Below are 115343 nucleotides of genomic sequence, written 5' to 3' on the forward strand. Positions count from 1 at the left end.
GCACAAATTGGCCCTGCACGCGTGGCAAACGATCCGACTTCCATACCTGGAATATTGTGCATCCCATAAACTTCATCGACGCTGAACCTATCAAACACTCCATCTTTCAACATGGCCAGCGCGCCTTCGCCGTGTTCTTCATTCGGTTGGAACAGAAACACCACGCGTCCATTGAAATCCCCGTCATGGGCCAACTGCTTCGCCGCACCCAGCAACATCGCCGTATGCCCATCATGACCACAGGCGTGCATCACACCATCGTTTTGCGATTTATGCGCAAAGCCATTTGCCTCATGGATCGGCAGTGCGTCCATATCGGCCCGCAACCCAATACTGCGTGTGCTGTTGCCCTTTTGCAAAACTCCAACAACACCTGTGCCCCCAACACCGCACTGCACCTCCAGCCCAAAGCTCTCCAGCAACGCCGCCACCCGCGCCGATGTGCGGTGTTCATCAAATCCCAACTCTGGATGGGCATGAAAATCATGCCGCCATTCCATCATTTCGCTTAGATCGGTCATTTGGTGAACTCCTCTCAAGTCTTGTGCGACCATACCAACCAACCACCACAGAACCAGCAGAAACCTACGCCACGTCAAGCAATCGCACTCGTAACATTCTTACGCGTTTTGCCGCATGACAGCATTTTTATTGCGGCGCAGCATTGACGGGTTCAGGTCAGCGCCATACTTCTTTCCCCAAACAAAGAACGTATGAAATGGGATTCCCAAATGTTGTTGCCTAACCTTTTGAACACCTGCGCCGCTGCCATCCCTGCGGTTGAAAATGTCGTGGATCGTGCGCGTGCGAAAGTTGCGGAAAACGTAACTGTCGATGGACGCGTGAATGGCAAAGCATTTGAAGATCACCAATTCGCGGCCCACGGGCTTGCATGGTACGCCACGTATCTTTTGTCCCTGCAACAAATGCACAAATGGGCAACGCATTTGGACGCCGAAGGCAAATTTGGCGAACTGGAACAACTGATCCTGCAAATCAGCTTTGGCGAATACCTCTGGCAAATCTGGGGCGGCATTCCGATGTCCCAAGGCGAGGTAGTGCGCCTACAGGATTTGGGCCTGTCCCAATCCGATCAAATGGCACTGGCTGTGGAATCTGTGCAAACTCTGACACAACAAGGCAACACCCAAGACGCCCGCTCTCGTCTGGTTGATCTGATGCTCGAACGGGACGGCGCAGCCACTGTGGGGGTCACGGGGCTCGACGAAGAACTGGAAATGATCCGCGACCAATTCCGCCGCTTTGCCGATGAACGCGTGATGCCAGATGCCCACGAATGGCACCTGAAGGACGAGTTGATCCCGATGGAAATCATCAACGAACTGTCTGAAATGGGCGTGTTCGGCCTGACCATCCCCGAAGAATACGGCGGGCTAGGCATGTCCAAAGCGTCCATGTGTGTGGTCTCCGAAGAACTGTCTCGCGGCTACATTGGCGTTGGGTCCCTTGGCACACGCTCCGAAATCGCCGCAGAACTGATCATTGCAGGCGGCACGGAAGAACAGAAACAAAAATGGCTGCCACAATTGGCATCGGGTGAGACCCTGCCAACAGCCGTCTTCACCGAACCAAACACAGGCTCTGACCTTGGCTCCTTGCGCACCCGCGCCGTGAAAGACGGCGATGACTGGTCCATCACAGGCAACAAAACATGGATCACCCACGCCGCGCGCACAAACGTCATGACCCTGCTGGCCCGAACCGATCCAGACACCACCAACTACTCTGGCTTGTCTATGTTCCTCGCTGAAAAGACACCGGGCACGGATGAGGCCCCTTTCCCAACGGACGGCATGACAGGCGGCGAAATCGAAGTCCTCGGATACCGTGGCATGAAAGAATACGAACTGGCGTTTGATAACTTTAAGGTCAAAGGCGAAAACCTGCTTGGCGGCGTTGAAGGCCAAGGCTTCAAACAGCTGATGCAAACCTTTGAATCCGCCCGCATCCAAACCGCCGCCCGCGCCATCGGCGTAGCGCAAAACGCCATGGAAATCGCCACAAAATACGCCCAAGACCGCAAGCAGTTTGGCAAAGAGCTGCTCGCCTTCCCGCGTATCCGCTCAAAAATTGCGATGATGGCTGTGGAAATTATGGTCACCCGCCAGCTGACTTACCATTCCGCGTTTGAAAAAGACAACGACCGCCGCTGCGATCTCGAGGCAGGCATGGCCAAACTCCTCGGCGCCCGTGTCGCATGGTCCGCCGCAGACAACGGCTTGCAAATTCACGGCGGCAACGGGTTTGCTCTCGAATACCCGATCTCCCGCGTCCTATGTGACGCGCGGATTTTGAACATCTTCGAAGGCGCGGCGGAAATTCAAGCCACCGTCATCGCTCGCCGCTTGCTCGAAGTGGGCCGCAACTGATCGGGCCTGAACCCATCGCTACAGTTTTGAGAGCCACTGATCCTTCAGTGGCTCTCTTTCGTTTTATCGACATAGCGAAACTCACCCACGTTTTCGTTGTACTTCAGCTCGTGAATATCCCACTTTTGGTCATTGCGCGTGGGCAATTCGATCTTTTGCGCCATGATCGTGCGATCCCCGTCTGATCGCAGCGTTATCATCCCATACACCGCCACATTGCGATCCTTCGCCTCTTCCAACTCCCGCTCTACCTTTTTGCGTTCTCGTTTGTTTGGCGCTTCATCTATGCGTTTTTTGAAATCCAATATCCGTTCGTAAAAATCGGATACTTTCGAAAACTCCCGCGTTCTGCGCGAAATTTCCGTACTGAAAATCAATGGGCGATGCCCCCGCCCATATCGCCCAAACGCCCCGAGCGCATCGGGGCGCGGATGGGCATAAGCCTCGTCATCCCCGCTTGAAATCACCACCGCCAAGGCATTCAACGCGCGCAAAAACGTTTCGGAAAAATGGTGGCTGCCGTGATGGCACGCCTTTGCCACATCTACCTGAAACGTCTTGCGCCCCTTGGCGACCAAAGCTTCGATGCTCGCTTGCGCAATATCCAATTCCTGCCGCTCCGCATCCGTCATCGTGCTGCCCTTGGCTTCCAACTCAAAAATAGTTTTTTCCAAATCGGACACATCTTCTTGGGCTGCACAATAATGGCGGAACAGATAATCTTCGGATGCGGTGTTCAAATCCCCCCCAAGCAGGATTTTCAACGCCCCAATGCGCAACTTAACCACCACGGAATGGCCGTTCTTTGTCTCCCCCTCATCCCCAAGAGTGGGCAGCACCTTGCGCCTTGCTCCGTCAATCGTGATACGCTGTGGAACGGGTCCCAGAATTTCCATCGTCACGGGCGCTCCATCCTCAAATCCTGGCACAAACCCGTCCTCTGAATCGAGCGCTTGAAACCTCATCCCCTTGTTGTTGGGGTTCGCAACCGCCGTGCGCAGGGTTTCCATATAATCCTTTGTTGTATGGCGCTGCGCCTTTTCCAAGTCGCGCAGTTGTCTGTTGCTGCCAATGATTTCGGTCAGATAATTCTCCCCCCGTTTGGGCGAATATCCAAGACCCAGATCCCACAAATACTTCACATGCGGGATGTCTTTTACTGCCTCTTTATCCGCCTTGCTGACGGACCGTTCCACGATGCCATTGTGAAACATCTGTCCAACGCTCAGTTTCGGGTGTTCAAAAATATCCTTAAACCCATAGTAATGATCTTTGTCAGGATGCGAGACCATGACCCGATCAATATGAAACGGATCCTTGGCCCCTCTGTCGTTGGGCTCCACCCCATCCACACCCTTCACCTTGCGCCCCCGCAAGTTATAGCGCCATGAAAGATAGCGCAGCATGTTGTCGGTTTTCCCCGCATCAATGACCAAAACCTGATCGTCAGGCGTCACGATGTGCGTGCCATCTCCTTGGCCAATATCCACGAAATTCACTTCAAGCGCCCGCGTCTCTGTTATGTCGGATTTGCGCACCCATCCCGTGTCACCGCGGCATTTGATCTTTTCCCAATCGCCGTCCGTTTGACCCAACCAGCGCAGCCAATCCCCGAACAAAAGATGGTTCACCGCATCCCCATCGGTGGCAGGGGTTTGCCGTAAAACCGTAGAATTTTGAGCGATAAAGTAATTTGTATTCTTTTTCAGGATCATAAAGCCGACTCCCAATGAAATGTTGAAATACGGTCAGCCTACGCCATCTGGCAAAAATCACCAAATGATCCTGGTTTTGGGAATGTTCGCGCAAACCTTAACAAAACCTAAACCATGACGCGTCTAACAACACGCGTCATACACAACGCGTCTGGGTTAACCTTTGCTTCAGAAAACCGCCCCAAACCCTCGGCGGCTCACCTCACCGATCCTGCCAACCGTACCATTTAAACGCCGCGGGCAATCCCCAGCGCCGAACCCGCGCAAACGGATACCGTGCTGGCTCTGCCTGCATCCCATCTGGCAATGGCTCCTCATACGGTTTCCCTGCCACCATCCCCGCCATCAACTTACCCGTATAGCTGCCCATGGACACACCGTTGCCGTGAAACGCCATCGCCGTAAACGCGCCACTCCATCCCCCAATCGGCCCGACATAGGGCACCAAATTGCGCGCCACACAGATCAGCCCAGACCAGTGATAGGCCGTGCGCACGCCCCGCCACGCGGGAAACATCGCATCAAAATCCGCCCGCACCGCGCTTGGCATTCGCGCCCGATCACGCGGGCCTAAATTGGGCGTGCCCCGCATCCCAAACAGCATCCGCCCATCAGGCAGCAGGCGGAAATAATGCAGCATCTTACGTGTGTCACAGGTCATCTGGTTCACCCGCCACCCCTGATCCGCCAGCACGTTATCTCCCATGGGTTCCGTCACCATAATGTGGCTAACCACGGGCGTATACCGCCCGCCCATCCAGTGCGGCAGGTTATCCGAATTATACCCATTGCCGGCCAAAACCAGCTTCTCTGCCACCACACGTCCTTGCGCCGTGTACAAAGCAAACCGCCCATCAGACAGCTGTTCGATCCCTTCAACGGTGGTATTTGCACAAATTCGCCCTCCAGCCTTGCGCACCGCATCCGCCAGCCCAAAAACATATTTTTGCGGGTTCAAACAAAACCCCACATCGGACCACATGGCTCCGTGAAACCCCGCCCCATTCACACCGTGTTCGCGCAACGCCGTCTTGGGAATGATCTCGCTTTTCACCCCTGCCACTTTATTCAGAAACGCCGCGTCCTGTGCAAACCCATCAAAATCCTTGGGGCGATGCGCCATCAACCATTCGCCGCGCGGTTGCACATCGGCATCAATACCCTGCGCGGATAACACGTCATCCACCACCTGCGTCGCGCGGACTTGTGCGCGGTAAAACACGCCCAAATCCTCCGTCCCCCAGCGCCGCGCATACGCCGCATCCGATATCTTGCCGCCCCCCATGCAATTGAATCCAGCATTGCGCCCAGACGCGCCCCACCCCACAGGTGCGGCATCCAGAACAACAGGGGCAAACCCGTGATCCTTGGCCAAATGCAACGCCGCAGACAGGCCCGTAAACCCCGCACCAATCACCGCCACATCCGTTTCGATATCCCCATTCAAACACGGATCAACGGCGGGCGCTGGCGTTACGGCTTCCCAATAACTGCCAACAGGTCTGCCCGTATCATAGGCATCCGCATGGTAAATCCGTTTCAACCGCGACATCGCACATTCCTCCACCGCTCAGGGTTGCCATGGCGGGCGCAATTTGTCACCAACAGGGGTATGAAAAAGATCGCGCTCATTGCCCTCCTAACGCTAACAGCCTGTCAAAAGGATGAAACCATCTCTGGCCAAACCGATGCTTCAGACACATGGCTGCTTATCCAAATGAACGGTGAACCGATTGTGCCAGACATCACGCTGACCTTTCCAGAAAAAGGCCGCATCGCTGGCCGTGCGCCCTGCAACACGTATTTCGCTTCCCAAACCGCACCCTTGCCGTGGTTCGAAGTGTCGGGCATCGCCTCTACCAAACGCGCCTGCCCCAACCTCAAACTCGAAACAGCCTATTTTCAAACGCTGGACTCCATGACCCTAATCGAACGCAAAGGGGATACGCTTTTGTTGTCCGACGACGCGCATCAAAGTCTGGAATTCAAACTGAGGGATTAGTCAGGCACAGACATCGCTAAAATGCGGCTCATCCGCGTGTAGCTTTCGCCTGTCTCTTCGGCCCATGCGTTAAATGCCTCTTGTGCCTTTCGCAATTCACCCTTGCTCGTGGCTTTGCCCTCCAGCACCCCCGCATCGCTTAACGCCCGCACCACCGCACGGCTCAGGATGAAACTGTCCTTGCCCAAAAACCGCAGCGCATATTGCCCCGTACTCCCCCCGAGCCGCGCACCCCGTTTTTTCATCACATCCCACAGGCCAACCAAATCGCTCGACGGCCAATCCTCAAAAAACCGCCCCGCTGTCCCATGTTCCTGCGCCAAATCACTCAAAAAAATCGCATTATCGCGCACAGATAAAATCTTGGTGGCGTGGCGCACGATCCCTGTGTCTTGCAAATGCGTGTCCAAATCCTCATCGGACATGAACGCATTGCGCCCTATATCAAACCCATGAAACGCCGCTTCAAATCCATCCCATTTCTTTTCGATAACGGACCAATTGAACCCCGCCTGAAACACCCGTTTTGAAAACTCCGCCAAAATACGGTCATCGCCCAGCGCAGATATATCACGGGCATGATCATGGGCCGATATGGCCTCTTCCAACGCGGCTTCGCTGCCTTTGCGCTCCAGCGCCATCCCTCTGATCTGATCAAATTTCCGCATGTTTTTCCCCTTTCTCCAGCACGCGCACCAACCGCGCCCGCGCATCTGGCAGGGGGCGGTTCCCCAGTGCAGGCGCCAACCAGCGCTCCAAAAAATACCCCGTGGTCTTTAATGCGCCCAGCACATCTGACAGCTCCGCATCCACACCCTGCATCTGCAAAAACTCTGGCAGCGGCAGCATCCGATCCGCATATTCTGCCCCCGCTTGGCGACACACGGCACGGCCACTTTTGGGCGATACATAAATCAACTCTTGCGTCCCACCCGTGGCCGCACAGGACGACAAATCCAACCCATAGCCCAACTCTTCTAGGATCATCAGCTCCCACACCGCGTAATCCGCCGCAAATGGCGCGGCTGAATTCAGCCGCTCGATTAACGCCAAAGTGTCAGCGTAAATCTGCGTCAATTCCATCCGCTCTGGCATGGCAAACCGCATCAACGCGCAAATCGAACTCAGCGCCGCCAATCGTCCCCGATCAGACATGATTCCGCTGCGCGATTTCAACAACTCCACGCGGTACGCCCCCAGATGATCCTCCAGTCGGGCGCGCCATTCGACCTCCACCTGATTGCCAGGTTGCAGCACAGGCGCTTGCTTGCGCGATGCACCACCGCGCACGACCCCCGCATGGCGGCCATGTTCTTTTGTTAAAACATCTAAAATAACCGAGGTCTCGCCGTGCCGCCGTGCGGCCAATATGACCCCTTCGTCACGCCATTCCATGACACAAGGCTAGGGCCAATCGCCCCCCACCTCAAGCACCTGATTACGTGCCGATATCGAGCGAATATCCAAATCCCCGCACGGTACGCACAAAATCAGTGTCCGACACTTTGCTCAGGGCTTTGCGTAACCGCCCCACATGCACATCCACCGTGCGTGTGTCCACGTTCAGATTGTCTCGCCACACACGATCCAGCAATTGTTCACGGGATAACACGCGTCCTGGGGCCTCCATGAACACCCGCAACAGTTTAAATTCTAAGGGCCCCAGATTGATTGTGTCTTCGCCAAGGCTCACCTTGTGCTGCACCAAATCCATCGTCAGGTTTTCATACACCAGAACATCCGCACCCGTCTGGCCAAACGTATGACGCAGCCCAACGCGCACCCGCGCCATCAACTCTTTGATGGAATAGGGCTTCACCACATAATCATCCGCCCCAATGTCCAATCCTCTGATCTTGTCTTCTTCCTCACCACGCGCGGTCAGCATAATCACGGGAATATGTTTGGTCTTTTTGTTGCGCTTCACTTGGCGGCACACTTCCAATCCTGAAGTCTGGGGCAACATCCAATCCAGCAACATCAGGTCGATGGATTCTTCCTCAAGGATCAACAGCCCTTCTTCGCCTGTTTCCGCCCGAAACACATCATATCCTTCAACCCCAAGGTTATAGGCCAGAAGTTCCAGCTGGGACGCTTCGTCTTCAACCACCAGAATTTTCGCACCACCGCTCATTCTTCCATCAACTCCCCAGTGACCAGATAATGCACTTGCTCTGCGATATTTTTCACTTGGTCACCCGAACGTTCCATATTTTTGGAAATAAACAACAAATGCGTGCAAGGCTCAATGTTTCTCGGATTTTCCATCATATAGGTTAACAACTCGCGAAACAGACCATCCGTTCTGTCGTTGATCTCATCATCCATAGCGCTCGCCGCACGGGCCTTTTCCAAATCACGTGTGACATAGGCATCCATAACCAGATCCAGCATCGCCGCCACTTTTTGCGATGTTTCCACCAAATTGCGCAGCACCGATTTCATGGCGGAAAAATCATCGACAACCCGCACACGATACGACAGCGTTTTGGCGTAATCCCCCATCCGTTCCAGACAGGCTGAAATCTTCAGCGTGGTAATCGCACTGCGCAAATCTTCGGCCATGGGCTGGCGCAGGGCAATTAAACGGATGGCGCGATCATCAATCTTGTTTTCCAACTTGTTAATTGCCGCATCCCCTTTGGACACTTGCTTGGCCAAGGTTTCATCATTGGCTTCCAATGCCTGACCCGCCGCAATGATTTGCGCCCCGACTTGGGCCGACATGTCCATCAGCATCTTTTCAATCTTGTTCAGCTCGGTATCGAACTTTGTCACAATATGGGTGCTTTCCATCGTCTAAGGCTCCTACCCGATCCGACCAGTGATATAGTTTTGTGTGCGCTCATCTTCAGGGGTCGTAAAGATTTTCTTTGTCGGCCCGCTTTCAACCAATGTCCCCAAATGAAAGAACGCCGTGCGCTGTGAAACCCGTGCGGCCTGTTGCATGGAATGGGTCACAATCACAATCGTGAAATTCGCCCGCAACTCGTCAATCAACTCTTCAATGATGGCCGTGGCAATTGGGTCCAGCGCCGAACAGGGTTCATCCATCAAGATCACCTTGGGCTTCACCGCAATGGCACGCGCAATGCACAACCGTTGCTGTTGCCCGCCCGACAACCCTGTGCCGGGTTGTTCCAAACGGTCTTTCACCTCGTTCCACAACCCCGCTTTTTTCAACGCCCATTCAACCAGCTCTTCCATTTCGGCTTTGCTCTGGGTCAGCCCATGAATACGCGGCCCATAGGCTACGTTTTCAAAGATGGATTTCGGAAACGGATTTGGCTTTTGAAACACCATGCCCACTTGCGCGCGCAATGCCACCACATCCACTTCGGGCGCATAGATATCTTGCCCCGCGATCTTGATTTCACCGTCTACGCGGGCAATCGGCACCAAATCGTTCATCCGATTGATGCACCGCAAAAACGTGGTTTTACCACAACCTGACGGCCCGATCAGCGATGTCACCTTGTTTTGCGGAATGTCCAAACAGATTTTGTTCAACGCCTGTTTGTCGCCGTAATGTACATCAACATCTTTGGCCGTGATGATAGGAATATTCGCCATAGTCTTAGAACCTCAGTTCGAATTTCTTGCGCAAAATAATTGCCGCAATGTTCATGATGATCAGGAACAACAGCAGCACGATAATCGCCGCCGATGTTTTTTCTAAAAACGCCCGTTCTGGGCTGTCTGCCCACAAAAAGATTTGCACAGGCAAGGCCGTTGCGGGCTCTAAAAACCCTTTGGGCACATCCACGATAAACGCGACCATACCAATCATCAGCAACGGCGCCGTATCGCCCAGCGCCCGCGCCATGCCCACAATCGCCCCCGTAAACATACCCGGCAGCGCCAGTGGGGCCACATGGTGGAATGTGGATTGCACCGAACTGGCCCCCATGCCGAGCGCCGCTTCACGAATGCTTGGCGGAACCGCCCGCAGGCTGGCCCGTGACGCGATGATAATCGTTGGCAGCGTCATCAGCGACAACACCATCCCCCCCACAAGCGGCGAAGATCGCGGCAATCCGAATGTGTTCAGGAATATCGAAAGCCCGAGCAATCCAAACACAATCGACGGAACCGCCGCCAAGTTGTTGATGTTCACCTCGATAAAGTCGGAAAACTTGTTTTTGGGGGCAAATTCTTCCAGATAAATCGCCGCCATGATCCCAATGGGAAACGACAGGATAAAACACACCGACAGGGATAGGATCGACCCCACCAATGCGCTCAGGATGCCCGCCAATTCAGGCTCGCGGCTGGCCCCGTTTAAAAAGAACCCTGTGTTAAACACTTGTTGCACTTGATCCCGTTCAATCAGCGTATCAATCCAGCCAATCTCCTGATCGCTCAAGCGCCGCTCATCTTGTGGCAAATCGCGGTTGATCTGCCCTTTCATCAACAGGTCCACATCATCCGATGCGCTCACCCAGATTGTGACAGCCCCACCCAGAATGGACGGGTCAGCTTCAATCGCCCGCTCCACCTGATAACTCGCCTCCGAACTCACCAACCCATACAGCTTGCGCCGGTCTTTGCGTTTTTTCGCCTCTGGAAACGCCTCTTTCAGACCATCCTTTACGATTTTGCCAAACGACGCATCGCCGATATCCGCTGGGTTCACCGCATCCGCATCCAGATTAACCGTCAAAGCGATTTGCGTTGTGCTAATCGCACCTTTGCCTTGCCAAAAGATTGATCCAATCATGAACGCCAGAAACGCAAGCGACAGCGCAATCGCCAGCCGCCCTGTCCAGCGAAACCGCAATTCAGATGCGTGGCGGCGTTTCAGGTGCGCTTGCCCTTTGGTCAAATCCGACAGGCTGTTTTGTGTGTGATCAGATGTATCAGTCATATTGCTCTCGGTATTTCTTAACGATCCGCAAGGACGCGTAATTCAGGCACAGGGTCGCGACGAACAGCAACAAACCGAGCGCGAATGCCGATAAGGTTTTCGCGCTGTCAAACTCTTGGTCCCCTTGCAACAACGCCACAATCTGCGCCGTGATGGTTGTCACCGCATCCAACGGATTTGCCGTCAAGTTTGCAGCCAAACCCGCCGCCATAACCACGATCATGGTTTCTCCAATTGCACGGGATGCCGCCAACAACAGGCTCCCCGCGATCCCTGGAATGGCTGCAGGCAAAATCACTTTGCGAATGGTCTCTGCTTGGGTCGCACCCAATCCCAGTGACGCATCGCGCAATGCTTGGGGCACGGCGTTAATCACATCATCCGACAGGGATGAAATCAGCGGGATAATCATGATCCCCATCACCAAACCCGCCGCCAGCGCGCTTTCAGATGCCACCTCAAGCCCCATCGACCCGCCGGTCCATCGAATGAACGGCGCAACCATTAACGCGGCAAAGAACCCGTAAACCACCGTCGGAATACCCGCGAGGATCTCCAAAAGCGGCTTAATCACGTCCCGCGTGCGGCGGTTTGCATATTCCGCCAGATACACCGCCGAGGCGAGCCCCAGCGGCGTTGCCACCGCCATGGCAATGGTGGAAATCAACAGCGTGCCCGTGAACAGCGGGATCACCCCAAACGCCCCTTCTGCTGCCACTTGATCCGCACGCAGCGCCGTTTGTGGGCTCCACTTGGTTCCTGTGATGAAATCCCAAAACGAAATGCGCTCAAAAAACGCCCACGCCTGCCCAAGCAGAGACGCCACAATCCCAATCGTGACCAGAACAGCCACCAGCGAACACAAGATCATAACGCCAATAATCAGGCGTTCCATAATCTTGGATCGTTTGGAATTTACAAAATCAACGGGCGTTTCGCGCGGCCCTGCATCCACATCGGTGACAGCCATCTTGGTCTACTCTTGCTTATTGCCGCAAACGGACCTGCACATCGGCAGGTCCGTTCCAATCGGCTTTACATGGACAGGTTTTGCAAACCGCGAATGGCATCTTCGCCCGCCGCGCGCTCGTCTTCTGTCAGCGGGATCAATCCCTTATCCGCCAGATACCCTTCTTCGCCCCAAGCATCCTCAGACGTGAATTCCTCCAAGAACGCTTCGATGCCGGGCACCACACCCACATGGGCCGCTTTCACATAGAAATACAACGACCGCGACACGGGGTAATCTCCTTGGGCAATCGCATCAAATTCTGGCTCAACGCCATCAATCAACGATCCTTGCACATTGTCTTCGTTTTGCTCCAGAAACGAATACCCAAAAATCCCAAACGCATCTGGGTTCGCATTCAGTTTTTGCACAATCAGGTTGTCGTTCTCTCCGGCTTCAACATAGGCCCCATCTTCGCGGATGTTGTGACACAGGGATTTATATGCCGCTTTGTCGGTCTTCTTCAGCGCGTTGATCCAATCGAACGATTTACAACCGCCCTCCATGGCCAGCTCCACAAACGCATCGCGTGTGCCGGATGTGGGCGGTGGGCCCAAAACCTCGATCTTGATCGCAGGCAAATCGGGATTCACTTCATTCCACATGGTAAACGGGTTTGGCTTGGTTTCACCCTCAACTCCTGTCGGGATGTCTTTGGCCAACCCCATGAACAAATCTTTCAGGCTGAACGATACTTGATCCGCCGCCTTTGAATTGGCCAACACAATCCCGTCATACCCGATCTTTGCTTCAACAATCTCTGTCACGCCATTTTCGGCACATTTGGCGACTTCGGATGCTTTGATCCGCCGCGACGCATTTGTGATATCGGGAAACTCCGTCCCAACCCCTGAACAAAACAGCTTAAGACCGCCGCCCGATCCTGTGGATTCCACAACAGGCGTTTTGAAGTCCGTGGATTTACCAAAGCGTTCCGCCACCGTGGTGGAAAACGGGAAAACTGTGGAAGAACCAACAATGGTAATCTGGTCGCGCGCAAAGGTGGGCGCGGTTGCGCTTGTCAGGATAAGTGCCGTTGCACAAAGCGTCTTGGTAAACATCTAAATGTTCCTACTTTTGGTTTCGTGTCCGATTCGTATCGGATGGCCCAGACCTAGGCCGCGAATGTGACACTCATCCTTCAGTTTTGTGACGCTTCCTTTTCAGTTTTGTAACAACCCCATGACACGCGAACGAAAATTCACCGCTCAAACGACAGACGATTGCCCGCCATCTTTGACCGCTTCCATCGACACATGGGTCGAACTGCTCGCCACATGGGGCAGGTTGGAAATCACCTCGCCCAACACCGCGCGATACGCCTTTATGTCCACCGTGCGCACCTTCAGCAGATAATCGAACGCCCCCGCGATCATGTGGCATTCCTCAATCTCGCTCACCTCGGACACCGCATCATTGAACGCCCGCAACGCCGTCTCGCGTGTGTCGGACAACCGCACCTCCACAAACGCCACATGGTCCAATCCCAGCTTGTCCAGATCCAGCACCGCGCGAAACCCACGAATATACCCTTCACCGCGCAATCGCTTCACCCGCAACTGACAGGGCGTTTTCGATAGGCCCACAACCCCCGCCAATTCCGTCATCGACATGCGCCCATCACGGTGCAATGCCGCCAGTATTTTGCGATCAATCCCATCCAAAGAACTATCAACCACGTCTTTTCCACCCTTTTCGCCTGATACTTAAGTCGAATATGGACAACATGACCTACAATTCAATCAAATACAGACAAACAGCCCTACATTTGAATGATAAAGAGGATATATCGCACTCTATTGCATCGGAACCCGCTATGGCTGATCTACAAACACTTCGCACCCAAATCCGCGCCGCCCACCTCGCAGACGAAGCCGCGTTGCTGAATGATCTCCAGTCTACCGCGCAGATTTCAGATGCAAAAAAATCCGCCGCCACAACCCGCGCCGTCAACCTCGTCACCAAAATCCGCGAACAAGGCGATTCAGGCATGATGGAGGTTTTCATGGCCGAATACGGCCTCTCCACGGATGAAGGCATCGCGCTCATGTGCTTGGCAGAGGCGCTCCTGCGCGTTCCAGATTCCGAAACCGTCGACGCCCTTATCGAAGACAAAATCGCCCCGTCCGATTGGGGCAGCCACCTTGGCAAATCCTCCTCTTCCCTCGTCAACGCTTCCACATGGGCGCTCATGCTCACGGGCAAAGTCCTCCACGACGAAGAACCCGGCATCGCCGCCACCCTCAAATCCGCGGTCCGCCGCCTTGGCGAACCCGTGATCCGCACAGCCGTGTCCCGCGCCATGCGTGAACTTGGCGCACAATTCGTCCTTGGCGAAACCATCCGTGAAGCCGTCTCTCGCGGCAAATCAAAGGCGCGGCACGGCTTCACCTACTCCTACGACATGCTCGGCGAAGCGGCCCTCACCGCAAACGATGCCGAAAAGTTCTACGACAGCTATGCGGACGCGATTAAATCCCTCGCCAAGCACTGCAAATCCGATGATATCCGCGAAAACCCGGGCATCTCCATCAAACTGTCCGCCCTGCACCCCCGCTATGAACTCGGCCAATCCGAACGGGTCATGCGCGAACTCGTCACCTCCACCAAACGCCTCGCTCGTATGGCGCGCAAAGCCAACATGGGCCTCAACATCGACGCAGAAGAAGCCGACCGTCTCGACCTTTCCCTCGACGTAATCGAAGCCGTCCTGCGCGACCCTGACCTCGCAGGCTGGGACGGATTTGGCGTGGTGGTCCAAGCCTTCGGCAAACGCTGCAACGGCGTCATCGACTGGCTGCACCAACTTGCCACTGACTTGGATCGCAAAATTATGGTCCGCCTCGTCAAAGGCGCCTATTGGGACACCGAAATCAAACGCGCCCAGGTGGAAGGCACCGAAGGCTTCCCCGTCTTCACCCGCAAAGCCGCCACCGATGTGGCCTACATCTGCAACGCGCAAAAACTGCTCGGCCTGACCGATCGCATCTACCCGCAATTCGCCACCCACAACGCTCACACCGTCGCCGCCATTTTGGAAATGGCCACCGACAAGAGCGCGTTCGAATTCCAACGCCTGCATGGCATGGGCGAATCCTTGCACGACATTGTCCTCGCTGATGAACAAACCCGCTGTCGCATCTACGCCCCCGTCGGCGCACACCGTGATCTGCTCGCCTACCTCGTACGGCGCTTGCTCGAAAACGGCGCGAACTCCTCTTTCGTCAACCAAATCATCGACGAAGACGTCCCCCCATCCGAAGTCGCCGCCGATCCTTTCGAAACCCTCGCCAACGCCCCCGAAGACCAAGTCGCCCTCCCCGCAGACATCTTCGCCCCGCGCCAAAACTCCCGCGGCTGGGACCTGCACCGCCACGCAGACCTAGATGACATCGAAACGGCCCGCGCACCCTTCGCACACACCCAATGGACCGCTGGCCCAATCACCGTAGCAAAACCCACTGGCACGGAATCCCTCACCGTCACCAACCCCGCCCGCCACGACGATGTGGTCGGCTCGGTGTTGCAGGCCACCGCAGAAGACGCCGAAGCAGCCATCGCAAACGCAAAACTCTGGAACGCCCCTGCATCCGACCGCGCCACTGCCCTGCGCAAAGCCGCCGATCTGTACGAACAAAACTTCGGCGAACTCTTCGCCGTACTCGCCCGCGAAGCAGGCAAAACCCCCATGGACGCCATCGCCGAACTGCGCGAAGCCGTCGATTTCCTGCGCTATTACGCGGATGAGGCCGAACGCCACGCAGACGCGGAACCACGCGGCCTCTTCACCTGCATCTCTCCGTGGAACTTCCCGCTCGCCATCTTCTCAGGCCAGCTTTCCGCCGCGCTCGCTGCAGGCAACGCAGTCCTCGCGAAACCCGCAGAACCCACCTCCATCTGCGCCCATATCGCCGTAAAACTCCTTCACGAAGCAGGCGTCCCAAAATCCGCCCTACAACTCCTCCCAGGTGCAGGCCGCATCATCGGCACTGCCCTCACGTCCAGCGACAAAATCAATGGCACTTGCTTCACAGGCTCCACTGCCACCGCGCAAACCATCAACCGCGCTCTGGCCGCCAGCACCGCCCCCGACACGCCGCTGATCGCCGAAACAGGCGGCCTCAACGCCATGATCGTGGACAGCACCGCCCTGCCCGAACAGGCAGTACGCGACATCATCGCCTCTGGTTTTCAGTCTGCAGGCCAGCGTTGCTCGGCCCTACGCGTCCTCTACATCCAAGAAGACGTGGCTGACACCTTCACCGAAATGCTCTTTGGCGCAATGGACGAGTTGGTCGTGGGCGATCCGTGGGGCTTCACCACCGATGTGGGTCCCGTCATCAATGATGCCGCCGCCGCAGGCATTCGCGCGCACATCGAACAGGCCCGATCCGAGGGCCGTTTGATGAAAGAACTGCCAACCCCAACCACAGGCACCTTCATCCCGCCCACCGTTCTGCGCGTAAACGGCATCAACGATCTGACCACCGAAATCTTCGGCCCTGTCATCCACATTGCCACCTTCAAATCCGAAGACCTCGACAAAATCGTCGACGACATCAACGCCAGCGGCTTCGGCCTCACCTTCGGCATGCACTCGCGTATTGATGATCGTGTCGACAGCGTCACCGCCCGCCTGAACGTCGGCAACATGTACATCAACCGCAACCAAATCGGCGCCATCGTCGGCTCCCAACCCTTCGGCGGCGAAGGCCTCTCTGGCACGGGCCCCAAGGCAGGCGGCCCCGCCTATGTGAAACGCTTCACAGCAACCACGCCCATCAACGGCAGTGCCCCAAAAGGTGAAGCCGCCGACATCACATCTGTGCAAGACGCGCTCAACACCATGTCCGCCATCCGCCGCCCGCGCCTGTCTTCCGAACTGCTGCCAGGCCCAACAGGCGAGAGCAACCAACTCTCCACCTTTGGGCGCGGCACAGTCCTCTGCCTAGGTCCAACGGCTGAAGACGCCACGGCCCAAGCCCGCACCGCGCGGCTCAACGGCTGCGCCGCACTGCAAATCGCACCAAATGTCACCAACGGCATCGACGCTATGCTCGACCGCACCGCCCTGTCCTCTTTGGAAAACTTCGACGTAGTGGCGCTCTGGTCTGATCCAGCCGATCAATCCGCCGCACGCGAAGCCTTGGCAAACCGCAACGGCGCTCTCATCCCGCTTGTCTGCGGTGATGATCTGGCCGACCGCTGCACCATGGAACGTCACATCTGCGTTGACACCACCGCCGCAGGGGGCAACGCCCAACTCCTCGCCTCCGTCGAAGTGTAAATCACCAGAACCGACCGCCCCCGATTCAATCGGGGGCCGCCAACCACCAGTGTCTTACGGCAACCGCGGCTCCCGTCCGAGCAACTCATCCAACTGCCGCGCAAACCAGCCCTTCGGGATGAAATGCCCACTGGGATGCACATCCAGAACAACCCGCCGCCCCGCGTCACACTCCCAAACGGAACGCTGATGCGCCAGCGGCGGCACATTGCTCCACTCTGATCGCGCCGACACATCCCCACAGTTAAACTTGCGCCGCCACAACGCCACGGGATAGGTTTCATCTCCTCCACGTCCCATCGGAAAATCCATCACCGTATCCGTCAGCCCATGCACATGGCGCACCTCACGCGGCATCCCCGCGCAATCTTCATCCTGTCGCAATGTCCCAGACACCGCCAAGACCGCCCGCACATCCACAGAGGTTTCACAGCCAAACCGCCATGCCATTGCCGATCCATAGGAATACCCCGACACAAACACATTCGAAAAATCAATCGGATATCGCTTGGCCGCATCCGCCAACACCCGCTCGCCAAAGGCAACATCCGCCGTATCGCTGCGCCAGAAATCCCAGGTCCTACCGGCTCCATTTGGGGCCAACAACAAAACCCCACGCCGCCGCGTGGCCCCCGAAATCCGCGTGTGCTTCACAATCAATGTGCCCTGCCGCCCCCAGCCATGAAAATGCAGCATCACAGGCAGTGGCGTCTCCCCATCCCATCCATCAGGAGCCTTCACATGATACGACCGACCATCCTCCATCACACAGGGCACATCCGCATGGCACACGTCGTCCGCCACCGCGAAAAACGGCCAACACACCAATAGAAAAGCAATCAAAATCCTCATGACGCGACCCTACACAGAAAAACGGGGCTGTCGATTAACAGCCCCGTTACTTCTTTTGGCTTAAAATATCCGCGCCGCAGGCATCCTACCCCGCCGCGCGCTGCACCATCCCGAACAAATCACGCGGATCATCGGGATCGGCAAGCATATCCAGATCCTCGTAAAAACCGCTGGATTTCAACTTGTCGCGCACATACCGCAGCGCACTGAAATCTTCGATGGCAAAGCCGACCCCGTCAAACAATGTAATCTGGCTTTCGCTTGTGCGGCCTGTTTTGGCCCCTGTGATAACCTCCCACATTTCGGTGACAGCAAAATCCTCTGGCATCTGCTGGATTTCCCCTTCAATCCGCGTTTGCGGGGGATATTCCACAAACACATCAGAGCGTGACAGGATATCCGCGTGCAATTCGGTCTTGCCTGGACAGTCCCCGCCGATGGCGTTGATGTGAACACCCGCGCCCACCATGTTGTCCGTCAGGATCGTCGCATACTGCTTATCCGCCGTGCATGTGGTGATGATCTGCGCGCCCTCAATGGCCTCTTCGGGTGTCTTACAGGCCACCAATTCCATGCCAAACCCTTTCAGGTTGCGCATGGCCTTTTCTGTGGCCGCAGGGTCAATGTCATACATGCGCAGCTTGTCCACGCCAACGATGGCTTTCATCGCAAAGGCCTGAAATTCCGATTGCGCCCCATTGCCGATCATCGCCAACGTCTTCGCCCCTTTGGGTGCCAGATGCTTTGCCACCATCGCACTGGTTGCGGCCGTGCGCAGCGCCGTCAGGATCGTCATTTCAGACAGCAACACAGGATAGCCATTGCCCACATCCGCAAGCAGGCCAAAGGCCGTCACCGTCTGCAACCCCTCTTTCATGTTCTTGGGGTGTCCGTTGACGTATTTAAACCCGTACACTTCCCCATCTGATGTGGGCATCAACTCAATCACACCTTCCGCAGAATGGGACGCAACACGCGGTGTTTTATCAAACAGCTCCCAGCGGCGGAAATCGTCTTCGATGTACTCTGCAATCTCTTTCAACATCTGTTCCAAGCCAATGAAATGGATCAGTTTCATCATGTTATCGACACTGACAAACGGCACCATGGCCAGCTTTGATGGATTCAAATTCATCATATTTCTCCTTAATGCACCGCTGAACCAGTCTTGCGTCCGCTAAACCCACCTGTGGCACGATCAAACACACGGCGCCCCATCAGGCTCGCCACCAGATCAACCATCAGGCTGGCGGTTTTGCCCCGTTCGTCCAAAATCGGGTTCAACTCCACCAGATCAAGCGAACTGACCAAACCGCTGTCGCACAGCATTTCCATCACCAAATGCGCCTCGCGGAACGTGGCTCCCCCAGGCACTGTGGTTCCAACGGCAGGGGCAATAGACGGGTCGAGGAAATCAACATCCAAACTCACATGCAGCAAACCATCCCGCTCTGCCACGGTTTCCAGAAAATCACGCAACAACGGTGCAATGCCGTTTTCATCAATGGCCCGCATGTCGTGCAATTGGAAATCATGGCGGGCCAATTCCGCCCGCTCCGCTGGGTCGACAGACCGCAACCCGATCATGCACACACGCTTTGGCGGCACTTTGGCATCCAATTCAGGGAACCCTTCGAACCCATCACGACCACAGACATACCCAACAGGCGTGCCGTGCAAATTGCCCGATGCGGTGGTCAGCGGTGAATGATAATCGCTATGCGCATCCAACCACAAAACATACAAGGGCCGCGCCTGTTCTTTGGCATAAGACGCAACCCCGGCCACCGTGCCAAGCGACAGACTGTGATCACCCCCCATAAAGATCGGGAACCCTTCCGCCATCGCATCTTTCGCAGCTTTAAACAGCGATTTGGTCCACGCGATGGTTTCTCCCAGCGCAAACACGTCTTTATTTTTGCTGCTCGCTGGCTCAACAGGCCCCATCGCCACATTGCCACGGTCTTCAACCTCAAAGCCCAATTCATTCAGCGTTTCACCCAGACCCGCCACGCGAAACGCATCTGGCCCCATCAAACAGCCCTGTCGCCGCTTGCCCGAATCCACGGGCGCGCCGATCATCAAACAGGTTTTCTTTTCCATTTTTTATCCCTTCAAAATGCGGCCAACCGCTCCGCTCAACTGACATAACGTCAGGGCTGCAAACCATTGGCTGAATATGCCACCCATTGGATGACGGTTTTTTGCGAGGCTTCAGCGACTGCATTCACAGCCCGTGTCATCCCGTCTTTGCATCTGTCCGAGGGCCATCCCCCGCCGGGAACCAGAAGGCGCTTTGCAGCGCACAACGTTCCTGCCACTTCTATATCCGTTTAAAATTTCATGTAAACACTCGCGCACCACGCTTGATCTAACAAACGTCTGATTTTTTTCTTGTCACAGCGAATATTTTTGCGCACCATGCAAATATTGCATTCGTATGCAAAATGCCGAATCGCCGCAAAACCAACCCCTTTGGGTTGTCGAATGGGGAAACGGTCGCTTACGCTTGTTAAACGGATTCGTATTCGCAAGCCCAAGGGAGAAAACAATGGGAATTATGAAAAACTTAATGACAGCAACGGCCTTTGCCGCTGTCTCAGCTTCGGCCGCAATGGCCTGTGAAATCTCAGCCCGCGTCAACATCGTCGGCAACGAATTTCCAGCCATCCAAACAGTGGGCGCAGGCGCACAGGAATGTTCGGGCGCAGAGGTGAAAACAAACCTCACCGCGGACCACCAGAAAATCAACGTGGCTGGCATGTCCGGCAACCCAGCAGAATACACCTCTGCCATCGTTGCTAACTCTTCCATCGTTGCGCTGATGAACGAAGACGTCATCCGCCCGCTGGATGATCTGGTTGCCAAGCACGGCCAAGACCTGAAAAAGAACCAGCTGATCACAGTGAACGGCAAAATCATGGCCGTTGCCTTCATGGCGAACGCGCAGCACCTCGTTTACCGTAAGGACGTGCTGGAACAGATCGGCATGGAACCCCCAAAAACCTACGAAGACATGCTGGCAGCGGCTAAGAAAATCCGCGAAATGGGCATCATGGAAAACCCAGTGGGCGGCGCATACAAAGCAGGCTGGAACTTGGCCCAAGAATTTAACAACATGTACATCGGTACAGGCGGTAAATTCTTCAAAGACGGTTCTGCTGAAGTGTCCATCAACAACGAACAAGGCGTTGCTGCTCTGAACATGATGAAAGCTCTGTCAGAGTACATGAACCCTGACTTCCTGACACATGATTCAAACGCAACATCTGCCGAATGGAAAGCAGGCAACGTTGCTCTGATGAACATGTGGGGCTCCCGTGTTGGCCCTCTGCGTGACACAGAAGGTTCCAGCCAAGAAGTTGTCGACAACACAGCCATCGACGCACCAATGACAGTTGCAGGCGGTTCCACACCAGCCACAACTCTGTGGTGGGACGGCTGGACAGTGTCCAAAAACATCTCTGACGAAGAAGCAGAAGCAACCTTCATCGCGCTCAAGCACGCTATTCGTCCAGACATCCTGAACGAGACAACTTCTCCACAGGCTGTTTGGTTGATCGACGGCTACGAGCCAACAGATGCAGCCAAAGGCGTTTTCGCAGCGGCACAAGCAGGGTCCGTACCATACCCAATGCTGCCATACCAAGGCCTGCTGCACACAGCACTTGGCGCTGAACTGGCGGACTTCATGCAAGGCAAAGAAAGCGCTGAACAAGCACTTGCCGACACAGAAGCAGCCTACACAGCGGCCGCCAAAGAAAAAGGCTTCTTGAAGTAAGCCTTTCACCAATCGCAGAGAGGGCATAGGTCCTCTCTGCATCCCATATCTTCCCGCCCCGTTAGCCGAGAAAATCATGCGACACTCCACTTTCTTCTGGTTCTTTCTGCCCACGGGGCTTGCGATGCTCCTGTTCATCGCATTGCCTATCATTTCGGTTGTAACCCAATCCGTTTACACCCCCCATGACGCGGTCTTTACCGTATCAGAAAACTGCGGCCCCTTCGGCTGCACGCAAGAAACCACCATCGACCAAGAAGCAACCGCCGCCTTGCGCGAAGCAGAACCACTTGGAAAATTCGTTGGTCTGCAAATCTATCTGGATCGCGGCCACCTCGCCACATCCGAAGTGGCCGAAGCATGGCGCACCCGCGATAGCATCGGTGGCTTCATGTCAGCACTTGGCAACCTGCCGTTCTATCGCGCGATGGCCTTCACGCTCACTTATACCTTTACCGTGACACCCCTTCTCATCATCCTCGGCTTTATGATCGCCGTGGCTGTGAATTCATTGGCTCAGCGCCTAAAGGGGATCGTGATCTTCTTCTCGCTCCTTCCAATGATCACCAACCCGTTGGTTGGCTCGCTGATCCTATTCTGGATGATCGACAGTCGCGGCATCATCGGCAACTTTATCCAATGGGCCGCAAACGACCCTGATCTCAGCCTCAAGGCCTCCACCGGCCTCACGTGGATCATGCTCATCGTATACGGCGTCTGGCACTCCGCGCCTTTTGCCTTTGTTGTGTTCTATGCAGGCCTGCAAACCCTGCCCCAAGACACGCTCGAAAGTTCGCGCATTGATGGGGCCACGCGCTGGCAACAAATCCGCTATGTGGTGATCCCGCACATCATGCCGCTTGTCACATTCGTGGCTCTTATTCAGCTAATGGATAACTTCCGCGTCCTTGAGCCAATCATCGGTTTCAACGCCGAAGCGCACGCCACCTCGCTCTCGTGGATCATCATGAATGATCTGGGCGGCGAAACACGGCTCTTGTCCTCTGCGGCCAGCTACTCCGTGCTGACAATCATCGGCGTTGCCATCCTCTTGTCCCCTGTGCTGGTCCGCACATGGCGCGACTATAACCGCAAGGAGGCATAAGCCATGTCATCCAAACTCAACAAACAACCGATGGGCCTGCGCATCTTTTCCGTTGGCTTCGTGGTTTTGTGGTTTATCCTCGCCGCCTTCCCGTTCTTCTGGACACTGTGGGGCAGCTTCAAGGTAGAGCTCGATTTCTTCTCCAAGGCCGATTGGACCAACGCCCTGACTGGCGCGCGCACAATGGCCGAACACGGCACGACCTTTACGGGCGCAGGATATGAAGGCGCGTGGATTCAAGAAGAATTTTGGAAATCCGTTATCAACACAGCCATCATTTGCTTTTTCACGGTGACAATTTCCCTGACCATCGGCACCCTTGGCGGTTACGCCCTGTCCCGCTCTGGCTACAAATACGTGTTCTGGCTGCTCATGGCCGCGCTGATTTTCCGCGCTATGCCTCCTGTGACACTGGTGTCAGGCTACCTCTTGCCGTTCTTTAACTGGAACCTCTGGGGCATCTTGCCCACAACCATCGTTGTTCTGGTTGCCATCAACCAACCCTTCACACTGTGGATGCTGCACAGCTTCTTTCAGAAAATCCCGAAAGAACTGGACGAATCCGCGATCGTGGATGGCTGTTCCCGCATTCAGGCGTTCCGCTATGTCATCATCCCTGTGATGTGGCCAGGCGTAATCACCACAGGTCTCTTCTCGTTCCTCTTGGCCTACAACGACTTCATCGTGACCTCGATGCTGCTCGAAGAAAAGAACCGCTCTATGGTCCCTGCGATCAACGCGTTCATGGGCACCACACAAACCGAAGGCAACGTCATGTTCGCCGTCGCCGCCGTTGTCTCTGCAATCGCGCCGCTCTTTGTGTTGGTGATGTTCTTCCAACGCCAAATCGTATCGGGCCTCACCGCTGGCGCTGTGAAAGGCTAACACAATGCACCCCAATAAGGCCGCGCTCAAATCCTACAGCGAAGCCTACGCCTACCCATCCCCTGATGGGTACGCCGATGCAGTCCATGCCTTGTACGCGGCCGATGCCAACATCAACGTCGTGCATCCCTTTAACAAGGTTCACGGCGCTGGGGCCTATGCCCACCGCGTGCTAGGCTCTTTGCAAGATGCGTTCGATAATCTCTGCCGCACAGACTACATCGCTTTTGGCGGCCAGTTTGAAGATGCAGACTGGGTCACCTGCACAGGATACTACACAGGCACATTCAACGCCCCTTGGCTCGGCATCCAGCCCACAGGCGCATTGGCCCACCTGCGATTTGGCGAATTTCACCGCATGGAAAACGGCCAAGCCATCGAAAGCTACATCTTCTTTGATATCCCCGAATTGATGATCGCTGCAGGCCAATGGCCGATCAAATCAAGCCCCGGTGCAAAACGCGGCTTCACAGGATACCTCCCAGGCCCCGCCAAACATGATGGCTTGCAATGGGGCGAAAACGACCCCGCCCGCTCACAAGACTCGTTCGAAATGGTCACCAAAATGCTCCAAAGCCTCGCCACTCCCGACGAAGCTTGGCGCCCCTATTGGCATCCCAATATGCTCTGGTACGGCCCCGCCGCCTTTGGGTCTTTCATCGGGATCGAAGATTTCGCCAGCTTCCAAGTCCCCTTTGAGGGCGCGTTTTCCGAATGGATCGGCGGCTCTGTCAAAGGCAGCAAAACCCGCCACTTCACCCGCTTTGGCGATGGGGATTACGTCTCCTCTGGCGGCTGGCCCTCGCTCAACATGATCCAAATCAAACCCTTCCTCGATCAACAGCCCACAGGCGAACGCCTCTATATGCGGGTCTGCGATTGGTGGCGGCGCGACAAAACTCCAGACGGCGACTTACTCGTCGAAAATTGGGTTTTCGTAGATATCCCCGATGTGCTGAAACAACTTGGCACAGACCTATTTGAACACATCGACACCCCATAAAAGAAACCAAATGACTGATTTCCAAACCGAAAAATCCCTCGTGCGCGACTACTACGCCGCACTCGACGCACCAGACGCCGACCTAAACGCGGTGATGAACCAATACATCAGCGCCGATTACCTCTGGCGCGGCTTCCACCCTTTTAATGAGCAAACCTCTGGCGCGGACGTCGCAACAAAATTCTGGCACCCGCTGCGCCAATCCCTCACCCACCTGCAACGTCGCCAAGATATCTTTATGGCGGGGGCAAATACGCTTGATCACGGCGGCACTTGGGTTGTCTCCATGGGCCACCTCATGGGCCTGTTCGATCACGCATGGCTTGGCATCCGCCCCACAGGCAAAATGGCCTTCCTGCGCTATTGCGAGTTCAACCGCGTCGAAAATGGCAAAATCACTGAAACCGCCATGTTCTTTGACATCCCGCATCTGATGATCCAAGCAGGCCAAAACCCCTTCCCCCCCCAAACAGGCGCACATAACATCCAATGTGGGCCACAAACCCACACTGGCCTGATGTTTGACGCCCAAGACCCAGCCGAGGGCGAAAAAACCCTCGCTGCCGTTGATTACATGGTCAGTGACATCAAAACATGGAAAGGCGGACGCGAAGAACCGCTGGTGGATGAACTGCGCCGTTCATGGAACGAAGACATGATCTGGTGGGGGCCCGCAGGTATCGGCGCGACCTATACGATTGAACGATATGCAGAACAACATTCAGGCCCGTTCCGCGCTGGCTTCAAAGACCGCATTTTCAACGGCCACATCTGCCGCATGGCCGAAGGCGAATTTGGCGGCTTCTTCGGCTGGCCCAACCTGACCCTAGAACCCACGGGCGGCTTTATGGGCATGCCTGCCACCCACAAACCCGCCGACATGCGCGTGATCGACGTCTATCGCCGCGGGGGGGACAAGCTCACCGAAAACTGGATTTTCATCGACTTGCTGCATTTCTGGAACCAACAAGGCCTTGATGTGCTCGGGCGTTTGCCGACAGCGCGGGACTAGGGTTGCTGGGGCGCTGCCCCAGACCCCAGGATATTTTAACTCAAAAGAAACCCTTTCGGTCTTTACTCTATGTGCGGTACAGGCTGGGAAGCCGATGATCGCCGACGAAGAAGCCGCTTTGACATCCTTCTTGGGTCCCCCCTTGCTTAGATGTCAAAGCGTGCGCCTTTTCTTTTGAGCCTAAATATCCGCAGGGGAATTGGCCAAAGGCCAAGGGGGCGGCAGCCCCGATATCCCTTGCACCACAGCACACCTTCGATCACAAACGTTCCAAACAAAAAGGGGCGTGCGCGTGACATATTCCAAAAACCTGCCGCTTTGGCTCGCCTTTGGTTCCGCCTTGTTTTGGGGGCTCTGGTGGATGCCTGTGCGCGCATTGGAAGCCGTTGGGCTCACAGGGGCTTGGGCAGGAACCGCTATGTTTGCAGGGGCCATTCCCGCCTTGATCCTGTTGTTCCTCTGGTCCAAACGCCCCATCACATTTGATCTGCGCGTCATCCTGTCAGGGGCCATGGTGGGCAGCGCGATGATGCTCTATTCCTATGCGGTCACTGAAACCACCGTGGTGCGTGCCATCCTGTTGTTTTACCTCGCCCCTGCATGGGCACTCGCCATTGAATGCGTTTTTCTGGGGCGCAAATTCAACGGAACCAATGCCCTTGCCCTTGTGCTTGCCGCCTGTGGCATCCTTTTGATCTTTCGCGGGGATGTCAGCCTTGCGAACTGGACCATTGGCGACGGTATGGCGCTGCTCTCTGGTGTCTGCTGGGCCGTTGGTTCAACACTTGTGTTTTCAGGCAAAGACGTAGGCGCACGCACCATCGCCCTGTTCGGTTGCTCAGGGGCCCTGATCGTCGGCCTTTTGATGTTGCTTTTGTCAGGGGCAGCGCTGCCCATCACGGAAAACGGCGTTGAAACCGCGGGCCTGTTAACCCTGTCTGGCACGTTTTACATAGCCCCCGTGCTTATCGCCACACTGTGGTCAGCGCGCAGGCTTAACCCCACCACCATCTCCTTCCTGCTCACAGGCGAGATCATCTCTGGCGTGGCCAGCAGCGCGGTCTTTTTGAACGAACCCTTCGGCTGGCCAGAGGCAATCGGCTCTTGCGTCATAATCGGTGCCGCTTTGGTCGAAGTCATCAGCCCCAAGAAAACCAGTTGATCCATCGTGAATTGATCGTATTTTGAAGGTTCTATGATACTCTCTTCCCTTCTCTGGCTGCTTGGCGCGGCCCTTGTGCTGGTCACATTGCTTCCTTTGCGCAAAACTCACGCGTGGTGGGTTCGCGGCTGCGATTTTCCCCGCCTTCACATTTGTCTTGCAGCACTCGCCACACTGCTCACCACGGGCCTTTTGGCCCCAATTGGTTGGGGGGTCTTGGGCCTGATCTTACTGGCAGTTGCGGTGTTTCAAGGGGCACAAATTCTGCCCTATACACCACTTTATCCAACTGAAATTCCCCTGTCTGATGGCACAGGAAAACCCACTTTCAAAATCCTCTCCGCCAATGTGTTAAAAGAAAACACCGATCACGACAGTCTGGCCAAACTGATCCAGTCCGAACAGCCCGATGTTTTATTCCTTATGGAAACAGACCCTGATTGGATTGCGCGGCTGCGCCCCATTCTCGACAGCTACAAAACCGTGCAATCCGAACCACGCGACGATCATTACGGCATGGTGCTGGCCAGCAATCTCGATGCCACGGCGATCAACTTTGTCGATCTTGCCAATGGGGATACGCCTGCCGCTTTTGCCACGCTAACCGCGCCCAACGGGCAGGGATTCAACTTTGTCGGCCTGCACCCGCGCCCCCCCCTTCCAGGCGATGACACCCATGCACGGGATGCGCAAATCCGCAAATCTGCCACCATTGCACACCATTTGAAACAGCCCGTTATTTGTATGGGCGATTTCAATGACGTGGCCTGGTCACGCACGTCAAAAACGTTCAAGAAAATCGGTAATTATCGCGATCCCCGTATCGGGCGCGGCATGTTTCCGAGCTTTGATGTAAACCACCCCGTCATGCGTTTCCCGATTGATCAGGTCTATGTGACGGACGGTATCAAATTGGCGCATTTCGGGCGGGGGCCTGACATTGGATCGGATCATTTCCCGATGATCATCACCGCATATCTCGACGATTAATCGTCTTCAAACGGGTCCCAGTCATCGTCGAGCATTTGCGCTTCCAGCTCTTCTTCTGGGTCCGCTGTGATGTCTTCGAGCGATTTGATATCGCGAATTTCTGCCCCTGGAAACCGCAGCAAAGCCGCCGCTACCAACGGATGCTGCATGGCACGGCCCGCCAGATCATTGCGATGGGCTATTTTTTGTTCGGCAACGGTGTCTCCACCACCCTCAGACACCACTGAAACGCCCCAACGCACACCCGTCCACGCCTGCAATCGCTGCGCCAATCGCGCCGCCAAATCTGGCGGGGCTGTGTCTGTCGGTTGAAACTCAATGCGACCGGGCGAATATTTTGCCAATCGCACGTTGCTTTCCACTTCCATCAGCAGCTTCATATCGCGTTTGGATCGGATCAAATCAATCACCTGATCAAACCGCACAAACCGCGCCAGCGCTTGCGCTTCGTTCGGCTGGCTCGTTTGAACGTGCCCACCACCTGCGATCATCGCAACGGGGCCGCCGTTTGGCGCACCGCCAATGGTTCCTCCATGCTCAACCGTTCCGCCACCCGTTGGCATAGGCGGCGTTGCACCGCCACCTCCGCCCGTTGGCGGTGTCATCGGCTGGGATTGCAGCTTCCGGACCAACTCCTCGGGGCTTGGCAACTCCGCCACATGGGTCAGCCGAATAATCGCCATTTCGGCGGCCATCATGGCATTTGGCGCTATCGACACTTCTTCCAGCGCCTTTAGCAACATCTGCCACATCCGCGTCATGGCCCGCATCGGCAATGCCTCAGCCGCCGCCAACCCGCGCGTGCGTTCATCTGGCCCAACGGTCGGATCATCCGCTGCCTCGGGCGATATTTTGATCACCGAAACCCAATGGGTCACTTCCGCCAAATCCCGCAGCACCGCCATCGGGTCCGCTCCTTCGGCATATTGCCCAGACAACTCCTCCAGCGCCCCAGCAGCATCGCCTTTCATCACCAGATCAAACAGATCGAGCACCCGACCCCGATCCGCCAGCCCCAGCATGGCACGCACCTGATCCACGGTCGTTTCACCCACCCCGTGGGCAATCGCCTGATCCAGCAGCGACATCGCATCGCGCACCGATCCTTCGGCGGCACGGGCAATCAACGCCAACGCATCTGGCGCCACTTGCGCCCCTTCCAGACCAGCAATCTTTTCCAGATGCGCGATCATCACTTCTGGCTCAATGCGCCGCAGATCAAACCGCTGGCACCGGCTCAACACAGTCACAGGGATTTTGCGAATTTCCGTCGTCGCAAAAATAAACTTCACATGCTCTGGCGGCTCTTCCAGCGTCTTCAACAGCGCATTAAACGCCCCCGTCGACAGCATGTGAACCTCATCGATGATGTAAATCTTAAACCGCGCCGACGCCGCGCGGTAATGCACTGAATCAATAATCTCACGAATGTTCGCGACCCCAGTATTGGACGCCGCATCCATCTCCATCACATCCACATGCCGCCCCTCGGCAATGGACGTACACATATCGCACACCCCACAAGGCTCCGTCGTCGGCCCACCTGTGCCATCAGGACCAATGCAATTCATCCCTTTGGCCACAATCCGCGCCGTTGTGGTTTTACCCGTGCCGCGAATACCCGTCAGCACAAACGCATGGGCAATCCGATCCGCCGCAAACGCATTTTTCAGCGTGCGCACCATGGCGTCTTGACCGATCAAATCTTCAAACGTGGCGGGGCGATACTTCCGCGCCAAAACCTGATAGCCTGTGTTTGCGTCTTCCGCCATTATCCGCCCTGAACTGCTAAGATTCGTATCCCTCTCAGAACCCTATAGCGTTTCGCGAAATAACTGAATTACAAAAACCTTGCCACGCTTCGCGTTCTCGGGCTTTTTGAAATACACGTCTTTCTTTGGCTTCTCGAAACACCACACATCATGTCCAATTTTGCCATATACCCCGTCCCCCTTTCGCGCGGCACACTTGCGATTTCCCCCATGCCTGGGCGCGGCGGGCAGTTCGACGCCGATCTCATCACGCTTTTGAAATGGTCCCCTGACCTCGTCCTCACTATGACCACCGCCGCCGAACTCGCAGACAAAAACGCCACCGACCTGCCCATTCGCTTGGCCGAGGCAGGCACAGACTGGCTGCACCTGCCCATCGAAGATTTTGGCGCCCCCCACGGCGAAACCGCGCAATATTGGCCAGAGGCCGCAAAACGCGCCCATAAAATCCTCGATCAAGGGGGCAAAGTCCTCGCGCACTGTATGGGTGGCCAAGGCCGATCTGGCATGGCCATCCTGCGCCTTATGGTGGAACGCGGCATTCCGCCCGAAACGGCGCTGCGCCAAATCCGCGCTGTCCGTCCAGCCGCCGTCGAAACAGACGCCCAATACGCTTGGGCCGCACAAATCTAACACCTCACCAAGGTTTCTTTGTTCTCCAAATACTCAAACACACTTGACTAGTGCGATATCGCATCATATTTAATACGAAATCGCACTATATGGAGATTCGCAAAATGACTACTTCCAAACCCTCGCGTCGCAAATTCCTCAAAATCCTCGGTGGCGGCACAATCCTCGCCGCCGCTGGCGCAACAACCTTCGCGCTAACCCGCACCCCGCACAAAGCACTCGCTCCATGGGGTGCCGCCACCAGCTACACCGAGCCACGCCGCCGCGCGCTTGCACACGCCCTGCTCGCGCCGAACCCGCACAACCTGCAGCCATGGCTGATCGAGCTGCAAGGCGACGACACTGTGATCATCCACCGCGACGACACCCGCGAATTGCCCATGACCGATCCGTTCAACCGCCAGATTTTCATCGGCCTTGGCTGTTTCCTTGAACAACTGGTCATCGCCGCCAGCGCTGATGGGTATACTGTGGATTTGACTCCCCTCCCCGAAGGAGACAATGGCCCCATCGCCCATGCCACCTTTACCAAAGGCGCAACACCCGATCCCCTCGCCGCCCAAATCCTGCACCGCCACTGCGACAAAGGCATTTACACTGGCGCACCCATCACAGCCGATGCCGTTACCGCTCTTGCCCCTTACACCAACATCGTCACGGACTCCGATCAGGTCGATGCCTTGCGCACAATCGGTTTGAACGCCCTCAAGGTGGAGCTTTTCACCCCCCGCACACTGAAAGAATCGGTCGATGTCATGCGCATCGGCAAACGGGAAATCAACGCCAACCCTGATGGCATTGAACTGCAAGGGGCGCTCTTTGATCTGGGCAAAATGTCAGGCTACATCACAGACGAATTGTTGATGGACACCGCGCATCCGTCCTTTCAGGGCGTGATCCAAGACTACACCGATGCCTTCACCTCAACGCCCGCCTTTGTGTATCTGAACACAGATACAAACACACGCGCCGATCAAATCGAAACAGGGCGCAAATGGCTGCGCATGCACCTCAAAATCACCGAACTTGGCCTTGGCCTGCAACCTGTCAGCCAAGCCTTGCAAGAATATCCAGAAATGGCCGATCACTATAAAACCATTCATCAGATGCTTGCGAGCGACGGGCAAACCGTGCAAATGCTAGGGCGCTTGGGGTACGGCACATCCGCCATTAAAACCCCGCGCTGGCCCTTGGAAGCGAAACTCTTGAATGAAACCTGAAGACCAAAAAGCAAAGCTCACGCCAGACCAAGGCCAAGCCTTGTTTCAATTCTTCACAGAGGTGGGGATCATCCATCAGTTGTCCTCAAAACTGCTGGAATCCCACCTTCCACACAATTTAACGAACACACATTTCGGAATTCTCAGCCACCTCAGCCGCCGCCCTGGCGGGGAAACACCTCTGCAACTGGCCACGGCGTTTCAACAACCCAAAACCACCATGACCCATATGCTCAAGGTGCTGGAAAAAAATGGCTTCATCACCGTTGGGCCTCACCCTACAGACGGGCGATCCAAAAACGTGACCTCTACCGAACAGGCGCACAGGCTGTTAATGCAAACCCGCATGGCCATGGCCCCTGACATGGCGCATCTTGTGTCCCAGATTGATCCTGACATGATCACTCAAATCACACCCCATCTTACCCAAATTCGCGAAATCTTGGATCGCGCGCGCGATTGATCCGCCCCCTGCGAACCAGATGCCACAGCTGCCTTTTTCTTGGCTCAAATATCCAAAATCCGGCCGTTGCCCCAAACGCGATTTTCTCAACCAAAACCGTTAACGCACGTTTGAAACACGCGGCCCATACCCACGGGACCCCAGTTTCTGGGTGGTTTGCTTTTTTTAATTTCCACATGATCAGGCAAAACCCTACCGCACAGAACGGTCACACATATTTAAGAATTGGGAAAGGGTGAGAGGCTGGACATCGACCCAAACGGGGCTCGTTACGGCTGCTTCCTTCCGGACCTGACCGGGTTGGCGAGGCGCTTGCCCGCGCCAACCTCTCACCTGTCATATAGTATCTAATATCCCACTTGCCAAGGTCACGATTGCAACCCACTCACGCGCATGCCACAACTCTTTCAACACAAGAATTGGAAGAAAAATGCTCAACGCAGAAGACGTAACTTTCGGCGGCTCTGGCCTTGATCGGGCCGCTCATCATCGCGAAGACCCCGCCATGCTGGCCCAACTACGCGCGGCGGGCAAAGCCATCGTTTTCTGGCGCGGAAAACCGCTTTTTGACTATGAAACCAAGACGTTAATGCGCATTCCAACAGATCACGAAATCCTGTCCGAATCCGTATCTGACCCCATTTTTATTGGTATCGAGGAAGACGGCACAGCCATTTTCGCCTTTGACATATCCCCATGGCGCGACCCAATGCTTGATGACGCAGCGCTCGCACAATTCTTGGACCCCAGCCAGAACCGCTATCCTGGCTTTCCGGAAACGCAGGTTTTCACAGAATTGCGGGGAATCATGGCCAAACTCACCCCGCGTGACGCGGAATTGGCCGCAACGGGGCGCGGCATTTTTGAATGGCATCGCATCCACGGATTTTGCGCCAAATGTGGTGAAAAATCCGCCATCGCCATGGCTGGCTGGCAACGGGATTGCCCCGCGTGCGGCGCGCATCATTTCCCCCGCACTGACCCAGTGGTTATCGTATTGGCAACAAAGGGAAATTCCGTTCTTATGGGGCGTTCGCATGGCTGGCCAGACGGCATGTATTCCTTGCTCGCTGGCTTCATGGAACCGGGCGAAACCATGGAAGCCGCTGCACGACGCGAAGTGTTTGAAGAAAGCGGCATTCGGCTGGGCAAAATACAGTACCTTTCCTCGCAACCTTGGCCTTTCCCCGCCAGCCTCATGATCGGCTGCGCAGGCGAGGCGGAAAACGCCGAAATCACCATTGATCCCAAAGAGATAGAAGACGCCCGCTGGTTCACCAGAGAAGAGGTCTTTGCAGCAACACATGGGGACAACCCCGATTTAAAACCCGCCCGCAAAGGCTCCATTGCTCATTTTTTAATTCACAACTGGCTATTAGACACACTAGATTAAAGCCAACCGATTCGCGAAATCGGACACAAAGCACAGGCCCAAGATCATGCAGTTTTCCAGCGTCCAAGACGTCAACGCCCCTCTCGATTTTGTCTTCCAACAACTGTCGGATTTCGAAAGCTACGAATCCTACGCCCTACGCACCGGTGCTGATGTAGAACGCATCGACACGTTCACCGAAAAATGCGCTGGTATGCAGTGGAAAATCCAAGGTGACTTTCGGGGCAAGCGTCGGAAATTCAACATCGAGCTGATCGAATACCGCCCAGATAACTTGCTGAAATTCTTTGTGAAATCCGCAGGGGTCGAAGCAAACGCCACAATGGAATCAATGGCACTGACCCGCAAGCAATCGCGCATCAAAGTGACCACAGTGCTAAAGCCGAAAACCATTTCCGCGCGGCTGATTTTGCAATCGGCAAAGCTTGCGAAAAACAGCATGAACCGCAAGTTCAACCACCGTTTTTGGACCTATGCGAACTTTATCGAAAACAACTATAATAAATCCCGTTAACCACGGGATTTATCGGCCTCGTAAACACCCAAAACCTCTAGGTAGTCGGTGAAATATGCCAATTCTTCCATGGCGCGTTTCACGGGCGCATCATCAGGATGCCCAACAATATCGGCATAAAACTGCGTTGCCGTGAACGATCCACCAATCATATAGCTTTCCAACTTCACCATATTCACGCCATTCGTCGCAAACCCACCCATCGCTTTGTAAAGCGCCGCAGGAATGTTGCGGACCCGAAAAACAAACGTCGTGATCAGCTCTTTGTCGGATTGCGGTGCGACGGCGGGTTCAGGTGACATAATCAAAAATCGCGTGGTGTTGTTCTGGTTGTCCTCAATGTGTTGGGCCAAAACATCCAATCCATAAATCCCCGCAGTTAAGTCTCCTGCCAACGCCCCTTGGGATTTATCACCAGCTGCGGCCACCTCTTGGGCAGAGCCTGCCGTATCCGCACCTGTGACGGGTAACAGATTGTGTTCTTTCAAAAATTTCCGACATTGGCCGAGCAGAACCGTATGGCTTTTGGCCGATGTCATGTCTTCAATTTTGGCACCTGGCACCCCCAAAAGATTGATGTGAACCCGTTCGAAATGCTCTCCGATGATGTGCAGTCCGCTTTCTGGAAGCAAATAATGAACATCGGCCACCCGTCCATAGGTGGAATTTTCCACTGGCAACATGGCCACATCCGCATCCCCACGGTTCACAGTTGCAATGGCACTTTCAAAGGTTTTGCAGGCAATCGGCTCCCCATCTGGATACACCGCAACACAGGCCTGATGCGAATACGCCCCAAGCTCTCCTTGAAAAGCAATTTTGCCAACTTGTCTTACCATTTTCTGTCCAACCTCAAAAAACTGCTCTTTTTCGCCTGTCAGGGCGTTTCGTCGCGGTATGTACACCTTGCAAGTTGCTAGGGGAAGGCGCTAGAAGAGCCTCGGAAAAGAATGTGCGGGATTCCTTCTTCTCGCGGCTCAAGTAAGGCAGAACCATGGATACAATGGAATCAACCAAAATCGTCGGCGGTCTTTGCGGCGCATTGCTCGTCTTTATGCTTGCTGGCTGGGCAGCCGAAAGCATGTATCACGTTGGCAGCAGCGGCCACCACGATGGCGAAGAGCACGTCTCTGGCTACCCAATCGAAGTTGCAGTTGTAGAAACTGGCGGCAATGACGAGCCAGAAATGACACTGGACGAAATGATGGCCATGGCTGACGCAGACAAAGGCAAGAAAGTCTTTTCCAAGTGTAAAGCCTGCCACAAAGTCGAAGACGGCGCGAATGGCACTGGCCCGCACCTGTTCAACGTCGTGAACCGTGGCATTGGCGATGTAGCCGGCTACGAATATTCTGGCGCAATGGCCTCTTTCGAAGGGGTTTGGGATGTCGAAGCTTTGAACGGCTTCCTGATCAAACCATCCGCCTACATGAACGGTACAAAAATGAGCTTTGCTGGTCTGAAAAAAGAAATGGATCGTGCAAACCTGATCAAATACCTCGAAACACTGAACTAAGTGTTTCGAATATTCTAACAAAGGCCGTCCGATTTGGGCGGCCTTTTGGATTCTCGGCGGCAATTCGCACCCACGACCCGATATTTCGAAACAATCCTCACAGTATTGCGTGTTGCTGTTTACGAACGACTGAATTTACCTATTTATTAACCAAGATGCGGTACGACGCGAAACAGGGAGACTGATTTATGGGGCAAGCACGGGCAAAGGTCGCCACCAAGCAGAAAACGGATCTGCGACGCTTAACATTCGCCAGCCTTGCGATGATCACGCTGGCCTTTGGTGCAACACTTGCCAATGCTCAGGATAAAATCATCAAGTCCCACGGTATTTCCACATTTGGTGATCTGAAATACCCTGCTGATTTCAAACATTGGGATTATGTGAATCCAGACGCCCCACAAGGCGGCACGATTTCATTCCTCGGCACAGGGGCCTCTGGCACCTTTGACAGTTTGAACCCCTTCATTCTGAAGGGCACGCCAGCCCAAGGGCTCGGTCTAATGCACTCCAGCCTTTTGACAGGCTCTGGTGACGAACCAGACAGTGCTTATGGCTACATTGCAGAAACGCTCGAATACCCCGAAGATCGCCAGTGGGTCATCTTTAACATGCGGCCAGAAGCAACCTTCTCCGATGGCGAACCGATTACAGCCGATGAAGTGGTCTTTTCTTACGAAATTCTGATGGAAAAGGGGCATCCTGTTTATCAGATCATCTATAAAGACATCGAAAAGGTCGAAGCACTGGAACCGCACCGCGTGAAATTCACCTTCAAGGAAGGGGTGAACACCCGCGATTTGCCCGCTCAGGCGGGGGGCATAACGATCCTGCCACGGCATTACTATGAAACCAAAGATTTTGGCGAAAGCACGATTGACGTGCCTGTCACATCTGGCGGTTTTACAGCCACCGACATTAAACCAGGACGGTCGATTAAATACTGCAAGATCGACAATTACTGGGCCAAAGACCTGCCTCACAACAAAGGATCAGGCAACTTTGATTGCTACCTTTACGAATACTTCACTGACCGCACAGTCGCGCTCGAAGCATTCAAGGCGGGCAGCTTCCTGTTCCACGAAGAATTCACATCGAAAAACTGGGCCAACAGCTATAACTTTCCAGCCATCAACAAAGGCCACGTGATCAAAGAAACCATCCCTGATGACCGCCCATCAGGAACCCAAGGATTCTGGATCAACATGCGGCAGGACAAATTCGCAGACCCACGCGTACGTCAGGCCATTGGCATGATGTTCAATTTCGAATGGTCCAATAAAACCCTGTTTTACGGCCTTTATGAACGCACCGACAGTTTTTGGGAAAACTCCAACATGCAGGCCGAAGGTGTGCCAACAGGCAAAGAGTTGGCATTGCTGGAAGAGTTCCGCGATCAGCTGCCTGAAAACATCTTCACCGAAGAACCATTCACACCCGCAGTTTCGCGCCCAAGCCAAACAGATCGCAAAGCGGTGCGCGCAGCGGGCAAACTGCTTGATGAAGCGGGTTGGAAAGTGGTGAACGGCAAACGCACCAACGACAAAGGCGAAGTTTTGACCCTTGAACTGGTGGATGACAGCCCCGCGTTTGAACGCATCATCAACCCGTACATTGAAAACCTAAAACGGCTGGGCATCGACGCCAGCTATAAACTGATCGACGCTGCGCAAATGCAAGAACGTCAAAAGAATTTTGACTATGACCTGATCCCAGGTCGTCTGAGCATGGATTTGTCTCCGGGTGAAGATTTGGCGCAAATCTTCGGGACCAAAGGTGCGGAAACACTCGGCAGTAGCAATTATTCTGGCATCAAAGATCCTGTTGTGGACGCGCTGATTATCAAAATCGCACAGGCCGAAACCCGAGAAGACATGCAAGTGGCTGTGCGCGCACTTGATCGTGTAATGCGCAACATGCACATTTGGGTGCCCAACTGGTACAAAGGCAGCCACAACATCGCTTATTGGGATGTGTTCGGCCGCCCCGATACCAAACCGCTTTATTCCCGTGGTGTGATTGGCACATGGTGGCTCGATCAGGAAAAGCTCGACGCACTCAAGGCAGAAGGCGCACTTCGCTAAATGGGCGCTTATATTTTCAGACGGCTTTGGCTGATGATCCCGACACTGATCGGCATCATGCTGATCAACTTTACCCTGATCCAGTTTGTGCCAGGCGGTCCGATTGAACGCATCATTTCCCAACTGGAAAGCGATAGCGCCGCCACCGACCGCATCACTGGTGGCGGATCAGAGGTGCAATCAGGTGAAGCCTCTATTTACGAAGGCGCACGCGGCTTGCCACCCGATCTGATCGAAGATTTGGAAAAACAATTCAATCTCGACAAACCCGCCTATCAGCGGTTTTTCATCATGATGGGCGATTACTTCCGCTTTGAATTTGGCGAAAGCTATTTCCGCTCCATCAGTGTTTTGGACCTCATCAAAGAAAAACTGCCTGTGTCCATCACTCTTGGCGTGTGGTCCACCCTGCTTGCCTATCTCATCTCCATCCCACTTGGTATCCGCAAAGCGGTGAAAGACGGCTCTGGCTTTGACACATGGTCCTCTGGCATCATCATCGCGGCTTACGCGATCCCAGGGTTTCTGTTTGCGATCCTCTTGCTCGTGGTTTTCGCGGGCGGATCGTTCTTTCAATGGTTCCCAAACCGCGGCTTGTGGTCCGATGATTTTGAAACACTCAGCCTGTTTGGCAAAGTCAAAGACTACCTCTGGCACATCGTGCTACCCGTAACCGCCTCCACCATCGGGGCCTTTGCGACACTGACGTTGCTGACGAAGAACTCGTTTTTGGATGAGATTAACAAACAGTATGTGGTTACGGCTAAAGCCAAAGGGCTACGTGATAACCAAGTTTTCTATGGGCATATTTTCCGCAATGCGATGCTGATCGTCATCTCAGGATTTCCAGCAGCGTTTATTGCCGTGTTCTTTCAATCATCCCTTGTCATTGAGCTGGTCTTCTCACTCGATGGCCTCGGATTACTAGGCTTCAACGCCATTGTAGATCGGGATTATGCAGTCGTATTTGGAACCCTTTACATCTTCGGGCTCATCGGTCTGGTTGTCGGACTTATTTCAGATTTGATGTATGTCTTTGTCGATCCTCGCATAGATTTCGAAAGTCGAAACACATGATTTTCAAGTCCTCGATAAGCCGTCGTCGTCTCGCAAACTTTCGCGCCAATCGCCGCGCTGTTTGGTCGTTGTGGCTGTTCAGTTTCTTATTCGTCATTTGCCTGTTTGCCGAACTCGTCGCGAACGACAAGCCATTGCTTGTCTCGTTCAAAGGTGAACTTCATACGCCTGCGTTTAAGTTTTATCCTGAAACGGCCTTCGGCGGTGACTTTGAAACAGAGCCTCAATACCCTGATCCAGTGGTGCAATGCCTGATTAAAACAGGGGGATTGGAAGCGTGCTTTGACGAACCCGAAGACATGTTAGAACAAATCGCGGCGGGTGAATTTGATGTATCCACCGAAGGGTACACAAACGGGTGGATTCTCTGGGCTCCCATTCCATACAGCTTTAACACCATCAACTATGATGTTTTGACAGCGCCTTCTCCCCCTGACTCAAACCACTGGCTTGGGACGGACGATCAAACGCGCGACGTCTTGGCTCGGATCATTTACGGCTTTCGAATTTCAACCGTTTTCGCGTTGGTTGTGGTCTTTTTCTCCTCTATCGTGGGCATCGTTGCAGGGGCAATTATGGGGTACTTTGGCGGCTGGGTAGACATCGTTTTCCAACGAATACTAGAGATATGGCAATCGACGCCCATGCTATACGTCATCATCATCATGGGGGCGATTTTCACGCTCAATTTCACCATTCTAACGGCCCTTATTATCCTATTCAGTTGGATGGGCTTAGTTGGTTATGTCAGGGCAGAGTTCCTCCGCACTCGCAATTTTGAATATGTTCGTGCAGCTCGTGCGCTCGGCGTACCAGACTGGAAAATTATGTTTCGCCACTTGCTTCCGAACGCGATGGTTGCGACAATTACGGTTCTTCCGTTCCTTATCACAGGTGCAATTGGTGGCCTAACAACGTTAGACTTCATCGGTTATGGCCTCCCCCCGTCCTATCCTTCCCTTGGTGAACTCGCTTTGCAGGCCCGCAATAACCTGCAATCCCCGTGGCTCGCGTTTTCTGCCTTTTTTAGCATCTCAATCATGCTGTCCTTGCTGGTGTTTATTTTCGAAGGGGTCCGCGATGCGTTTGATCCCAGAAAGACGTTCAAATGACCGAAGTATTGAACGTCAAAGACCTGACCATCGCCTTTGGCACGGCTGCACCTGCCGTTGATGGCGTCAGCTTTACCGTGAACGCAGGCGAAACCGTTGCGCTTGTCGGGGAAAGCGGATCAGGTAAATCCGTAACCGCGCTTTCGTCTGTCAAACTGTTGCCAGACAGCGCCAATATTTCAGGCTCCATCACCTATCGCGGGACCGAAATGGTTGGGGCGGATGAGTCAACCTTGCGGGACGTACGCGGCAACGACATCAGCTTTATTTTCCAAGAGCCGATGACCTCGCTCAATCCTTTGCACACCATCGAAAAACAACTAACCGAGGGATTGGCGCTGCATCAAACGGCTCCCGATCAATCATTGACCCAACGTGCAGTGCAATGGTTCGTCAGCAAACGCATCACGCAGTTTGTATCGCTCAAAAGCGCGCTCATTTTCATGGGCGCACTGCTCCTCTATTTCGTGATCTCCGCTGGCATTGATACCCTGCGCGGCCAAGGTTCTTTGGCAAGGATCGAGGACCCACAAACGGGCATCGCAACCTTCCTTTACGCGCTTACGGGCCTGTTCAGCCTGTTGTGGTCTATCCTCTGGTTCCTTTTGGCGCTTGGGGTGATTTTGGGGGGCATTGGTCTCTTGCTTTGGCCTGTACAATACGGCCTTGCAACCGCGTTGCGTCACTGGCTGTCGGACAACCCCTACCGTGCGAAATGTTTGGAGCTGTTGGAAAAAGTTGGCATTCGCAATGCAGCCAATCGGCTTGATGATTACCCACACCAGTTGTCAGGCGGCCAACGCCAGCGCGTGATGATCGCCATGGCCCTTGCCAATGGTCCTGATCTGCTGATTGCCGATGAACCCACCACCGCCCTTGATGTGACCATTCAGGCGCAAATTCTCGACCTGCTCGAAGATGTGCAAAAGGCCGAGGGCATGGGCATGTTGTTCATCACCCACGACCTGACCATCGTGCGCAAAATCGCCGATCGGGTCTGCGTCATGCAAAACGGTAAGATCGTGGAAACCGGCCCAACCAAAGACATCTTTGATGCGCCGCAACATCCCTATACCAAAACGCTGCTGGCCGCGGAACCGACAGGCGTGCCTGACCCCGTTGCAGAGGATGCAGAAGAAATCCTGTCGACCGAAAATTTCCGCGTCTGGTTCCCAATCAAACGCGGCATCATGCGCACCACCGTCGATCACGTCAAAGCCGTGAACGGCGCCAGCTTTTCGGTCCGTGCGGGGGAAACCCTCGGCATTGTTGGCGAGAGCGGATCGGGAAAAACAACGCTCGCGCTTGGCATGATGCGTCTGATTTCATCTGATGGGCCCGTGGTGTTCTTAGGCGATGATGTACAGGGCCTGCGCAACCGCGCCCTGCAACCGTTGCGCCGCGATATGCAGATGGTGTTCCAAGACCCCTACGGCTCTTTGTCGCCCCGCATGACCGTGGAACAAATCGTCTCCGAAGGGCTCGGCGTTCACGCCAACACCAAAGGCATGGACACGCGCCAAGCAGTCAAGGACATCCTGATCGAAGTCGGGCTCGACCCAGACACAATCGACCGATATCCACATGAGTTTTCAGGCGGCCAACGCCAGCGTATCGCCATCGCCCGCGCCATGATCCAAAAACCACGGCTTGTTGTATTGGATGAGCCCACCTCGGCGCTCGACATGACGGTACAGGTGCAGATCGTGAACCTCTTGCGCGATCTGCAAAAGAAATACGGTCTGGCATTTCTCTTCATCAGTCACGATCTGAAGGTGGTGCGCGCACTCAGCCACAAGGTTCTGGTCATGCGCCAAGGGGACATTGTCGAAGCTGGCACAGGCGAAGAAATTTTTGCCGCCCCGAAAACAGAATACGCCAAAACCCTCATGGCCGCAGCGTTTGATGGTGTAGCCACACAAAGCGTTCAAGCAGAATAATCGCATATCGGCAAAACATCCAATTTTGCCCCTTGCAATTACAAATGCGCGGGGATACATCCCTGCCAGACGGACCGATAGCTCAGCTGGATAGAGTACCTGACTACGAATCAGGGGGTCGGGGGTTCGAATCCTCCTCGGTCCGCCATTCCCATTATGTTGAACGTCACACGACTTTGACCTTTGCGTCATAAACAGGTCTTGTCTTCCGTCGCAAATTGTTCGCTCAAACTGATTTCCTTCTTCGAAAATCAGGACTGCTTTGCGGATCAGCTACCTTCGGCCACGTCGAAATGGCCTAGGGAGCCAGCGGCCATTCGATCTTTGTTAGGCATGAGAGCAGGAAACAGCAAACCCAGCTTGTGACCGCAGGTAAGTAACGTCCCCCAGACAAGCCCGCGACCTAAGTCAAAAGTGACATGCGCAGCCGTTGGATTACAGTATTGAAGTTTATACACGTCTTGAGCAATGTTGCCAAAGTTTCCAACAGGCGCGGTGAACACGATAGCGCGGTTAGGCGCACTCAGGTCCAATCGAGAACAACTTTCCCGCTTGAACCTGCTTTCATCGTTTCAAAACCGGTTCTGTATTCATCAATCGGAAACCGATGCGTGATGACGCTGCTCACGTCCAAACCGTTTTGCAGCATAGTAATCATCTTGTACCAAGTCTCGAAAATCTCACGGCCATAGACACCTTTGAGCGTAATTGCCTTGAACACGATACGTGACCAATCCACTGGCGATTTACCAGGCGGAATCCCCAACAACGCGATGCGCCCGCCCATCACCATCGCCTCGATCATCTGATCGAGGGCCGCTTGATTGCCAGACATTTCCAGCCCAACATCAAAACCCTGACGCATGCCCAAACGCGCGATGATTTCGTTTAGGTCTTCCTCAGCGACATTCACGGGCACCACGTCAGCCACCTGCGCGGCAAGTGCCAAGCGGTCAACATTCACATCCGTAATAACAACATGCCGAGCACCTGCATGACGCGCAACGGCCGCAGCCATGATCCCGATCGGGCCAGCCCCCGTAACCAACACATCTTCGCCCAGCAAATTGAATGACAGCGCTGTGTGAACCGCATTACCCAGCGGATCAAGGATCGCGCCGATATCATCGCTGATGTCATCTGGCAGCGGTACAACATTAAACGCAGGCAGGCGCAAATACTGTGCAAAAGCACCATCTTCATTCACGCCAATTCCACGCGTGTCAGGATCAAGGTGAAATTTGCCCGCACGGGATTGACGACTTTGCTTGCCGATCAAATGCCCTTCGCCCGAACACCGCTGCCCAAGGGACAGTTCCGTCACGTTCTTGCCAAGCTCAACAATTTCCCCCGCAAACTCATGCCCTGTGGTCAAATTCAAAGGGACCGTTTTGCGCGCCCATTCATCCCAATTCCAGATGTGGATATCGGTGCCACAAATGCCTGTTTTGTTGATTTTGATCAGCACATCATCAGGGCCAATTTCAGGCACGGGAGTTTGCCGCATCCATAACCCTTCCTCGGGTTTGGTTTTGGCCAGTGTTTTCATAAGATTGCTCACGTCAAAGCCCCCGTGGCACGCCCTGCGTTTTCAAATGCGTCTAGGGCAAAATCGAGGTCATCACGGGATAATGCACTGCTCATTTGCGTGCGGATCCGTGCTTGGCCCTTTGGAACCACAGGGTAAAAAAACCCTGCAACGTAAACGCCATTTTCATTCAAATGTGCGGCCATGTTTTGTGCGAGGTTTGCATCCCCCAGCATCACGGGAATGATCGGATGCTCGCCAGGTTGCAGGGTGAACCCAAGCCCTGTCAGACCATCCCGCCAGTATTTTGCATTGTCAAACAGCTTGGTGCGAAGCGTGTCTCCTGCCTCGATAATATTCAACGCCTCGATCCCTGCGGCAACAATCGACGGCGGCAAAGAGTTCGAAAACAGATAAGGCCGCGCGCGTTGGCGCAACAAATCAATAACCGCCTGTGGCCCTGCAATATACCCCCCCAATGCACCGCCCAGCGCCTTGCCCAGCGTTCCTGTTAGAATATCAACATCCACACCGAAATGCGCAGGCGTGCCCGCGCCCTTTGGCCCCATAAAGCCCGTGGCGTGGCAATCATCCACCATCACCAAAGCATTGTATTTTTCGCCTAGCGCGACGATCTCGGGCAGCTTTGCAAGATACCCATCCATAGAGAACACGCCGTCCGTTGCGATCATGATAAATCGCGCGCCGTCTTGTTGGGCTTGCTGCAGTTGCGCCTCAAGGTCCGCCATGTCGGAATTGGCGTAACGGTAACGTTTTGCTTTACACAATCGGATACCGTCGATGATCGACGCATGGTTCAAACTATCAGAGATAATCGCATCTTCGGGGCCAAGCAGCGGCTCAAACAGGCCGCCATTGGCATCAAAACACGCCGCAAAAAGGATGGCATCATCCTTACCCAAATACTGTGCCAGTTTCGTTTCCAACGCACGGTGGATGTCTTGCGCACCACAAATGAAACGCACAGACGCCATGCCAAATCCGTGGCTGTCCATCGCCCGTTTGGCCGCGGCAATCAACCGATCATCATCTGCCAACCCCAGATAATTATTGGCGCATAAGTTGACCATTCGCACTGGCGCCTTGCCCCCGGTATCAACCATGATGCGCCCCCCCTGCGCAGACGTGATATTCCGTTCTGTTTTAAGCAGGCCATCCGCTTGGATATTGTCTAATGTGGTTTTGATATGGGTGAAGAATTGGTGGGACATACGGACACTCCTGTTTAGTGGATAGACTTCCACTAAACGGGATAATTGTCAATATAGCGGAAAAAATCCACCAAATAGGATGCTATGCGTTTTTAACAATCAATATCGCACGCGCTTTCATTGGCGCACGAATTGCATGATCCTGATCCGCCACGTACCGAATAGTGTCGCCAATTTTCGCGTTTTCACTGATACCGTTTGATATAATTTCAAGCGCGCCCTCAAGCACGGTAATCGCTTCGACACAGCCCGTTTTATGGGCAGAACTGTCCAAACAAGCACCATCTTCAAAGTGAATGTCGTAAATTTCAGTACCGCCAACATCGTCTGGTGCGCTCAGAATTCGAATAAGGCATTTGGCAGATTTATTGTGAATAACCGGAGTATGTTCGGCTCGCACCACGTCAAGGATAGGCCCTTTTTCACCTTCGGGCGCATCCAACAATTCTGCGAAATCAACATTCAAAGCCCGCGTGAGGTTCCAAAGACTGGCCACTGTTGGGCTGGATTCGCCCCGCTCAATTTGGGACAACATCGACCGAGACACACCAGAAAGTTTGGCCAGCGCATCAAGGCTTAATCCTTTTGCCGTCCGCTCCGCCTTCAAACGAGATGCAAGGCGTAGCGCAATTTCTGGTTTTGGTGACACTTTGGAATGACCTTCGTTTTGCAGTTATGCCCCATAGGTGTTGGATCTATTCCTTCCTGTAGTCAAGCATAGGCTTATTCAGCGCCGCCAACATGCCGATCGCCTTCAAATACCAGTTGAAAGCCACGTACTCGCACGGCGACCGAACGCGGGCGACACCAACAGCAAAGTCGGCAAAACCCGAGGCACCCGCATAAAGCCAAGGCGTAGAAAGACAGATGTCTTCAATTTCAAACAGGAAAGTCTGTCAGGTTTGAGAAATAGCCACCACAGCCCGTTCGACAGCAAATTTCGTCTTTTCAAGGTCCTCTTCACTAATGGCGAGTGATGGATAAAGTTTACCCGGTGATTTGAAGATGCCGTGCTGGCGTAGTGTCGCATTATAGGTGGCATTTCGCGCGGGGTCATCATGCTTGGCGGTGCGGTAATCGCGGCAATGGTTTGGGGTAAAGAAGATATCAAATAGGGTCTCATCTCCACAAACCTGATGCGGAATCCCTGCAGCGTCCAGCGCACTGCTTTGCATGTCCTGCAACGTGCGCCCAATGGTGCGAAGACGGTCATAGCTGCCATCCCGTTTCAGAATCTCCATCGTCTTCAGCCCCGCTGCTGCCGCAATCGGATTGCCCGAGAGGGTCCCCAACTGCATCAGCCATTTGTCTCCGCCGACAATGGATTTATCGAAGTGCTGCATGATATCCGCACTTGCCCCAAGCGCAGCGAGTGGAAACCCGCCGCCAATGATTTTGCCAAGCGTGCAAATATCAGGCGTCACGCCATAACGTTCCTGCGCACCACCATAGGCCAGCCTGAACCCTGTGACGATTTCGTCAAAGATCAGCAACACGCCGTGTTTGTCACACAGATCGCGCAACCCCTGCAAATAACCAGGTGCGGCAGGAATAATCCGTTGCAGTGGTTCCGCAATGACGGCGGCGATGTCGTCATGTTCGTTCAGCAAGGCCTCGACCGCAGCCAAATCATTGTAAGGCGCAATCAACATTTGTTCCGCGACACCTTGTGGAATGCCAGCACTGTCAGGGATCGCTTGGGGAAAGTTGACGCGCGTTTCAGGCGCAAGGCTCATCTGTGCCTCCGCGCTCATGCCATGATACCCGCCCTCAAATTTCAGGATTTTGTCGCGGCCCGTGTATGCCCGCGCGAGGCGTATGGCGTACATATCAGCCTCCCCGCCTGACGCAACAAAGCGCACTTGCTCACAACATGGCACTGCCTCGACAATCGCCTCGGCCAGTTCAATACCCTTGGCGTTGTTGGCAAAGAACGTCATACCCTTGGGCAGTTGATCCAGCACGGCCTCCATAACTTCTGGGTGGCCATGCCCCAGAAGCATCGGACCAGAACCGATCAGATAATCGATGTATTCATTGCCGTCCTCGTCCCAAACATGACTGCCCTCGCCCCGCGCAATCACAATGCCAGGGTCGAAGTTGCCAAAACCACCCGCTGGCAAAACAGTTTGCGCGCGAGCGATCCATTCAGATTGGGTGAAGAGTTTTTGCATGGTGTCAGTCCAACTCAAGGATAGGCGTGCCAAGCACGTCAAGGTCAGGTGTTACCCCAAGGCCCGCTCCTTCGGGTGGCGCAATGCGGCCATTTTCACGCGAGGGGCAATCAGGCGCAATGCGGGGGCCAACGTAGGACGACAGATCACACGTGTTCAGGAGCGCACCATGCGGCGTTGTGGCCGCAAAGTGCAACGCGGCGGCGGTTACAACGTCTGATCCCCACGTGCATTCGGCGCAAATTTCTGCCCCCAAATGCACCGTCAGATCACGCGCACGTCGCATTGCTGAAAGACCGCCAAACTTTGACAATTTCAAAGCCACAGCATCCAGAATCCCCAAGTCTGCAGCGCGCAAAAGCGAGGCCAGATCATAAGCCCCTTCGTCGATTTTCATCGGCAAACCAGTGGCATTCCGAACAGCGGCGCAGTCTTCCAGCGTCTTGCAGGGCTGTTCGAGCATAATGTCGAGATGTGCCACAGCACGACCTGTCCGCGTGGCTTGCAGCTTCGTCGCGCCACAGTTCCAATCACCATAAACCACTGGCCCCGCGCCAACTGCCTCCCGCACTTTGATCAGACGTTCCGCATCTGCTTGCCAATCCGCATCCGCGCCCAGCTTTACCTGAAACTGACGAATGCCCGTGGCATAGGCATCCCGTGCGATCCGCGCCATCTCGTCAGGTGCGATACAGGTGATCGAATGGTAAAGCGGCATATCGGCCCGCGTGCGCCCGCCAAGTAACGCATAAAGCGGTTGGCCTACTGCTTTCCCAAACAGATCCCAAAGCGCCATATCGACGATGGACTTCGCCGCCAAATGCCCTTGCAAAAATCCGTCCAATTTACGCATGGGCGCATCCACGCCCATGGGCGAGATACCGAGAATTTCGGGGGCCATTTCAGTGATCGCGCTTGGAACACCATCGGCAAAAGCAGGCAAATAATGCGGGATAGGGCACACTTCACCCCAACCTTTCAGGCCCGTATTCGTTTCCAAGCACAGCACATGCGTTTTGACAGTGTCGCAGGTTTTCCCCTCGGCCATGTAATAGGTTTCATGGCTGGTGAGGTCGACGGACCAAAGGGTGATGCGACTGATCTTCATGTGTAGACCGCCACGGGGTCACCCATGATCTCTTCGTCTGGATGAACGCCAAGACCAGGCTTTTCTGGCAAATGCAAATGACCGTCTTGATTGCGCGGGCCAGCGCCAGCGGCGATGTCAATTGTGATCATATCCTGACAGGCCCAAACCGCGTGGCAATTGGCATCGGGAATTGTTGCTGCCAAGTGCAACGCTTCTGTGTCGGCCAAAACGGTGCCGCCCGTTGCCATCACAAACATGTCGATCCCATGGGCCAACGCAACATCCCGCATCCGCGCGGCTTTGGTTAAACCGCCCACACGGTTCAGCTTGATGCCAAACACTTCGGCCAAGCCGTCCCGCGCGATGCGCGCAGCGTCCTGCAGTGTAACCAGAGATTCATCCACCGAAACAGGTGCCGCGTGCTTTCCGCTGATGGCTGCAATATCGTCGAGCGTTTCACAGGGCTGTTCAAACATCACGTTCAAGTCCTCTGTCGCAGACATAACACGCAACGCCTGTTGCCGTGTCCAACCACGGTTCACATCATAGAGAACGATCTCATCTGTCCGCCGAATATCTTCGACATCCCGAATGCGTGCAATATCGCGCATCACGTCACCGCCGATTTTCACGGAATGGGCGATATATCCACGCTGGCGATAGCGGTCGATCACCGCACGCGTTTCTTCAACCGTTTTGGCCCCCACAGACGAGGCAATGGGACGTGGTGTGCGCGATCCGCCACCCATCAGATCAGCAATCGGAACACCCGCCGCCTGCCCCGCAATATCCCAACACGCCATGTCGATAGGGCTTTTGGCATAAAGATGCCCTGGCAAGGCAAGGTCCATGGCGCGTTCTACGTCCAGCACGCGACGTGCATCAAGGCCGAGGATAAAAGGCGCCATCGTCTCAATCCCCGCACGAATGCCTGGCCCGTGGGCAGGAACGTAGGTGTGGCCCCAAGGCGTACCTTCACCCCAGCCTGTGATGCCTGCATCGGTTTCCACTTTGACCAGTGTTGCATCCAGAACTTCGAATTTCAGACGCCCGCCAGAGAGCCAATAGGGGTGCTCAAGCGGCAGGTCGATTTGATAAACAGAAAGACGTGTAATTTTCATGGAACCACAACAATGTTGCCTGTGTGCTTTTTGTCGATGAATGCCGCTTGCGCTTCGCGAAGGTGTTCCAGCGGGTAGGTCGCGGCAAGCGCAGGTTTAATCTGGCCCTCTTCGATGTAGCGGATCAGGTTTGGCATGACCTCGGGAGTAATAACCGTAGAGCCAGTGAAGGTTAGATCGCGCAGATAAAATGTGCGCAAATCAAGATTGACCATCGGGCCCGCGATTGCACCCGAGCACGTATACCGCCCACCGCGCTCAAGGATATCAATGAGCTTTGGCCAGTAAGGACCACCAACAATGTCCGCAACAACTGTGATTTTTTCCGATCCCAGTGCAGTTCGCAAATCATCGGGAGCACGGGGTAAAATGGTGTCAGGTCCAAATTTCGCGACCTCTGTGTGCTTTGCCTCTGATGCCATCGCAATCACACGCGCGCCGCGCCGCTTGGCAAGCTGTACCAATGCGCCGCCAACGCCCCCTGATGCGCCTGGGATCAAAACCGTGTCGCGATCCGTAACATGTGCGCGGCTCAGCATGCCTTCTGCGGTGGAATAGGAACAAGAAAAGGTAGCGAGTTCGGCATCAGTCATATCCGAATTGATCGGAAGCGCATTGCGGGCGGGTGTTGTTGTGTATTCGGCGAAACCGCCGTCACGTTCTGACCCGAAATAACCCGTCTTGTTGATGTTATCGAGATCATTGGCATCCCGCAGCCAGCCATCCGTAATCACCCGTTCACCGATGCGGGCAGGATCAACCTTTGCACCAACTGCAACAATTTCACCGCACACATCAGCACCCTGAATACGTGGGAATCTAATCGGTGCGCCGCCCCATGTTGGATCCTCTTCTCCGACGTCTTTAAACGCGCCGCCCGTCGTCGCCTCACTCACCGATTTGGAATACCAGCCAGACCGCGTATTCACGTCGGTGTTGTTCATCCCACAGGCCCCCACCTTTATCAAAACCTCATCGGCCGCTGGTTCTGGGCGCGGCCAATCAGTGTGCAGCACCATCTGATCAAGGTCACCATGGCCCATCGTGACCATTGCTTTCATTGTGTTGGGCAGTTTCATGCGTCGCTCCTTGGTTTTAGGCTTTCTGGATCATAGGCTGGCTCTCCTAAGACACGGGCAGATCGCGCCTTTCCGTGAACAACAACCTCAAGCGGCGTACCAGCTTGCGCCGCGTCTGGTTTGATATAGGCAAAAGCAAGGATTTTACCCACCGTTGGCCCGTACGCCACCGATGCGGTCGATCCTACAACCTGCCCATTGTGCAGAACTGCTTCTCCTCCGTGGCCGTCAGCCACGCCATCTGGTTCGATTTCCAGATAGGCACAAATCCAAGGCAAATCCGTATTTAGCGTCTTGTCACGCCCTAAATAATCTTTGTCCGTGCGAGCAAAACGCAGCACATCAGCCTCGGCCAACGTCACCTCGTTTGTCAGCTCGCCCGCCCCCTTAAAACCTTTTTCCATCCGCATCACGTTCATCGCAAATGATCCATAGTCGGCAATGCCGTGAGGCTCCCCTGCAGTCCAAAGCGCGGTGTAAACATCAACGCAAGCCTCGTTCGGCATATGGAACTCCCATCCCAACTCACCTGCATAAGACATGCGGAACGCCCAGATTTTATGCCCTGCAACCGTGATTTCCTGCGCGGAGAGCCAGCGAAAACCCGCGTTTGACAAGTCCGCGCCGCTACACTGCGCCAGAACCTGCCGCGATTTTGGTCCATTGAGCGATAGGGCGCTCCAATCCGACGACAGGGCTGTGATCGTCACATCCGCATCCCCGCATTGGTGCGCCAGATGATCCAGCAAGCGTTGTTCAAAGAATGCGGCGCAGACCAGATAAAAACTGTCCTCTGCCATGCGCACGATTGTTGTCTCCAATTCAATCCGTCCTGCACGGTTCAGCATATGGGTCAGTGTAATCGAACCGTCTTTTTGTGGCATACGGTTTGCGGTCAGACGATCCAACAGCGCGTACGCGTTTGGGCCAGACACCAGCACTTTAGTAAAGGCCGTTACATCCATTATGCCAACGCCATTTCGCACCGCCTGCACCTCGGCCGCGACCATGTCATCAACGGGCGTGCGATTGAACGCGTAATGATCTTCTTGCGCGATGCCCTTGGCAAAGAAACGCGGACGCTCAAAGCCGTAAACCTCCTCATGCACGGCCCCTTTTGCCTTTAGCATATCATGCAAAGGCGAAGGTTTGATGGGCCGCCCAGCAAGGCGGTTGAAATGCGGGAATGGGATTTCGTGGCGCAAGCAATAATCCTCTTCCGCTTTGACCACCTGCCACTCTTTTGTGGCATAGCTGCCAAAGCGGCGCGGATCATAGTCGCGCATCGAAATATCTGCCGCTCCATGCACCATCCACCGTGCCAATTCACGGGTCAGGCCTGGGCCCCACCCGATACCGATTTGGGTGCCACAGCAACACCAGTAGTTGCGCACGCCCGGTGCTGGGCCGATCAGCGGATTTCCATCAGGCGGATGGCTGATCGCACCATGCACTTCACGCTGAATGCCCAACTCCGCAAAGATCGGCATTCGGTTCAGGCTTTCTTCGAGATAAGGCATGACGCGGTCGTAGTCAGCGTCAAACAACCAGTTTTCATAATCCCACGGGCAGTGATCATGCCAGACCGAGTTCGGGTTCTCCTTTTCATAAATCCCGATCAGTCCGCGTTTTTGTTCCATTCGGATGTAACCAGAAACCTTTTTGTCATCACGAATGACGGGCAGTTCAGTGTTCAGATGCTCAAACTCAGGCACAGGCTCCGTGACGAAATAGTGGTGCGTCATCGACGTCATCGGCAATTGCAGGCCCGACCACTCACCCATCTGGCGTGCATATGTGCCACCCGCATTGACCACATGTTCACAAGTGATCACACCCTTCTCGGTTTCGACCTGCCACTCCCCAGACGGCAGTTGAGTAATGTTTGTGGCACGGCAATGCCGTATGATCCGCACACCTTTTTGCCGCGCGCCCGCCGCCATTGCCATCGTTACGTTTGTGGGGTCGACGTGGCCATCATCAGGCGTATGCAATGCACCCAGAACGCCATCAAGGTTATAAAACGGATGAAGTTTGGCAATTTCAGCGGGACCAACCAGTTCAATATTAAACCCAAGTGAGCGCCCAACCGACAACGTATGGCGGAGCCAATCCATCTCATCTTCGGTATAGGCCAGTCGAAATGACCCGCACCCATGCCACGTGACAGGCTGACCCGTTTCGGCTTCCAGCCCGCCTGAATAAAGCCCGATGTTGTAATCAACGCATTTGCCCAGCCCGAAACTTGATGTCGAATGAGTGATTTGCCCCGCCGCATGCCATGTGCTGCCCGACGTTAACTCCGCCTTTTCCAGAAGAACCGTTTCAGCGCCCCAGCCTTCGTGCCCCAGATGATAAGCAAGGCCAACCCCCATGACCCCGCCACCAACAATGACAACACGCGCGGAGGTTGGAAAATCAGTGGCCACAGAAACATTCCTTTGTGAGTCGCATTTTCTGTGGACAGGCTAAGCGGACATAAGTACCATCGTCAACCATGAATGGGACAAATGTATCAAATACGATTCTGGAGCGCCTCGCTGGGGAGCTGACGGAGTTAACACCAGAGGCGCGCAAAGCAGCAACTTACGTGCTGGAAAACCCACGCGATGTAGGCGTGTCCACTGTACGCGAGATTGCCGAAGCCGCGAATGTGAAACCAAACACCGTTGTGCGCATGGCGCGCCAAGTCGGCTTCGAAGGGTACGAGGATTTTCGCGCCCCCTTTCGTGACGCCATACGCAAAGGGGCCGCAGACTTTCCAGATCGGGCGCGGTGGTTGCAGGATATTTCCAAGTCTGGCGAACTTGGCGGGCTCTATGCCGATATGGTCCGTGACGTTATGGCAAATATCGAAGACACATTCGCAGGTGTTTCTACGGAAAAAATGAAAACAGCGGCAGAAGCAATTTGGAACGCGCGGCGGGTTTTCACCTTGGGCGTGGGTGTGAACAACTCGGTCGCACGCAACTTCACTTATCTGGCTTCGACAGGAATGACCGAATTCCACGCCATCCCGCGCCCAGGATCGACGCCAGTGGATGACTTGGCTTGGGCTGATGATCGCGACATTCTGATCGCAATCACCTGCAAACCCTACCGCTCTGAAGTGGTCGAAGCCGTCCGAATTGCCCGCGAACAAGGCATGGTCATCGTGTCCCTGTCTGACAGCCCAGCCAGCCCAATTATTCGCATGGCCGATCACGGTTTCGTCGTGTCGGTAGACACACCGCAGTTTTTTCCGTCGTCCGTCAGCATAATCGCCCTGCTGGAAACGCTTCTGTCCTTTGTGATTGCCGTCGCCAGCGACGAAATCCCCAAGCGGGTTGAGACATTCCACAAACGCCGCCACCAGCTTGGCCTATATCACGGAGAGGGTACATGAGCGAGCCGATCAGATCCTTAGACGCGCGGTATTACACCGATCCTGAGGTGTTCAAACTGGAAACAAGCGGTTTGCTTGCGCGGACTTGGCAGTTCGGCTGCCATGCCTCGGAACTTGCACAGATCGGCGACTACGCAACATTCGAAATCGCGGGTGAAAACCTGTTCGCCATCCGTGGGCATGACGACAAAATCCGCGTGTTCTACAACGTGTGCCAACACCGCGCTCATCAGTTGGTCAGCGGCAGGGGCACCACCCGCGTTGTCGTTTGCCCTTATCACGCATGGACATATGAATTGACGGGCCAACTGCGTGCTGGGCCGAACATCAAAGCGGTCGAAGGCTTTGATAAATCTAACATCTGTCTGACCGAAGTGCGTGCGGAAATCGTCCTTGGCTTTGTTTTCGTCAACCTCGATCCAGATGCGGCTCCGATGGAAGACTGGTTTCCAAATGCGCGGGCAGAGCTGGAAGAATGGGTGCCGAATTGGGCCGAGCTCAAACCATTAGAGTGGGTCGAAATTCCCGAGACATGTAATTGGAAAGTCTCGGTCGAAAACTACTCCGAATGTTATCACTGTTCATTGAACCACCCTACTTTTGCCAATGGCGTGGTAAAGCCCGAAACTTACGACATCCAACCCCAAGGCAAATGCCTGCGCCACACGACCGAATGTCAGGCGTTGGATCAGATGACCTATGACATCAATTCCGGCTTTGCCCACTCTCACGAATACTCTAGCTGGTTCCTATGGCCCATGTTCAGCTTTCAGGTCTATCCAGGCAACGTTTTGAACACCTATCATTGGCGGGCCATCGACGCGGATCATGTGGTCGTTTGGCGTGGCTGGTATTCCGTCGATGGAAACGACGATGAAAAGGTTCGCAAGCTCGCACTGCAAGATCGCGCAACAACTGTTGAAGAAGACATCCACTTGGTCGAAAGCGTTCATCGCGGCTTGAAATCGCGCGGCTATGTACCGGGTCCATTGGTCATTGACCCAAAGGGCGGGGTTAATTCGGAACATCCTGTCATGCACTTGCAGCGCTGGATGCGGGACGCGATTGATGACTGATTTTGCAATGCCAAAAAAATGGACAGCCGAGCAAAAGCTGTTCCCGCATCAGGTTGGGTTTACCTGTCCGCCGTTTGATTATGATGCGGCGCCCTCTGACTTTTTGCGCATGTCACCCGAGTCCGTCGGCGTACATGGTTGGATGCTACACGTGCCTGATTATGCGCATGGGTTGGACCAACGCAAAGCCAACTTTGGCATGATGGACGACTTTGTTCATTGCATGGCGCGCAATGGCGTCGATGTCTGTGGGCAAGTTGGATCGAACTGGGTTCATGCCAGTGGTCTAGGCGTGGAGGGCATCCGCCAACACTGTGTTGATTTGTCCGACAAATACGAAACTCAATTCCACATGGCGGGTTACGCGATGGTAGAGGCTTTGCGGGCGATGAACGTTGAAAAAGTCGCGCTAAACGCGGCCTACCATTGGCCAGACTGGTGGCAGGGAACGGCGGCGTTCCTGCGCGAGGCAGGATTTGATGTGCTTTGGGCAGGAAATTTCGTGGATCAGGGATGGTTCCCAGACCAACAAGCGGTGAACGCAAAGCGCTGGATTTTCGACGGCGATCTGTTCGACAAAAGCTTCACCTATGTTGCTGAACAAGCGCCAGAGGCTGATGCCTACCTCATCAATGGCATGTGCAATTTCCGTTCAGGGCTGAGTGGGCTACCGCAGCGTCCACTCCATCTCGCCCGCGCGATGGAATCAAAATTGGGCAGGCCTGTCATCGGCCATGACACTGCCCTTTATTGGCGGATCATGAAAGATCTGCGCATCGCACCGACCACACCGCAAAGCGCACTATTGGAGAGCCTCCATGCATAAGATCATCGCACTCTGGGCAATTCCGCGTTCCACCTCCACAGCTTTTGAATGGATGATGCGCCAGCGGGGCGATCTCGATTGCCTGCACGAACCCTTTGGCGAAGCGTGGTATCAAGGCGAAGATCCGCTTTGGCCCCGTTTCAAAGAGGGAGAGGAGACGACCTCTGGCCTAACTATCGAAAGCGTTTGGGACGATATTCAGGCACGGGCTGAAAAAGGGCCAGTCTTCCTCAAGGATTTCCCTCACTATATCAATCACATGTGGACTCCAGAGTTTCTGGGTCATTTCACACATGCGTTCCTAATCCGCGATCCCGCCAAGACCATTTCCAGCATGTACAATAAATGGCCCGATTTCGATGAACTTGAAGTTGGCTTTCCCGAACAACGCGCCCTGTTCGACCTGCTCACTGCGCTAAACGGCACACCGCCGCCCGTGATCGACAGCGACGATCTTCTCGAAGACCCTGACAGCATGGTCGCTGCCTTTTGCAACGCCGTTGGCATCCCTTTCCTGCCAGAAGCCATGTCATGGGAGCCAGGCGGAGACCCATCTGCTCACAGCTGGTGGGATGGCGGATCGTTTCACGCCAATCTTGCGCAATCCACCGGCCTTACGCCACAAGTGCGCCGCTATATCGAGGTCGCAGATGCGCCTGAGCGGGTCCGTCGCGTTCACCGCCGCATGAAGCCCCATTTTGACCACCTGTATCAGCATCGGATCACACCAAAATAGATATGAGGCGCTGCCGCTACTTCGGGTTTGAGCCTGCATTCATCTAGCGCTTTCAGCTCATCAGATTCGACACTGGTTCACAGTCGCGCGCCTTCAAAACAGGGTCGGATAGTCAAAGGTGCCGCGCCCTGTTTTTCCACAATTATCGCCGTGCCATACACCTCTGACAGTGTTTTGCTTTGCAGCACCGCGCCAATTGTCCCTGATTGGACAACGCGCCCTTCCTTCATAAGGACAACCTGATCCGCAAAAGCCGCGGCAAGGTTCAGATCATGCAAAACCACCAATACGCCAGACCCTTGCCGCGCCTCGGCTCTTGCAGCTTTCATCACTTCGATCTGGTGCAAAATATCAAGACTGGCGGTGGGTTCGTCCAGAAACAGATGGTTGGGACCAAACAGATCACGGTTGGCGCGAAGCTGGGCCAAAACCCGTGCCAAATGCGCACGATGACGTTGCCCTCCTGACAGGGTTTCCACCATGCGATGGGCGAAGGCTCCTAACCCCAACTGAGCCAAAACCGCGCTGACCAACCCGTCTGTTTCCGCTGGCGATAGGTCCAACGGCACAGACAAACGCACCAATTCATCCACGGAAAACCTTGCGCTTAGGCTTGGGGTTTGCTCCAAAACCGCCCGCTTCTTTGCCAGCTCTTTGGCCGTCAGATCATCGCTGAACGCCGCCCCATATGTAACACGCCCTCCTGCCAATTTGGCGTCACCTGCCAAAGCAGACAGCAAGGTTGATTTCCCTGCACCATTCGGCCCACACAGCGCCACAACCGTGCCAAAGCGCACCTCCGCATCAACATTGTGCAGGATCGTTTTGCGCCCATAGGTCCGGCTGATATCGCGGCCTTGGATCATATCTTTCGCTCGCGCAGCAAAAGGAACAAAAAGAACGGTCCTCCGATCAAAGACGTGGCCAGGCCGATGGGCAATTCTTGGGGCGGTGCCACGGTGCGCACGATCAAATCCGCACCGAGCAACAGTGCCCCACCCACAAGAGCAGAGGCGGGCAACAACACCCGATGAGATGCGCCAACCAACATGCGTGCAATGTGCGGGGCGACCAATCCGATGAACCCAATGGGGCCCGCAATGGACACCCCTGCGCCAACGGCGACAGCGCAGATTGTACACACGGTAAACTTTATCTTCATCACATCCAAACCCGAATGAAACGCGGCCCGTTCCCCCAGTTGAAACAGATCAAGCGCACGGGTGAACTTGTACAGGTACAATGTGGCCGCCAACATGGCTGCAACGCTGATCAACACCGCCAGCCAGCCAGATTTCGCAAGGCTCCCCATGGACCAAAACGTCAGATCACGCAGTTGCGTGTCATCCGAAATATAGGTCAGAAACCCAATCCCAGCCCCTGCAATCGAATTGATGGCGACGCCCACCAGAATCAACCGCCCCACGGACATCTCGCCATTCTTTTGACTGAGCCCAAGGATCAGCCCTGTCACCAATAAAGCACCCAGAAAGGCGGCAATGGGCAAAACATAAGGACGCACAGGTGGGGGGATGTCGCCGATAAACAGATCGCCCAACACAATGACCACAACCACCGCAGCCGATGCTCCGCCTGAAATGCCGATCAAACCTGGGTCCGCCAAAGGGTTGCGCAAGAGACCTTGCAAAACTGCGCCGCACATCGCCAAGGACAGCCCGATACCAAGCCCCAAAACCATCCGAGGCGTGCGGATTTGCGTGATGATAGCCGTCGGCATCGGGTCCGCATTTCCTGTCATCGCTCGGGCGATATCACCCAAAGTCAACCGAACAGGGCCAAAAGCAATCTCGGCCAATGCGACACTGACAAGGAGAGCCAGCAATACGGCGAATTTCAAATGTACGCCAGAAATTGCACCACGATGCGCCACGGCGGGTTCGACCACAGCCAAGGGTCACGACCCGTCGCCGTGCAGATGCCCCATGAGCGTTTCAACGGCTTCTGCGGTGCGCGGACCAAAGCCGAGCAACAGCATACCATGTCTGACGTCAGGGCCTTTGGGACAGATTTGAGGAATTGAACAACGGAGGATTTCTGGTTCATCGTAACCTTCATGGAGTGAAGATGAACAAGAAATCCGGAAGCAGCAAAGCGTCTGCAGATAAATTGGTAAAGAACATCCGCCGCAAGACACGTCAAACCTATTCGGCGGAGGAGAAGATCCGCATTGTGCTGGCAGGGATGCGTGGAGAAGAAAGCATCTCAGCGTTGTGCCGTCGGGAGGGCATCGCGGAGAGCCTGTATTACAGCTGGTCGAAAGAATTCCTTGAAGCAGGCAAACGCCGTCTATCTGGCGATACGGCGCGTCAGGCCACATCCCCTGAAGTGAAAGAACTACGCTCAGAAGCTATGGCCTTGAAGGAATGCGTGGCCGATCTGACGCTTGAGAACCGGCTTCTCAAAAAAAGCATGACAGGGGCTGGGGAGTTCGAGGAATGAGATACCCTGCGTCTGAGAAGCTGGAGGTCATCCGCACCGTCGAGGGATCACATCTGCCAACCAAGCAGACCCTCGACATGCTGGGCATTCCACGCACCACATTCTATCGCTGGTATGATTTATATCTCGAAGGCGGGTTTGACCGGCTGGCTGACAAATCGCCATGCCCTAAATCCGTTTGGAACCGCATCCCCGATGATCGTCGTGACGACCTGATCGCGTTTGCGCTGGAACACGAGGCGCTGAGCACGCGCGAGCTGGCAGTCAAATACACCGATGAAAAGCGGTATTTTGTCTCAGAATCATCAGCTTATCGCATTCTCAAGGAAGCCGACCTGATCACAGCACCAGACTACGTGGTGATCAAAGCAGCCAACGAGTTCACGGATAAAACCACCGCCATCAATCAGATGTGGCAGACAGACTTCACCTACTTCAAAATCATTGGTTGGGGGTGGTATTATCTGTCTACGATCTTGGATGATTACAGCCGCTACATCATCTCATGGAAACTGTGTACAACCATGCGGGCCAGTGATGTGACCGAGACGATTGAGCGCGCTCTGACAGCATCAGGCTGTGACCAAGCGGTTGTTCGGCACAAACCACGCCTGCTCAGCGATAACGGATCGTGTTACATATCTGGCGACCTGGCCGAATGGCTGGAAGGGCAAAATATGGATCATGTCCGTGGTGCTCCGTTCCATCCACAGACCCAAGGCAAAATCGAACGATGGCATCAAACGATGAAGAACCGAGTGCTGTTAGAAAACTACTATCTGCCCGGCGATCTCGAGCGCCAGATCGAGGCCTTCGTCGACTATTACAATAACCGACGATACCACGAGAGCCTGAACAACGTCACACCCGCCGATGTCTACTTCGGCCGCGACAAAGCCATTCTGAGAGAAAGGAAGAGGATCAAGAAACAGACAATCAAACAACGTCGCTTGCAACATCAGAAACAAGCAGCATAATCAATCACACTAACGAGCCAGAGCCTCCAATGCTCAAGCCGCTCTGATGTCCCACTTTATATGACAACGGACACTCTGCGGATAACGCCCGAACATAGCCAATCTGCGCCTTGTCTTTTACATTTGGCGGATAGGTGGATGTGCTGTCGGCGGCCACAACCTGATCCCCAGCACCCAGCGCATAGACGATTTCGGTCAAATCCCCACCCGCGACCGCGATCCGTTCAAAGGGGTCTGCTTGCGCGATGCTCGCAACGCTTAACAAGCCAATCGTCAACAAACTGCGCCCCATCATGACAGAGTACCCAATCCGTTCAGGATTTCTCGCCACGGGTCCAATTCAGCGTTCCCTTCACCACGTTCGCCAAACATCATGCAAAAATTATTGGCCTCTGCGTCGAATGCTTCCAGTGATGTAACAATCCCGTCCTTTGACGGTTTGCGCACAACCCACGCATGGGCGACCTTATCTTGACGCAAGTGCATGTGGAATTTTTCATCCAAAACGTTGATCCAAGGCCCCATCGCTTTGATGTTTTTGACTTCGCCCGTGTGAATCTGAATGCAGCCCTTGTTGCCGATAAAGACCATGATCGGCACCTGCGTTTCCGCTGCTTTTTCCAGCGCCCATGTGATGCCCTCTGTCGGCACCTCATAGCACATGTCCTCACCAATCAGGCGAAACGCCTGCATACGCCCTACCTTGTGGGTGTTCAGCAATCCAATAAACTGATGCACATCTGTCATCTGCTCCCAATCAGCCCGCATTTGCACCACGTCAATTTCGCTGTCAGGGCGATCAAGCTCGGGTGTTGGGGGTGATTTGGGATCTACTTTGGCTGGGTCCAGATCAATCCAATCCGCCACCAACGTGTCAAATCCCGCACGGTCGGTCTGCTCTGTGGGATAAATTTTATGAACCGCCACACCAAATTTATCAAAGAACTGCAAAGACACGCGCAGCCCAGAAGCAACCTCTTCTTCGATCACAAACCCTGTCACCCAACGCTGCATGAAAATTCGCAAATCAATCGTGCGGTTCAACACCAACCCCATGATTCTGCCAATTTTCACATTATCAAATTCGCCATACCGTTCATGCACGGCGTGTTCATTTCGGGTCAGGCACATGACCTCGCCCAAGCCCACCAACCCTTCGAGCAATTCAGCAAAGCCGCGCGTCTCATCTCGACGCAACCGCTTCGCTACGCCCGATAGTTGTTTCGCTTCAACCAGCTCGGCTTCTGAAACGCCCAGTTCTCTGGCCGCTTCAACCGCGCGCAAAGAGCCTTTTTCTTTGGTAAGGGCCTGATAGCGCTCGAAGGTGTCTGTGACTGCATGATCCAGCATAAAAGGCTCCGTTTAGAATGTTTTTGCGAGGGAGAGTTTTACGTTTCGTCCCTTGGCAGCAGTGGAAAGATAAGTGGCTGGTTGGTAGGTTTTGTCGAAGACGTTATCGATTCCGAAACGAACCTCGACCCCTTCCAATACGCCCTGACTTGGCCGATAGGTGGCGTAAATATTGTGGACGTTGTATCCGCTGAACGCGCCCCGAGCTTGGGTTCGGTCCGCAGCAAACACACTGTTGATGCCCATTTTCAGATCAGGCGTGAATTGATAGCCAAGCCCCAACTTTAACGAGTTGTTCGCAATGGTATCGAGCTTTGCACCGCCCGGACCTTCGCCGTCAATCAGTGTGATACCAGCAGAAGCGCTAAAGCGTCCTGATGCGTAGCGCCCTTCAATTTCCAGACCCTTAATCTTGGCAAAGTCGATGTTCTGGAACTGTGCCGTGGCCGCATTGCGGATGATTTTATTGTCGATATCACTGTAAAAAGCGGTGGCCTTGAAATCCAATTCATCGTCCGACGAAAACACACCTTGGCCCGAATACGACACGCCAATTTCATAGTTCATGCCTTTTTCTGATTGCAGGTCTAAATTGAATCCCGCGCCCCGAAAGTTATCGAAAATCTCGTCATCTGTGGGCAAACGATTGACCCGCGCAATGGACCCAAACACGTTCCAATTATCGTTCAGCTTATAGATCGCAGAAACTTGCGGCTCGATGGCCGTCTCTGAAATATTGGCAGGATTGCCCGCAACACTGTCTTTGGGATCAATGGTCTGACGATCAATGCGCAGACCCGTGTTGACGGTCAGGCGATCATTAAACGTCAGCTCGCTCAGGGCGTAAATCTCAAATGTTTTTGTGATGGCCTCTGCATGTGACAACGACAAAGGCAAAGATGTGCGATCCCGATAAGACGCCGCCACACCAAATGTTAGATAATGCTCAACAGAATCCGTGGATAAGTCAGCGGTGTTTTCCACTTTTGCTTTCCACAGCTCGTAAGAGCGCTCACCCAGCAACGATGCAAAAACTTGATTGGCTGGATCGGTCCCTTGCTGCACGTCACGGCTCGAATTGGTGTAAGACAGTGAAGCGGTCAAATCCCAAAAACGGCTGTCTTCAGGGGCAAAGTTATACTCCAGTTTGGCCACTTGGGATTCATTGACGATATTCCCAAAACCCCAGCTAAAGAACGGGGATTGGCAGCAGCCATCAATCTGGTTGAAGTCCTGATTTTTGCCGTCAGAATACAAATGCTGATAAGAAAAACTGAACGTATTCGCGCCCTCAGAATAGTTCACCTTCCCTAAAAAGTTGTACATATCGGCGTTGGTGCGGATCAACTCATTCCCATCACCATCTTCGCTGATTCCCACATCGGAATAGGAAAACGCCAGCAAGGCATCAAATTTATTGTCAGGGGCAAAGGCCAGAATTGTCGTGCTCTGAAACTTGTCTTCATTCGTTTCAAAGGTCAGCTTTTGGCGAACAGAAAACGTGTCCCCGTCTTTCAAGAAATCCGTCGCGTCTTTGGTTTCGAACAGGATCACACCGCCCAAAGCACCAGACCCATACAACGTAGAACTGCCAGGCCCCCGCAGAACCTCAACCCGTTTCAACAATTCAGGTTCCAGAAAGATCGACCCTTGGCGATAGCTTTCGAAATACACCTCCTCACCATCCACAAGGGTGTGGATCGAGCTTTCAGCCGCATCCAAGCCCGCACCCACACCGCGAATGTTAAAAGATTGCCCAAGCGGGCTGCTGGACCCAACGCCCGAAACCCCAGGCACCGTATCAAGGATATCACCCACATTGGCCGCTTGCACTTCGTCGAGCTTTTCTTGGTTCACAACCGTAACAGATTGCGGCACATCTGATGCCACGCGATCTTGACCAGCATTAACAACAATTGGGTCCACTTCGGTGGCGTCTTGTGCATGGGCCGCTTGTGCGCAAATCGCAGCAACTGCAGCCAACACGAATTTGTTGGAGTTCATGTCCTGATCCCTTTGAGGTTTTGGCTTTCACTTCCAAACAAGAGAGTCAGGTGGCTACTTTGTGCCTTCTTATCGATTTACTGACTATTTTTGTCAAGTTTAATTTGATTACGGATTAAAGATCATTGGAATGCGAAACGTGTGTTTTCGAACAGCCACACCCTTGACAGCTTTGGGCATACGTCCTGCCGCATTCACGGCGCGCAGCGCGGCCGTATCCGCCTTTTTATTGCCCGATGATTTGGACAATCGATAGCTCAGAACTTGGCCATTGGCTGCCACTGTCACTGCAACTGTGACACGCGCACGCCGTTTTAGGCCCCGCACAGATTTCTTGCGCCGTTCAATGTTGCGCCGAATTTGCGCCCCCCAAACATCCATCGCCTTGGCGGCTGATTTCGCACTGCCCGATTTGACTTTGGCCTTACCAACAGACCCCGCACTGGTCTGCCCACCCTGCCCTGCGGCTTTTTGTTTGCGCTGCGCTGCCCGCGCAGGTTTCGCTTTTTTGGGTTTCGATACGGTCTGTTTTTTCGGGGCTTTGGGCTTCGGTTTTTCAACCTTCTTGGGCTTGCTTGCGTCTTTCGTTTTTTGAACCCGTTCAATCGTTTTAGGGCGCGACTTTGGCTTAATCTTTAGAATGGTCGCAGGTTCGCGATCCACCTGCCGCTTTTGTGCTGGCTCTGTTGCCGCCTGTGGCACCGCGATCTCTGACATCAGCGAAGGCGTTGTTAATTCCGTTGGCTGAACCGATGGCACACGGGTTGGTTCTGGCAAAATCATCTGCGCCGGCTCGAATAACGTGGGCTCTTCAACGCTGGGCGCAACTTCGGACAAAACGGTCGTGTCCTGTGAAACATCAGGCTCTGTCGTCCAATCCTCGACCAATTGTTCCATCTGCGCTGTTGACGCCTGCAAAAACATCAAAAACGCACCCTCATCCCCCGCAGATTGCGCACCTTTGTCTGGGCTCACAGCAAAACCAGCCGCATGCACACCAAGCGCGATCAGCGCAAACACCGTTATTTCGGCATAGACCCTCATTTCTGCGCCGCAACGATTTCGACCGAAACGGCACCCGTGCGCGCAACGCGGCTTAACACTTTGGACAAATCGCGCGCTGGCAAATCCGCATCCACGCGCAGCTTAACAGGGACTTTCCCTTCAACGCGGCCCGCCAAACGTTGCCATGCCGTTTCATTAGCAAAGTCTTCAAACTGAACCGCGCCATCTTTTGACACGTAAACCAACAGTTCGGCCGCAGGCTCTGACACGGTCTCTGCATCTGGAACCGACACGTCAAAAGGTTCAGGCGGTGTAATCTGCGAGGTCATCAGAAAAAAGATCAACAGCAAGAACACCACATTGATCATCGGCACGATGGACTCTTCTGCTTTGCGTTTCACAGGGTGAGAGAAATCCATCAATCAATCCACCAGCACAACGGTTTCAAAACCAGCCGCCTGAAGATGCGCCAGCACATCGATAATATTTTGTGTACTTGCCGCCCCTTGGCCCCGCAAAATTATGGTGTCTTTGGGACTTTCGGTCAGCACCCCAATCTCTGTGCTCAACGCGCCCAGTTCCAGTGCGACCCCATTCAACGACAGCCCATTTTCCGTGACCGTCACAAGGCGGGGCGGACCTGTGTATTCTCGTGCCGTGCTGGACCCAGCCAGCGGTAAGCGGATTACTTGGTCCAAACCAAACTGCGACGCCAACATAAAGAAAACCAATAAAAGAAACACCACATCAATCATGGGCGTTAGGCTTGGCTTGCGCCGTTTGTGTGGTGCTGCGGCAAATTGCATTACTCTGCCGCCAGTGGCATTGCGGCCGCGGTGGACTTGGACTCGGCCACGAACACGCGCGCTGCAATGTCTTCAAAATCTTGGCGAATGCGATCCACGACACTTTCAAACCACGTCAACGCAAAGGAAGCAGGGATCGCCACGGCCATGCCCGCCGCCGTCGTTAACAAAGCCTCCCAAATTCCGCCTGCAAGGATTGCAGGATCGGCGCGGCTGCCGCTGTCTTGCAAAGCTTGAAAGGCCGCGATCATCCCCAGCACAGTGCCGAGCAACCCCAACAACGGCGCGATGGTAGAGATCAATTCCAGAATGCGCAGACCAGCCGAGGCCGCATTCAAATGAGTCTTTGCAATGCGTGTTGTCTCTTCGCGGGCGTCATGCAGCGGAAGGGTTTCACGGGCGGTCAGCGCGGCGTTTAGAAATCGACTGCGCACACCCCGCTTTTGACGGATCATCCTTTGCGCCTGTTGCGTGTTTCCCGCTTCCAAAACGGGCAAAGCCTGGGCCACGCGCCGCCCGCCCCACGCCCCAATTACAACCAACCGCCACAGCTTCCACAGCACCACAGTCAGGCCCAAAACGGACAATGCCGCGATTGCCCATATCGACGGACCACCGTCTTTTAAGAACACGCCACTGGCGTTCAAAAGCGAATTGATCTGCTGGGGAAAAGTTTCAAACATGGCCGCCACTTGGTGTTAGGGATATCTTGCTGGCGTGTGACGGCTTGCTTTGCAGGCTTCTACATAAATCCGACAAAAAATGTCAAGATTAAATTCCAATAGATAAAAACCCAACGACTTGTTCGCACCCGCTCGAAAACGCGCACCGCAAACGCCACCAAAGGCGATTCTGATTCTCCCCGCATTTTACGAAGCATTGGAGGACCAAACTGCGGAACGCACGTTTTCAATGACCCACTTGCAAGACGCCGCCCTACCCTATGACACCCCATTCTGGCAGCCCCGCAGCGGTCGTATTTCTGATCAGGTTCCAGTTGAAAAAGCAGCCTTTTCCTGATCCAACTCCGCCCCATTTCGCGCGGCTTTCCACGCTTCATTTTCGCTTCATGCAAAAAACACTTGGTGTCTTTTTGTAAATTGCGTATACCACGGTATGCTGTCTGACCAATGTCAGAACTGTTCGCGGGAGAGTGCAGCGCCCATCGCTGCCGCCGAAGGTGAAATACCCGAAATCTCTCAGGCAAAAGGACCGCGAACTGTAAGCACTCTGGAAAGTCGGGCCGCGCCCGCGCCGAAGGTGTTAAGGTTTCCTCTATTTGGAAACCGAGTCTCTCAGGCCAAAGACAGAGGGGATCAACGTTGCACATTTTGTGCGGCCGAACCCGATGTCTAAAGGCAGGACCCGAGATGAACCGAACGCCCCTTTATCAAACCCACGTCGATGCTGGTGCCAAAATGGGCGTTTATGCCGGTTTTGAAATGCCGCTGTTTTATTCGCTTGGCGTAAAACAAGAACACCTGCACACGCGCGAAAACGCGGGCCTCTTTGATATTTCGCACATGCAGCACATTGAAATTTCTGGCCCAGAAGCCGCCACGTTCATTTCAAAACTCTGCCCATATGACGCCGCATCCCAATCCGTGGGTGACGGCAAATACACCTTCTTTCTGAACGAAACCGCTGGCATCATTGACGACTTGATCGTCACACGTTTGGCCGATGACCGCTATCTGATCGTCGCCAATGCAGGCTGCGCGGACAAAGACCTTGCACATGTTCAATCCCACGCCGCTGGATTTGACGTCACGGTATCTCCAATCGAACGCGGCTTCCTCGCACTCCAAGGCCCTAAGGCCGAAGCGGTTTTAACCGACCTTGGTTTCGAAGTGGCGGACATGGCCTTTATGACAGGAAAGGAACCACAGGAACACTGGTTCGTATCCCGCTCTGGCTATACAGGGGAAGACGGATTTGAAATCGGGATGCCTGTTGATGAACTGGCCGCCATTTCTGCCAAGCTGGTCGACCACGCCGATGTCGAATGGATCGGCCTCGCCGCGCGGGATTCTCTGCGGCTCGAAGCGGGCCTCTCGCTTTACGGCCAAGACCTGTCCGAAGACATCACCCCCCACGAGGCTGGCCTGATTTGGGCCATTGCCAAAGACCACCGTTCAGGCGGCGAATTTATCGGCGCAGATGCGCTTGCTACGAAAATCGCAGAAGGCCGCAAACGCATGCGCGTGGGCCTGCTGGCCGATGGACGCCCTGTGCGCGGCGACACGGAATTAGTGAACGAAAACGGCGATGTCATTGGCGTTGTCACCTCTGGCGGGTTTGGCCCAACAATTGATGGCCCCATGGCGCTCGGCCTTGTGAATGTGGCTGACGCCGACGCCCCAATTTTCGCGAACATGCGGGGTAAACATGTTCCGATGACCCGCGCCAAACCCCCTTTTGCCCCCCATAATTACAAACGTTAAAACAAGGAGAAACCAAAATGAAATACACAGAAGAGCACGAATGGCTGCGCGCCGAAGGTGACGTTTATGTTGTTGGCATCACCCAACACGCCACCGAACAACTGGGCGATCTGGTGTTTGTCGAACTGCCCGAAGTGGGCGACGAAGTTTCCCAAGGGGACGAAATCGTTGTGATCGAAAGCGTCAAAGCCGCTTCCGACATCGTGGCCCCCGTCGACGGCGAAATCACCGCCATCAACGAAGCTTTGGTCGCAAACCCAGAATTGGCCAACTCTGACGCCTTGGGCGAAGGTTGGTTCTTCAAAATCAAAGCCTCCGACCCGTCTCAGCTCGACGCCTTCTTGGACGAAGCTGGCTACAAATCCTTCATCTCTTAAGGAATCCATGACATGACCTTCACCCCCACAGATTATTTGCCGTACGACTTTGCCAACCGTCGCCACATCGGGCCAAGCCCGAGCGAGATGGAAGAGATGCTCCAACGTGTGGGGGCGAAGGATCTTGATGCCCTAATCGACGACACATTACCGCAAAAAATCCGTCAGAAAGACCCGCTCGATTTCGGCAAAGCCAAATCTGAACGCGAATTGCTGCATCACATGCGCGTCACAGCGTCAAAAAATAAAGTGCTGACCTCGCTGATTGGTCAGGGCTATCACGGGACGGTCACGCCCCCCGCGATCCAGCGCAATATTTTGGAAAACCCCGCGTGGTACACGGCCTATACGCCCTATCAACCTGAAATCAGCCAAGGCCGCCTAGAGGCTTTGTTGAACTTTCAAACCATGGTCTCTGATCTGACAGGTTTGGAAATCGCCAACGCATCCTTGCTTGATGAATCTACCGCCTGTGCCGAAGCCATGACCATGGCCCAACGCGTTGGCAAATCAAAAGCGACAGCATTTTTTGTGGACGAAAACTGTCACCCGCAAAACATTTCAGTGATAAAAACACGCGCTCAACCGCTCGACATCGACGTGATCGTCGGCAACCCCGATGATCTGGATGCCACCGCCGTATTCGGCGCAATCTTCCAATTCCCTGGCACACACGGCCATCTACGCGATTTCACCGCTGAAATCGAAAAGCTGCATGAAAACAAAGCTATCGGCATTATTTCCGCCGATCCCCTATCCCTGACTCTTTTGAAAGAACCGGGCGCAATGGGCGCAGATATCGCTGTTGGCACCACCCAACGGTTTGGTGTTCCAATCGGCTATGGTGGCCCGCACGCCGCCTATATGGCTACCAAAGCAAGCTACGCACGCAACATGCCAGGCCGCATCGTTGGCGTGTCTATCGACAGCCACGGCAACCGTGCCTATCGCCTGTCCTTGCAAACCCGCGAACAACACATCCGCCGTGAAAAAGCCACGTCAAACGTGTGTACAGCACAGGCATTGCTGGCTGTAATGGCGGGTTTTTACGCGGTGTTCCACGGCCCTGATGGTCTGCGTGCGATTGCACAACGTATCCACCGCAAAACCGTCCGCTTGGCCAAAGGATTGCAAAACGCAGGCTTCACCATCGAACCAGAAGCCTTCTTTGACACCATCACCGTCGACGTTGGCCCTTTGCAATCCGCCGTGATGAAATCAGCGGTGGATGAAGGGATTAACCTGCGGGCCGTTGGCACAACCAAAGTGGGCATTACGCTCGATGAACGCACGCGTCAGGCCACCATCGTCAAGGTGTGGCGGGCTTTCGGGATTGTGGATCGAAAGCCAGACCTGTCTGCCGAATACCGTATGCCAGATGATCTGATCCGCACATCGGATTTCCTGACGCATCCCGTGTTCCACATGAACCGCGCAGAAACCGAAATGATGCGCTATATGCGCCGTTTGGCGGATCGTGACCTCGCCCTTGATCGCGCGATGATCCCGCTTGGCTCTTGCACGATGAAGCTGAATTCCGCCGCAGAAATGATGCCCGTCAGCTGGCGCGAATTTTCTCTTTTACACCCATTCTGCCCCGAAGATCAGGCCGAAGGGTACAGCGAAATGATCGCCGATCTGTCGGCCAAACTCTGCGATGTCACTGGCTATGATGCGATTTCCATGCAGCCAAACTCTGGCGCACAAGGGGAATATGCGGGGCTGTTGTCCATCGCAGGCTACCACCGCGCCAATGGTCAAGGTCATCGCAACATCTGCCTCATCCCGATGAGCGCCCATGGCACCAATCCTGCCTCTGCGCAAATGGTCGGCTGGAAAGTTGTCCCCGTGAAATCCGCCGAAAACGGCGATATTGATCTGGAAGATTTCAAAGCCAAAGTTGATCTGCACAAAGACAACCTTGCAGGCTGTATGATTACCTATCCTTCCACCCATGGCGTGTTCGAGGAAACCGTCATCGACGTGTGCAAGATCACCCATGATGCAGGTGGCCAAGTGTATATCGACGGTGCGAACATGAACGCCATGGTCGGGCTCAGCCGTCCGGGGGATTTGGGCGGTGACGTGTCCCACCTAAACTTGCACAAAACCTTTTGCATTCCACACGGCGGCGGTGGCCCCGGCATGGGCCCAATCGGTGTAAAGGACCACCTCATCCCACACCTACCAGGGGATCCAAACGGCGGCGAAGGCGCGGTCAGCGCTGCTGCATTCGGCTCCCCATCCTTGCTGCCAATCTCTTGGGCCTATTGCCTGATGATGGGCGGAGAGGGCCTAACCCAAGCAACCCGCGTGGCCATCCTAAACGCCAACTACATCGCCAAACGATTAGAAGGCGCATTTGATGTGCTTTACAAAGGCCCAACAGGCCGTGTTGCACATGAATGTATCATCGACACACGCCCGTTCGCCGACAGCGCAAACGTCAGCGTTGATGACATCGCCAAACGGCTTAGCGATTGTGGGTTCCACGCGCCAACCATGTCTTGGCCCGTATCAGGCACGTTGATGATCGAACCAACCGAATCCGAAAACAAAGCCGAGCTGGATCGTTTCTGCGATGCGATGCTCGGCATCCGCGAAGAAATTCGCGCCATCGAAGAGGGCAAAATGGATGCGGAAAACAACCCGTTGAAAAACGCACCTCACACGATGGAAGATTTGGTCAAAGACTGGGATCGCCCCTATTCACGCGAAACCGGCTGCTTCCCTCAGGGCGCATTCCGCGTGGACAAATACTGGCCCCCTGTGAACCGCGTGGACAACGTGTGGGGGGATCGAAACCTCACTTGCACCTGTCCTCCCATGGAAGACTACGCCGAAGCGGCAGAATAAAGACACGAAAAGGGCGGTCCGTTGGATCGCCCTTTTTACTTTTGCACATCACAGCTCAGCCGCCACAGACTCGCCTCAAGCAATTCATCTATACCTAGTATTCTACCTGTGTTAGAACGGTTGAAAAATCTATAGGTGGTATGCGGGCATGATCTTTCAACTCACCAGTTTACTATGGAGCAAATCCACCCGAACGCGGCGTATTTTTCAATCTCTGCCCATTCCCCTTTTGACACTTGCCCCCCGAACGGCACAGTCGCAAACCACCACCCCTCAAGACACCCCACGCAACATTTTTGATGTTTTCCACACGGTCCTGATCGGTCAAAACTGGACACTTGGTGATCTGCTGCTCATCCTCTTCTTCGTCCTTTTGTCCCTGCTTACCATCGTTGTGCTGCGAAACAGCACTCTTTTGAAACGCCGCGCGGCCGTGATCGAAGAACAATCCGCAGAATTGCAGTTTCAAAAACGCGCGCTTGACCAACACGCAGTGGTCAGCCTGATCGACGCAAACGGGATTTTTGAATACGTCAACGATAACTTCCTCGACGTCACAGGATATGAACGATCCGAAGTGATCGGCCAATCTGGCTATCTTTTGTGGCCAGAGTCCGAAGGGCGTGCAGAATACGACTCCTTGCTGGAAACCGTCTATGCGGGCCAAGTTTGGTCTGGCGAAGTGCCCGCATTGAAAAAGGACGGAACCGCCTTTTGGTCACAAGCCACCGTCGTGCCTTATATGGACAGTAAGGGCAATTTTATACGCTCGGCCACGGTGCGCACGGATATCACCGCGAACAAACGACTCGAGGCAGAACGCCAACTATCCAACTCCTTTGATGCGCTTGGGGATACGGTGGTCATGCTCTGGCCTGACTCGTTGGAATTTCTTTACCTCAACACCGCCGCCCTCAAACGGTTTGGCTGGGAAACCAATCGCGGCCACGGAAAAACCTTTGTGGATATCACCCCTGGTTTTGACGAAGCACGCTTTCGACGCCGCGTTGAAATGGCCAAAACCGCACCCAACAAACAGGTCGATTTCGAAGTTCGCATGTCGGAAACCCGCATCGATCACGTCACGCTGAATTACCTAACCCCTGCGGGCGAAGAACCCCGCGTCATCATTGTGATGCGCGACATCACCGAACAGGTAAACAGCCGCAACGAAATCCTTGATCTGCGCGCAGCTCTTGATCTGGCCGATTTTGAAGTGTTCATCATCGAACCCGAAACCCTGCAGTACACCTATCTGAACAAATCCGCACTTCAGACGGTGGGCTGGGCCGAGGACGAATACAAATCCCGCACCCCTGCTGACGACGATGATAAGTTCGACGAAACCGTATTCCGTGGCCGCGTCGCACCGCTGGTGTCGGGGGAAACCAAAGTTGTCACCTTTGAGCGCCCCTCATTGCACGGGCGCCCCACCGAGGTCTCTATCCAGTATTTGGAACTTCACGATCAGGGCAAACGCTTTGTCGTCGTGGTTCGCGACATTTCGGAACGCAAAAACAGCGAACGGGAAATCCGTCGTTTCAAACACGCTTTGGATCACAGCTCAGATTCCATCCATATGTTCTGGCCCGACACTCAACAGTTTTTCTATGGCAACGAATTGGCCCGAAAACGCACAGGGGCCACGGTGGAAGAATTTGCAAAAATGACCCCAATGGACACCAACCCGAACCTCACCAAAGACGTTCTGGTGAAGCGCCTGAACGACATTGTCGCCAGCGACAGCAAATACATGGTTTATGAATCCGTGGCCAAAACCGAAACCGGCGCCTTGGCCCCTGTTGAGGTCAACTTGCAATACATCGCCCCCAAAGGGGCGCGGCCCTATTTCCTCGCCAACATCCGCGATTTGACCGAGGCGAAAAAGGCCGAAAAAGCGAAAACCGAATTTGTTTCCACGGTCAGTCACGAATTGCGCACCCCGCTCACCTCTATCAAAGGGTCCCTTGGCCTCGTCAAAGCAGGCGCACTCGGCCCATTGACCGACAAACAAACCTCCATGATCGAAATCGCTTACAACAATTGCGAACGCCTGGTTCTTTTGATCAACGACATTCTCGACCTCGAAAAAATCGAAGCAGGCAAAATGGACTATCAAATGCGCGAGGTCGAAGCCGTGCCACTGCTGGCAGAATGCGTGGCTTCCATGCAAAGCTATGCGGATCAGTTCGATGTCACCATCGAAAACCACACCTTGTTACAAAGCGCGACGATCAACGTAGACGAAAATCGCCTTGTTCAGGTGATGACAAACCTCATGTCCAACGCGATCAAATTCAGCGATCCAAACGAAAAAGTGCGCGTCATCGCCGAAGATCACCAAGGGACTCTGCGCATTACGATTTCGGACAATGGCAGCGGCATTCCTGACGATGCTAAACCCACCATTTTTGACAAATTCACCCAAGCGGATTCCTCGGATGTGCGCCGCACAGGGGGAACAGGACTTGGCCTTAGCATCACCAAAAACATGGTCGAACATATGCAAGGCAGCATCCATTTCACCAGCACCCAAGGTGTTGGCACAGATTTCTGGGTGGAATTCCCGCTCATCTCGGCCACGCCCTTAATCGACCATGATCCAAGCCAGATGCCCAAACGGGTTTTGGTCGTCGAAGACGATCTCGACTATGCCAAGGTTATCAAAAAGCAGCTTCAAGAAAGCGGATTTCATGTCACCATCAGCAGAAACGCCGCCGAAACCCTGGACTTGGTCAAGACCTATGATTTTGATGCAGTGACACTGGATCTTGGGCTGCCCGACGCAGATGGCATGACCCTTTTGTCAGAAATTGACAGCCTCAAATCCACCCCAACCCTGCCTGTGGTGGTCATTACGGGCGCATCACAAGACGAAGAAACCGCACTGCCAGACACGCTTGCAGGTGTGTTTTACAAACCACCAAATCATCAGGAACTTGTGCAGCTCCTTCGGTCTTTGGGGCAAAATTCACCCAATAAACTGCCCGCGGTTTTGCACGTCGAAGACGACATCAGCACCCGCGAAGTATTGCGCGAAGTGATTGGCGATTTGGCGAAAGTGAATTCCGTTGCCACCTTGGCACAGGCTAAAAAAGCCATCAAAAACCAGACCTTTGATCTGGTGATCCTTGATATCGAACTGCCTGACGGCAGCGGCCTTGATGTGCTGCCTTCCTTACACGATGCGTTCGATCCGAACGTGCCCGTCATCATTTTTTCCGCGAATGAACCTTCCGCATATGATCAAGGTGCCATAACGTCGGTGATATTAAAGTCGCAAAAAACAAACGAGGAGATCTTGGAAGAGATCAAAAACGTATTGCAGCGTAAAAGGGGTAGCGCGAGAAACAATGACAAAACTGCAAAGAATTCTTCACGTTGAAGACGATCAAGACATTCGCGAAATCGCCAAACTGTCCCTTGAAACGCTTGGAAACTTTGATCTATTGCAATGCGCATCAGGGCCAGAAGCGCTTGAACGCGCGCCAGATTTCACCCCCCAGCTGTTGTTGCTTGATGTCATGATGCCAACCATGAGCGGCGAAGAAACCCTCGCCGCATTGCGCCAACTCGACGGTGTGTCATCCTGCCCCGCAATCTTTGTCACCGCTAAGGCGCAAGAAGATGAAATTGCCAATCTCATCGCCGCAAACAATGCCGATGGCGTTATCGTCAAACCCTTCGATCCGATGACCCTGCCTGATCAAATCACCGCACTATGGACCGCCGCACTGAGCCGACGGGCGGATTGACCCTAGGTGCGGAACGTCGAACACTTTTGACTCGATGGCGCGGATTTTCTGAATCCGACCAGTCATCCGCGTCAGGCAATAATGACCCAAAGGTCACGCATTTCTGACCCAGACCGAGCCTCGATCCCAACCTCTGCCAAGGTTAGCAGTGGGGACGGAGCGTGCTTTCGCCGCGGTTGTTCCAATGGCAGTTTGCAGTGGGTCATGCGCCCTTATACGCAGGAAACCCTGCTTGTTCTAAACGCCTTCGAATTCGTCCTGTGTTTTTGCTTGTCTCTATCGCTCGTTCGATTGCAGTCGCCGATCCTTGGAGAACGATGGTGATCATTGCGTTACATTCCTTGTCAGTCGCGCCAACATCGCCTCGCGTCAAGCGTGGCTGAAGCATCTCGTGCAACAAAAATTCTAACGCCATACGTCTGTAACGGTTTTCCTTCAGAATTAAAAAATCTTGCTGAGAGATCACGAAATCATAGCTTTTTGAGGCAAAGCCGCTATCCACAGGAATGGAGATATGTAGGCGCTCACCATTTTTAAAAACGCTTAGCTCCCAACCCTTTCCGAGAAACTTTTCCAAATTCTATAAACCTATGTAGTAATCCACCAAGTAGTACCGTTCTTTTGTAGGCAGCCTTTGACCAAGGCCACGGATGATACTTAGAGATTATTCCTTGTAAAACTTTGGCTAAGGTATTGCCAGCATTGTGAAGAGTCCAGCGGTCCCAAATCCACGACACATGGACCATGACAGACGTTCGCGCGCGCCGCAGCATCTGTCGAAGTGGGCTCAAAGCAGACACTTTGCATTGCGTCATGAATTGAGACGGGGCCTTTGGACCCACCGCTTTTGCTTCTTGATCCAGCGGTATTTGAGCAAGCCAAACACCTCAGGCAGTCAGGGTAAGGCCATTGCCTCGCCCTTCCCGCGTTCGCCACTTGGCAGATTTTCTGGAACAGGTAGCTTCGCTGGTTGAACCGGCAAATCAACCCTGATTTTCCAAAAGGAAGTCAGACGAAACGAAAAAAATGAGGGGAAAAGAAGTGGTGTTGAGCCATTATATGATGCGAAAGTCAATTTCGTCTGACGTTCAACAATAGGCCCTAGACCGCAGCGATTAGCGGTGCGCATATCGGGCCACAATCATATCTGCTGCATTCAAAAAATCGATCACGGCACGGTTCAATGTATCTGTGTAAACCGCACCGCAATCGTTTACGGCGGTTTCTAAATCCGCCGCGTTCCGCCCCAACGCCTCGAACCCGAGCGTTGCCGCCGAACCAAGTGTTTTATGGGCCACATATTTGATCTGCTCACTGGCTGTATTGGACAAAGGCGCCCCAACAGGCACGTCAGTGAACGCTTCCAATCGATCCACACGACGATCCAACGCATCTACAAAATTGTCCCGAATGCCTGCCAATCCAGCGGCCATTTTTTCTTCGATATCTAAAATGGCAGATTGCATTTTACAGGGCCGCAGATTGCATAATCTGGCTTGTGACTTTCTTTACACGATCCGCGATGGTTGCTTTGGCAGGTCCGCGCTCTGCCGCTGATCCTTCGACCAGATCAATGGCGCGCCACATCGCATCAAGCGGCTCTGCCGCACCGAACAACCCACTTTGCACAGGGCCACCGACGGCCATTGAAATTGGAACAGCTTCGCCATTGGTTAGCGGCGCAATCAGTCCGGCCAAATCCGCATCAATTTCTGCCTGAACATCCGTGACGGAACGGTTCTTTTCGAACTTGGTTATGGCCACATAAACTCCGTTACCACGATACGTGATAAAGGTTTCCGTGGTTTTCAGTGCATCGGCAATCACATCTCCGACGTCCAAAATGGTTCCGACAAACTCATCTGGGCTGGCATTATCATGCAGATCCTTAACGTTGGAAAACCGAAACGCGAAAAACGCGCTGCCAAACATGCCACTGCGACCAAGCTGCAGAATATAGTTTTCAAACGCCAACTTTTGCAGCGCACCGCGCACACCTGACAGGTAAATATCCTCTCGCAGATCAACTTTGCGCGCAAAAGTGTCATGGGTTTTCAACGCATCAATGGTTTGCTGTTTTTCGGCCACCTTGGCTTTCTGCTCCACCAACTGCGCCGCCAGTTTCAACCGTGTGAACAATTCCAGCACGTCAAACGGTTTGGTAACATAATCCGTTGCCCCTGCTCCAAATGCGCGGTCAATGTAGTCCTTTTCAGACATCGCCGTTAGCATAATTATCGGGCTGTCCGCATGATGGGGTTGGCTTTTAATCTTCGAACACAGCTCGATCCCATCCATTTCTGGCATTTGAATGTCCAACAAGAAACAGTCAAATGGCTGTGCCGCGTCGCGCATACACGCCAAAGCCTCATGCCCAGAAGACGCAGTGACCACATCCGTGTACCCAGCGGCTTCAAATGCCTCTCGCAATAATTCGCAGATAATTGCGTCGTCATCTACAGCAAGAATTCTCATGATCGTACCTCACTCAGCGGTATGTCCGCCCTTGTTCTATTCGCTCTTTGCCTAATCATTCAGAACCAATTCGCTCCGACTTTACACGTTTAGGTTTATTTTTGAATTGCGGCGAGAATGCGGCAGGTGGAGACAGCAGCGCCATTTATCTACTAAAACGTGCAAAATCCAAAATATGAGGCAAATAAACAACAAGAATTTGATATGATAAATAAATCCTCCCGTTCTGCACCAGAAAACACGCCACAACCATTAGGTGCATCATCCCACTCCGAGCCTTAGGGAAAGAAGTTTAATCAGCGGTTAAATCACGCAAACTTAACTGGACAAATTCTAACGATAATGATCAAACGAACAAAATGTATACTCAAATGAACATCGCGAGTCCCATGCCTCTTACCCCACGCCAAGATCTCATTCTTAAAACGCTGCGCCGTGACGGTCGCGTGGGTGTGGATGAACTTGCAGAACAGATGGCTGTCGCCACGCAAACCATTCGCCGTGATCTGTCCGTTTTGTGTGAAGCTGGTTTGGCCACGCGCACCCATGGCGGCGCGAAGCTGATGCAATCTGGAACCGCCATTGCCTATGAAAACCGCCGCCTTCAGCATACAGCGGCAAAACAAGCCATCGCAAAAACCGCTGCGGGCCTGATCCAAAACAATACCTCTCTGGCCCTGAACATTGGCACCACAACCGAACAAGTGGCCGAACACCTGCGCCTGCACTCAGGGCTGACGGTGATCACCAACAACACAAATATCGTTCCCATTTTACGCCGCACCGATCTGACCTCGCTCGTTCTGATTGGCGGAGAAATCCGCTTGTCTGACGGCGCAGTGGTGGGCGGCGATGCGCTCGACACGATTGCCAAATACAAAGTGGACACAGCCATCATCGGTGCCTCCAGCCTTGATCCAGATGGCGCGGTGCTTGATTTCGACCAACGCGAAGTGATGGTGGCCCGCGCCCTGCTGAACGCAGCCCGTCAAAAAATCCTCGTAGCAGACGTTTCAAAATTCGACGCCACCGCCCCACACAAGATTTGCACAGCTACCGATCTTGACGTGATCATCCTAAACGCCCCGCCCCCTGCGCCATTTGCAGCGCGGATTGAAAACAGCCAAACCAAACTTATCATCGCGGATGACCCAAACCATGACTGACGCAAACACCACCGTGGATCTCTTCATCATTGGGGGCGGCATCAACGGGTGCGGCATTGCTCGCGATGCCGTGGGGCGCGGCTATTCCGTTAAACTTGCAGAAATGAACGACCTTGGCTCCGCCACATCTTCTGCTTCGACCAAACTGTTTCACGGCGGCCTGCGCTACCTTGAGTTTTTCGAATTCCGCTTGGTGCGCGAGGCTTTGATCGAACGCGAAACGCTGCTACGCGCCATGCCGCACATGTCTTGGCCCATGCGCTTTGTGCTGCCCTATCATGACGATATGCGCTTCGAAAGCGATACACCCGCATCACGCCTGCTGTCTTTCTTTATGCCATGGATGAGGGGCCGCCGCCCTGCGTGGATGATCCGATTGGCGCTGTTCCTTTATGACAATTTGGGCGGGCGCAAAATCCTGCCTAGAACCCGAACGCTCAACCTGAAAACCGCTGCCGAAGGCATGCCCCTCGATCCAAAATTCGAAACCGCTTTTGAATACTCCGATTGCTGGGTCGAAGATGCCCGCCTTGTGGTTCTGAACGCCCGCGATGCCGCTCATCGGGGCGCACAGATCATGGTGCAGACCAAAGTGGTCAGTACCGCCTACAAAGACGGTCTTTGGCACATCACCACCCAAAATGCAGCTGGGGATGAAACAACCCACACGGCCAAAATGATCGTTAACGCCGCTGGCCCATGGGTCGAAGACGTTATTCATAAAACCATGCGGCTCAAAACCAACGAAGGCGTTCGCCTTGTGCGTGGTAGCCACATCGTCACCAAACAGCTCTATAACCACGACAAATGCTATTTCTTTCAGGGCGAAGACGGTCGCATCATTTTCACCATTCCCTATGAGGATGATTTCACCCTAATCGGCACCACCGATGCAGATCACACAGACGCCAGCACCCCACCTGAATGCACACCTGCTGAAACGGATTACCTCGTCAATTTTGCCAACAAATACCTCAAACAAAACATTTCCGCTGACGATGTTGTGTGGACGTATTCTGGCGTGCGCCCGCTCTATGATGACGGTGCAGATTCCGCCACGGCGGCCACACGCGAGTATGTATTACGGGTCAACACTTCGCTCGGCGGCCCCGTGCTGAACGTGTTCGGCGGCAAAATCACCACCTATCGACGCTTGGCAGAATCCGCGCTGGAAAAAATCAACGAAACGCTGGGCCAATCCCCCACCATCTGGACCGCAGGCGTCCCGATGCCAGGAGGCGATTTCCCCGTTTCAGGGGTGAACGATTTGCGGGCAGACCTCGCCAAACATATGCCTTTCCTACCAGCCCAAACCATCAACCGATTGATCCGCCAATACGGAACCGAAGCCAAAAGTATTTTCGCAAGCATCACATCAGCAGACGATCTTGGCCCCGACCTCGGCGCACATGTTTACCCAGTGGAACTGGATTGGGCCATTGCAAACGAATGGGTGCGAACCGGCGATGATTTCCTATGGCGGCGCTCAAAACTTGGCCTGCGGGTCACGGCCGAACAATCGGCGACCATCGACGCCTACATTCAAAACGCCTGCGCGCGCCTTAACTAAGCCGATCCTGCAACAACGATGTTGCCGCGCGAAACACTGCAATTTCCCCGCTAACACGCGCCGCCAATTGCGCCCCTTCCAACAGGGGCAGCATTGCCGCCGCTTCCTTTGCCGCATCCACAACACCCGCAATCGAGCCGTCCTGTTGCCCCTGCGCAAACACGCCGCCAATCCATTCCATCATGGCCGCACGAAACTGCGCCATCTGGTCGAGCGTTTCTGCACACAAGCTGTCTCGACTATTGGACAATGCCACACACAAACACAGGCAGGTCCCGTTCTCCAACGCCGACTCGTACTGCGAGATCAAAGCGCGCAAGCGCCCCGCGCCTGTTTCCTCGGCGCTCTCAATTTGCGCACACACGCCAACAAATGTTTCGCGATACCGCCGCATCATGGCCACGCTTAACGATGCCTTGCTGGGGAAATGATAATGGATACTGGCTTTGCGGATGCCCACATCCTGCGCCAGATCGGCATAGCTGAAACCGTCAAACCCAAACCGTCGGGCCGCGCGCTCCGCTGAATCGAGCAATGCTGTTTTTGTATCGCTCATGGCACCTGCTCCTTTGCTTGGTCCACCGATCGAAATGCCTGCTCTGCGGCTTCCAGCGCCCCTTCCAGATATCCTCCGAAATCCCGCGCCACCTCGGTGCCTCCGAACACCAATCGCCCACCCCAAAGATCGGCCAGCGCCACTGGCATTCCATACCTTGGATGCGCATACAGGGGGGCCTGATCTGCCTCCACCGCCGTGCGCGGATCACAAGCCCAGTCCTTAATCTCCAACTTTGTCGGCGTCGTTGCGTTCTCTCCAAACAGGCGAGCCAATTGCGCGATGACTTGCTTGCGCAACACATCTTGATCGTGCCGCGCCTTTGGTGGCACACCGATAAACCCAAACAGCGCGCCTGTGGCGACTGAAACAGGTGACGCATCGTGAATTTCCACCATCGGCCCATATCGGCTCATGGCATCCCCAGACAATCCGCCTTCGCGCCAAAACGGACGATCATAAACCGCCACCGCCTTGGCCTGCCCTGCCATCCACGTTGGCACCGCCATCATCGCTTGCATCGCATCCGCTGGTAAAACGGGATCAAACGCGATCATCGCCGCCACGCGCGGCGGCAGCGCCAAAACAACCTGTTTCGCTGTGATCTTTGCCCCTCCGACAAAGGTTGCCTCAATCCCATCAGTGGCCCTGCGCACCTGCGATACGGCCTGCCCGAGCCGCACTGCACCCTTTGGTAAACCACGTGAAAACGCCTCCACCAAAGCCCGCATGCCACCGTCCAGCCGATGTGACCCTGCCATTGACGCATATCCTTGCCCACGATGGACCGCACCGCGTTCATCTTCAAAGCTCAGTTCACCTTCGGCGTATTGATCGAACACTTGCACCCCGAACCGCGCAACCGCTGTCGCCATACGCGGCTGCCCGTCCCAAAACCACGCGGGCCCCAGATCAAAATGATCAGCACCCACACGCATCGTTTTGATCCGTCCGCCTAAGCGATCCCGCGCCTCGACCAAGATGAAATCGCGTCCTGCCTGCGCCAAAGCATCCGCCAGCGCACAGCCCGCCAAGCCACCGCCAATAATCAGGATATCTGTCTGCTCCACGGGTTAAACCGCTGGTGGTTTCGCATGGGGGATATGACGCAACTTCATCCAAACCCGCGCCCCTTTTGCCCCCGCCGTGGCCCGTAACAAACCACCCTCTGGCACACGCAACCAACCCTCAGTGCCAAGGGTGTCACCGCTCTCTTCAAAGCCACCGTCCAGCACCAGAAATTCACCGCCTTCTGGCAGATCAAGCATCACATCCGCGCCCGCATCCCAAATCTCGGTCCGCACCGTTTCACGCGCGTCTTGAAACAACGGCATCACCGACACGCCTGCGCGATCCGCATCACGCACCGCTTCCATCTTATTCATGTCAATCTTCACCTGCGTGCGATCCTCTAAATCAAACTGCCACAGCTTCACAAAAATCACGCACCCTGGCGCCGATCCAGGTGTATGGGCCGAAGTGGGCGGATTGCGAATGTAAGAGCCCGCAGGAAAATCCCCATGTTCATCTGAAAACACACCCTCCAGCACGATGAATTCTTCACCCCCTGTATGCGTATGCTCAGAAAACGCACTGCCAGCCGCATATCGCACAATTGTCGTGGCCCGCGCCACCTCGCCGCCGATACGATCAAGCATCCGCCGATCAACGCCTGGCATTGGGGATTTCACCCAGTCCACTTGATCCGAATGAACCACCACGCGTTTGCTAAAATCTGCATTCAAATCCATGACTGTGATCCCTTTGTATCCACTATTTGAATTTTACCTACCAACTAGTAGATAAACAATCAAGACCAGATCCCCCTTTGCGCTCCACCCGCGCTGTGCAAAGTGTAAATCAGCGACCAAAGGGAATTCCATGACTGCACCCAAACCAAAATTCTCCGCAAACCTCGGGTTTCTCTGGGCAGACATCCCGCTGCCCGATGCCATTCACGCCGCCCACGGGGCGGGGTTTGACGCGGTTGAATGCCATTGGCCCTATGCAACGCCAGCCCATGACGTTACCGCGGCCCTTGATGAAACAGGCCTGCAAATGCTCAGCCTTAACACCGCGCGCGGCACAGGGGGTGCGGGGGATTTTGGCCTCAGCGCCCTGCCTGATCGCGTTGCCCAAGCCCGCGCTGCCATTGATCAGGCCATCGACTATGCCACAGCGATCAACACGCCAAACATTCACGTCCTCGCAGGCAACGCACACGGGCACACAGCCCACGCCACCTTTATTGAAAACCTACACTACGCCACCACACAGGCGGCCCAGCGCGACATCACAATTTTGATCGAACCGCTCAATCGCTTTGACGCACCGAACTACTTTCTGAAAACAACAGATCAAGCCGCAGCGATCCTCAAAGAGGTGTCCGTCCCAAACCTCAAACTCATGTTTGATTGTTACCATGTGGGGCGTACCGAAGGGGATGTCGCAAACCGCTTTACCGCGCTGCGCCCCTTCATTGGTCATGTGCAATTCGCTTCAGTGCCGGATCGTGGCAGACCAGACCAAGGCACGCTCGATTACGCCGCAGTCTTCAAACACATCACAGATGCAGGATACACCGCACCTTTGGGCGCAGAATACAAACCCAACGGCCCAACAGATGAAACCCTCCACTGGATGCACATCCTTTAAAGCGTCCTACCAAATACCAAAATCCAAACCCTAAGGCCGCTCGGCAAAAGGCTTGCCAAACACCTCTTCAAATTCAGCTTCATCCCAGAACCCGATCAAAATACCTGGTGGTTCTTTTCCCGTCACCGCCTCGATCCATTCTGGCGTTTTGGTAATGCGGGCATGATGCTGACGGGACCAACGCCCGATTTCGGCATCCATCCGTTCGCGCACCGCCACATGTTCGCTGTCATCGCTCGCGCCCAAATCCACCAATTCCTGTGGATCATTTTCCAAATCAAACAGCATGGGTCGATACCCTTCGGCGTGAACGTATTTCCACCGCGCATCACAACACATGATCAATCGCGCATCTTCTTGTGCGTTCTTCAAAATTTCACGGGCAGGCCGCGTGGCGTAATCATACTCCGAAATCGCATATTCGCGCCATTTCACCGGTGTGCCCCACAACAGCGGTGTCAAATCGCGCCCCTCAAGAATATGTGGCAGCTCTGGCCCCCCAAACCCATTCAAGAAGGTCGGTGCCAGATCAATCATTTCAACCAACGCATCACTTGATGTGCCCCGAGTCGCATCTGCCTCTGGCCTTGGATCGCTGATAATCAACGGCACGCGCACGGATTGATCGTGAAACAGGTCCTTTTCCCCCATCCAATGATCCCCCAGATAATCTCCATGATCCGAAGACATGACGATCATGGTATCCTCCATCAGGCCGCGTTCTTCCATCCAATCGAACAGCAGCCCCAATTGATCATCAATCTGCTTCACCAACCCCATATAGGCAGGGATCACGCGTTCGCGCACCTTATCGCGGCTAAAGCTCTGACAAATCCGCGTTTGCATATAGGCCCCAAACACGGGCTGCGGATCATCCTTTTCTGCCTCTGATCGGATTGGCGGCACGATGTGCTCTGGCCCATACATGTTGTGATACGGGGCAGGCACGATATAGGGCCAATGGGGTTTGATAAACGACAGATGGCACATCCACGGCTGATCGCCCGCGCGCTCCATAAACTCCATCGCGCGGCGCGTCATATAGGGCGTTTCTGAAAGCTCCTCAGGGATATCCGCAGGCAAATGATTGGTTTCCAAAAGCCATCCCGACACACGATTTCCGTCTGCATCAATCGCCCCATTTGCCCGTGTTTCCCAGCCGTTTTCATCCGCGATGCCCTGCTCTTTTAACCACGCATTATAGCGTGGGTTCGGATCATAAGGGCCAAGGGGATGCAGCCCATCATCGCGATCAAACGCCTCAAACCCACATTGAGACACACGCTGGCCAACCTCGGACTCTGGATCAATACCCAACCGTTTCATGCCTTCAAAATCAGGGATCATATGAGTTTTACCCACCAGCACAGGGCGCACTCCAATCTCGCGCAAATGATCCCCGAGCGTTGGCTCACCAACCCGCAAGGGGAACCCGTTCCACGTGGCCCCATGACTGCGGGTGTAGCGACCCGTATAGGCGCTCATGCGGCTGGGTCCGCAAACGGGCGATTGCACATAGGCGCGATCAAACTTCACGCCGCGCTTGGCCAGTTTATCAATATTGGGCGTATGCAGATGTGGATGACCATAACAGGACAAGTAATCCCAGCGCAGTTGATCTGCCATGATCCAAAGAACGTTCATTTCCATCACCTTATTAACGAATGCACCGTGTTCACCCTAACGACAATAGTCATGCACACAAGCAGCGCCAGCGAAAAGAGATGCGCCATATTATGGCAAGCCTTTGAAACCTAAACACAAACCCCGATGACCCAACTTTCACAACGCGTTGTGTAAGACGCGTCATATATGACGCGTCTGGATTAACCCCAGGTTCATCAATCTTAATGCTGCGCATTAAAAAACCGCGCCACAGGTATCCCACGGCGCGGTTCAATTCGGTTCGGTGGTGACTTACTTCAGCGCCAAATCGGTAATCTCAGATGTCCAAGCACCCTCAGGCGCTTTGGTGATTACAGGATCAGACCCACCAGACAACAGGCTTTGCACCGTGCGTTCTGCCGCTGCCACATCCAGCGCACCAGAAGACCCAGCGGTCAGTTTCGCCACTTCGCCCATCATGCGTTTTTGGTGCTTTTCGGTCTGCGCACCCGTCGCATCGTTATCCAAAACGATCATTGCCGCTTCATCAGGGTTTGCTTCCGCATATTTCCACCCTTTCATGGACGCGCGCACGAATTTCACCATGTTCTCTTTGAACACAGGGTCCTTCAGATTTTCGCCCAGCACGTACATGCCATCTTCCAGCGTCGCGACGCCTTGGTCCTCATACTTGAACACCACCAAATCATCTGGTGTCAGGCCCGCATCAATGATCTGCCAATACTCATTATACGTCATAGTAGACACACAAGCCGCTTGCCCTTGCAGAATCGGATCAACGTTAAAGCCCTGTTTCAGAACCGTCACACCACCATCAGACCCATCGGTGGCCAAGCCAAGTTTGCTCATCCAGCTCAGGAACGGATACTCGTTACCAAAGAACCAAACACCCAGCGTCTTACCCGCGAAATCCGCAGGGCTGGAAATGCCCGCATCCTTGCGACAGGTCAGCATCATTCCTGATGATGTGAACGGCTGCGCGATGTTCACAAGGTCCAAACCCTTTTCACGTGACGCAAGCGCAGATGGCATCCAATCGAGAACCACATCAGCCCCGCCACCCGCAATCACCTGTGCGGGCGCGATGTCTGGCCCACCAGGTTTAATCTCAACTGTCAGGCCTTCCTCGGCGTAAAATCCCTTATCCTGCGCCACATAATAGCCAGCGAACTGCGCCTGCGTGACCCATTTCAACTGCAACGTCACCTTATTTGCGTGCCCATCCGCACTTGCAAACGTGCCCCCCAAGGCCATCGCGCCTGCCAGCGCGGCTGCGAGTAAAGTTTTCATAGTCTCTCTCCTAGTTGGTTAATCATTGGTCTTCATCGCGTCCGTCTTTGTGACGGATGCCAGAAGGTCACTGATCTCTCGATCAATGCGACCCCCCCATAAAATGCCGACCCAGCCAAGGCCGCCACAGTAATTTCTGCCCACACCATATCGAGCGCAAGCCGACCCACTTCGGTGGAAATCCGAAACCCCATCCCCTTGATGGGCGAGCCAAAGAACTCCGCCACTATCGCGCCAATCAACGCAAGCGTTGTGGCAATTTTCAACCCATTAAAAATAAACGGCATCGCCGCTGGCAAGCGAAGGCGGAGCAATGCCTGCGGATAAGACGCCGCATACGTCCGCATCAAATCCCGCTGCATCGCATCACTGGCCTGCAACCCTTGCACCGTGTTCACCAGAACAGGGAAGAACACCATCGCCACAACCACGGCGGCCTTTGAATGCCAATCAAACCCGAACCACATGACCATAATGGGTGCCAACCCAATGATCGGCAACGCCGCCACGAAGTTGCCGACTGGCAGCAATCCCCGTTGCAAAAATGGCGACCGATCCACGGCAATCGCGGTCAGCACCGCCGCCCCACAACCGATAATGTAGCCCGACAGCGCCCCCTTCACAAAGGTCTGCACAAAATCCCCCCACAGGATCGACAACGAAGAGGCAAACGTCACAGCAATCGACGATGGGGGCGGCAGCAACACAGGGCTAACCTCAAACCCGCGCACGATCCCTTCCCACAGCAACAAAAGCGTAATGCCAAACAATGCAGGCACGGCAAAACTGGTAAACCGCGACGGCTTCGCCTTGGCCAACCGCGCATTCACGGCCCACGCCACGGCCCAAAACATCAGAACACCAACAATCCAAGTCATGCCGCCATCCCCATCTTTTTCAGCGTCACGGTTTGCACAGCACCAATCGCCGCCACCATCAACGCCGCCAGCGTGGCCGCCGCTATCAGCGCACTCCAAATCTGAATGGTCTGGCCGTAATAGCTGCCCACAAGCATCCGCGCGCCCAGCCCACCATCCTGAGACAACGACAGTTCCGCCACCACTGCCCCAATCAAACTCGCCGCAATCCCGACCTTCAGCGAGGCAAACAAAAACGGCGCCGAAGCAGGCAACCGAAGCCGCCAAAACGTTTGGCTACGGCTCGCATTCCAAGTCCGCATCTGATCCATCTGCATGTGATCGGGCGAGCGCAGCCCCTTCACCATGCCAACCACAACGGGGAAGAATGACAGATACATCGATATCACCCCCTTCGCGATCAAATCATCCACCTGCGCACTGGCCAAAACCACCACAATCATCGGCGCAATCGCCAATATCGGAATGGTCTGACTGGCAATCACCCATGGCATCACGGACATGTCCATCGCCCGACTGTGCACAATGGCAACGGCCAGCAAAATCCCAAGCCCCGTGCCAAACACAAACCCGAGCACAGTGGAGCTCAGCGTTATCCACCCATGATAAATCAAAGACCGCTTTGAAAACGCCCGCCCCCGCTGCACCATGGCCCCCGTGGTCTTCCAAATCTCTGTCCCCACTTGATGGGGCGGGGGAAGACGTGGCTTTTCCTGTGTCATCGTATCCGAAACCATCGCCCCAAACGACAACTCCACATTCGCCCGCTTCGCCTTGTCATAGGCCCAATTCGAATTCAGATAGACCGCCCCCGCATACCAAATCACAAACAGGCCAAACACCACGGTAAGGATCGGAAGGATGTTACGCAAAACGCACCTCCCCGTTTCTTTTGTCCCACAATACTCTCGCCGAAGGCATTGGAATTTTTTTGAGTATTTTAAGACAAAAGAAACCAAATGAATCGCACACTAAAGATGCAGTACAGGCTGGAGAGCCGATGGCTGTGACGGAAGAAGCCGCTTTACCCTCCCTATAGGGCAAAAGTGAACCGCTTTCGGGGGTGCGCGCAAAGCTAGGTCGCGCATCCCCTCGGCCGCGCAACCGCCCCGCACTTGATGCGGGGCCTCTCATTCCTGCGCCCCTACCCATCCGCATGCCCTTCCCGCAGCCCATCACGCACGCGGTGTGCAATCTCGATAAACTCAGGGCTATCACGGATATCGAGCGGGCGTTCTTTGGGCAGCGTGCTATCAATCACATCCGCAATCCGCCCTGGGCGCGGCGACATCACCACAATCTTCGTGCTCAGATACACAGCCTCTGGAATCGAATGGGTCACAAACCCAATCGTCTTTTCCGTCCGCGCCCACAGCGCGAGCAGTTGTTCATTCAGATGATCGCGCACAATTTCATCAAGCGCGCCAAACGGCTCATCCATCAACAAAATATCCGCATCAAATGCCAGCGCCCGCGCGATACTGGCCCGTTGCTGCATTCCACCCGACAGCTGCCACGGAAACTTGCGATCAAACCCGTCGAGTTCGACCAGCTCCAACACCCGTTTCACCCGCTCCGCCTGATCCGCTTTGGAATAGCCCATGATTTCAAGCGGCAGGCGAATATTCCCCCCTATCGTGCGCCAAGGATAGAGCCCCGCCGCCTGAAACACATAGCCATAGGCCCGCGCTTTGCGCGCCTCGGCCGCACTCACCCCATTGACCGTAATCGACCCCGCCGTCGGCGTTTCCAAATCCGCCATAACCCGCAGAAACGTGGTCTTGCCACAGCCAGACGGCCCGATAAACGACACGAACTCCCCCTTGTCGATCTCAAGGTTGATGTTCTTCAGCGCATGCACTGGCCCGTCGTTTGTTTCAAACGTGAGGGAGAGGTTTTGGGCTGAAATAACACTTTCAGACATCATACAGGCTCCACGCGTTGCGGAATTACAGTCCAGATCAAATGCGTAATGAGCATCGCTGTGATTACAATCACCGCTATTTCTTGCAGGCCAAGACTGGCTTTATCGGCAAATTCTCGGGTCATTTGAAGATACAGTTGTTCACTGATTATTGCACCCAATCCCGCTGCTGGACCCGCTGCAAGCACAGCCGCCAGTCGCTGGGACAGCTTCATCGATTTCAAAATCCAAAAGAGAGGTATCCAAATCGCAAAAACTGGTAACGCAGCCCAAACTGCGGTCATCAAGGCAACTCCCACAATAAAAAGGACCTCGAACATTTTTCCATCATCGTAGCCCGATCCATTTGCTTGGGACCAGAAATTCACTCCACTAAGAACGAATAGTGTCATGCAATAGGTGAAAAAAGGTCTCAATAAAGCTGTCCTCTTTTGATGGTTAGATCCAACATCTTCACATCAAATCCCCGCTGGAATATTCATCGGATCGCGCTTGATCATGCGCGGCGAGTTCAGCGCCTTCCACTTGCTCAGCGCCGTATGCGCCGATGGAAACGCAGGACGCGGCACAAACCGTCCACGCCCAGGTTGCGGCTGCGAGTTCTTGCCCCAAGCCCAAATCACATCCCCACGGCTCAGCGTATACCGCGCGTTTGCCGTCACCTCGAACCCTTCGAACACGTTGTAATCCAGCACCGAATGATGATTGCTCGGGCTAATCGTCTTGGAAATCTTCGGATCCCACACCACGATATCCGCGTCCGCCCCTTCAACAATCGCGCCCTTCTTGGGATAGATGTTCAGGATCTTTGCCACATTCGTGGACGTCACCGCCACAAACTCTTCTGGCGTCAGGCGGCCCTTTTCAACCCCTTCAGTCCACAACACCGGCATCCGTTCTTCGAGCCCGTTTGACCCGTTCGGAATAATCCGAAAATCATCACGCCCCGCGCGTTTCTGCTCCGTGCTAAACGCCGCGTGATCGGTCGCCACCACCTGCAAAGACCCCGCCTGCAAACCAGCCCACAGGCTGTCCTGATGCTTTTTGTTGCGGAATGGCGGCGACATAACACGCCGCGCCGCGTGGTCCCAATCGGTGTTGAAATACTCGCTCTCATCCAGCGTCAGGAATTGCGCCAATGGCTCGCCATACACCCGCATCCCTTTTTGCCGCGCACGGCGGATCGCTTCATGGGCCTGCTCACACGACACATGCACGATGTAGAGCGGAACGCCCGCCGCATCCGCAATGGTGATCGCGCGGTTCGCTGCTTCGCCTTCTAACTCTGGCGGGCGGGAATAGGCGTGGCCCTCTGGCCCCGTGATCCCCTCGTTCATGTATTTCTCTTGCAGGATCGCAACCAAATCGCCGTTTTCCGCATGCACCATCGGCAGTGCGCCCAACTCTTTACACCGTTGAAAAGACGCGAACATTTCGTCGTCTTCGATCATCAATGCGCCCTTATAGGCCATGAAGTGTTTGAACGAATTTACACCCATGTCCACAGCTGTTTTCATCTCTTCAAAGATGGTTTCATTCCAGCCCGTCACCGCCATATGATAGCCGATATCGCTGCAAATCTGCGGCGTGGACTTGCGGTGCCATTCCTTAATGCCATTCACGATTGAGCCGTCTTCGCCCGGCAGACAGAAATCCACCAGCATCGTCGTGCCCCCGCAAGCCGCCGCCCAAGTGCCACTTTCAAACGTCTCCGCCGCCGTGGTCCCCATGAACGGCATCTCAAGATGCGTGTGCGGATCAATCCCACCGGGGATCACATAGGCCCCTTCGGCATCAATATACTCATCGCCCTTTAGGTCGACGCCAATCTCCTTGATGATCTCCCCATCAATCAAAACATCCGCCTTCCAAGCGCGATCTGCGGTACAAACCGTCCCGCCTTTGATGACTTTGGTCATTGTGTTTTCTCCTTGTTAGTCGTCTTCTCGGACTCACAAACAGTAAGTGAGGTTGTATTTTGAAACAGATTGAACAGCTTGAAGCGATTATTGAGCAGCTTCGAAGGGAAGCCCTGCAAGATGAAAAATACAGTTGCGTCGCAATAAGAGCGGATACCGTTAACCGCATTTTTCGCGAACAAACTGGGCACGAACCTACAATTACTAAAAATTGTTGCCGTGCTTTGCGTGCTCAATTTCGCGAAGGGAAGGATTTTTTCAGGCGCGGCAAAGACCGCGATGAATGGCAAAAAGAAATCCCTGATGGACAAGAAACGACCACCTTCGAAGTTCTTTTCGAAATTAGGCGCTAAACTCACCCCACAACCTCCGCCGTTTCCAGCACCGCATGCATCAACACATCTGCCCCCGCAGCGGCCCATTCCTTAGAAATCTCCTCGGCCTCATTATGCGACAGCCCGTCCACGCACGGACACATCACCATCGCCGTCGGGGCCATGCGGTTGATCCAGCAGGCATCATGCCCCGCGCCAGATACCAAGTTCCGATGCGTATACCCCAGCCGCTCCGCCGCATTGCGCACGGCGGTTACACAGCCCTCATCAAACTCCACAGGGTCAAACCCGCCGACCTTCTCGAACGTCACATCCAACCCCATATCGTCACAAATCTTCTGCGCGCCCGCCTTCAACCGCGCCACCATATCCGTAATCACATCCAACTGCGGCGACCGGAAATCCACCGTGAACACCACTTTGCCAGGAATCACATTGCGCGAGTTCGGGTAGACGTCGATATGCCCCGCTGCGCCCACCGCATCAGGCTTGTGCGACCACGCAATTTCATCCACCAACTCCAGCACCCGCGCCATGCCCAGACCCGCGTTTTTGCGCATCGGCATCGGCGTTGATCCCGTGTGCGCATCGCGCCCCGTGATCGTCACTTCCGTCCATTCCAGACCCTGACCATGGGTCACAACACCCACTTCAACATCCTCGGCCTCCAAAATCGGCCCCTGCTCAATGTGCAGCTCAAAAAACGCGTGCATCTTACGCTCGCCCACGGGCTCATCGCCGCGCCAGCCGATCCGCTTCAACTCATCGCCGAATTTCTTGCCATCGGCATCCTCGCGGTCGTACGCCCATTCCTCCGTGTGCATCCCCGCAAACACACCGCTCGCCAGCATCGCTGGTGCAAACCGCGTGCCTTCTTCGTTGGTCCAGTTGGTCACTACGATAGGGTGCTTGGTTTTAACGCCAAGATCATTGAGGGAGCGCAAGATCTCAAGGCCGCCTAAAACCCCAAGCACCCCATCGTATTTCCCGCCAGTCGGCTGTGTGTCCAAATGGCTTCCAACATAAACTGGCAGTGCGTCAGGGTCCGTGCCCTCGTAGCGCGCAAACATATTGCCCATGGTATCGAGCCCCATGGAACATCCCGCATCCTCGCACCACTTTTGAAACAACGCGCGGCCTTCGCCATCTTCATCCGTCAACGTCTGGCGATTGTTGCCGCCTGCAACACCTGGTCCGATCTTGGCCATCTCCATCAAACTGTCCCAAAGCCGATCCGCATTGATCCGCATGTTGCTTGCTGGTGCTGCCATGATCTCTCTCCCCAAAGTCGTTGGCCAAAATTCTTGCACAGGCCAAAACCTGACCGTATGGTCAAAGTATGGGACCTTCCTGACCAATCGGTCAAGAAATTTTTGAGGAGCCGACGCTTGAACACAAACGTCACCCCTTTGCGCAAACAAAATAAGCGCCGTGAAAACGAATTGCTCATTTTGCAGGCAGCGGAAAAAGTCTTTGCCGAGGCAGGGTTTGGCGGGGCCACCATGCAATTGATCGCCGATGTGGCGGGCCTGCCCAAAGCAAACGTGCATTATTACTTTTCCACCAAAGAAGCGCTCTATCGCCAAGTGGTCTCCAACATCTTCGAGGTCTGGCTCAAGGCCGCCGAGTCTTTCGAAGACGCCTCAGGTCCATCTGAGGGCATCGGGGCCTACATCGACGCCAAAATGGAAATCAGCCGCACACACCCCGCAGGGTCCAAAGTCTGGGCGTCCGAAGTGATGCACGGCGCGCCCATCATCCAAGATTACCTTGAAACCGCGCTCGTGGAATGGACCAACGGGCGGATCAGCGTCATCAACCAATGGATCGCCGATGGGTTGATGGACCCGATCAGCCCGCGCCACCTCCTTTACCTCATCTGGTCCTCCACCCAGCACTACGCCGATTTCGGCCATCAAATCCAAACCTTGAACAACAGCACCCCCCTGACCGATGACGATTGGCAGGAGGCAAAAACTGCCGTAAAACGCATCATACTCAAAGGGATCGGCGTCACGCCCTAACCCCGCGCATTCGGACATATTGATGGCAAGAGCAGCAAGCACCAAGGGTCAAACCCGCATCCAAAAAGAAAAGACCGAGCAAATTTTGAATGCCGCCCTCAACGTCTTTTCCACCTATGGGTTTCGTGGGTCCACTATTGATCAAATCGCAACCGAGGCGGGTCTCTCAAAGCCCAACATCCTTTATTACTTTGATGGCAAAGACGCGATTCATGCCGTTCTTCTGTCCCGATTGCTGGAAACATGGCTCGAACCGCTGGAACACCTGCAAGACAGTGAAACACCGATTGATGAAATCTGCGCATACGTGACCCGCAAACTCGAAATGGCCCGCGATTATCCCCGCGAAAGCCGCCTTTTTGCCAACGAAATTCTGCAAGGCGCGCCGCGCATCATCGACGATCTCGCTGGCCCTTTACGCACACTTACTCAGCAAAAAGCCGATCTCATCCACAGCTGGATCGCTTCGGGCAAAATCGCCCCCGTGGACCCGCATCACTTGATCTTTTCGATCTGGTCCACCACGCAACACTATGCGGATTTCGATGTGCAGGTGAACGCCGTCCTCGGCCCTCAAACCGAAGACCGTTTTGTAAAGGCCGCCGCACATCTCAACACCCTGTTTCGAAAAATGCTGGAACCATAGGCCCCATGAAACAGCCCAACATCCTCTTCTTTATGACCGACAATCAACCGGCAGAGGCATTGGGCTGCGCAGGTAACACCGAACTCAAAACCCCAAACATCGACGCGCTCGCCAAACGCGGCACCCGCTTTACCAACGCCCATTGCGTCAACGCCATGTGTTCCCCGTGTCGTGCCTCTGTACTGACGGGCCTGATGCCAAGCCAGCACGGCGTTCACAACTGGCTAGATGACACATTGATGGATCAATGGCCGCAAAACTGGTCCGCCATCGAAGAATTTCCAACCCTACCGCAGCAATTCAAAGCGGCTGGTTACAACACCGCGTTGATCGGCAAATACCACCTCGGCATGCCGTTTGAGCCGCAAAATGGTTTTGACCACTGGGTCACATTCCCCCATGGCCACACCCACACCTTTTACGGCAACGAAGTCATCGACAACGGTAAACGCTACACCGTCGATGGCCACACCGTCGATTTTTTCGCGCAGAAAACCCACGAATACCTCGAAACCCAAACAGACAGCGACGCCCCATTCTTCGCCTTTGTCCCGTTCAACGGCCCCTACGGCCATTTCCCCGCCATATCTGGGCGCGGCCCCGAACCTTTTGCGACCATGTACGATGATGCAGACATGCACTCGATCCCACGCGAAGGGCTCAACCCCGCCATCATAGACCGCCTTGCCATGCGGCTCGCGGCAGGGGGAGGTAAAATCCGTCCACAGTTCAAAGGCCCGCTTCTTCTGCCCAACAATATGGAAGCTTTGCGCAATTACTACGCGCAAATCTCGCTGATCGACCATCACATCGGCGAAATCCTCGCAACCCTCGACCGCCTCGATTTGACCCGTGACACCATCATCGTTTTCACAGCCGATCACGGATTTTCGCTCGGCCACAACGGCATTTGGGGCCACGGTGCCGCCACATGGCCCAGCACCACACACCACGCCGCGTTTAACATCCCGCTCATCATCGCAGGCGATCCCATCGCCGCAAAAGGGCAAATCTCAGACGGGCTCACCAGCCAGCTGGACGTGTACCAGACCCTCGCATCGCTTGCAGGCATCACACCTGAAACCACTCTGCCCAGCGCCGCAAACGACCTCACCCCAACCCTCACGGGCAAACCACAAACCTTCCCAGATGCCGTCTTCATGGAACAAGAAGAAACCCGCGCCATCAGGACCAACGATTGGCTCTACATGCAACGTTTCAACGGCGCAGTGGACTTCCCCACCACAGACGCGCTTTACAACCTCACTTCCGATCCCGCCGAAACAACCGACCTCGCCGCAGATCCCGCCCACACAGACATCACCAAATCCCTGCGCGCAAAAATCACCGCGTTTTTCGATACCCACAGCCAACCGCAATACGATCTGTGGTCAGGCGGTAGCGCCAAATCCAACACCCAAGCCCCAGAACTCTGGCAAAACGCATGGGGGGCCGATTGGGCTCCAGAACGGCCAGCCCGCCCATGACACCCGCCATCACCTTCATCAAAAACCACTGGCAGATGATCCTCATCGTCACGCTGATTTACACCCTATGGCAAACCGACTTTGTCCAGCCCATCCGCGTGCTGATCGTCTTTTTGCACGAACTCTCCCACGCCATTGCCACTGTGGTCACGGGCGGCGAAGTGGTGGAATTCGCCGTCTGGTCCAACGAATCTGGCCATGTGATGAGCCGCGGCGGAAACCGTTTCATCACCCTCACCGCAGGATATCTCGGCTCCCTCTTGTTTGGCGTCCTCTTCTTCCTCGTAGCGGTCCGCACATCATGGGATCGCGCCCTCCTCGGCCTTTTCGGCGCCACGATGATCCTTGTGGCGTTGTTTTACATCCGCCACAGCTATCCGTTTTTCTTTGCCATCATCACAGGGGGCCTGATGGTCGCCACCGCGTGGTTCCTGTCCAACCAATACAGCGATCTGATCCTGCGCATCGTGGGGCTCACCAGCATCATCTACGTGCCTTATGACATATTCAGCGACACAATTCGCTGGTCACGCATCCGCTCTGATGCCCGTATGCTGGCCGAGGAATTTGGCGGCACAACAATCATGTGGGGCGGCCTCTGGCTTGTGGTCAGCTTGATCGTCATCGGCCTATGCCTCCGCTTCGGTCTGCCCCAATCCACCAACATCACATTCAAAAGGGCCGCCTCCGAAAAGACGACCCTCTAGGGCCAGTGGAAAATCCATCTCGCACTGAGGGGGCGTGGTGAGTGTCCAGAGGCCCTTGCATTTTCTTTTGTCCAAAAATACTCGAAAAACTACTCCGCCGCCACACGCCCAGGGTTGTTGGGATGCGTCGTCCAATCGGCAAACTCCTCTTCCACAACTTTGCCGGTGCGTTCATCCACTTGCCCCGGCTCAATGCGCTCCATCGTGATACATCCTTCCACGGGGCACACGTTCACACACAGGTTACAGGCCACGCATTCGTCATCAATCACCTCAAACGTGCGATCCGCAGACATTGTAATCGCCTGATGCGAGGTATCTTCACAGGCCGCAAAACACCGCCCGCATTTGATGCAATCATCCTGAGAAATCCGCGCCTTTGACACATAATTCAGGTTCAAGTTCTGCCAATCAGAACAATTCGGAACGGCCCGTCCCACAACGCTTGCAACGCTCTCGTGGCCCTTTTCATCCATCCACTGGCCCAGTCCAGAAATCATCTCCTGCACCACTTTAAACCCGTATGTCATGGCCGCTGTACACACCTGCACATTCCCCGCGCCGAGCGCGAGAAACTCCGCCGCATCACGCCACGTGGTCACGCCCCCAATCCCTGAAATCGGCAGGTTCGCCGTCACAGGATTGCGCGCGATTTCCGCCACCATGTTCAGCGCAATTGGTTTGACGGCTGGCCCGCAATACCCCCCATGCGCCCCTTTCGTATCAATCATCGGTTCTGGCGCAAACAGGTCGAGGTTCACGCTAGTGATCGAATTGATCGTATTGATCAAACTCACCGCATCCGCCCCACCCGCATGGGCCGCTTCGGCTGGTTTACGCACATCTGTGATGTTCGGCGTCAGCTTCACAATCACAGGCATCCGCGTGTTCTGCTTGGCCCAGCGCGTTACCATCTCGATGTATTCAGGGACCTGCCCCACGGCGCTGCCCATGCCCCGCTCCGACATTCCGTGCGGACACCCAAAGTTCAGTTCCACCCCATCGGCCCCTGTCTCTTCAACAACAGGAAGGATTGCCTTCCACGCATCTTCGACACAGGGGACCATCAGGGAGACAACGACCGCACGATCAGGATAATCCTTCTTCACGGCCTTAATTTCACGCAGGTTCTGTTGCAGCGGGCGATCGGTAATCAACTCAATGTTGTTCAGCCCCAACAACCGCCGATCCGCCCCGAAAATCGCGCCGTACCGTGGTCCGTTTACATTCACCACAGGCGGGCCTTCTTCGCCCAGCGTCTTCCAAACAACGCCGCCCCAGCCCGCCTCAAACGCACGGCGCACGTTGTATTCTTTATCCGTGGGCGGCGCACTGGCCAGCCAAAACGGGTTCGGGGATTTAATACCAACAAATTCACTTCTCAGATCAGCCATCACGACCTCCTATAAATCTCTCACGCCCCCGCCTTGATCGGGGGCCGCTCCGTTCAACCGACCAACGTCTTATGGATATCCATCGCCGCATCGCGGCCCTCGGCCACAGCGGTGACCGTCAAATCATCACCACCCAGCGCGCAATCGCCGCCCGCCCAAACGCCGTCCATCGACGTCTTACCGTCGACCGAAACAACAATCTTGCCACGCTCCAATTCAAGCCCAGCATCTGTGGTCAGTGTCTGCCCGATGGCTTTGAAAACCTGATCCGCCTCAATCACAAATGTTTCGCCCGTTGGTTTCAACTCACCGTTTGAACTGTCCGTGCGTTCAAACTCCACACCCGTCGCCGAACCATTCCCCAGCACCTTCACTGGCTGCGCATTAAACACGATCCGCACGCCTTTACTGGTCGCCAAATCCTGTTCAAACGCGCTCGCGCCCATGGCAGATTTGTCGCGGCGATAGGCCACCGTCACATCCTGCGCACCGAGCAATTTAGATTGCACCGCCGCATCAATCGCGGTCATTCCGCCACCAATCACAACCACACGCCGCCCCACGGGCAGCGCCGTCAGATCATCCGCTTGGCGCAGCTCTGCAATGAAATCCACCGCATCACGCACGCCATCTTTGTCTTCCCCATCGGCCCGCAGCGCGTTCACACCGCCTAAACCAACCCCTAGGAAAACCGCATCAAACTCCGCCTTTAGGCCTTCAAGCGAGATCTGATCGCCCAGCGCCTGACCGTATCGCACATCAATACCACCAATTTTCAGCAGCCAATCCACCTCGGCCTGCGCAAACCCATCCACAGATTTATAGGCCGCAATGCCAAATTCGTTCAGCCCGCCGCCTTTGGGTCGCGCATCAAATATCACCACCGCATGTCCGTGCATCGCCAATCGATGCGCCGCTGCCAACCCTGCGGGTCCTGCCCCAACCACCGCAACTGACTTACCCGTTTCAGCCGCACGCGCAAACGGATGCACACCCGTCGCCATCACCTTATCCGTGGCATAGCGTTGCAACTGCCCGATAATCACAGGCTTGCCTTCGGCCACTTCGCGCACACAAACTTCTTCACACAGGGTTTCTGTGGGGCAAACCCGCGCACACATTCCGCCTAAAATGTTCTGATCAAAAATCGTCTTGGCCGCAGACTCCGCCGTGCCCGTGGCGATCTGGCGAATGAACAGTGGAATATCAATCGACGTGGGACAGGCTGTCATACAGGGCGCGTCATGACAGAAATAACACCGATCCGCCGCAACCAACGCCTCATGATCATCCAGCGGCGGATGCAAATCCGAAAAATTATCCGCCAAAACTTCGGGCTCTAACCGCCCTGCAACCACACCATCCGTAAACGTCGAATTCGCCATGCCTAGTTCCTTATGCAACATCGGTAGATTAAACCGTTGCACAGGTCAAAAAATTTATCAAATAGTAAATTTTTATCGCTCACACAAAAAAGAGGCCCTGACAATCGCCAGAGCCTCTTAAAAATTCGTAGGGTGCGCATTCATGGCGCACCGTCCACAATCTTATTCGCTGTCCATATCCCAGCCCAGATGTCGCGCCACGGTAAAGATATCTTTGTCCCCGCGCCCGCACATATTCATCACCAGAATATGATCCTTTGGCAGCGTCGGCGCCAATTTACGCACATGCGCCAACGCATGCGACGGTTCCAACGCAGGAATAATCCCCTCAGTGCGGCAGGAATATTGGAACGCTTCCAACGCCTCACTGTCGGTCACGCTTACGTATTCCGCGCGGCCCGTATCATGCAGCCAGCTGTGTTCTGGCCCGATCCCCGGATAATCCAAACCTGCAGAAATCGAATAGCCTTCCAAAATCTGACCCGCATCATCCTGCAACAAATACGTGCGATTGCCATGCAGCACACCAGGCTTCCCACCAGTCAGCGATGCACAATGCTCCATCTTGTCATTCACGCCCTTACCACCGGCTTCAACACCAATGATGCGCACCTCTTTGTCGTCAAGGAACGGATAAAACAGTCCCATCGCATTGGACCCGCCGCCGATACACGCCACCACAGAATCTGGCAAACGGCCCTCGGCCTCCATCATCTGCTCGCGCACTTCTTTGCCAATAATGCTCTGGAAATCGCGCACCATCGCAGGATAAGGATGCGGCCCAGCGACCGTGCCGATGCAATAAAACGTCTCATCCACATAGGTGACCCAATCACGCAACGCATCGTTCATCGCGTCTTTCAACGTGCCACGACCAGACGTCACAGGCACAACTTCTGCGCCCAGCAATTTCATGCGAAACACGTTCGGCGCTTGGCGTTCCACGTCATGCGCACCCATGTAAACGATACACTTCAAACCGAACTTCGCACACACCGTCGCCGTGGCCACACCATGTTGGCCCGCTCCCGTTTCCGCAATAATCCGCGTCTTGCCCATGCGCCGCGCCAGCAGAATCTGCCCCAACACATTGTTAATCTTGTGCGCGCCCGTGTGGTTCAGCTCATCACGCTTGTAATACACTTTCGCGCCACCCAAATCCTCGGTCACACGGCTGGCGAAATACAGCGGGCTCGGACGGCCCACGTAATGCTTCCACAGATGATCCATCTCGGCCCAGAAATCAGGATCAACTTTCGCCTTCTCATATTCCGCTTCCAGATCAAGGATCAGCGGCATCAGCGTTTCGGACACAAACCGCCCACCGAAATCACCAAACCGACCGTTTTCATCAGGTCCAGACATAAAAGAGTTAAGCATATCGTTCATCACAAGGCCTCCTAGCGTGCAGCCCATGATCTAGCGTGGTCAACGTAGCGGGTAAAGCCCGCAATCAAGCAGAATAAACCCCAACCGTTCCACGCCCATCCCGCTCTGCTATAGCAGCCTTCCACGCAGCGACCATATCTGCGCGGCTCGGCACTGCATCAAACGCCTGCGTATGATTGTAAAACATCGCCATTTCATCCATCGCTACGTTGGTCAACGTCCCGTGCAACCCGCCTTTGGCAAAGTCCTGCATCCGTGAAATATCGTCCCAAACAGATACTGCGAAAAACACATCACCGTCCTTAAAGGTCACAGCATGAACACAGCCCTCAGCCTTTTTCGCAGCTTTCAAAACCCGCATCGTTGGCATGATAATCGTGAACCACCCCAACCGCCGTTTTAACTGCATTCCACCAATCGCGGCATAAACCATAGGCACCCCCTTGCGACAACCCGCCGCAGGGGTAAATCATTCATGATCTCGCGTCAATCCAACCCGCGTTTGAACCCACTGTGACTCACGCTAAACCCAACACTGCGGTAAAATCGCTCTGTTGCCTTGCGGTCTTTATGCGCCACCAATTGCATGGCTTTGCACCCCATCGTCCGCGCCCGTTCAAACGCATCTTCGATCAACTGCTTGCCAATACCTTGCCCGCGCAAATTGCTCGCCACGCGCACATCTTCAATCTGCCCGCGCCGCAGTCCGTTCAATGACAGACCTTCAATCGCATTCAACTGATATCCCGCGACGACACGGCCGTCCTGTTCGCCGACAACGATCACGGCCATCGGATCCACTTCCACGCGGCGAAACACATCCACGTAAACATCAGGGTTCGCCGTTTCACGCGTTGCGCCAATTTCATCGTCTTTCAGCAAATCAACAAAGGCAGGAACATCTGCCTCCGTTGCTTTGCGAAACACAACTGTCACGCCTGAACCGCTGCACAGAACGCCGCGATCTTCTTCGCATCCTTCACACCCGGCGCACGTTCCACACCGCTGGACACGTCCAACTGCTGTGCCCCTGTCATCGCTACAGCCTCAGCCGCATTTTCAGGGGTCAAGCCACCCGCCAGCATCCACGGAACCGCCCAACGCCGCCCCGCGATCAACCGCCAGTCAAACGCCAACCCATTGCCCCCCGGAAGGTCCGCATTTTTAGGCGGCTTTGCGTCCACCAAAATCTGATCCGCCACGCGGGCATAGTCATTCAACGCGGGCAAATCGGTCTCATCCGCAACACCCACCGCTTTCATCACGGGCAAGCCAAACCGCGCCTTCACCTCTGCCACCCGTTCGGGCGTTTCACGGCCGTGCAATTGCAGCATATCAATGGGCACCTCAGCCAGCATCGCATCCAATTCCGCATCTGTGGCATTCACCGTCAACGCAACCTTGCACACGCCCTCTGGCACAGCCAACGACAGTGCCCGCGCTGTTTCAAAGCTCACATGACGTGGAGATTTTTCAAAAAATACAAACCCAACATAGGCCGCCCCCGCACCTACGGCAGCCGCCAATGTGTCCGATGTTGATATCCCGCAAATCTTTACGCGCATGTGTCGCTCCTGTCTTGTTCTGCTCCTACACCAAAGCAGGCCACCAATGCCAGCCCGCACACCAATACAGGTTTAGCAAACGCTTGGCCCATCGGGCCGCCTATGGTTAACTCGCTCCATTCAGATCAATCGCTATCCAAGGATTAACTTATGACCAACACCAGCGAACCACATTCATTTCTATCACTGTGCAAAGAATACGAACACTGCACCAAGGCTATCCAAGGCGTAGAGTTCAACCTGATCCAAGGGTATTTGGAGCAGATTATGAACATTCTTGCGATTGAAAAGGTCACCGCCCCTAGCACGTCTTCCACAGGATCGGCCTTTACGGCTCCGCAAACCGTGGAGGATTTGAAAGCAGGTGCAAAAGCCACGTTTGATGAAATCACCAAAAGCCTGAACGCAAAAATGTCGTCTGGCGCTAAATCAAACCTCGAACAGTCCATCGAACAAGAAGAGGCCGTTTTGGCTCAGGCCATCACCAACAATCTGGTCACAATGATCTACGAACAGGACAAATCCCTGCAAGAAACCCATGTGGTGCTTCGGGCCGCACTCGCGCAGGCGCTGGCCAAAATGTTGGCTGCGGACACACCGTCCAAGGCACAAAAAGTCGCGCCGTGGACTAAACTGCGGCGCAAAAACGTTAGTTTTTTGAAACAAACAACGCTCGTATCCATCTATCTTCGATGAACCGTCATGTTCACACTGATTTAAAAGTGTTGGGAGATGCGTTACTCAATCAACGCCAACACGTCATCTGTGCTTTCGCCGTTCTTCGCCTTTAACACCTTAACTTCGCGCTCAAGGCGGTGAACCTCTTTGTCCTTTTTGGACAGGCTGTGGCGGTATTTGAATTCGCGCAGCCATTCCCAGACAAACCCGATCAGCAAACCAACCACGATGCCCAAAAAGATCACAACAAACAGCGGCAACGTCACGCTGCCTTGCAGGCCAAAGGGCGCTGCCAACGCATCGGGCATCAATTTCAACGTTGTCATTTCGCGGTTTGCCAACGCCACAACAATCAGCGCAAGGCCGATCACAGCCAGAAACAAATATCGAATGTAACGCATAACAGCCCCGTCCTTTGTGCCCTATGGATGTAACGTCGAATGACGCAGATGCAAGACGGGACTCACGGCAATTGTGCGCGCTACTTTGCTACGCGCACGCGTCAAACCCATCAAACAGCCGATAATCAGCTGCCGTTTAAACGATCCCGCAACAGCTTGCCCGTTTTAAAAAACGGCACATGCTTTTCGTCCACCTGCACAGTTTCACCCGTGCGTGGATTGCGCCCAACCCGCGCATCACGTTTTTTCACTGAAAATGCACCAAAGCCGCGCAATTCCACGCGGTCACCATTCGCAAGTGCTTCAATAATTTCGTTGAATACAGTGGACACAATGCGCTCCACATCGCGCTGATACAGGTGTGGATTGGCTTCGGCAATTTTCTCCACGAGTTCCGAACGTATCATAGACTAATATCCTCCCAAGGTGCGGCCTTATACTGGCTCAGCTAACACAGGAGTTTACAGAATTTACTTTGCGATGGAATAGAGCCGAGGCCCTGTTTGCCCCGAAATACGCTCTAAGTTGCCGTTTTTGAGTAGAAATTTCCCGACAGGCCCGAAAAAACCGCCCTCTTCATACTCTAACTCATAGGTATCAACAGGCAGCTCAGCTTCTACCGATTCGAGCGAATCGAGGTATTCTTTGGCCGCATCAAACCCGCCAATCGCGTCAATCAGCTTTAAATCCAGTGCCAAACGGCCCGTAAACACACGTCCATCGGCCACATTATCCAGCGCTGCACCGCTGAGCCCGCGGCGCTCTTCCACCAGAGCACGGAACCATTGGTAGCTTTCGTCAATCAGTGCCTTTTCCGCTGCAATAGATGCCTCAGTTGGCTTACGAAACGGCGATGGCCCGCCCTTAACTTCGGATGACCGAATGGTCTGCATCGTCACACCGATTTTTGTCAGCAAATCCGTCACATCGGGGTATTCCATAATCACACCGATGGACCCCGTGATGGTATTGCCCCGCGCGATGATATGATCCGTACCAATCGCCGCGATATACCCGCCCGATGCGGCCACTTCGCCCAGCACAGACACAACGGGTTTCTTCTTTGAAATCTTACGCAACCGCTCATACACGGCCTCTGATCCAACAGTCGTGCCACCGGGGCTGCTGATGGACAGGATCAACGCCTTTGCGTTGTCATTCTCTTCGACCTTTTTCAGGGCCGCATCCAGAATTGGATCGTCATAAATTACGCCGCGAATTTTTACGTGGGCAATGTGATCCCCAAACCGCGGCCCCCCGCCAAAAAATGCACCGATAACGCCGAGCAGGACAATGAACCCGATTGTCACAAACACGCCGCGCCAAAAAGCAGAGCGGCGCCACTTACGGCGCCGCTCTTCATAGAAATCACGTTCCAGAGCGTCCATTGGTCTCTCCTTCCCGTGTGATCGACTTATTCGTCGTCGCCGCCGCCCTTCAGGGCCGCGCCAAGGATGTCACCCAAAGACGCACCAGAGTCAGAGGAACCGTACTGCTGTACCGCTTCTTTCTCTTCTGCAATCTCACGTGCTTTGATCGACAGACCAAGACGACGTGTGGATTTGTCGATGTTGGTTACGCGTGCATCAATGCTGTCACCAACGCTGAAACGCTCTGGGCGCTGTTCAGCACGGTCACGGGACAGGTCAGAACGACGGATGAAGGATTTCATGCCTTCGTGCTCTACTTCAATGCCACCGTCTTCGATGGATGTCACAGTCACAGTCACAACCGCACCGCGCTTCACGCCGGCTGTTGCATCTGCAAACGGATCACCGTCCAGCGCTTTGATAGACAAGGAGATACGCTCTTTTTCCGCATCAATGTCTGTCACAACGGCTTTCACCATGTCGCCTTTGTTGTAATCGGCCATGGCTTCTTCGCCAGAACGATCCCAATCCAGATCGGACAAGTGAACCATACCGTCGATGTCGCCGTCCAAGCCAACAAACAGACCGAATTCAGTGATGTTCTTAACTTCACCTTCAACTTCTGTGCCGATTGGGAATGCAGTTTCGAAGTTCTCCCATGGGTTGCCCTGAGTTTGCTTCAGGCCAAGGGATACACGACGCTTCACGCTGTCGATTTCCAGAACCATCACTTCTACTTCCTGAGATGTAGAAACGATTTTGCCTGGGTGTACGTTCTTCTTGGTCCAAGACATTTCGGACACGTGAACCAGACCTTCAACACCAGCTTCCAGCTCTACAAACGCACCGTAATCGGTGATGTTTGTAACGCGGCCCATGTGGACGGACTCAAGTGGGTAACGTGCTTCAACATCGCCCCAAGGATCGTCCTGCAGCTGTTTCATGCCAAGGCTGATGCGGTGGGTTTCTTTGTTGATCTTGATCACCTGAACTTTGATCGTTTCACCGATTGTCAGGATTTCAGATGGGTGGTTCACACGGCGCCATGCCATGTCTGTCACGTGCAACAGGCCGTCTACACCGCCCAAGTCAACGAAGGCACCGTATTCAGTGATGTTCTTAACAACACCGTCAACTGTTTCGCCTTCAGACAGGTTACCCACGATTTCCGCACGCTGTTCTGCGCGTGATTCTTCAAGGATAGCACGACGGGACACAACGATGTTGCCACGACGACGGTCCATTTTCAGGATTTGGAATGGCTGTGCCATGCCCATCAATGGGCCAGCATCACGCACAGGGCGCACGTCCACTTGGGAGCCTGGCAAAAACGCAACCGCGCCGCCCAGATCCACTGTAAAGCCGCCTTTAACACGACCAAAGATTGCGCCTTCAACGCGCTCTTCTGCTTCGTGGGCTTTTTCCAAACGATCCCATGCCTCTTCGCGACGGGCTTTGTCACGAGAGATAACCGCTTCACCGCGGGCGTTTTCAACACGCTCGAGGTAAACCTCTACGCTGTCGCCAACTTCGATTTCAGGGGCTTGGCCTGGGGCCGCAAATTCTTTCAGCTCAACACGGCCTTCCATTTTGTAGCCGATGTCGATGATGGCCTGACCAGCTTCGATTGCCAGTACTGTGCCTTTTACAACCGAACCTTCGTCCGGTGTGTCAATTTCAAAACTCTCTTGCAGTAGAGCTTCAAACTCTTCCATAGATGCCATTATAGCGTTTCCTTCATAAGTTTTTTCTGGCCGCGCGGTTTGGTCCACGGGTCTTTGGGTTTCGTTTCCCCGCGATAAGCAAGAGTTTCGCTCAAACACACAAAGGGCTGGAGTGTTCCAGCCCTGCTCAACTCATCGACGGTCTATGCCATCACCGCTTACCACGATTGCCCGCGCGTATAGCTGGGAATAGGGGGAAGGGCAAGGGGGATGAATCGGTTTCAACACAGCAAAACAATGCTGAAACCATCACAATCAAACAAACTCGATGTCATTTCCTAACATGCCAATAACGGACACATTTTCAACGATCAGCACATCGCCACCACCAAAGTCCAGCACAGCATCGCCGTCAATAATTGACCCGTACAGGGTCAAGAAGTCGGCCATCGACAAGCCACTGCCATTGAAAGCCGCGTCGAGGTAAATTGTGTCTTTGTTGTTCTGAAAATCAGTAACGGTGTCGACATCATCGCCGACATAAAAGTGGAAGTAGTCAGCATGCGCTCCACCCGTCAGTCGATCGTTACCCGTCCCCCCCGCAACAAGATCGTTGCCATTCCCTCCTAAAAGGACATCACTGCCCGAGCCACCAAACAGCGAGTCATCGCTGTTATGACCCTTCAAACGATCCGTGCCGTCCCCTCCAAAAAGTTGGTCACGCCCACTTCCGCCTTCAAGGACATCGTTGTGGAGCCCACCAAACAGAGTGTCATTGCCAGTCCCACCAAGAAGTTTGTCATTGCCTTCATCACCGTGAAGCTCATCGCGGCCTGATTGTCCCTTTATTCGATCATCGCCACCGTTCCCGAAAATCGTATCGTACCCCGCGCGACCATACAGAAGGTTTCTTTGACCATCTCCTGTCAATGTGTCCCCGAAACTCGAACCCGTTAGGTTTTCAAACCCAATCAACGTATCAAGCCCTGCCCCAACGGTATCTTGTGCCGTGCCTTGTAGCATCAAACTTACCACAACGCCCGATTCAGCTGTTCTATACCCTGCGGTGTCTCCATTTACATGGCCAGCGGCATCCATGTAATCGTCTCCGTTTCCGCCATCAATGTAATCATCACCACCTGCGTTCGGCGCTAATATTCCGTCGAAATCATTTTCGAAATCACCAAAAATATCGTCGTCTCCATCGCCACCAAACAATGTATCATTCCCAAAGGTGATGTTTGACGCAAGAATGCCCGAACCAGATTGTATCCCGCCAATGTCACCCCGTATCCAATCTGTTCCATCTCCGCCATAGATGGTGTCATTTCCAGCAACAAAGATGGAACTAGAGTTGGAGTCCGAAATCGAACTAATATCGCCATAAAGATGATCCAGACCGCTGCCAGCAAAAACAAGATCATCGCCACTGGTTAGCGATCCTCTGAAAAAACTGGAAACGTCCCCATAAACATAGTCATTGCCACTGCCCGTGTGGATTTCATCATTACCTGCATCAATTATGCTGAAAACCCAAACACTTGATAGACTGCTGGCATCTCCAGTGGCGGTTATCCCCCCGTCTCCAGCAAAAATTCTATCGTCACCGCCGAACAATGTCCCACTATTGAGGCTGGCAATATCACCATAGATGATGAATTTTCCTGTCAACAAGCCAGATGTATCAATGATATCATCACCGCCAACCAACGTACCTTCTTTCAAATTGGTCGCATCACCCATAATAGCGGATGTACCATTGGTTGCGCCACTTATGATAAAGTGGTCCGAACCCGCATAAATCGTTTCGGTGCTGCGGAAGGATTCAAAATCGCCTCTCAAATAGGCCGTCGAATTTCCTGTTAAAACTTGTGTAAACGTATCATCTCCACCGTCAGAGTCCGTAAGCGCACCATTTTCGGCAACAAATGATGGGTAATCTCCTACAAGAAAGCTTCCACTGCCTGTTGGAAGCATAAAGGTGTCATTCCCAGATAAGACCTCACGGCAAAAACTCCGATGACCTTGCAGCAGCAGAAGGATATTTGCATCGTCAATTTCTGTAATTTCAATGTCTACATTCGAATTGTTAGACAGATTTATATTGACCGATGTCACAACGCCAGAAACCAAGTTTCCACTCGCATCATACGAAAAATTTCCGAATGCGGTTACGGTATCGCCCGAAGATGTGCGCCATTCATAAACAACGTCAGTCGCTTGTAACTCAGATTGGAAATCAATTAGGTCGGTGCCGTAAATAAATCTAACTGTGCTACTTGCATTTGTAGCGTCAAAAATAGCCATCGTTTCTCTTCCTAAACCGATCATTAATCAAAACAAAAACTTGCTACGAAGATGACGACGAACGCCATTGTATTCAAGTCAAATCGAGACACTAATTTTGTTCAATGATTTTGCCGAAGGAGCCGCGCGAAGCCATGTTCAAGCGCGCTGCTTTACCAAACGCAACAAACCTTAACGCCGCCCTCACAACACTGTGTATGGGTGGTTTGCACCCTTGGTTCTGGGTAGTTTGCTTTTTTCAAAAAACCCCAAAACCCGCCAAATCTTACCGCACCGTGCGCTCCTTACAATTCCTGACCTTTCTTTCTCAGTTCCTCAAACAGCTCCTCATAAATCCCATTGCTATCGCCGCCGCCAAACACCTGTGCGCCGCCCGAATACGCCTGCCCATAAGTTCGCGCCACGTTGATTGTTTGCACCAGTGCGGACAGCAGTTGATCCTTTTTCAGCGGCGACAACGGATGGATAAACGCGCCCCACAACCGCCCTTGGGCAATGGCGTATCTGGCATCCAACGCACTGTCGAAATTCGCCTGCATCACCCGCAACAATTCCGCCTGTGACATGCCCTCAGCGGACCTGATTGGCACCATCGCCCGCATCCGATCCGCCTTTGCATCAGCGATGACAATCACGGGAATTCCCTCAATAGTCATTTCAATTGCATTGCCTGAAACTTTGGCATCAGGGTCCACTGCCAGCAGAATTCCACCCATGCGATTCATGGTCATTGGGGGTTCAGGATCTTGGGCAAAAACAGGAAGGCTGGTCAGAAACACCAGCGCAGCTAGGGCAATCATTCGCATATCTACACCTTTGAATTAGAGTTGTTTTTCCAACCCTAACGCAAAAACCCTAACATGCTCTGCAAGTTTTAGTGATCTGAGTTTTCAGCCGTGCCGCGCATCTACCGCCGCAATGGCTGCAGCCACCGCATCATCAATGGACATTTCAGAGGTATCCAAAACAATCGCATCTTCGGCAGCGGCCAAAGGGGCCACATCCCGTTCACTGTCCCGCGCATCGCGGGCTTGAACGTCTGCCAAGACTGTATCGAAATCGGTCTCTTCGCCCCGCGCTGCCAACTCTTTGTAACGGCGCTCTGCGCGGACCTCGGCGCTGGCGGTGACAAACAGTTTCACATCCGCATCAGGGCAAATCACCGTGCCGATATCACGCCCATCCAGAACCGCCCCACCTGCGCGTGCAGCGAAAGTCTGTTGAAACGTCACAAGGGCTTCACGCACTTCGGGAATGACCGCCACTTTACTGGCCGCTTGTGCCACCGCTGCGGTGCGCAGATCGTCCCGTTCCAGATCAGCTTCACTGACTTCAGTGGCCAAAGCGATCACCGCGTCTTCCTCCAAAGACGGACCAATCTTTTCGAGCGCAACACGCCCGACCACACGGTACAACAACCCCGTATCCAAATGCGCAAACCCAAAATGCGCCGCCACCGCTTTCGCGACAGTGCCTTTGCCCGCTGCGGCGGGGCCATCAATTGCAACAACAAAACTCATGGGCCGTACTTTCGCCTAAACGTTTGTCCCCTGTGCAGACCCTAGCCAAGCCAGCATCAAATGGGAAACCAAAATGGATTTACGTATTGTCGCGGGTGATTTGCGCGCCCAGTTTACCCATCAAATCATTAAAAATCGGAAAACTGGTGACAATTGCGCCGCCGTCATCCACGGAAACAGGCTTTTGCGTCGCCAACCCCATGCACAAAAACGACATGGCAATGCGGTGATCTAAATGGGTTTTGGCCGTGCCTCCGCCCATGACATCCCCTTCGCGTCCATGCACAATCATGTAATCTGGGCCGTCTTCGACCTCCACACCCATGGCACGCAGGCCCACCACCATCGCATCAATGCGGTCGCATTCTTTGACCCGCAGTTCGGCCACACCGCGCATCACGGTTTTGCCTTTGGCAAAAGAAGCGACAACAGACAGGATCGGATATTCATCAATCATGCTTGGCGCACGGCTAGGTGGTACTTCAATCCCTGTCAACGAACTCGCCTTCACCCGCAAATCCGCCACAGGTTCGCCGCCCTCTTCGCGGCGGTTTTCAAACGTAATATCCGCGCCCATTTCAACCAGCGTATCAAACAATCCTGCGCGCGTTGGGTTCAATCCGATGTTAGGCAACACCACCTCGGACCCTTCAACAATCAGCGCCGCACACACTGGAAACGCCGCCGACGAAGGGTCACGCGGCACGGCGATTTCTTGCGCTTTCAATTCAGGTTGACCTTGCAAGGTAATCTCATATCCAGCCGCCGTTTTCACGGTTTCAATCTCTGCCCCGAACCCGCGCAACATCCGCTCGGAATGATCCCGTGTTGCTTCTGTTTCGATCAGCACGGTTTCACCAGGTGTATTAAGCCCCGCCAATAACACCGCGGATTTAATCTGCGCAGAGGCGTGCGGGCTTGTGTATCGGACAGGAACAGGATCACTCGCACCAACAATGGTCAGTGGTAACATTCCGTTGGATCGGCCCACAGCCTTTGCCCCAAACAGTGACAACGGTTCTGTAATGCGTCCCATCGGGCGGGAACGTAAACTGGCATCCCCCGTGAACGTGGCTGAAATCGGTGATGTGGCCATCGCCCCCATAATCAAGCGCACACCAGTGCCCGCGTTGCCACAATCAATCACGTCATCTGGCTCGGCAAAGCCACCAACGCCCACACCATGAACAGACCACGCCTGTTCCCCGGTGCGCGTTACCTCGGCGCCAAAAGCCGCCATGGCTTTACCTGTGTCGAGCACATCCTGCCCTTCCAGCAGCCCCGTGATCTTCGTCTCGCCAACAGACAACGCACCTAGAATGAATGAACGGTGAGACACCGACTTATCCCCAGGAATAATCGCCGTTCCCTTTAAGGGGCCCCCCTTGCGGGACGTCATTGGAATTGGATCACCGTGACCAGACATAACACATACCTTTTGTTCTTTTCCCGCAGCTATACCTAACCCACCAAAGGATCGCTACACCCAGCTTCTCTGTTCTTCAAATACTCAAAAATCACACGCGCCGAAACGTCATATAATGGGCCGTCCGCCCCTCACGAAACGCCTTCTGCTCATACCTTGTGGAAATCCAGTCGCTCCACGGCTCGCGCCAATCGCTGGGACGTTCTGCCAACCACTCAAACCCAAACTTTGGCACTTGTTCCATGGTCTGACGCACATAATCGGGAATGTCCGTCGCCACCCGAAATTCAGCCCCCACCTTCAAACACTTTGCCAATGGCACCAAATGCTCTTCGGTCACAAACCGCCGCCGATGATGGCGTGATTTTGGCCATGGATCGGGATAAAGCAAAAACGCCTTATCAATCGACCCTTCAGGCAGCACATCCATCATGTCCCGCGCATCCCCAGGATGCACAGCCATGTTTGTCACACCTGCCTTGCGGATTTTACCCAGCAATGTGGCAACGCCATTGATATAAGGTTCACAGCCGATGATCCCTACATCTGGGTTTTGTTGCGCCTGATGAACAATATGCTCCCCACCGCCAAAGCCAACCTCTAACCAGACGGGTTTCCCACCAAACAGCGCGTCCAAGTCCAACGGGGTGCGATCAGGATTCTCTTCCCACGTCACACCTTTTGGCGCGAGCCCCTCAAGGTCCTCCGCCAAATACCGCTCATGGGACTGGTGCAACCCTTTGCCCTTGGTCCGCCCATAAAAATTGCGCCAAGGCGCACCTGATACGTGTTTTTCTCTCATGCGAAGCGCTCTAAATGGAAAAGGCCCCAGATACAATCCAAGGCCTTTTCTATTTCAATTGGATTTTTTGGTTAAACCGCTTTTTTCAGCGCATCCACCAGATCGGTCTTTTCCCAGCTAAAGCCGCCGTCATCCGTTGCTGCGCGTCCAAAGTGGCCATAGGCCGCTGTGCGTGCATACACTGGACGACGCAAGCCGAGGTGTTCGATAATCCCGCGCGGTGTCAGGTCCATCGCCTGTGCCACTGCTTTTTCGATTTCGGATTCATGAACTTGGCCCGTGCCATGTGTGTCACAATAAATCGACAATGGTTTGGCCACACCAATCGCGTAAGACAGCTGAATCGTACAGCGTTTTGCCATACCGGCGGCCACAACGTTTTTCGCCAAATATCGCGCCGCATAGGCCGCGGAACGGTCTACTTTGGTTGGGTCTTTGCCAGAAAACGCACCGCCGCCGTGTGGGGCTGCGCCACCGTATGTGTCTACGATGATTTTGCGGCCTGTCAAACCAGCGTCCCCATCAGGGCCACCAATTACAAACTTGCCTGTTGGGTTTACGTGCCATTCTGTGTCGGCAGAAATCCAACCTTCGGGCAGCGTCTTGCGGATGTACGGTTCGACAACCGCCTGAACATCTGCAGAAGACATGTTTTCATCCAAATGCTGTGTGGACAAAACAATGGATGTCACCCCAACGGGATCGCCATTTTCGTATTTCACAGACAACTGCGATTTTGCGTCTGGCCCCAATTGCGGCACATCGCCAGCATGACGGGCTTCGGCCAAGTTGCGCAGGATTGCATGGGAATATTGGATCGGCGCTGGCATCAGCTCTGGCGTTTCATCCACGGCATAGCCGAACATGATGCCCTGATCCCCAGCACCATCTTTGTCCACCCCTTGCGCGATGTGCGCGGATTGTGGGTGCAGGTGGTTTTCCACAGACATGTTTTGCCAGTGAAAGCCATCTTGCTCATAGCCGATATCTTTGACGCAATCACGCACGATACCTTCAACGCCTTCCATAAACGACGACAGCTTTTCTTTGGTGGAAAGGCCAACTTCGCCGCCGATCACAACACGGTTCGTTGTGGCAAAAGTTTCACAGGCAACGCGTGCCATTTCTTCTTCGGTTAAAAACGCGTCCAGAATAGCATCTGAAATACGGTCACAAATTTTGTCAGGATGACCCTCAGACACGGATTCCGAGGTAAAAAGGTAATTTTGACGGGACATGAAACGCTCCAATGTATGTTAATCTGTCACGTCAGGAAGCCGTTGTAACAGAAGTTCAATTCGGTCTAGTTGCGCGGCCTCTGCGGGTCAATCGTTATTTCCCACAGCAAAATTGCCGTGATCCTTTTGCACCGCTTGTCTGTGGCCAACCATAATGACAATCGCGATCAGGAACAGGGCGAAATACCACCACGGCACTTCTCCCCACTTTGAATAGAAGGTTGCGGGCAACGGTTCAGGCAATTGCACATCAATGTAGCCATCCGTGTTCAATGGAAGGGATGCAATGACGCGGCCATAAGGGTCTATCATGCCAGATACCCCCGTGTTTGCCGTGCGCACCACGGGGAGCCCCTGTTCGATTGCGCGGGCGCGTGATTGAACCAAATGTTGATAGGGGCCAGAAAATTCCCCGTACCACGCGTCATTTGTCAGGTGCAGCAGCCATTCAGGCCGCTGGCCTTTTACCTGCGCCAACCCTGGAAAAATTGCCTCGTAACAGATCATCGGCAGGTAGCTTGGCAAACCATCAACGTCGATCACGCGTGGGCCGTTGCCAGCGGCAAAGCCCATCTGGTTCACATCCGCCATGCCAAAGATTCCAAATTTGGCAGCCAGTCCTGCAAATGGAATGTATTCGCCAAAGGGGACCAAATGGGATTTGTCGTAAATCGCCTGCGTTTGCCCTGCCCCGTCCAGATGCACCATGGAATTGTACATTGCCCCGTTTTCTGGCCGTTGCACCCCGCCAATAAACTGTGCGCCACCCATCGCATCGCGCATCATTTGAGCGCCCTGATCGCTTTGCCCCCAGCGAAACGGAATAGATGTTTCAGGCCAGATCACTGCATCCACCGCACTACCGTCCCCTTGGGACAAAGCCAGTCCGCGTTGGAAAAACCGCGCCATGTGATCGGGATGCCATTTCAAATGTTGCGTCGCATTGGGCTGCACCAAACGCAGCGTCACATCACGCAAAGCCACGTCTTCTTTCGGGGCAATCGCTATTCCAGCGAACCACATCGCCCCTACGCCGAGCCCCAGAACAACACCGCGCGCCAACCGCCACGGCAGCATCATCGGGATCACGCCAACCGCTAGGGTCGCCATGCCCAGCCCATGGGGTCCGATCCACGCCAATAATTGGAATACAGGCGTTTCTGACCAAACATAGGCCAGCAAGCCCCACGGAAATCCTGTGAAAATATGCGCTCGTGCAAACTCGGTTAGCGTCAGCGTCACCACCAGTAACAGCAATCTTATTGCGCCATGGACACGGGCCGCCACGCCAAAGCCTACCGCCCAAAACAGCGCCAATCCCACCGATAACAGCGTGATCGCAATGGGAGCCAGCCAGCCAAAGACTTCGGGTTCCACGAAAAATGGTTCGACGATCCAAAACATCGACCCAGCGAAATACGCCGTTCCCGCCAACCAACCGAGCCGAAAACCACCCCACGGCGTTTTGGCGCGCAATAATAAACCCGCCAAAACAGGCAGGCCCATCACAACGCCAATTGGTATAGAAAACGGCGCATGGCCCAGCGCCAGTAACAAACCTGCCAAAACGGTGAGGAACCGCCCCAGCCATTTGCGGCGTCGATCAGCCACTGACAGGATCGCGCGTGACACGCAAACGTTTGATGCGCCGTGGATCGGCATCCACCACTTCGAATTCCACGCCGCTTGGATGGGGCACGATTTCGCCTTTGGCAGGCACACGGCCCGTCAACATAAAAACCAACCCGCCCAGCGTGTCGACTTCTTCGTCATCTGTATCCGCCAAAGCGCCCATGCCAAGCACAGTTTCAAATTCCGTCAAAGAGGCCCGCGATTGCGCCAGATAAACGCCAGGGCTTTCTTCGACCCACATCACGTCTTCTTCGGTGTCATGTTCATCGACAATTTCACCCAGAACCGTTTCCACCAAGTCTTCGATAGTCAGTAGTCCATCCACACCGCCGTATTCATCAATAACCAATGCCATATGAATGCGATCCGCCTGCATCTTTTGCAGCAAAACACCAATGGTCATGCTGGGCGGCGCATAGAGCAGCGGGCGCAGCGTGCGTTTCATCGAAAACTTGGATTTTGATCCGTTGAACCCGTATTTCAGTGCAAGGTCTTTGAGGTGAACAAACCCGACAGGATTGTCCAACTGATCCTTAAATACGGGCAGTCGCGAATAACCGCTGTCTTTGAACACTTTCACCAAATCCGTCAGATTGGTATCCTGCGCCACAGCCGTAATGTCCGCACGCGGGATCGCCACGTCTTCCAGACGCATCGAATTCAGGTTGCCCAAATCCCCTGTGGGTAAGGACGACCGTTCCATCGTTTCTGGCTGTTCTATGGGTGCAGGAGAGTTTTTTCCACCAAACAGGCGTTTGAAAAACCCTGCGGTGTTTGTGTTGCCTTCAGGCTGCGCGCGCTGCGCCGCCCCAGAAGATCCGTCAATTGTGTCGCCCATGGCTCCTATCCAAAAAATGCACCGAAAATTGATGCAACGCTAATATGGGTCCGCAATACCCAAAGATGCAAGTAGCTTTGTCTCCAAACCCTCCATTCGTGCTGCATCTGCATCGGTTTCATGGTCGAATCCCAGCAAATGGAGGCAGGAATGGATTAACAAATGTGTGAGGTGGTCTTCGAATGCGATTTTACCCGCCTCAGCTTCGCGTTGGCATGTGTCATATGACAGGGCAATATCGCCAAGCTCTGTGTCCATAGGATTGGCCAGAATATCTGGCGGTGGGGCAGGTGCGTCCCCAGCGTTCAGGGGCGCAAGTTCAAAGGCTGGCCATGACAAAACGTTAGTAGGTACAGGTTTGCCGCGAAACTCTGCGTTCAATTCTGCAATCCGCGCATCATCGCACGCCAG

106 protein-coding genes, 1 tRNA gene, 1 other RNA gene and 3 riboswitches (2 of these 111 only partly in view) are annotated in these 115343 nt (G+C 54.3%); of the genes, 40 read left to right on the forward strand and 68 right to left on the reverse strand.

The window, feature by feature from the left end; genetic code table 11:
- On the reverse strand, nt 1-521 hold the 5' end (the start) of the coding sequence (locus QBD29_RS15225) for an amidohydrolase (RefSeq protein ID WP_280098937.1). Its footprint begins 616 nt before the window's first position; the window shows 521 of its 1137 coding nt (coding positions 1-521); it begins with the start codon at nt 519-521; the stop codon falls past the left edge of the window.
- Between the two features lie 210 nt (nt 522-731).
- Here QBD29_RS15225 and QBD29_RS15230 point away from each other — a divergent pair, with 210 nt between their 5' ends.
- Nucleotides 732-2390: an acyl-CoA dehydrogenase family protein gene (locus tag QBD29_RS15230; protein WP_280098938.1), complete on the forward strand. Its 1659-nt coding sequence runs from the start codon at nt 732-734 to the stop codon at nt 2388-2390.
- Between the two features lie 44 nt (nt 2391-2434).
- Here QBD29_RS15230 and QBD29_RS15235 read toward each other — a convergent pair whose 3' ends face one another.
- Together QBD29_RS15235 and QBD29_RS15240 are read right to left on the reverse strand one after the other, a co-directional pair.
- Nucleotides 2435-4105 carry an SH3 domain-containing protein gene (locus QBD29_RS15235; protein WP_280098939.1) on the reverse strand — a complete coding sequence of 557 codons (1671 nt, stop codon included), beginning with the start codon at nt 4103-4105 and terminating at the stop codon, nt 2435-2437.
- Nucleotides 4106-4307: 202 nt separating this feature from the next.
- Nucleotides 4308-5657, reverse strand: a complete 1350-nt coding sequence (locus QBD29_RS15240) for an FAD-binding oxidoreductase (RefSeq protein WP_280098940.1) — start codon at nt 5655-5657, stop codon at nt 4308-4310.
- Nucleotides 5658-5717: 60 nt separating this feature from the next.
- On the opposite strand from QBD29_RS15240, the gene QBD29_RS15245 reads away from it, so the two are divergent.
- Nucleotides 5718-6107, forward strand: a complete 390-nt coding sequence (locus QBD29_RS15245) for an META domain-containing protein (protein ID WP_280098941.1) — start codon at nt 5718-5720, stop codon at nt 6105-6107.
- Here QBD29_RS15245 and QBD29_RS15250 read toward each other — a convergent pair.
- The 9 genes from QBD29_RS15250 to QBD29_RS15290 all read right to left on the reverse strand — a co-directional run bounded on the left by QBD29_RS15250 (nt 6104) and on the right by QBD29_RS15290 (nt 13662).
- Entirely contained in the window at nt 6104-6775 is a 672-nt protein-coding gene (locus QBD29_RS15250; RefSeq protein WP_280098942.1) for a DNA-3-methyladenine glycosylase I, read from the reverse strand. The two genes, QBD29_RS15245 and QBD29_RS15250, sit on opposite strands and share 4 nt — an antisense overlap.
- Complete coding sequence (recO, locus tag QBD29_RS15255) at nt 6762-7502, reverse strand: DNA repair protein RecO (RefSeq protein ID WP_280098943.1); 741 nt, start codon at nt 7500-7502, stop codon at nt 6762-6764. Before recO ends, QBD29_RS15250 begins: the two co-directional genes overlap by 14 nt.
- 43 nt (nt 7503-7545) lie before the next feature.
- Complete coding sequence (phoB, locus tag QBD29_RS15260) at nt 7546-8241, reverse strand: phosphate regulon transcriptional regulator PhoB (RefSeq protein ID WP_280098944.1); 696 nt, start codon at nt 8239-8241, stop codon at nt 7546-7548.
- Nucleotides 8238-8903, reverse strand: a complete 666-nt coding sequence (gene phoU, locus QBD29_RS15265) for a phosphate signaling complex protein PhoU (protein WP_280098945.1) — start codon at nt 8901-8903, stop codon at nt 8238-8240. Before phoU ends, phoB begins: the two co-directional genes overlap by 4 nt.
- A gap of 12 nt (nt 8904-8915) precedes the next feature.
- Nucleotides 8916-9680: a phosphate ABC transporter ATP-binding protein PstB gene (pstB, locus tag QBD29_RS15270; RefSeq protein WP_280098946.1), complete on the reverse strand. Its 765-nt coding sequence runs from the start codon at nt 9678-9680 to the stop codon at nt 8916-8918.
- Nucleotides 9681-9684: 4 nt separating this feature from the next.
- Entirely contained in the window at nt 9685-10974 is a 1290-nt protein-coding gene (pstA, locus tag QBD29_RS15275) for a phosphate ABC transporter permease PstA (protein ID WP_280098947.1), read from the reverse strand.
- Complete coding sequence (gene pstC / locus QBD29_RS15280; protein WP_280098948.1) at nt 10967-11944, reverse strand: phosphate ABC transporter permease subunit PstC; 978 nt, start codon at nt 11942-11944, stop codon at nt 10967-10969. Before pstC ends, pstA begins: the two co-directional genes overlap by 8 nt.
- Nucleotides 11945-12009: 65 nt before the next feature.
- Nucleotides 12010-13044, reverse strand: coding sequence for a PstS family phosphate ABC transporter substrate-binding protein (locus QBD29_RS15285; RefSeq protein ID WP_280098949.1), 1035 nt, complete (start codon nt 13042-13044; stop codon nt 12010-12012).
- 147 nt (nt 13045-13191) lie between these two features.
- Complete coding sequence (locus QBD29_RS15290) at nt 13192-13662, reverse strand: Lrp/AsnC ligand binding domain-containing protein (RefSeq protein ID WP_280098950.1); 471 nt, start codon at nt 13660-13662, stop codon at nt 13192-13194.
- Nucleotides 13663-13799: 137 nt separating this feature from the next.
- Between QBD29_RS15290 and putA the strand changes: the two genes are divergently transcribed.
- On the forward strand, nt 13800-17270 hold the full coding sequence (gene putA, locus QBD29_RS15295) for a bifunctional proline dehydrogenase/L-glutamate gamma-semialdehyde dehydrogenase PutA (RefSeq protein WP_280098951.1): 3471 nt from the start codon (nt 13800-13802) through the stop codon (nt 17268-17270).
- Nucleotides 17271-17324: 54 nt separating this feature from the next.
- Here putA and QBD29_RS15300 read toward each other — a convergent pair whose 3' ends face one another.
- The 3 genes from QBD29_RS15300 to rocF all read right to left on the reverse strand — a co-directional run bounded on the left by QBD29_RS15300 (nt 17325) and on the right by rocF (nt 20225).
- Nucleotides 17325-18122 carry a polyhydroxybutyrate depolymerase gene (locus QBD29_RS15300; protein WP_280098952.1) on the reverse strand — a complete coding sequence of 266 codons (798 nt, stop codon included), beginning with the start codon at nt 18120-18122 and terminating at the stop codon, nt 17325-17327.
- Between the two features lie 85 nt (nt 18123-18207).
- Entirely contained in the window at nt 18208-19260 is a 1053-nt protein-coding gene (locus QBD29_RS15305; RefSeq protein ID WP_280098953.1) for an ornithine cyclodeaminase, read from the reverse strand.
- An 8-nt stretch (nt 19261-19268) separates the two neighbouring features.
- Nucleotides 19269-20225 (reverse strand): arginase, encoded by a 957-nt coding sequence (gene rocF / locus QBD29_RS15310; protein WP_280098954.1) that lies wholly within the window; start codon nt 20223-20225, stop codon nt 19269-19271.
- A 457-nt stretch (nt 20226-20682) separates the two neighbouring features.
- On the opposite strand from rocF, the gene QBD29_RS15315 reads away from it, so the two are divergent.
- The 7 genes from QBD29_RS15315 (at nt 20683) to QBD29_RS15345 (ending at nt 28060) form a co-directional block, all read left to right on the forward strand.
- Entirely contained in the window at nt 20683-21903 is a 1221-nt protein-coding gene (locus QBD29_RS15315; RefSeq protein WP_280100979.1) for an extracellular solute-binding protein, read from the forward strand.
- A gap of 76 nt (nt 21904-21979) precedes the next feature.
- On the forward strand, nt 21980-23008 hold the full coding sequence (locus tag QBD29_RS15320; RefSeq protein ID WP_280098955.1) for a sugar ABC transporter permease: 1029 nt from the start codon (nt 21980-21982) through the stop codon (nt 23006-23008).
- 3 nt (nt 23009-23011) lie between these two features.
- A complete protein-coding gene (locus tag QBD29_RS15325) occupies nt 23012-23893 on the forward strand; it encodes a carbohydrate ABC transporter permease (protein WP_280098956.1) in 882 nt (293 codons plus the stop codon).
- Between the two features lie 4 nt (nt 23894-23897).
- Nucleotides 23898-24896: a hypothetical protein gene (locus tag QBD29_RS15330; protein ID WP_280098957.1), complete on the forward strand. Its 999-nt coding sequence runs from the start codon at nt 23898-23900 to the stop codon at nt 24894-24896.
- A gap of 10 nt (nt 24897-24906) precedes the next feature.
- Nucleotides 24907-25908 (forward strand): ester cyclase, encoded by a 1002-nt coding sequence (locus QBD29_RS15335; protein WP_280098958.1) that lies wholly within the window; start codon nt 24907-24909, stop codon nt 25906-25908.
- A gap of 292 nt (nt 25909-26200) precedes the next feature.
- Nucleotides 26201-27070, forward strand: coding sequence for a DMT family transporter (locus tag QBD29_RS15340; RefSeq protein WP_280098959.1), 870 nt, complete (start codon nt 26201-26203; stop codon nt 27068-27070).
- A gap of 33 nt (nt 27071-27103) precedes the next feature.
- On the forward strand, nt 27104-28060 hold the full coding sequence (locus tag QBD29_RS15345) for an endonuclease/exonuclease/phosphatase family protein (RefSeq protein ID WP_280098960.1): 957 nt from the start codon (nt 27104-27106) through the stop codon (nt 28058-28060).
- Here the strand turns inward: QBD29_RS15345 and QBD29_RS15350 are convergent.
- A complete protein-coding gene (locus QBD29_RS15350; protein WP_280098961.1) occupies nt 28057-29832 on the reverse strand; it encodes a DNA polymerase III subunit gamma/tau in 1776 nt (591 codons plus the stop codon). The genes QBD29_RS15345 and QBD29_RS15350 overlap by 4 nt on opposite strands.
- Nucleotides 29833-29982: 150 nt before the next feature.
- On the opposite strand from QBD29_RS15350, the gene QBD29_RS15355 reads away from it, so the two are divergent.
- The 3 genes from QBD29_RS15355 (at nt 29983) to QBD29_RS15365 (ending at nt 32148) form a co-directional block, all read left to right on the forward strand.
- A complete protein-coding gene (locus QBD29_RS15355; protein WP_280098962.1) occupies nt 29983-30465 on the forward strand; it encodes a dual specificity protein phosphatase family protein in 483 nt (160 codons plus the stop codon).
- Between the two features lie 104 nt (nt 30466-30569).
- Nucleotides 30570-31685: a twin-arginine translocation pathway signal protein gene (locus QBD29_RS15360; protein WP_280098963.1), complete on the forward strand. Its 1116-nt coding sequence runs from the start codon at nt 30570-30572 to the stop codon at nt 31683-31685.
- A complete protein-coding gene (locus QBD29_RS15365; protein ID WP_280098964.1) occupies nt 31675-32148 on the forward strand; it encodes a MarR family transcriptional regulator in 474 nt (157 codons plus the stop codon). The genes QBD29_RS15360 and QBD29_RS15365 overlap by 11 nt, the downstream gene beginning before the upstream one ends.
- Nucleotides 32149-32381: 233 nt before the next feature.
- Here QBD29_RS15365 and ffs read toward each other — a convergent pair.
- An RNA gene (gene ffs, locus QBD29_RS15370) (signal recognition particle sRNA small type) lies at nt 32382-32480 on the reverse strand.
- A gap of 98 nt (nt 32481-32578) precedes the next feature.
- Here ffs and nudC point away from each other — a divergent pair.
- Nucleotides 32579-33541: an NAD(+) diphosphatase gene (gene nudC / locus QBD29_RS15375; RefSeq protein WP_280098965.1), complete on the forward strand. Its 963-nt coding sequence runs from the start codon at nt 32579-32581 to the stop codon at nt 33539-33541.
- A 46-nt stretch (nt 33542-33587) separates the two neighbouring features.
- Entirely contained in the window at nt 33588-34055 is a 468-nt protein-coding gene (locus QBD29_RS15380; RefSeq protein WP_280098966.1) for an SRPBCC family protein, read from the forward strand.
- Here QBD29_RS15380 and QBD29_RS15385 read toward each other — a convergent pair.
- Complete coding sequence (locus tag QBD29_RS15385) at nt 34052-34894, reverse strand: prephenate dehydratase (RefSeq protein ID WP_280098967.1); 843 nt, start codon at nt 34892-34894, stop codon at nt 34052-34054. The genes QBD29_RS15380 and QBD29_RS15385 overlap by 4 nt on opposite strands.
- Before the next feature lie 155 nt (nt 34895-35049).
- Between QBD29_RS15385 and QBD29_RS15390 the strand changes: the two genes are divergently transcribed.
- The 6 genes from QBD29_RS15390 (at nt 35050) to QBD29_RS15415 (ending at nt 41932) form a co-directional block, all read left to right on the forward strand.
- Nucleotides 35050-35571, forward strand: coding sequence for a cytochrome c family protein (locus tag QBD29_RS15390; RefSeq protein WP_280098968.1), 522 nt, complete (start codon nt 35050-35052; stop codon nt 35569-35571).
- 188 nt (nt 35572-35759) lie between these two features.
- Complete coding sequence (locus QBD29_RS15395; RefSeq protein ID WP_280098969.1) at nt 35760-37655, forward strand: extracellular solute-binding protein; 1896 nt, start codon at nt 35760-35762, stop codon at nt 37653-37655.
- Complete coding sequence (gene yejB, locus QBD29_RS15400) at nt 37656-38732, forward strand: microcin C ABC transporter permease YejB (protein WP_280098970.1); 1077 nt, start codon at nt 37656-37658, stop codon at nt 38730-38732.
- Entirely contained in the window at nt 38732-39844 is a 1113-nt protein-coding gene (locus tag QBD29_RS15405) for an ABC transporter permease (RefSeq protein ID WP_280100980.1), read from the forward strand. Before yejB ends, QBD29_RS15405 begins: the two co-directional genes overlap by 1 nt.
- Nucleotides 39841-41784 carry an ABC transporter ATP-binding protein gene (locus QBD29_RS15410; protein WP_280098971.1) on the forward strand — a complete coding sequence of 648 codons (1944 nt, stop codon included), beginning with the start codon at nt 39841-39843 and terminating at the stop codon, nt 41782-41784. Before QBD29_RS15405 ends, QBD29_RS15410 begins: the two co-directional genes overlap by 4 nt.
- Before the next feature lie 71 nt (nt 41785-41855).
- Nucleotides 41856-41932, forward strand: a tRNA-Arg gene (locus tag QBD29_RS15415).
- 375 nt (nt 41933-42307) lie between these two features.
- Here QBD29_RS15415 and tdh read toward each other — a convergent pair.
- The 8 genes from tdh to QBD29_RS15455 all read right to left on the reverse strand — a co-directional run bounded on the left by tdh (nt 42308) and on the right by QBD29_RS15455 (nt 52437).
- Entirely contained in the window at nt 42308-43333 is a 1026-nt protein-coding gene (tdh, locus tag QBD29_RS15420) for an L-threonine 3-dehydrogenase (protein WP_280100981.1), read from the reverse strand.
- Nucleotides 43334-43341: 8 nt separating this feature from the next.
- Nucleotides 43342-44544: a glycine C-acetyltransferase gene (locus QBD29_RS15425; RefSeq protein ID WP_280098972.1), complete on the reverse strand. Its 1203-nt coding sequence runs from the start codon at nt 44542-44544 to the stop codon at nt 43342-43344.
- Nucleotides 44545-44626: 82 nt separating this feature from the next.
- Entirely contained in the window at nt 44627-45193 is a 567-nt protein-coding gene (locus QBD29_RS15430) for an XRE family transcriptional regulator (RefSeq protein ID WP_280098973.1), read from the reverse strand.
- A gap of 247 nt (nt 45194-45440) precedes the next feature.
- Nucleotides 45441-46718, reverse strand: coding sequence for an aminotransferase class III-fold pyridoxal phosphate-dependent enzyme (locus tag QBD29_RS15435; protein ID WP_280098974.1), 1278 nt, complete (start codon nt 46716-46718; stop codon nt 45441-45443).
- 4 nt (nt 46719-46722) lie between these two features.
- Nucleotides 46723-47826 (reverse strand): enolase C-terminal domain-like protein, encoded by a 1104-nt coding sequence (locus tag QBD29_RS15440; RefSeq protein WP_280098975.1) that lies wholly within the window; start codon nt 47824-47826, stop codon nt 46723-46725.
- Nucleotides 47823-48929: an enolase C-terminal domain-like protein gene (locus QBD29_RS15445; RefSeq protein ID WP_280098976.1), complete on the reverse strand. Its 1107-nt coding sequence runs from the start codon at nt 48927-48929 to the stop codon at nt 47823-47825. Before QBD29_RS15445 ends, QBD29_RS15440 begins: the two co-directional genes overlap by 4 nt.
- Nucleotides 48926-50008, reverse strand: a complete 1083-nt coding sequence (locus QBD29_RS15450; RefSeq protein ID WP_280098977.1) for an alcohol dehydrogenase family protein — start codon at nt 50006-50008, stop codon at nt 48926-48928. The genes QBD29_RS15445 and QBD29_RS15450 overlap by 4 nt, the downstream gene beginning before the upstream one ends.
- Entirely contained in the window at nt 50005-52437 is a 2433-nt protein-coding gene (locus QBD29_RS15455; RefSeq protein WP_280098978.1) for an FAD-dependent oxidoreductase, read from the reverse strand. The genes QBD29_RS15450 and QBD29_RS15455 overlap by 4 nt, the downstream gene beginning before the upstream one ends.
- Before the next feature lie 68 nt (nt 52438-52505).
- On the opposite strand from QBD29_RS15455, the gene QBD29_RS15460 reads away from it, so the two are divergent.
- Genes QBD29_RS15460 through QBD29_RS15475 form a run of 4 tightly spaced genes read left to right on the forward strand, consistent with a single transcriptional unit; the run spans nt 52506 to nt 56031 of the window.
- Nucleotides 52506-53393 (forward strand): MurR/RpiR family transcriptional regulator, encoded by an 888-nt coding sequence (locus QBD29_RS15460; protein ID WP_280098979.1) that lies wholly within the window; start codon nt 52506-52508, stop codon nt 53391-53393.
- Nucleotides 53390-54469 (forward strand): aromatic ring-hydroxylating dioxygenase subunit alpha, encoded by a 1080-nt coding sequence (locus QBD29_RS15465; RefSeq protein WP_280098980.1) that lies wholly within the window; start codon nt 53390-53392, stop codon nt 54467-54469. The genes QBD29_RS15460 and QBD29_RS15465 overlap by 4 nt, the downstream gene beginning before the upstream one ends.
- Nucleotides 54462-55295, forward strand: coding sequence for a hypothetical protein (locus QBD29_RS15470; protein ID WP_280098981.1), 834 nt, complete (start codon nt 54462-54464; stop codon nt 55293-55295). The genes QBD29_RS15465 and QBD29_RS15470 overlap by 8 nt, the downstream gene beginning before the upstream one ends.
- Nucleotides 55288-56031: a sulfotransferase family protein gene (locus QBD29_RS15475; RefSeq protein ID WP_280098982.1), complete on the forward strand. Its 744-nt coding sequence runs from the start codon at nt 55288-55290 to the stop codon at nt 56029-56031. Before QBD29_RS15470 ends, QBD29_RS15475 begins: the two co-directional genes overlap by 8 nt.
- Nucleotides 56032-56108: 77 nt before the next feature.
- Here QBD29_RS15475 and QBD29_RS15480 read toward each other — a convergent pair whose 3' ends face one another.
- On the reverse strand, nt 56109-56897 hold the full coding sequence (locus QBD29_RS15480) for an ATP-binding cassette domain-containing protein (protein ID WP_280098983.1): 789 nt from the start codon (nt 56895-56897) through the stop codon (nt 56109-56111).
- Nucleotides 56894-57937, reverse strand: a complete 1044-nt coding sequence (locus QBD29_RS15485) for an iron ABC transporter permease (RefSeq protein ID WP_280100982.1) — start codon at nt 57935-57937, stop codon at nt 56894-56896. The genes QBD29_RS15480 and QBD29_RS15485 overlap by 4 nt, the downstream gene beginning before the upstream one ends.
- A 179-nt stretch (nt 57938-58116) precedes the next feature.
- Between QBD29_RS15485 and QBD29_RS15490 the strand changes: the two genes are divergently transcribed.
- A protein-coding gene (locus QBD29_RS15490; RefSeq protein WP_280098781.1) for an IS3 family transposase occupies nt 58117-59468 on the forward strand; the annotation gives its coding sequence in 2 pieces (ribosomal slippage) (nt 58117-58453 and nt 58453-59468; 1353 coding nt in all).
- Between the two features lie 4 nt (nt 59469-59472).
- Here QBD29_RS15490 and QBD29_RS15495 read toward each other — a convergent pair.
- The 7 genes from QBD29_RS15495 to QBD29_RS15525 all read right to left on the reverse strand — a co-directional run bounded on the left by QBD29_RS15495 (nt 59473) and on the right by QBD29_RS15525 (nt 65316).
- Nucleotides 59473-59748: a hypothetical protein gene (locus QBD29_RS15495; protein ID WP_280098984.1), complete on the reverse strand. Its 276-nt coding sequence runs from the start codon at nt 59746-59748 to the stop codon at nt 59473-59475.
- 11 nt (nt 59749-59759) lie between these two features.
- Nucleotides 59760-60818: a ChuX/HutX family heme-like substrate-binding protein gene (locus QBD29_RS15500; protein ID WP_280098985.1), complete on the reverse strand. Its 1059-nt coding sequence runs from the start codon at nt 60816-60818 to the stop codon at nt 59760-59762.
- A 12-nt stretch (nt 60819-60830) separates the two neighbouring features.
- The gene (locus QBD29_RS15505; protein ID WP_280098986.1) at nt 60831-62822 is read right to left on the reverse strand and encodes a TonB-dependent receptor; all 1992 of its coding nucleotides are present in this window, start codon (nt 62820-62822) and stop codon (nt 60831-60833) included.
- A 108-nt stretch (nt 62823-62930) separates the two neighbouring features.
- Entirely contained in the window at nt 62931-63866 is a 936-nt protein-coding gene (locus tag QBD29_RS15510) for a TonB family protein (RefSeq protein ID WP_280098987.1), read from the reverse strand.
- Entirely contained in the window at nt 63863-64246 is a 384-nt protein-coding gene (locus QBD29_RS15515) for a biopolymer transporter ExbD (protein ID WP_280098988.1), read from the reverse strand. Before QBD29_RS15515 ends, QBD29_RS15510 begins: the two co-directional genes overlap by 4 nt.
- Before the next feature lie 3 nt (nt 64247-64249).
- Complete coding sequence (locus QBD29_RS15520) at nt 64250-64633, reverse strand: biopolymer transporter ExbD (RefSeq protein WP_280098989.1); 384 nt, start codon at nt 64631-64633, stop codon at nt 64250-64252.
- Entirely contained in the window at nt 64633-65316 is a 684-nt protein-coding gene (locus tag QBD29_RS15525; RefSeq protein ID WP_280098990.1) for a MotA/TolQ/ExbB proton channel family protein, read from the reverse strand. Before QBD29_RS15525 ends, QBD29_RS15520 begins: the two co-directional genes overlap by 1 nt.
- Nucleotides 65317-65769: 453 nt before the next feature.
- A riboswitch (glycine riboswitch) is annotated at nt 65770-65858 on the forward strand.
- 1 nt (nt 65859) lies between these two features.
- Nucleotides 65860-65947: riboswitch (glycine riboswitch) on the forward strand.
- Nucleotides 65948-66003: 56 nt separating this feature from the next.
- Between QBD29_RS15525 and gcvT the strand changes: the two genes are divergently transcribed.
- From gcvT to QBD29_RS15550, 5 genes are all read left to right on the forward strand, one after another.
- Nucleotides 66004-67077, forward strand: a complete 1074-nt coding sequence (gene gcvT / locus QBD29_RS15530) for a glycine cleavage system aminomethyltransferase GcvT (protein WP_280098991.1) — start codon at nt 66004-66006, stop codon at nt 67075-67077.
- Nucleotides 67078-67094: 17 nt separating this feature from the next.
- Nucleotides 67095-67454: a glycine cleavage system protein GcvH gene (gene gcvH / locus QBD29_RS15535; protein ID WP_280098992.1), complete on the forward strand. Its 360-nt coding sequence runs from the start codon at nt 67095-67097 to the stop codon at nt 67452-67454.
- A gap of 12 nt (nt 67455-67466) precedes the next feature.
- On the forward strand, nt 67467-70310 hold the full coding sequence (gene gcvP, locus QBD29_RS15540) for an aminomethyl-transferring glycine dehydrogenase (RefSeq protein ID WP_280098993.1): 2844 nt from the start codon (nt 67467-67469) through the stop codon (nt 70308-70310).
- Between the two features lie 148 nt (nt 70311-70458).
- The gene (locus QBD29_RS15545) at nt 70459-73695 is read left to right on the forward strand and encodes a PAS domain S-box protein (RefSeq protein ID WP_280098994.1); all 3237 of its coding nucleotides are present in this window, start codon (nt 70459-70461) and stop codon (nt 73693-73695) included.
- A complete protein-coding gene (locus QBD29_RS15550) occupies nt 73664-74065 on the forward strand; it encodes a response regulator (protein ID WP_280098995.1) in 402 nt (133 codons plus the stop codon). The genes QBD29_RS15545 and QBD29_RS15550 overlap by 32 nt, the downstream gene beginning before the upstream one ends.
- Nucleotides 74066-74267: 202 nt before the next feature.
- On the opposite strand, the gene QBD29_RS15555 is transcribed toward QBD29_RS15550, so the two are convergent.
- The 3 genes from QBD29_RS15555 to QBD29_RS15565 form a co-directional block, all read right to left on the reverse strand.
- Complete coding sequence (locus QBD29_RS15555; RefSeq protein WP_280098996.1) at nt 74268-74642, reverse strand: hypothetical protein; 375 nt, start codon at nt 74640-74642, stop codon at nt 74268-74270.
- A 538-nt stretch (nt 74643-75180) separates the two neighbouring features.
- The gene (locus QBD29_RS15560) at nt 75181-75531 is read right to left on the reverse strand and encodes an Hpt domain-containing protein (protein WP_280098997.1); all 351 of its coding nucleotides are present in this window, start codon (nt 75529-75531) and stop codon (nt 75181-75183) included.
- 1 nt (nt 75532) lies between these two features.
- A complete protein-coding gene (locus tag QBD29_RS15565; RefSeq protein ID WP_280098998.1) occupies nt 75533-76540 on the reverse strand; it encodes a response regulator in 1008 nt (335 codons plus the stop codon).
- A gap of 389 nt (nt 76541-76929) precedes the next feature.
- Here QBD29_RS15565 and QBD29_RS15570 point away from each other — a divergent pair, with 389 nt between their 5' ends.
- Nucleotides 76930-77706: a DeoR/GlpR family DNA-binding transcription regulator gene (locus tag QBD29_RS15570; protein WP_280098999.1), complete on the forward strand. Its 777-nt coding sequence runs from the start codon at nt 76930-76932 to the stop codon at nt 77704-77706.
- Entirely contained in the window at nt 77699-79276 is a 1578-nt protein-coding gene (gene glpD, locus QBD29_RS15575) for a glycerol-3-phosphate dehydrogenase (RefSeq protein ID WP_280099000.1), read from the forward strand. Before QBD29_RS15570 ends, glpD begins: the two co-directional genes overlap by 8 nt.
- On the opposite strand, the gene QBD29_RS15580 is transcribed toward glpD, so the two are convergent.
- Genes QBD29_RS15580 through QBD29_RS15590 form a run of 3 tightly spaced genes read right to left on the reverse strand, consistent with a single transcriptional unit; the run spans nt 79269 to nt 81583 of the window.
- The gene (locus QBD29_RS15580) at nt 79269-79832 is read right to left on the reverse strand and encodes a TetR/AcrR family transcriptional regulator (RefSeq protein WP_280099001.1); all 564 of its coding nucleotides are present in this window, start codon (nt 79830-79832) and stop codon (nt 79269-79271) included. The genes glpD and QBD29_RS15580 overlap by 8 nt on opposite strands.
- Nucleotides 79829-80902 (reverse strand): FAD-dependent oxidoreductase, encoded by a 1074-nt coding sequence (locus QBD29_RS15585; protein ID WP_280099002.1) that lies wholly within the window; start codon nt 80900-80902, stop codon nt 79829-79831. Before QBD29_RS15585 ends, QBD29_RS15580 begins: the two co-directional genes overlap by 4 nt.
- Before the next feature lie 3 nt (nt 80903-80905).
- Nucleotides 80906-81583, reverse strand: coding sequence for a cupin domain-containing protein (locus QBD29_RS15590; RefSeq protein ID WP_280099003.1), 678 nt, complete (start codon nt 81581-81583; stop codon nt 80906-80908).
- 130 nt (nt 81584-81713) lie between these two features.
- Here QBD29_RS15590 and QBD29_RS15595 point away from each other — a divergent pair, with 130 nt between their 5' ends.
- Entirely contained in the window at nt 81714-82487 is a 774-nt protein-coding gene (locus QBD29_RS15595; RefSeq protein ID WP_280099004.1) for a TIM barrel protein, read from the forward strand.
- A 30-nt stretch (nt 82488-82517) separates the two neighbouring features.
- Here QBD29_RS15595 and QBD29_RS15600 read toward each other — a convergent pair whose 3' ends face one another.
- The 7 genes from QBD29_RS15600 to hydA form a co-directional block, all read right to left on the reverse strand.
- A complete protein-coding gene (locus QBD29_RS15600) occupies nt 82518-84137 on the reverse strand; it encodes an alkaline phosphatase family protein (protein WP_280099005.1) in 1620 nt (539 codons plus the stop codon).
- A gap of 267 nt (nt 84138-84404) precedes the next feature.
- Nucleotides 84405-85403, reverse strand: coding sequence for an ABC transporter substrate-binding protein (locus QBD29_RS15605; protein WP_280099006.1), 999 nt, complete (start codon nt 85401-85403; stop codon nt 84405-84407).
- A gap of 32 nt (nt 85404-85435) precedes the next feature.
- Nucleotides 85436-86281 carry an ABC transporter permease gene (locus QBD29_RS15610; RefSeq protein WP_280099007.1) on the reverse strand — a complete coding sequence of 282 codons (846 nt, stop codon included), beginning with the start codon at nt 86279-86281 and terminating at the stop codon, nt 85436-85438.
- Nucleotides 86278-87153 (reverse strand): ABC transporter permease, encoded by an 876-nt coding sequence (locus QBD29_RS15615; protein ID WP_280099008.1) that lies wholly within the window; start codon nt 87151-87153, stop codon nt 86278-86280. Before QBD29_RS15615 ends, QBD29_RS15610 begins: the two co-directional genes overlap by 4 nt.
- A gap of 272 nt (nt 87154-87425) precedes the next feature.
- The gene (locus tag QBD29_RS15620; protein WP_280099009.1) at nt 87426-88208 is read right to left on the reverse strand and encodes an ABC transporter ATP-binding protein; all 783 of its coding nucleotides are present in this window, start codon (nt 88206-88208) and stop codon (nt 87426-87428) included.
- Nucleotides 88205-88621: a hypothetical protein gene (locus QBD29_RS15625; protein WP_280099010.1), complete on the reverse strand. Its 417-nt coding sequence runs from the start codon at nt 88619-88621 to the stop codon at nt 88205-88207. The genes QBD29_RS15620 and QBD29_RS15625 overlap by 4 nt, the downstream gene beginning before the upstream one ends.
- Before the next feature lie 42 nt (nt 88622-88663).
- Nucleotides 88664-90124: a dihydropyrimidinase gene (gene hydA, locus QBD29_RS15630; protein ID WP_280099011.1), complete on the reverse strand. Its 1461-nt coding sequence runs from the start codon at nt 90122-90124 to the stop codon at nt 88664-88666.
- 59 nt (nt 90125-90183) lie between these two features.
- Here hydA and QBD29_RS15635 point away from each other — a divergent pair, with 59 nt between their 5' ends.
- A complete protein-coding gene (locus tag QBD29_RS15635; protein ID WP_280099012.1) occupies nt 90184-90477 on the forward strand; it encodes a hypothetical protein in 294 nt (97 codons plus the stop codon).
- Between the two features lie 2 nt (nt 90478-90479).
- Here QBD29_RS15635 and QBD29_RS15640 read toward each other — a convergent pair whose 3' ends face one another.
- On the reverse strand, nt 90480-91730 hold the full coding sequence (locus QBD29_RS15640) for a Zn-dependent hydrolase (RefSeq protein ID WP_280099013.1): 1251 nt from the start codon (nt 91728-91730) through the stop codon (nt 90480-90482).
- Nucleotides 91731-91847: 117 nt separating this feature from the next.
- Between QBD29_RS15640 and QBD29_RS15645 the strand changes: the two genes are divergently transcribed.
- The 4 genes from QBD29_RS15645 to QBD29_RS15660 are packed head-to-tail and all read left to right on the forward strand — an operon-like array spanning nt 91848 to nt 95323.
- Nucleotides 91848-92483, forward strand: coding sequence for a TetR/AcrR family transcriptional regulator (locus QBD29_RS15645; protein ID WP_280099014.1), 636 nt, complete (start codon nt 91848-91850; stop codon nt 92481-92483).
- Between the two features lie 22 nt (nt 92484-92505).
- Entirely contained in the window at nt 92506-93129 is a 624-nt protein-coding gene (locus QBD29_RS15650) for a TetR family transcriptional regulator C-terminal domain-containing protein (RefSeq protein WP_280099015.1), read from the forward strand.
- Between the two features lie 5 nt (nt 93130-93134).
- Nucleotides 93135-94616: a sulfatase-like hydrolase/transferase gene (locus QBD29_RS15655; protein ID WP_280099016.1), complete on the forward strand. Its 1482-nt coding sequence runs from the start codon at nt 93135-93137 to the stop codon at nt 94614-94616.
- Complete coding sequence (locus QBD29_RS15660) at nt 94613-95323, forward strand: M50 family metallopeptidase (protein ID WP_280099017.1); 711 nt, start codon at nt 94613-94615, stop codon at nt 95321-95323. Before QBD29_RS15655 ends, QBD29_RS15660 begins: the two co-directional genes overlap by 4 nt.
- Nucleotides 95324-95412: 89 nt before the next feature.
- Here QBD29_RS15660 and preA read toward each other — a convergent pair whose 3' ends face one another.
- From preA to QBD29_RS15690, 6 genes are all read right to left on the reverse strand, one after another.
- Nucleotides 95413-96717, reverse strand: a complete 1305-nt coding sequence (preA, locus tag QBD29_RS15665; protein ID WP_280099018.1) for an NAD-dependent dihydropyrimidine dehydrogenase subunit PreA — start codon at nt 96715-96717, stop codon at nt 95413-95415.
- Nucleotides 96718-96770: 53 nt separating this feature from the next.
- A complete protein-coding gene (locus QBD29_RS15670; protein WP_280099019.1) occupies nt 96771-98102 on the reverse strand; it encodes an NAD(P)-dependent oxidoreductase in 1332 nt (443 codons plus the stop codon).
- Nucleotides 98103-98264: 162 nt separating this feature from the next.
- Nucleotides 98265-99494, reverse strand: a complete 1230-nt coding sequence (gene trpB, locus QBD29_RS15675; protein ID WP_280099020.1) for a tryptophan synthase subunit beta — start codon at nt 99492-99494, stop codon at nt 98265-98267.
- A 61-nt stretch (nt 99495-99555) separates the two neighbouring features.
- Nucleotides 99556-99924, reverse strand: coding sequence for a hypothetical protein (locus QBD29_RS15680; protein WP_280099021.1), 369 nt, complete (start codon nt 99922-99924; stop codon nt 99556-99558).
- A 53-nt stretch (nt 99925-99977) separates the two neighbouring features.
- Nucleotides 99978-100418 (reverse strand): GNAT family N-acetyltransferase, encoded by a 441-nt coding sequence (locus QBD29_RS15685; protein ID WP_280099022.1) that lies wholly within the window; start codon nt 100416-100418, stop codon nt 99978-99980.
- A 5-nt stretch (nt 100419-100423) separates the two neighbouring features.
- Nucleotides 100424-101056, reverse strand: coding sequence for a phosphoribosylanthranilate isomerase (locus tag QBD29_RS15690; RefSeq protein ID WP_280099023.1), 633 nt, complete (start codon nt 101054-101056; stop codon nt 100424-100426).
- Nucleotides 101057-101206: 150 nt separating this feature from the next.
- Between QBD29_RS15690 and QBD29_RS15695 the strand changes: the two genes are divergently transcribed.
- Complete coding sequence (locus QBD29_RS15695; RefSeq protein WP_280099024.1) at nt 101207-101752, forward strand: hypothetical protein; 546 nt, start codon at nt 101207-101209, stop codon at nt 101750-101752.
- 41 nt (nt 101753-101793) lie between these two features.
- Here the strand turns inward: QBD29_RS15695 and QBD29_RS15700 are convergent, their stop codons facing one another.
- The 13 genes from QBD29_RS15700 to ybeY all read right to left on the reverse strand — a co-directional run.
- Nucleotides 101794-102135 (reverse strand): LapA family protein, encoded by a 342-nt coding sequence (locus QBD29_RS15700; protein ID WP_280099025.1) that lies wholly within the window; start codon nt 102133-102135, stop codon nt 101794-101796.
- Nucleotides 102136-102260: 125 nt separating this feature from the next.
- The gene (gene ihfB, locus QBD29_RS15705; protein ID WP_280099026.1) at nt 102261-102542 is read right to left on the reverse strand and encodes an integration host factor subunit beta; all 282 of its coding nucleotides are present in this window, start codon (nt 102540-102542) and stop codon (nt 102261-102263) included.
- 63 nt (nt 102543-102605) lie between these two features.
- Nucleotides 102606-103523, reverse strand: a complete 918-nt coding sequence (gene sppA / locus QBD29_RS15710) for a signal peptide peptidase SppA (RefSeq protein ID WP_280099027.1) — start codon at nt 103521-103523, stop codon at nt 102606-102608.
- A 26-nt stretch (nt 103524-103549) separates the two neighbouring features.
- Entirely contained in the window at nt 103550-105277 is a 1728-nt protein-coding gene (gene rpsA / locus QBD29_RS15715; protein WP_280099028.1) for a 30S ribosomal protein S1, read from the reverse strand.
- Between the two features lie 207 nt (nt 105278-105484).
- A complete protein-coding gene (locus tag QBD29_RS15720; protein ID WP_280099029.1) occupies nt 105485-107476 on the reverse strand; it encodes a calcium-binding protein in 1992 nt (663 codons plus the stop codon).
- A gap of 284 nt (nt 107477-107760) precedes the next feature.
- A complete protein-coding gene (locus QBD29_RS15725; RefSeq protein WP_347935967.1) occupies nt 107761-108282 on the reverse strand; it encodes a hypothetical protein in 522 nt (173 codons plus the stop codon).
- A gap of 84 nt (nt 108283-108366) precedes the next feature.
- Nucleotides 108367-108996 carry a (d)CMP kinase gene (gene cmk, locus QBD29_RS15730; RefSeq protein ID WP_280099030.1) on the reverse strand — a complete coding sequence of 210 codons (630 nt, stop codon included), beginning with the start codon at nt 108994-108996 and terminating at the stop codon, nt 108367-108369.
- A 79-nt stretch (nt 108997-109075) separates the two neighbouring features.
- Nucleotides 109076-110422 carry a 3-phosphoshikimate 1-carboxyvinyltransferase gene (gene aroA / locus QBD29_RS15735; RefSeq protein ID WP_280099031.1) on the reverse strand — a complete coding sequence of 449 codons (1347 nt, stop codon included), beginning with the start codon at nt 110420-110422 and terminating at the stop codon, nt 109076-109078.
- Between the two features lie 91 nt (nt 110423-110513).
- Nucleotides 110514-111224 (reverse strand): tRNA (guanine(46)-N(7))-methyltransferase TrmB, encoded by a 711-nt coding sequence (locus QBD29_RS15740; RefSeq protein ID WP_280099032.1) that lies wholly within the window; start codon nt 111222-111224, stop codon nt 110514-110516.
- A 71-nt stretch (nt 111225-111295) separates the two neighbouring features.
- Entirely contained in the window at nt 111296-112462 is a 1167-nt protein-coding gene (metK, locus tag QBD29_RS15745; protein ID WP_280099033.1) for a methionine adenosyltransferase, read from the reverse strand.
- Between the two features lie 4 nt (nt 112463-112466).
- Nucleotides 112467-112516, reverse strand: a riboswitch (SAM-SAH riboswitch).
- A 33-nt stretch (nt 112517-112549) separates the two neighbouring features.
- Nucleotides 112550-114073, reverse strand: coding sequence for an apolipoprotein N-acyltransferase (gene lnt / locus QBD29_RS15750; protein ID WP_280099034.1), 1524 nt, complete (start codon nt 114071-114073; stop codon nt 112550-112552).
- Nucleotides 114066-114932 (reverse strand): hemolysin family protein, encoded by an 867-nt coding sequence (locus QBD29_RS15755; RefSeq protein WP_280099035.1) that lies wholly within the window; start codon nt 114930-114932, stop codon nt 114066-114068. Before QBD29_RS15755 ends, lnt begins: the two co-directional genes overlap by 8 nt.
- A gap of 39 nt (nt 114933-114971) precedes the next feature.
- Nucleotides 114972-115343 carry the 3' portion of an rRNA maturation RNase YbeY gene (gene ybeY / locus QBD29_RS15760; RefSeq protein ID WP_280099036.1) on the reverse strand. Its footprint extends 135 nt past the window's final position, so only the last 372 of its 507 coding nucleotides appear in the window; its start codon lies off the right edge, out of view — the gene reads right to left on this strand; it ends in the stop codon at nt 114972-114974.

The sequence above is a fragment of the Amylibacter sp. IMCC11727 genome, assembly GCF_029854195.1.
In the GTDB taxonomy this organism is placed as follows: domain Bacteria; phylum Pseudomonadota; class Alphaproteobacteria; order Rhodobacterales; family Rhodobacteraceae; genus Amylibacter.

Excerpts from the sequence above, each read along its gene's own strand:
- QBD29_RS15230 (WP_280098938.1), top strand. The coding sequence starts at position 732 with ATGTTGTTGCCTAACCTTTTGAACACCTGCGCCGCTGCCATCCCTGCG.
- QBD29_RS15235 (WP_280098939.1), bottom strand. The coding sequence starts at position 4,105 with ATGATCCTGAAAAAGAATACAAATTACTTTATCGCTCAAAATTCTACG.
- QBD29_RS15240 (WP_280098940.1), bottom strand. The coding sequence starts at position 5,657 with ATGTCGCGGTTGAAACGGATTTACCATGCGGATGCCTATGATACGGGC.
- QBD29_RS15245 (WP_280098941.1), top strand. The coding sequence starts at position 5,718 with ATGAAAAAGATCGCGCTCATTGCCCTCCTAACGCTAACAGCCTGTCAA.
- QBD29_RS15250 (WP_280098942.1), bottom strand. The coding sequence starts at position 6,775 with ATGCGGAAATTTGATCAGATCAGAGGGATGGCGCTGGAGCGCAAAGGC.
- recO (WP_280098943.1), bottom strand. The coding sequence starts at position 7,502 with ATGGAATGGCGTGACGAAGGGGTCATATTGGCCGCACGGCGGCACGGC.
- phoB (WP_280098944.1), bottom strand. The coding sequence starts at position 8,241 with ATGAGCGGTGGTGCGAAAATTCTGGTGGTTGAAGACGAAGCGTCCCAG.
- phoU (WP_280098945.1), bottom strand. The coding sequence starts at position 8,903 with ATGGAAAGCACCCATATTGTGACAAAGTTCGATACCGAGCTGAACAAG.
- pstB (WP_280098946.1), bottom strand. The coding sequence starts at position 9,680 with ATGGCGAATATTCCTATCATCACGGCCAAAGATGTTGATGTACATTAC.
- pstA (WP_280098947.1), bottom strand. The coding sequence starts at position 10,974 with ATGACTGATACATCTGATCACACACAAAACAGCCTGTCGGATTTGACC.
- pstC (WP_280098948.1), bottom strand. The coding sequence starts at position 11,944 with ATGGCTGTCACCGATGTGGATGCAGGGCCGCGCGAAACGCCCGTTGAT.
- QBD29_RS15285 (WP_280098949.1), bottom strand. The coding sequence starts at position 13,044 with ATGTTTACCAAGACGCTTTGTGCAACGGCACTTATCCTGACAAGCGCA.
- putA (WP_280098951.1), top strand. The coding sequence starts at position 13,800 with ATGGCTGATCTACAAACACTTCGCACCCAAATCCGCGCCGCCCACCTC.
- QBD29_RS15300 (WP_280098952.1), bottom strand. The coding sequence starts at position 18,122 with ATGAGGATTTTGATTGCTTTTCTATTGGTGTGTTGGCCGTTTTTCGCG.
- QBD29_RS15305 (WP_280098953.1), bottom strand. The coding sequence starts at position 19,260 with ATGATGAATTTGAATCCATCAAAGCTGGCCATGGTGCCGTTTGTCAGT.
- rocF (WP_280098954.1), bottom strand. The coding sequence starts at position 20,225 with ATGGAAAAGAAAACCTGTTTGATGATCGGCGCGCCCGTGGATTCGGGC.
- QBD29_RS15315 (WP_280100979.1), top strand. The coding sequence starts at position 20,683 with ATGAAAAACTTAATGACAGCAACGGCCTTTGCCGCTGTCTCAGCTTCG.
- QBD29_RS15320 (WP_280098955.1), top strand. The coding sequence starts at position 21,980 with ATGCGACACTCCACTTTCTTCTGGTTCTTTCTGCCCACGGGGCTTGCG.
- QBD29_RS15325 (WP_280098956.1), top strand. The coding sequence starts at position 23,012 with ATGTCATCCAAACTCAACAAACAACCGATGGGCCTGCGCATCTTTTCC.
- QBD29_RS15330 (WP_280098957.1), top strand. The coding sequence starts at position 23,898 with ATGCACCCCAATAAGGCCGCGCTCAAATCCTACAGCGAAGCCTACGCC.
- QBD29_RS15335 (WP_280098958.1), top strand. The coding sequence starts at position 24,907 with ATGACTGATTTCCAAACCGAAAAATCCCTCGTGCGCGACTACTACGCC.
- QBD29_RS15345 (WP_280098960.1), top strand. The coding sequence starts at position 27,104 with ATGATACTCTCTTCCCTTCTCTGGCTGCTTGGCGCGGCCCTTGTGCTG.
- QBD29_RS15350 (WP_280098961.1), bottom strand. The coding sequence starts at position 29,832 with ATGGCGGAAGACGCAAACACAGGCTATCAGGTTTTGGCGCGGAAGTAT.
- QBD29_RS15355 (WP_280098962.1), top strand. The coding sequence starts at position 29,983 with ATGTCCAATTTTGCCATATACCCCGTCCCCCTTTCGCGCGGCACACTT.
- QBD29_RS15360 (WP_280098963.1), top strand. The coding sequence starts at position 30,570 with ATGACTACTTCCAAACCCTCGCGTCGCAAATTCCTCAAAATCCTCGGT.
- QBD29_RS15365 (WP_280098964.1), top strand. The coding sequence starts at position 31,675 with ATGAAACCTGAAGACCAAAAAGCAAAGCTCACGCCAGACCAAGGCCAA.
- nudC (WP_280098965.1), top strand. The coding sequence starts at position 32,579 with ATGCTCAACGCAGAAGACGTAACTTTCGGCGGCTCTGGCCTTGATCGG.
- QBD29_RS15380 (WP_280098966.1), top strand. The coding sequence starts at position 33,588 with ATGCAGTTTTCCAGCGTCCAAGACGTCAACGCCCCTCTCGATTTTGTC.
- QBD29_RS15385 (WP_280098967.1), bottom strand. The coding sequence starts at position 34,894 with ATGGTAAGACAAGTTGGCAAAATTGCTTTTCAAGGAGAGCTTGGGGCG.
- QBD29_RS15390 (WP_280098968.1), top strand. The coding sequence starts at position 35,050 with ATGGATACAATGGAATCAACCAAAATCGTCGGCGGTCTTTGCGGCGCA.
- QBD29_RS15395 (WP_280098969.1), top strand. The coding sequence starts at position 35,760 with ATGGGGCAAGCACGGGCAAAGGTCGCCACCAAGCAGAAAACGGATCTG.
- yejB (WP_280098970.1), top strand. The coding sequence starts at position 37,656 with ATGGGCGCTTATATTTTCAGACGGCTTTGGCTGATGATCCCGACACTG.
- QBD29_RS15410 (WP_280098971.1), top strand. The coding sequence starts at position 39,841 with ATGACCGAAGTATTGAACGTCAAAGACCTGACCATCGCCTTTGGCACG.
- tdh (WP_280100981.1), bottom strand. The coding sequence starts at position 43,333 with ATGAAAACACTGGCCAAAACCAAACCCGAGGAAGGGTTATGGATGCGG.
- QBD29_RS15425 (WP_280098972.1), bottom strand. The coding sequence starts at position 44,544 with ATGTCCCACCAATTCTTCACCCATATCAAAACCACATTAGACAATATC.
- QBD29_RS15435 (WP_280098974.1), bottom strand. The coding sequence starts at position 46,718 with ATGCAAAAACTCTTCACCCAATCTGAATGGATCGCTCGCGCGCAAACT.
- QBD29_RS15440 (WP_280098975.1), bottom strand. The coding sequence starts at position 47,826 with ATGAAGATCAGTCGCATCACCCTTTGGTCCGTCGACCTCACCAGCCAT.
- QBD29_RS15445 (WP_280098976.1), bottom strand. The coding sequence starts at position 48,929 with ATGAAAATTACACGTCTTTCTGTTTATCAAATCGACCTGCCGCTTGAG.
- QBD29_RS15450 (WP_280098977.1), bottom strand. The coding sequence starts at position 50,008 with ATGAAACTGCCCAACACAATGAAAGCAATGGTCACGATGGGCCATGGT.
- QBD29_RS15460 (WP_280098979.1), top strand. The coding sequence starts at position 52,506 with ATGAATGGGACAAATGTATCAAATACGATTCTGGAGCGCCTCGCTGGG.
- QBD29_RS15465 (WP_280098980.1), top strand. The coding sequence starts at position 53,390 with ATGAGCGAGCCGATCAGATCCTTAGACGCGCGGTATTACACCGATCCT.
- QBD29_RS15470 (WP_280098981.1), top strand. The coding sequence starts at position 54,462 with ATGACTGATTTTGCAATGCCAAAAAAATGGACAGCCGAGCAAAAGCTG.
- QBD29_RS15475 (WP_280098982.1), top strand. The coding sequence starts at position 55,288 with ATGCATAAGATCATCGCACTCTGGGCAATTCCGCGTTCCACCTCCACA.
- QBD29_RS15480 (WP_280098983.1), bottom strand. The coding sequence starts at position 56,897 with ATGATCCAAGGCCGCGATATCAGCCGGACCTATGGGCGCAAAACGATC.
- QBD29_RS15500 (WP_280098985.1), bottom strand. The coding sequence starts at position 60,818 with ATGCTGGATCATGCAGTCACAGACACCTTCGAGCGCTATCAGGCCCTT.
- QBD29_RS15505 (WP_280098986.1), bottom strand. The coding sequence starts at position 62,822 with ATGAACTCCAACAAATTCGTGTTGGCTGCAGTTGCTGCGATTTGCGCA.
- QBD29_RS15510 (WP_280098987.1), bottom strand. The coding sequence starts at position 63,866 with ATGAGGGTCTATGCCGAAATAACGGTGTTTGCGCTGATCGCGCTTGGT.
- QBD29_RS15515 (WP_280098988.1), bottom strand. The coding sequence starts at position 64,246 with ATGGATTTCTCTCACCCTGTGAAACGCAAAGCAGAAGAGTCCATCGTG.
- QBD29_RS15520 (WP_280098989.1), bottom strand. The coding sequence starts at position 64,633 with ATGCAATTTGCCGCAGCACCACACAAACGGCGCAAGCCAAGCCTAACG.
- QBD29_RS15525 (WP_280098990.1), bottom strand. The coding sequence starts at position 65,316 with ATGTTTGAAACTTTTCCCCAGCAGATCAATTCGCTTTTGAACGCCAGT.
- gcvT (WP_280098991.1), top strand. The coding sequence starts at position 66,004 with ATGAACCGAACGCCCCTTTATCAAACCCACGTCGATGCTGGTGCCAAA.
- gcvH (WP_280098992.1), top strand. The coding sequence starts at position 67,095 with ATGAAATACACAGAAGAGCACGAATGGCTGCGCGCCGAAGGTGACGTT.
- gcvP (WP_280098993.1), top strand. The coding sequence starts at position 67,467 with ATGACCTTCACCCCCACAGATTATTTGCCGTACGACTTTGCCAACCGT.
- QBD29_RS15545 (WP_280098994.1), top strand. The coding sequence starts at position 70,459 with ATGATCTTTCAACTCACCAGTTTACTATGGAGCAAATCCACCCGAACG.
- QBD29_RS15550 (WP_280098995.1), top strand. The coding sequence starts at position 73,664 with ATGACAAAACTGCAAAGAATTCTTCACGTTGAAGACGATCAAGACATT.
- QBD29_RS15560 (WP_280098997.1), bottom strand. The coding sequence starts at position 75,531 with ATGCAATCTGCCATTTTAGATATCGAAGAAAAAATGGCCGCTGGATTG.
- QBD29_RS15565 (WP_280098998.1), bottom strand. The coding sequence starts at position 76,540 with ATGAGAATTCTTGCTGTAGATGACGACGCAATTATCTGCGAATTATTG.
- QBD29_RS15570 (WP_280098999.1), top strand. The coding sequence starts at position 76,930 with ATGCCTCTTACCCCACGCCAAGATCTCATTCTTAAAACGCTGCGCCGT.
- glpD (WP_280099000.1), top strand. The coding sequence starts at position 77,699 with ATGACTGACGCAAACACCACCGTGGATCTCTTCATCATTGGGGGCGGC.
- QBD29_RS15580 (WP_280099001.1), bottom strand. The coding sequence starts at position 79,832 with ATGAGCGATACAAAAACAGCATTGCTCGATTCAGCGGAGCGCGCGGCC.
- QBD29_RS15590 (WP_280099003.1), bottom strand. The coding sequence starts at position 81,583 with ATGGATTTGAATGCAGATTTTAGCAAACGCGTGGTGGTTCATTCGGAT.
- QBD29_RS15595 (WP_280099004.1), top strand. The coding sequence starts at position 81,714 with ATGACTGCACCCAAACCAAAATTCTCCGCAAACCTCGGGTTTCTCTGG.
- QBD29_RS15600 (WP_280099005.1), bottom strand. The coding sequence starts at position 84,137 with ATGGAAATGAACGTTCTTTGGATCATGGCAGATCAACTGCGCTGGGAT.
- QBD29_RS15605 (WP_280099006.1), bottom strand. The coding sequence starts at position 85,403 with ATGAAAACTTTACTCGCAGCCGCGCTGGCAGGCGCGATGGCCTTGGGG.
- QBD29_RS15610 (WP_280099007.1), bottom strand. The coding sequence starts at position 86,281 with ATGACTTGGATTGTTGGTGTTCTGATGTTTTGGGCCGTGGCGTGGGCC.
- QBD29_RS15620 (WP_280099009.1), bottom strand. The coding sequence starts at position 88,208 with ATGATGTCTGAAAGTGTTATTTCAGCCCAAAACCTCTCCCTCACGTTT.
- hydA (WP_280099011.1), bottom strand. The coding sequence starts at position 90,124 with ATGACCAAAGTCATCAAAGGCGGGACGGTTTGTACCGCAGATCGCGCT.
- QBD29_RS15640 (WP_280099013.1), bottom strand. The coding sequence starts at position 91,730 with ATGGCAGCACCAGCAAGCAACATGCGGATCAATGCGGATCGGCTTTGG.
- QBD29_RS15650 (WP_280099015.1), top strand. The coding sequence starts at position 92,506 with ATGGCAAGAGCAGCAAGCACCAAGGGTCAAACCCGCATCCAAAAAGAA.
- QBD29_RS15655 (WP_280099016.1), top strand. The coding sequence starts at position 93,135 with ATGAAACAGCCCAACATCCTCTTCTTTATGACCGACAATCAACCGGCA.
- QBD29_RS15660 (WP_280099017.1), top strand. The coding sequence starts at position 94,613 with ATGACACCCGCCATCACCTTCATCAAAAACCACTGGCAGATGATCCTC.
- preA (WP_280099018.1), bottom strand. The coding sequence starts at position 96,717 with ATGGCTGATCTGAGAAGTGAATTTGTTGGTATTAAATCCCCGAACCCG.
- QBD29_RS15670 (WP_280099019.1), bottom strand. The coding sequence starts at position 98,102 with ATGGCGAATTCGACGTTTACGGATGGTGTGGTTGCAGGGCGGTTAGAG.
- QBD29_RS15680 (WP_280099021.1), bottom strand. The coding sequence starts at position 99,924 with ATGGTTTATGCCGCGATTGGTGGAATGCAGTTAAAACGGCGGTTGGGG.
- QBD29_RS15690 (WP_280099023.1), bottom strand. The coding sequence starts at position 101,056 with ATGCGCGTAAAGATTTGCGGGATATCAACATCGGACACATTGGCGGCT.
- QBD29_RS15695 (WP_280099024.1), top strand. The coding sequence starts at position 101,207 with ATGACCAACACCAGCGAACCACATTCATTTCTATCACTGTGCAAAGAA.
- QBD29_RS15700 (WP_280099025.1), bottom strand. The coding sequence starts at position 102,135 with ATGCGTTACATTCGATATTTGTTTCTGGCTGTGATCGGCCTTGCGCTG.
- ihfB (WP_280099026.1), bottom strand. The coding sequence starts at position 102,542 with ATGATACGTTCGGAACTCGTGGAGAAAATTGCCGAAGCCAATCCACAC.
- sppA (WP_280099027.1), bottom strand. The coding sequence starts at position 103,523 with ATGGACGCTCTGGAACGTGATTTCTATGAAGAGCGGCGCCGTAAGTGG.
- QBD29_RS15720 (WP_280099029.1), bottom strand. The coding sequence starts at position 107,476 with ATGGCTATTTTTGACGCTACAAATGCAAGTAGCACAGTTAGATTTATT.
- QBD29_RS15725 (WP_347935967.1), bottom strand. The coding sequence starts at position 108,282 with ATGCGAATGATTGCCCTAGCTGCGCTGGTGTTTCTGACCAGCCTTCCT.
- cmk (WP_280099030.1), bottom strand. The coding sequence starts at position 108,996 with ATGAGTTTTGTTGTTGCAATTGATGGCCCCGCCGCAGCGGGCAAAGGC.
- aroA (WP_280099031.1), bottom strand. The coding sequence starts at position 110,422 with ATGTCTGGTCACGGTGATCCAATTCCAATGACGTCCCGCAAGGGGGGC.
- QBD29_RS15740 (WP_280099032.1), bottom strand. The coding sequence starts at position 111,224 with ATGAGAGAAAAACACGTATCAGGTGCGCCTTGGCGCAATTTTTATGGG.
- metK (WP_280099033.1), bottom strand. The coding sequence starts at position 112,462 with ATGTCCCGTCAAAATTACCTTTTTACCTCGGAATCCGTGTCTGAGGGT.
- QBD29_RS15755 (WP_280099035.1), bottom strand. The coding sequence starts at position 114,932 with ATGGGCGACACAATTGACGGATCTTCTGGGGCGGCGCAGCGCGCGCAG.